At 65.2% G+C, this 110,096-nt stretch carries 113 protein-coding genes, 1 tRNA gene, 1 pseudogene and 1 riboswitch (1 of these 116 running past the window's edge); of the genes and pseudogenes, 66 read left to right on the top strand and 49 right to left on the bottom strand.

What is annotated here, in order from left to right:
• From EEB15_RS20405 to EEB15_RS20390, 4 genes are all read left to right on the top strand, one after another.
• Nucleotides 1-384: the 3' portion of a rhodanese-like domain-containing protein gene (locus EEB15_RS20405; RefSeq protein WP_141511720.1), read on the top strand. Its footprint begins 33 nt before the window's first position; the window shows 384 of its 417 coding nt (coding positions 34-417); the start codon falls outside the window, past its left edge; its stop codon occupies nt 382-384.
• Nucleotides 385-407: 23 nt separating this feature from the next.
• On the top strand, nt 408-668 hold the full coding sequence (gene grxC / locus EEB15_RS20400) for a glutaredoxin 3 (protein WP_141511719.1): 261 nt from the start codon (nt 408-410) through the stop codon (nt 666-668).
• Nucleotides 669-766: 98 nt separating this feature from the next.
• Nucleotides 767-1,234, top strand: a complete 468-nt coding sequence (gene secB / locus EEB15_RS20395) for a protein-export chaperone SecB (protein ID WP_141511718.1) — start codon at nt 767-769, stop codon at nt 1,232-1,234.
• A gap of 42 nt (nt 1,235-1,276) precedes the next feature.
• Nucleotides 1,277-2,278: an NAD(P)H-dependent glycerol-3-phosphate dehydrogenase gene (locus EEB15_RS20390; RefSeq protein ID WP_141511717.1), complete on the top strand. Its 1,002-nt coding sequence runs from the start codon at nt 1,277-1,279 to the stop codon at nt 2,276-2,278.
• Nucleotides 2,279-2,300: 22 nt separating this feature from the next.
• Here EEB15_RS20390 and EEB15_RS20385 read toward each other — a convergent pair whose 3' ends face one another.
• On the bottom strand, nt 2,301-2,639 hold the full coding sequence (locus EEB15_RS20385; protein WP_141511716.1) for a thioredoxin family protein: 339 nt from the start codon (nt 2,637-2,639) through the stop codon (nt 2,301-2,303).
• Between the two features lie 89 nt (nt 2,640-2,728).
• Between EEB15_RS20385 and EEB15_RS20380 the strand changes: the two genes are divergently transcribed.
• The 4 genes from EEB15_RS20380 to nadA all read left to right on the top strand — a co-directional run bounded on the left by EEB15_RS20380 (nt 2,729) and on the right by nadA (nt 7,238).
• Nucleotides 2,729-4,228, top strand: a complete 1,500-nt coding sequence (locus tag EEB15_RS20380; protein ID WP_141511715.1) for a class I adenylate-forming enzyme family protein — start codon at nt 2,729-2,731, stop codon at nt 4,226-4,228.
• 32 nt (nt 4,229-4,260) lie between these two features.
• Nucleotides 4,261-5,160: a tripartite tricarboxylate transporter substrate binding protein gene (locus tag EEB15_RS20375; protein ID WP_158290174.1), complete on the top strand. Its 900-nt coding sequence runs from the start codon at nt 4,261-4,263 to the stop codon at nt 5,158-5,160.
• An 80-nt stretch (nt 5,161-5,240) separates the two neighbouring features.
• A complete protein-coding gene (gene nadC / locus EEB15_RS20370; protein WP_141511713.1) occupies nt 5,241-6,104 on the top strand; it encodes a carboxylating nicotinate-nucleotide diphosphorylase in 864 nt (287 codons plus the stop codon).
• A gap of 3 nt (nt 6,105-6,107) precedes the next feature.
• Nucleotides 6,108-7,238: a quinolinate synthase NadA gene (nadA, locus tag EEB15_RS20365; RefSeq protein WP_141511712.1), complete on the top strand. Its 1,131-nt coding sequence runs from the start codon at nt 6,108-6,110 to the stop codon at nt 7,236-7,238.
• A 31-nt stretch (nt 7,239-7,269) separates the two neighbouring features.
• Here the strand turns inward: nadA and panC are convergent, their stop codons facing one another.
• From panC to panD, 7 genes are read right to left on the bottom strand one after another with little or no spacing between them, the layout of a single operon-like run.
• Nucleotides 7,270-8,094: a pantoate--beta-alanine ligase gene (gene panC, locus EEB15_RS20360; protein ID WP_141511711.1), complete on the bottom strand. Its 825-nt coding sequence runs from the start codon at nt 8,092-8,094 to the stop codon at nt 7,270-7,272.
• A 5-nt stretch (nt 8,095-8,099) separates the two neighbouring features.
• The gene (gene panB, locus EEB15_RS20355; protein WP_141511710.1) at nt 8,100-8,918 is read right to left on the bottom strand and encodes a 3-methyl-2-oxobutanoate hydroxymethyltransferase; all 819 of its coding nucleotides are present in this window, start codon (nt 8,916-8,918) and stop codon (nt 8,100-8,102) included.
• Nucleotides 8,915-9,931, bottom strand: a complete 1,017-nt coding sequence (gene bioB / locus EEB15_RS20350; protein ID WP_370283764.1) for a biotin synthase BioB — start codon at nt 9,929-9,931, stop codon at nt 8,915-8,917. The genes panB and bioB overlap by 4 nt, the downstream gene beginning before the upstream one ends.
• Before the next feature lie 28 nt (nt 9,932-9,959).
• On the bottom strand, nt 9,960-11,195 hold the full coding sequence (gene bioF / locus EEB15_RS20345; RefSeq protein ID WP_141511708.1) for an 8-amino-7-oxononanoate synthase: 1,236 nt from the start codon (nt 11,193-11,195) through the stop codon (nt 9,960-9,962).
• Nucleotides 11,192-11,857, bottom strand: a complete 666-nt coding sequence (gene bioD / locus EEB15_RS20340) for a dethiobiotin synthase (RefSeq protein WP_141511707.1) — start codon at nt 11,855-11,857, stop codon at nt 11,192-11,194. The genes bioF and bioD overlap by 4 nt, the downstream gene beginning before the upstream one ends.
• Complete coding sequence (locus EEB15_RS20335; protein WP_141511706.1) at nt 11,854-13,179, bottom strand: adenosylmethionine--8-amino-7-oxononanoate transaminase; 1,326 nt, start codon at nt 13,177-13,179, stop codon at nt 11,854-11,856. The genes bioD and EEB15_RS20335 overlap by 4 nt, the downstream gene beginning before the upstream one ends.
• A 10-nt stretch (nt 13,180-13,189) precedes the next feature.
• Nucleotides 13,190-13,570: an aspartate 1-decarboxylase gene (gene panD / locus EEB15_RS20330; protein WP_141511705.1), complete on the bottom strand. Its 381-nt coding sequence runs from the start codon at nt 13,568-13,570 to the stop codon at nt 13,190-13,192.
• Between the two features lie 180 nt (nt 13,571-13,750).
• Between panD and EEB15_RS20325 the strand changes: the two genes are divergently transcribed.
• Nucleotides 13,751-15,226: a DUF4214 domain-containing protein gene (locus tag EEB15_RS20325; protein ID WP_158290173.1), complete on the top strand. Its 1,476-nt coding sequence runs from the start codon at nt 13,751-13,753 to the stop codon at nt 15,224-15,226.
• Here EEB15_RS20325 and thiD read toward each other — a convergent pair.
• The 5 genes from thiD to thiC are packed head-to-tail and all read right to left on the bottom strand — an operon-like array spanning nt 15,213 to nt 20,712.
• Complete coding sequence (gene thiD, locus EEB15_RS34280) at nt 15,213-16,754, bottom strand: bifunctional hydroxymethylpyrimidine kinase/phosphomethylpyrimidine kinase (RefSeq protein WP_141511703.1); 1,542 nt, start codon at nt 16,752-16,754, stop codon at nt 15,213-15,215. The genes EEB15_RS20325 and thiD overlap by 14 nt on opposite strands.
• A complete protein-coding gene (locus EEB15_RS20315; RefSeq protein ID WP_141511702.1) occupies nt 16,751-17,527 on the bottom strand; it encodes a thiazole synthase in 777 nt (258 codons plus the stop codon). The genes thiD and EEB15_RS20315 overlap by 4 nt, the downstream gene beginning before the upstream one ends.
• Before the next feature lie 2 nt (nt 17,528-17,529).
• Nucleotides 17,530-17,733, bottom strand: coding sequence for a sulfur carrier protein ThiS (gene thiS, locus EEB15_RS20310; protein ID WP_141511701.1), 204 nt, complete (start codon nt 17,731-17,733; stop codon nt 17,530-17,532).
• Nucleotides 17,730-18,839, bottom strand: coding sequence for an FAD-dependent oxidoreductase (locus tag EEB15_RS20305; RefSeq protein WP_141511700.1), 1,110 nt, complete (start codon nt 18,837-18,839; stop codon nt 17,730-17,732). Before EEB15_RS20305 ends, thiS begins: the two co-directional genes overlap by 4 nt.
• 4 nt (nt 18,840-18,843) lie before the next feature.
• On the bottom strand, nt 18,844-20,712 hold the full coding sequence (gene thiC, locus EEB15_RS20300) for a phosphomethylpyrimidine synthase ThiC (protein ID WP_141511699.1): 1,869 nt from the start codon (nt 20,710-20,712) through the stop codon (nt 18,844-18,846).
• 76 nt (nt 20,713-20,788) lie between these two features.
• Nucleotides 20,789-20,901: riboswitch (TPP riboswitch) on the bottom strand.
• Nucleotides 20,902-21,001: 100 nt separating this feature from the next.
• Between thiC and EEB15_RS20295 the strand changes: the two are divergent.
• Together EEB15_RS20295 and EEB15_RS20285 are read left to right on the top strand one after the other, a co-directional pair.
• Nucleotides 21,002-21,376 (top strand): annotated as a pseudogene (locus EEB15_RS20295) (hypothetical protein); the annotation flags it as partial.
• Nucleotides 21,377-22,081: 705 nt separating this feature from the next.
• Entirely contained in the window at nt 22,082-22,699 is a 618-nt protein-coding gene (locus EEB15_RS20285; protein ID WP_141511698.1) for a hypothetical protein, read from the top strand.
• A 67-nt stretch (nt 22,700-22,766) separates the two neighbouring features.
• Here EEB15_RS20285 and nadB read toward each other — a convergent pair whose 3' ends face one another.
• The 3 genes from nadB to EEB15_RS20270 are packed head-to-tail and all read right to left on the bottom strand — an operon-like array spanning nt 22,767 to nt 25,418.
• Nucleotides 22,767-24,344 (bottom strand): L-aspartate oxidase, encoded by a 1,578-nt coding sequence (nadB, locus tag EEB15_RS20280; protein WP_141511697.1) that lies wholly within the window; start codon nt 24,342-24,344, stop codon nt 22,767-22,769.
• A gap of 4 nt (nt 24,345-24,348) precedes the next feature.
• On the bottom strand, nt 24,349-25,203 hold the full coding sequence (locus tag EEB15_RS20275; protein ID WP_141511696.1) for a ScpA family protein: 855 nt from the start codon (nt 25,201-25,203) through the stop codon (nt 24,349-24,351).
• Complete coding sequence (locus EEB15_RS20270) at nt 25,200-25,418, bottom strand: DUF3460 family protein (protein ID WP_141511695.1); 219 nt, start codon at nt 25,416-25,418, stop codon at nt 25,200-25,202. Before EEB15_RS20270 ends, EEB15_RS20275 begins: the two co-directional genes overlap by 4 nt.
• A gap of 38 nt (nt 25,419-25,456) precedes the next feature.
• On the opposite strand from EEB15_RS20270, the gene bamE reads away from it, so the two are divergent.
• Nucleotides 25,457-25,960, top strand: a complete 504-nt coding sequence (gene bamE / locus EEB15_RS20265; RefSeq protein WP_199236580.1) for an outer membrane protein assembly factor BamE — start codon at nt 25,457-25,459, stop codon at nt 25,958-25,960.
• A gap of 95 nt (nt 25,961-26,055) precedes the next feature.
• A complete protein-coding gene (locus EEB15_RS20260; protein WP_141511694.1) occupies nt 26,056-27,474 on the top strand; it encodes a hypothetical protein in 1,419 nt (472 codons plus the stop codon).
• Here EEB15_RS20260 and EEB15_RS20255 read toward each other — a convergent pair.
• From EEB15_RS20255 to EEB15_RS20240, 4 genes are all read right to left on the bottom strand, one after another.
• Entirely contained in the window at nt 27,471-29,102 is a 1,632-nt protein-coding gene (locus EEB15_RS20255; protein ID WP_233259556.1) for a SulP family inorganic anion transporter, read from the bottom strand. The two genes, EEB15_RS20260 and EEB15_RS20255, sit on opposite strands and share 4 nt — an antisense overlap.
• A gap of 142 nt (nt 29,103-29,244) precedes the next feature.
• On the bottom strand, nt 29,245-29,427 hold the full coding sequence (locus tag EEB15_RS20250) for a hypothetical protein (RefSeq protein ID WP_141511693.1): 183 nt from the start codon (nt 29,425-29,427) through the stop codon (nt 29,245-29,247).
• Between the two features lie 33 nt (nt 29,428-29,460).
• Nucleotides 29,461-30,360 carry an N-formylglutamate amidohydrolase gene (locus EEB15_RS20245; RefSeq protein WP_141511692.1) on the bottom strand — a complete coding sequence of 300 codons (900 nt, stop codon included), beginning with the start codon at nt 30,358-30,360 and terminating at the stop codon, nt 29,461-29,463.
• Nucleotides 30,357-31,334: a tripartite tricarboxylate transporter substrate binding protein gene (locus EEB15_RS20240; protein ID WP_141511768.1), complete on the bottom strand. Its 978-nt coding sequence runs from the start codon at nt 31,332-31,334 to the stop codon at nt 30,357-30,359. The genes EEB15_RS20245 and EEB15_RS20240 overlap by 4 nt, the downstream gene beginning before the upstream one ends.
• 101 nt (nt 31,335-31,435) lie before the next feature.
• Here EEB15_RS20240 and EEB15_RS20235 point away from each other — a divergent pair, with 101 nt between their 5' ends.
• The gene (locus tag EEB15_RS20235) at nt 31,436-32,329 is read left to right on the top strand and encodes a LysR substrate-binding domain-containing protein (RefSeq protein ID WP_141511691.1); all 894 of its coding nucleotides are present in this window, start codon (nt 31,436-31,438) and stop codon (nt 32,327-32,329) included.
• Here EEB15_RS20235 and metG read toward each other — a convergent pair.
• Nucleotides 32,326-34,398 (bottom strand): methionine--tRNA ligase, encoded by a 2,073-nt coding sequence (gene metG, locus EEB15_RS20230; protein ID WP_141511690.1) that lies wholly within the window; start codon nt 34,396-34,398, stop codon nt 32,326-32,328. The genes EEB15_RS20235 and metG overlap by 4 nt on opposite strands.
• A gap of 119 nt (nt 34,399-34,517) precedes the next feature.
• Between metG and EEB15_RS20225 the strand changes: the two genes are divergently transcribed.
• The 17 genes from EEB15_RS20225 (at nt 34,518) to EEB15_RS20145 (ending at nt 53,354) form a co-directional block, all read left to right on the top strand.
• A complete protein-coding gene (locus EEB15_RS20225) occupies nt 34,518-35,585 on the top strand; it encodes a virulence RhuM family protein (protein WP_141511689.1) in 1,068 nt (355 codons plus the stop codon).
• A 219-nt stretch (nt 35,586-35,804) separates the two neighbouring features.
• Nucleotides 35,805-36,893, top strand: a complete 1,089-nt coding sequence (gene apbC, locus EEB15_RS20220; RefSeq protein WP_141511688.1) for an iron-sulfur cluster carrier protein ApbC — start codon at nt 35,805-35,807, stop codon at nt 36,891-36,893.
• Nucleotides 36,894-36,895: 2 nt separating this feature from the next.
• On the top strand, nt 36,896-38,167 hold the full coding sequence (locus EEB15_RS20215; protein WP_141511687.1) for an NAD(P)H-dependent oxidoreductase subunit E: 1,272 nt from the start codon (nt 36,896-36,898) through the stop codon (nt 38,165-38,167).
• A gap of 57 nt (nt 38,168-38,224) precedes the next feature.
• Nucleotides 38,225-38,779 carry a DUF3305 domain-containing protein gene (locus EEB15_RS20210; RefSeq protein WP_141511686.1) on the top strand — a complete coding sequence of 185 codons (555 nt, stop codon included), beginning with the start codon at nt 38,225-38,227 and terminating at the stop codon, nt 38,777-38,779.
• Complete coding sequence (locus EEB15_RS20205) at nt 38,772-39,389, top strand: DUF3306 domain-containing protein (protein ID WP_141511685.1); 618 nt, start codon at nt 38,772-38,774, stop codon at nt 39,387-39,389. The genes EEB15_RS20210 and EEB15_RS20205 overlap by 8 nt, the downstream gene beginning before the upstream one ends.
• Complete coding sequence (locus EEB15_RS20200) at nt 39,316-41,424, top strand: 4Fe-4S binding protein (RefSeq protein ID WP_233259555.1); 2,109 nt, start codon at nt 39,316-39,318, stop codon at nt 41,422-41,424. Before EEB15_RS20205 ends, EEB15_RS20200 begins: the two co-directional genes overlap by 74 nt.
• Complete coding sequence (locus EEB15_RS20195) at nt 41,421-42,047, top strand: molecular chaperone (protein ID WP_141511684.1); 627 nt, start codon at nt 41,421-41,423, stop codon at nt 42,045-42,047. Before EEB15_RS20200 ends, EEB15_RS20195 begins: the two co-directional genes overlap by 4 nt.
• A gap of 184 nt (nt 42,048-42,231) precedes the next feature.
• Nucleotides 42,232-42,438, top strand: coding sequence for a formate dehydrogenase (locus EEB15_RS20190; RefSeq protein WP_141511683.1), 207 nt, complete (start codon nt 42,232-42,234; stop codon nt 42,436-42,438).
• A 22-nt stretch (nt 42,439-42,460) separates the two neighbouring features.
• On the top strand, nt 42,461-45,433 hold the full coding sequence (locus EEB15_RS20185; protein WP_141511682.1) for a formate dehydrogenase subunit alpha: 2,973 nt from the start codon (nt 42,461-42,463) through the stop codon (nt 45,431-45,433).
• Between the two features lie 2 nt (nt 45,434-45,435).
• Nucleotides 45,436-46,053, top strand: coding sequence for a formate dehydrogenase FDH3 subunit beta (gene fdh3B / locus EEB15_RS20180; protein WP_141511681.1), 618 nt, complete (start codon nt 45,436-45,438; stop codon nt 46,051-46,053).
• A complete protein-coding gene (locus tag EEB15_RS20175) occupies nt 46,050-46,286 on the top strand; it encodes a hypothetical protein (RefSeq protein ID WP_141511680.1) in 237 nt (78 codons plus the stop codon). Before fdh3B ends, EEB15_RS20175 begins: the two co-directional genes overlap by 4 nt.
• A 9-nt stretch (nt 46,287-46,295) precedes the next feature.
• Entirely contained in the window at nt 46,296-47,483 is a 1,188-nt protein-coding gene (locus tag EEB15_RS20170; protein WP_141511679.1) for a formate dehydrogenase subunit gamma, read from the top strand.
• A gap of 19 nt (nt 47,484-47,502) precedes the next feature.
• A complete protein-coding gene (locus EEB15_RS20165; protein WP_141511678.1) occupies nt 47,503-47,976 on the top strand; it encodes a hypothetical protein in 474 nt (157 codons plus the stop codon).
• 19 nt (nt 47,977-47,995) lie between these two features.
• Nucleotides 47,996-48,844 (top strand): formate dehydrogenase accessory sulfurtransferase FdhD, encoded by an 849-nt coding sequence (locus tag EEB15_RS20160; protein WP_141511766.1) that lies wholly within the window; start codon nt 47,996-47,998, stop codon nt 48,842-48,844.
• 28 nt (nt 48,845-48,872) lie between these two features.
• Complete coding sequence (locus tag EEB15_RS20155; RefSeq protein ID WP_141511677.1) at nt 48,873-50,309, top strand: C13 family peptidase; 1,437 nt, start codon at nt 48,873-48,875, stop codon at nt 50,307-50,309.
• 79 nt (nt 50,310-50,388) lie between these two features.
• Nucleotides 50,389-52,911, top strand: a complete 2,523-nt coding sequence (locus EEB15_RS20150; protein WP_141511676.1) for an ABC transporter permease — start codon at nt 50,389-50,391, stop codon at nt 52,909-52,911.
• A 38-nt stretch (nt 52,912-52,949) separates the two neighbouring features.
• A complete protein-coding gene (locus EEB15_RS20145; protein WP_141511675.1) occupies nt 52,950-53,354 on the top strand; it encodes a group II truncated hemoglobin in 405 nt (134 codons plus the stop codon).
• A gap of 44 nt (nt 53,355-53,398) precedes the next feature.
• Here EEB15_RS20145 and EEB15_RS20140 read toward each other — a convergent pair whose 3' ends face one another.
• The 4 genes from EEB15_RS20140 to radC all read right to left on the bottom strand — a co-directional run bounded on the left by EEB15_RS20140 (nt 53,399) and on the right by radC (nt 55,598).
• On the bottom strand, nt 53,399-53,638 hold the full coding sequence (locus EEB15_RS20140) for a hypothetical protein (protein ID WP_141511674.1): 240 nt from the start codon (nt 53,636-53,638) through the stop codon (nt 53,399-53,401).
• A 109-nt stretch (nt 53,639-53,747) separates the two neighbouring features.
• Entirely contained in the window at nt 53,748-54,203 is a 456-nt protein-coding gene (locus EEB15_RS20135; RefSeq protein ID WP_141511673.1) for a GNAT family N-acetyltransferase, read from the bottom strand.
• A 45-nt stretch (nt 54,204-54,248) separates the two neighbouring features.
• Complete coding sequence (locus EEB15_RS20130) at nt 54,249-54,905, bottom strand: Smr/MutS family protein (protein WP_141511672.1); 657 nt, start codon at nt 54,903-54,905, stop codon at nt 54,249-54,251.
• Between the two features lie 15 nt (nt 54,906-54,920).
• A complete protein-coding gene (radC, locus tag EEB15_RS20125) occupies nt 54,921-55,598 on the bottom strand; it encodes a DNA repair protein RadC (RefSeq protein ID WP_141511671.1) in 678 nt (225 codons plus the stop codon).
• Nucleotides 55,599-55,652: 54 nt separating this feature from the next.
• Here radC and EEB15_RS20120 point away from each other — a divergent pair, with 54 nt between their 5' ends.
• From EEB15_RS20120 to EEB15_RS20090, 7 genes are all read left to right on the top strand, one after another.
• Nucleotides 55,653-56,141, top strand: a complete 489-nt coding sequence (locus EEB15_RS20120) for a peptidylprolyl isomerase (protein WP_141511670.1) — start codon at nt 55,653-55,655, stop codon at nt 56,139-56,141.
• Nucleotides 56,138-57,073, top strand: coding sequence for a 4-hydroxy-3-methylbut-2-enyl diphosphate reductase (gene ispH, locus EEB15_RS20115; protein ID WP_141511669.1), 936 nt, complete (start codon nt 56,138-56,140; stop codon nt 57,071-57,073). The genes EEB15_RS20120 and ispH overlap by 4 nt, the downstream gene beginning before the upstream one ends.
• Nucleotides 57,070-58,008 carry a threonine/serine dehydratase gene (locus tag EEB15_RS20110; RefSeq protein WP_141511668.1) on the top strand — a complete coding sequence of 313 codons (939 nt, stop codon included), beginning with the start codon at nt 57,070-57,072 and terminating at the stop codon, nt 58,006-58,008. Before ispH ends, EEB15_RS20110 begins: the two co-directional genes overlap by 4 nt.
• A 139-nt stretch (nt 58,009-58,147) precedes the next feature.
• Complete coding sequence (gene serS / locus EEB15_RS20105; protein WP_141511667.1) at nt 58,148-59,458, top strand: serine--tRNA ligase; 1,311 nt, start codon at nt 58,148-58,150, stop codon at nt 59,456-59,458.
• A gap of 41 nt (nt 59,459-59,499) precedes the next feature.
• A tRNA-Ser gene (locus EEB15_RS20100) sits at nt 59,500-59,590 on the top strand.
• Between the two features lie 246 nt (nt 59,591-59,836).
• Nucleotides 59,837-60,334 carry a hypothetical protein gene (locus EEB15_RS20095; RefSeq protein ID WP_141511666.1) on the top strand — a complete coding sequence of 166 codons (498 nt, stop codon included), beginning with the start codon at nt 59,837-59,839 and terminating at the stop codon, nt 60,332-60,334.
• A gap of 36 nt (nt 60,335-60,370) precedes the next feature.
• Nucleotides 60,371-60,778, top strand: coding sequence for a hypothetical protein (locus EEB15_RS20090; RefSeq protein WP_141511665.1), 408 nt, complete (start codon nt 60,371-60,373; stop codon nt 60,776-60,778).
• Nucleotides 60,779-60,851: 73 nt separating this feature from the next.
• On the opposite strand, the gene EEB15_RS20085 is transcribed toward EEB15_RS20090, so the two are convergent.
• Complete coding sequence (locus EEB15_RS20085) at nt 60,852-61,196, bottom strand: hypothetical protein (protein WP_141511664.1); 345 nt, start codon at nt 61,194-61,196, stop codon at nt 60,852-60,854.
• Between the two features lie 212 nt (nt 61,197-61,408).
• On the opposite strand from EEB15_RS20085, the gene EEB15_RS20080 reads away from it, so the two are divergent.
• The 7 genes from EEB15_RS20080 (at nt 61,409) to EEB15_RS20050 (ending at nt 68,036) form a co-directional block, all read left to right on the top strand.
• Nucleotides 61,409-61,645 (top strand): hypothetical protein, encoded by a 237-nt coding sequence (locus tag EEB15_RS20080; protein ID WP_141511663.1) that lies wholly within the window; start codon nt 61,409-61,411, stop codon nt 61,643-61,645.
• A 759-nt stretch (nt 61,646-62,404) separates the two neighbouring features.
• Nucleotides 62,405-63,094 (top strand): hypothetical protein, encoded by a 690-nt coding sequence (locus tag EEB15_RS20075; protein WP_141511662.1) that lies wholly within the window; start codon nt 62,405-62,407, stop codon nt 63,092-63,094.
• 77 nt (nt 63,095-63,171) lie between these two features.
• Complete coding sequence (locus EEB15_RS20070) at nt 63,172-63,411, top strand: hypothetical protein (RefSeq protein WP_141511661.1); 240 nt, start codon at nt 63,172-63,174, stop codon at nt 63,409-63,411.
• 88 nt (nt 63,412-63,499) lie between these two features.
• Nucleotides 63,500-63,736 (top strand): hypothetical protein, encoded by a 237-nt coding sequence (locus EEB15_RS20065; RefSeq protein ID WP_141511660.1) that lies wholly within the window; start codon nt 63,500-63,502, stop codon nt 63,734-63,736.
• 115 nt (nt 63,737-63,851) lie between these two features.
• Nucleotides 63,852-64,442 (top strand): hypothetical protein, encoded by a 591-nt coding sequence (locus tag EEB15_RS20060; protein WP_141511659.1) that lies wholly within the window; start codon nt 63,852-63,854, stop codon nt 64,440-64,442.
• A 737-nt stretch (nt 64,443-65,179) separates the two neighbouring features.
• Nucleotides 65,180-65,443 carry a hypothetical protein gene (locus EEB15_RS20055; protein ID WP_199236579.1) on the top strand — a complete coding sequence of 88 codons (264 nt, stop codon included), beginning with the start codon at nt 65,180-65,182 and terminating at the stop codon, nt 65,441-65,443.
• A gap of 34 nt (nt 65,444-65,477) precedes the next feature.
• A complete protein-coding gene (locus EEB15_RS20050) occupies nt 65,478-68,036 on the top strand; it encodes a hypothetical protein (RefSeq protein WP_141511658.1) in 2,559 nt (852 codons plus the stop codon).
• On the opposite strand, the gene EEB15_RS20045 is transcribed toward EEB15_RS20050, so the two are convergent.
• From EEB15_RS20045 to EEB15_RS20035, 3 genes are all read right to left on the bottom strand, one after another.
• Nucleotides 68,031-69,236 carry a DNA methyltransferase gene (locus EEB15_RS20045; RefSeq protein ID WP_141511657.1) on the bottom strand — a complete coding sequence of 402 codons (1,206 nt, stop codon included), beginning with the start codon at nt 69,234-69,236 and terminating at the stop codon, nt 68,031-68,033. The two genes, EEB15_RS20050 and EEB15_RS20045, sit on opposite strands and share 6 nt — an antisense overlap.
• Nucleotides 69,237-69,240: 4 nt before the next feature.
• Nucleotides 69,241-69,429 carry a ribbon-helix-helix protein, CopG family gene (locus tag EEB15_RS20040; RefSeq protein ID WP_141511656.1) on the bottom strand — a complete coding sequence of 63 codons (189 nt, stop codon included), beginning with the start codon at nt 69,427-69,429 and terminating at the stop codon, nt 69,241-69,243.
• 120 nt (nt 69,430-69,549) lie between these two features.
• The gene (locus EEB15_RS20035) at nt 69,550-70,839 is read right to left on the bottom strand and encodes a site-specific integrase (protein ID WP_141511655.1); all 1,290 of its coding nucleotides are present in this window, start codon (nt 70,837-70,839) and stop codon (nt 69,550-69,552) included.
• A 258-nt stretch (nt 70,840-71,097) separates the two neighbouring features.
• On the opposite strand from EEB15_RS20035, the gene EEB15_RS20030 reads away from it, so the two are divergent.
• Nucleotides 71,098-71,355 (top strand): hypothetical protein, encoded by a 258-nt coding sequence (locus EEB15_RS20030; RefSeq protein WP_141511654.1) that lies wholly within the window; start codon nt 71,098-71,100, stop codon nt 71,353-71,355.
• Here EEB15_RS20030 and EEB15_RS20025 read toward each other — a convergent pair.
• From EEB15_RS20025 to EEB15_RS20005, 5 genes are all read right to left on the bottom strand, one after another.
• A complete protein-coding gene (locus EEB15_RS20025; RefSeq protein WP_141511653.1) occupies nt 71,338-71,838 on the bottom strand; it encodes a hypothetical protein in 501 nt (166 codons plus the stop codon). The two genes, EEB15_RS20030 and EEB15_RS20025, sit on opposite strands and share 18 nt — an antisense overlap.
• 24 nt (nt 71,839-71,862) lie before the next feature.
• Entirely contained in the window at nt 71,863-72,189 is a 327-nt protein-coding gene (locus tag EEB15_RS20020) for a hypothetical protein (protein WP_141511652.1), read from the bottom strand.
• Nucleotides 72,190-72,289: 100 nt separating this feature from the next.
• Nucleotides 72,290-72,517 (bottom strand): KGG domain-containing protein, encoded by a 228-nt coding sequence (locus tag EEB15_RS20015; RefSeq protein WP_141511651.1) that lies wholly within the window; start codon nt 72,515-72,517, stop codon nt 72,290-72,292.
• A 170-nt stretch (nt 72,518-72,687) separates the two neighbouring features.
• Nucleotides 72,688-74,022 carry a sigma-54 dependent transcriptional regulator gene (locus EEB15_RS20010; RefSeq protein WP_141511650.1) on the bottom strand — a complete coding sequence of 445 codons (1,335 nt, stop codon included), beginning with the start codon at nt 74,020-74,022 and terminating at the stop codon, nt 72,688-72,690.
• 3 nt (nt 74,023-74,025) lie between these two features.
• Nucleotides 74,026-74,289 (bottom strand): histidine kinase dimerization/phospho-acceptor domain-containing protein, encoded by a 264-nt coding sequence (locus EEB15_RS20005; protein ID WP_141511649.1) that lies wholly within the window; start codon nt 74,287-74,289, stop codon nt 74,026-74,028.
• Nucleotides 74,290-74,442: 153 nt separating this feature from the next.
• Between EEB15_RS20005 and EEB15_RS20000 the strand changes: the two genes are divergently transcribed.
• Nucleotides 74,443-75,858, top strand: coding sequence for a HAMP domain-containing sensor histidine kinase (locus EEB15_RS20000; protein ID WP_141511648.1), 1,416 nt, complete (start codon nt 74,443-74,445; stop codon nt 75,856-75,858).
• 6 nt (nt 75,859-75,864) lie between these two features.
• Here the strand turns inward: EEB15_RS20000 and EEB15_RS19995 are convergent, their stop codons facing one another.
• The 7 genes from EEB15_RS19995 to pcp form a co-directional block, all read right to left on the bottom strand.
• Complete coding sequence (locus tag EEB15_RS19995; protein WP_141511647.1) at nt 75,865-76,458, bottom strand: response regulator transcription factor; 594 nt, start codon at nt 76,456-76,458, stop codon at nt 75,865-75,867.
• Nucleotides 76,459-76,578: 120 nt separating this feature from the next.
• Nucleotides 76,579-77,874: a tryptophan--tRNA ligase gene (locus EEB15_RS19990; protein WP_141511646.1), complete on the bottom strand. Its 1,296-nt coding sequence runs from the start codon at nt 77,872-77,874 to the stop codon at nt 76,579-76,581.
• Between the two features lie 7 nt (nt 77,875-77,881).
• Nucleotides 77,882-78,556 (bottom strand): site-2 protease family protein, encoded by a 675-nt coding sequence (locus tag EEB15_RS19985; protein ID WP_141511645.1) that lies wholly within the window; start codon nt 78,554-78,556, stop codon nt 77,882-77,884.
• A 30-nt stretch (nt 78,557-78,586) separates the two neighbouring features.
• On the bottom strand, nt 78,587-79,222 hold the full coding sequence (locus EEB15_RS19980; protein WP_141511644.1) for an L-threonylcarbamoyladenylate synthase: 636 nt from the start codon (nt 79,220-79,222) through the stop codon (nt 78,587-78,589).
• Nucleotides 79,223-79,239: 17 nt separating this feature from the next.
• Nucleotides 79,240-80,139, bottom strand: coding sequence for a DMT family transporter (locus tag EEB15_RS19975; RefSeq protein WP_141511764.1), 900 nt, complete (start codon nt 80,137-80,139; stop codon nt 79,240-79,242).
• A 20-nt stretch (nt 80,140-80,159) separates the two neighbouring features.
• The gene (locus tag EEB15_RS19970) at nt 80,160-81,011 is read right to left on the bottom strand and encodes a 3',5'-nucleoside bisphosphate phosphatase (RefSeq protein ID WP_141511643.1); all 852 of its coding nucleotides are present in this window, start codon (nt 81,009-81,011) and stop codon (nt 80,160-80,162) included.
• Between the two features lie 74 nt (nt 81,012-81,085).
• Complete coding sequence (gene pcp, locus EEB15_RS19965) at nt 81,086-81,757, bottom strand: pyroglutamyl-peptidase I (RefSeq protein ID WP_141511642.1); 672 nt, start codon at nt 81,755-81,757, stop codon at nt 81,086-81,088.
• Between the two features lie 49 nt (nt 81,758-81,806).
• Between pcp and EEB15_RS19960 the strand changes: the two genes are divergently transcribed.
• Nucleotides 81,807-82,688 carry a neutral zinc metallopeptidase gene (locus EEB15_RS19960; RefSeq protein ID WP_141511641.1) on the top strand — a complete coding sequence of 294 codons (882 nt, stop codon included), beginning with the start codon at nt 81,807-81,809 and terminating at the stop codon, nt 82,686-82,688.
• Between the two features lie 105 nt (nt 82,689-82,793).
• The gene (locus tag EEB15_RS19955) at nt 82,794-84,230 is read left to right on the top strand and encodes a DEAD/DEAH box helicase (protein WP_141511640.1); all 1,437 of its coding nucleotides are present in this window, start codon (nt 82,794-82,796) and stop codon (nt 84,228-84,230) included.
• Here EEB15_RS19955 and EEB15_RS19950 read toward each other — a convergent pair.
• Complete coding sequence (locus tag EEB15_RS19950) at nt 84,227-85,057, bottom strand: symmetrical bis(5'-nucleosyl)-tetraphosphatase (protein WP_141511639.1); 831 nt, start codon at nt 85,055-85,057, stop codon at nt 84,227-84,229. The two genes, EEB15_RS19955 and EEB15_RS19950, sit on opposite strands and share 4 nt — an antisense overlap.
• 24 nt (nt 85,058-85,081) lie before the next feature.
• Here EEB15_RS19950 and EEB15_RS19945 point away from each other — a divergent pair, with 24 nt between their 5' ends.
• A complete protein-coding gene (locus EEB15_RS19945) occupies nt 85,082-86,416 on the top strand; it encodes a hemolysin family protein (RefSeq protein ID WP_141511638.1) in 1,335 nt (444 codons plus the stop codon).
• A 14-nt stretch (nt 86,417-86,430) separates the two neighbouring features.
• On the top strand, nt 86,431-87,180 hold the full coding sequence (locus EEB15_RS19940) for a SapC family protein (protein WP_158290172.1): 750 nt from the start codon (nt 86,431-86,433) through the stop codon (nt 87,178-87,180).
• On the opposite strand, the gene EEB15_RS19935 is transcribed toward EEB15_RS19940, so the two are convergent.
• The 3 genes from EEB15_RS19935 to EEB15_RS19925 form a co-directional block, all read right to left on the bottom strand.
• Nucleotides 87,181-87,522: a hypothetical protein gene (locus EEB15_RS19935; RefSeq protein ID WP_141511636.1), complete on the bottom strand. Its 342-nt coding sequence runs from the start codon at nt 87,520-87,522 to the stop codon at nt 87,181-87,183.
• 106 nt (nt 87,523-87,628) lie between these two features.
• Complete coding sequence (gene crcB / locus EEB15_RS19930; RefSeq protein WP_141511635.1) at nt 87,629-88,009, bottom strand: fluoride efflux transporter CrcB; 381 nt, start codon at nt 88,007-88,009, stop codon at nt 87,629-87,631.
• Nucleotides 88,010-88,023: 14 nt separating this feature from the next.
• Nucleotides 88,024-88,623, bottom strand: a complete 600-nt coding sequence (locus EEB15_RS19925; protein ID WP_141511634.1) for a helix-turn-helix domain-containing protein — start codon at nt 88,621-88,623, stop codon at nt 88,024-88,026.
• A 54-nt stretch (nt 88,624-88,677) separates the two neighbouring features.
• Here EEB15_RS19925 and EEB15_RS19920 point away from each other — a divergent pair, with 54 nt between their 5' ends.
• The 13 genes from EEB15_RS19920 (at nt 88,678) to EEB15_RS19860 (ending at nt 103,793) form a co-directional block, all read left to right on the top strand.
• Nucleotides 88,678-89,199 (top strand): GNAT family N-acetyltransferase, encoded by a 522-nt coding sequence (locus EEB15_RS19920; protein ID WP_141511633.1) that lies wholly within the window; start codon nt 88,678-88,680, stop codon nt 89,197-89,199.
• Between the two features lie 218 nt (nt 89,200-89,417).
• Complete coding sequence (locus EEB15_RS19915; protein WP_141511632.1) at nt 89,418-90,725, top strand: sugar ABC transporter substrate-binding protein; 1,308 nt, start codon at nt 89,418-89,420, stop codon at nt 90,723-90,725.
• A 67-nt stretch (nt 90,726-90,792) separates the two neighbouring features.
• On the top strand, nt 90,793-92,298 hold the full coding sequence (locus EEB15_RS19910) for a hypothetical protein (protein ID WP_141511631.1): 1,506 nt from the start codon (nt 90,793-90,795) through the stop codon (nt 92,296-92,298).
• 524 nt (nt 92,299-92,822) lie between these two features.
• A complete protein-coding gene (locus EEB15_RS19905) occupies nt 92,823-93,914 on the top strand; it encodes a porin (RefSeq protein ID WP_141511630.1) in 1,092 nt (363 codons plus the stop codon).
• Nucleotides 93,915-94,100: 186 nt separating this feature from the next.
• The gene (locus EEB15_RS19900; protein WP_141511629.1) at nt 94,101-95,408 is read left to right on the top strand and encodes a sugar ABC transporter substrate-binding protein; all 1,308 of its coding nucleotides are present in this window, start codon (nt 94,101-94,103) and stop codon (nt 95,406-95,408) included.
• Between the two features lie 40 nt (nt 95,409-95,448).
• Nucleotides 95,449-96,306, top strand: coding sequence for a carbohydrate ABC transporter permease (locus EEB15_RS19895; RefSeq protein ID WP_141511628.1), 858 nt, complete (start codon nt 95,449-95,451; stop codon nt 96,304-96,306).
• A gap of 2 nt (nt 96,307-96,308) precedes the next feature.
• Nucleotides 96,309-97,139: a carbohydrate ABC transporter permease gene (locus EEB15_RS19890; protein ID WP_141511627.1), complete on the top strand. Its 831-nt coding sequence runs from the start codon at nt 96,309-96,311 to the stop codon at nt 97,137-97,139.
• A gap of 16 nt (nt 97,140-97,155) precedes the next feature.
• On the top strand, nt 97,156-98,202 hold the full coding sequence (locus EEB15_RS19885; protein WP_141511626.1) for an ABC transporter ATP-binding protein: 1,047 nt from the start codon (nt 97,156-97,158) through the stop codon (nt 98,200-98,202).
• 19 nt (nt 98,203-98,221) lie between these two features.
• Complete coding sequence (dalD, locus tag EEB15_RS19880) at nt 98,222-99,640, top strand: D-arabinitol 4-dehydrogenase (protein ID WP_141511625.1); 1,419 nt, start codon at nt 98,222-98,224, stop codon at nt 99,638-99,640.
• An 11-nt stretch (nt 99,641-99,651) separates the two neighbouring features.
• Nucleotides 99,652-100,437, top strand: a complete 786-nt coding sequence (locus EEB15_RS19875; RefSeq protein ID WP_141511763.1) for an L-iditol 2-dehydrogenase — start codon at nt 99,652-99,654, stop codon at nt 100,435-100,437.
• 22 nt (nt 100,438-100,459) lie between these two features.
• The gene (locus EEB15_RS19870) at nt 100,460-101,401 is read left to right on the top strand and encodes an AraC family transcriptional regulator (protein ID WP_233259554.1); all 942 of its coding nucleotides are present in this window, start codon (nt 100,460-100,462) and stop codon (nt 101,399-101,401) included.
• 2 nt (nt 101,402-101,403) lie between these two features.
• On the top strand, nt 101,404-102,876 hold the full coding sequence (gene xylB, locus EEB15_RS19865) for a xylulokinase (protein ID WP_141511624.1): 1,473 nt from the start codon (nt 101,404-101,406) through the stop codon (nt 102,874-102,876).
• The gene (locus EEB15_RS19860; protein WP_141511623.1) at nt 102,873-103,793 is read left to right on the top strand and encodes a PfkB family carbohydrate kinase; all 921 of its coding nucleotides are present in this window, start codon (nt 102,873-102,875) and stop codon (nt 103,791-103,793) included. The genes xylB and EEB15_RS19860 overlap by 4 nt, the downstream gene beginning before the upstream one ends.
• Here EEB15_RS19860 and EEB15_RS19855 read toward each other — a convergent pair.
• Nucleotides 103,784-104,290 carry a MarR family winged helix-turn-helix transcriptional regulator gene (locus tag EEB15_RS19855; protein ID WP_158290171.1) on the bottom strand — a complete coding sequence of 169 codons (507 nt, stop codon included), beginning with the start codon at nt 104,288-104,290 and terminating at the stop codon, nt 103,784-103,786. The genes EEB15_RS19860 and EEB15_RS19855 overlap by 10 nt on opposite strands.
• 260 nt (nt 104,291-104,550) lie before the next feature.
• Between EEB15_RS19855 and EEB15_RS19850 the strand changes: the two genes are divergently transcribed.
• Nucleotides 104,551-104,922 carry a hypothetical protein gene (locus tag EEB15_RS19850; protein ID WP_141511621.1) on the top strand — a complete coding sequence of 124 codons (372 nt, stop codon included), beginning with the start codon at nt 104,551-104,553 and terminating at the stop codon, nt 104,920-104,922.
• An 11-nt stretch (nt 104,923-104,933) separates the two neighbouring features.
• Here EEB15_RS19850 and EEB15_RS19845 read toward each other — a convergent pair whose 3' ends face one another.
• Together EEB15_RS19845 and EEB15_RS19840 are read right to left on the bottom strand one after the other, a co-directional pair.
• Nucleotides 104,934-107,405 carry an ATP-binding protein gene (locus tag EEB15_RS19845; protein ID WP_141511620.1) on the bottom strand — a complete coding sequence of 824 codons (2,472 nt, stop codon included), beginning with the start codon at nt 107,403-107,405 and terminating at the stop codon, nt 104,934-104,936.
• 78 nt (nt 107,406-107,483) lie between these two features.
• Nucleotides 107,484-108,725, bottom strand: coding sequence for a CaiB/BaiF CoA-transferase family protein (locus EEB15_RS19840; RefSeq protein WP_233259553.1), 1,242 nt, complete (start codon nt 108,723-108,725; stop codon nt 107,484-107,486).
• Between the two features lie 95 nt (nt 108,726-108,820).
• Between EEB15_RS19840 and gcvA the strand changes: the two genes are divergently transcribed.
• A complete protein-coding gene (gene gcvA, locus EEB15_RS19835) occupies nt 108,821-109,708 on the top strand; it encodes a transcriptional regulator GcvA (RefSeq protein ID WP_141511619.1) in 888 nt (295 codons plus the stop codon).
• A gap of 47 nt (nt 109,709-109,755) precedes the next feature.
• Here the strand turns inward: gcvA and EEB15_RS19830 are convergent.
• A partial coding sequence (locus EEB15_RS19830) for an electron transfer flavoprotein subunit alpha/FixB family protein (protein WP_199236578.1) occupies nt 109,756-110,096 on the bottom strand: 341 nt, incomplete at its 5' end.

The raw sequence follows: 110,096 nt of genomic DNA, 5'->3' as shown, positions 1-110,096 counted from the left end.
TCGGTGGCGGTGGCCTCCGGCGGCATGCTGCTGTGGCCCGTCATCCAGGGTGCCTCCGCGAGCGGCCTCTCGAGCGCCCAGGCGGTGCAACTCATCAACCGCGAACGCGCGGTCGTCGTGGACGTGAGTGAAACCGAAGAGTTCGCGGCCGGCCATGTGGGGGGCGCCAAGAACGTGCCCGTTGGCCAGCTCGAACAGCGGTTGCCGGAAGTGGTCAAGAACAAGGGCGTCCCGCTGATCCTGGTGTGCGCCAACGGCTCGCGTGCCAATCGTGCGCTGGGCATCGCCAAGAAACTGGGCTACGACAAGGCCCAAGTCCTCGCCGGCGGGCTGAAATCCTGGAAAGAGGCTAACCTCCCCATTGAGAAGGCGGCCAACGCCTGAGAACCAGCTGAAAACACGGAACCATGCAGACCGTCAAGATGTACACCACGGCCTATTGCCCCTATTGCATTCGGGCCAAGCAGATCCTCCAAGCCAAGGGCGTCGCCGCCATCGAAGAAGTCCGTGTCGATATGGAGCCGCAGGAGCGCATGAAGATGATGGAGATCACCGGGCGGCGCACGGTGCCGCAGATCTTCGTCGGCGACACGCACATCGGCGGCTGCGACGACATGGTGGCTCTGGACCGGCGGGGCGGCCTCGATCCCCTGCTAAACGGCGGCTGAGTTCGAAGCCGCTCGCGGCCTGAGATAATCCCGCTCTCCCGAATCCGGCCCGCTTCGGCATCGACCGACGGGCCTTTGTATTGACCCGAAAGATCATCATGGCCGACCAGCAAGACCCCGTGTTCCAGATTCAGCGCGTCTACCTCAAGGAAGCGTCTCTCGAGCAGCCCAACTCGCCCGCCATCCTGCTGGAGCAGGAGCAGCCGGCCGTCGACATCCAGCTGGGCGTGGAAGCCTCGCAAGCGGCCGAAGGCGTGTATGAAATCTGCGTGACGGCCACGGTGACGACCAAGGTCAAGGAAAAGACCGTGTTCTTGGTCGAAGCCAAGCAGGCCGGCATTTTCGAGCTGCGCAACCTGCCGCCCGACCAGATGAACGCCATCATGGGCATCGCCTGCCCGCAGATCGTCTACCCCTACCTGCGCGGCAACGTTGCAGACATCATCACCCGTGCCGGCTTCCCGCCCGTGCATCTGGCCGAGATCAACTTCCAGGCCATGTACGAGCAGCAGCAAGCCGAACTGCAGCAGGCCGCCGAGCCGTCGCGCATCATCACTACGGCCTGAATGCGGCCTGCGGGCGCATCACGGCACGGCGGACCTCCAGCGATGAAGATCCTGGTCCTGGGCGCGGGCGCGTGGGGCACGGCCCTGTGCATCCCTCTCGCGTCGCGGCATGCGGTCACGCTATGGGCGCGCGATGCGCGGCAAGCCGCCGCGCTGCAAGCGGACCGCGAGAACCGCCGCTACCTGCCGGGGGTGGCCTTGCCGCCCCCCATTTCGATCCAGAGCACACCCATGGACGGTGTTGCTTCGCTGGCCGCCTCGCACGACCTGGTCATCATCGCGACGCCGATGGCGGGCCTGCGCCAGATGCTGTTGGCCCTGGCGAACTGCGCCGTGCCCGTGGCGTGGCTGTGCAAGGGTGTCGAGGCACCGCTGTCGGGGCGCCTCGGTTTGCTGGGCCACGAGATCCGGGCCGAAGTCGCGCCGCGCCTTGAAGCCGGCATCCTGAGCGGACCCAGCTTTGCGCAAGAGGTTGCACGCGGCCAACCCACGGCGCTGGTCGCCGCGAGCGAGCATGCGGCCGTGCGCGACGCCCTCGTCGCGGCGTTTCACGGCGACAGCATCCGCGTCTACGCCAACGACGACCTGCCGGGCGTCGAGGTCGGCGGGGCGGTGAAGAACGTCCTGGCCATTGCGACCGGGCTGTGCGACGGCTTGAACCTGGGCCTGAATGCGCGCGCCGCCCTCATCACGCGCGGGCTTGCGGAAATGACGCGTCTGGGTGTCGCACTCGGCGCGCGGCCGGACACCTTCATGGGCCTGTCGGGCCTGGGCGACCTCGTTCTCACCGCGACGGGCGATCTGAGCCGCAACCGCCAGGTGGGGTTGCTGCTGGCGCAAGGGCGCACCCTGGAAGATGCGCTGCAATCGCTCGGCCACGTGGCAGAGGGCGTCTATTGCGCCCGCGCCGTGGGCCAGCGTGCCCAGTCGCTGGACGTCGACATGCCAATCACAGGCGCCGTGGTGCGCTTGCTCGATGGCGCTGCCCGTCCGATGGACGTCGTCGCCGCGCTGATGGCGCGCGAGGCGCGGGACGAAAACTGAGGGCGCCGCCTGCGCGAATCGCTCAGCGGGTGATGCCGGCGCTCGTCTCCAGCGCCTGCAGCGCGGTGTCGATCACGGCCGCGTCCTGCGGCCGCACCAGCCGTGACACTTCCCTGCCACCCTGCAGGAAGATGAGCGTGGGCCACAGCTTGACGCCGAACGAGCGCCCCAGCGGCTTGCCGCTGCCGTCTTCGATCTTCAAGTGGTGCACACCCGAGTGCGACAAGAGGGCCTTGGCGATCAAGGGCTGCGCGGCGCGGCACCAGCCGCACCACGGCGTGCCGAACTCCAGGATCGTCGGGCCGGCAAGCCCATCGACTTCCGCGCGTGTGGGTTCGAAGACTGCATATTCCGTGTTCATGGCTCGATTGTCCGCAATTGCGGGTGCCGGGGTGCAGGTGCACGGCGCGGGCATTTGCGCACCATGGCCTTCATCGATAATGTCCCGACATGAATTTGATTTCAGCCATCCACGCCCAGGCGCAGGCCCGACCGCACAGTCCAGCCTATATGGGCAGGCGCACCGTCACCTACAGCGACCTCATGCGGGAAGTGGGGCGTGCCGCCGGCGCACTGCGGCATGCCGGCGTGAAGGCTGGCGACGTGGTCGCGATCATCGAAGCCGCGCCGTTCTGGCACATCACCTTGACGCTCGCGGTGGCCCAACTGGCGGCGGCATCGGTCCCCCTGGCAAGCACCGCAGCCGCCGGCATCAACGAGGAAGCCGCGGAACGCTGCGGTGTCGACTATGTGATCGGCGGGGATCCCGGCATCGCGCAGCGTGTTCCTCGCGTGCGAGCGCATTTCGAAGGCGCCGCCGCCTTGTTCGCCGAAAGCACCGAGACTGTGTCGGAGATCGTGCAAGCCGGGCCCCGCGACATCTGGCGAATCGGCTTTTCGTCGGGGACGACCGGCAAGGCCAAGGCCATTCGTTTCGACCACCAAGGCAGCATCGCGCGCTGCGAGCTCATGCGTGACTATTTCGTCGTGGCTCCCGGCGACCGGGTGTCGGTGCTGATGCCGATGACACTGCCGTTCTCCACCTCGTATTGGCTTCGGACCCTGATGTACGGCGGCACCCTGGTCAACTTCAGTGCGGCGTTGGACGGCATACGGCGATTCAAGGTGAACATCCTGGTCACCAGCACCGGCAACGCGATGACCATGGTCCGCACCGCGCGCCGTGCCGGCGGGGCGTCGTCGCCGCCCGCGGAATCGCTCAAAGCCCTGTTCATCGGTGGGGCGAGCGCCACGCCCGCGTTCCAGGAGCTCTTGCGACGCCACATCTGCCCCAACCTGAACATCAACTACGGAGCGTCAGAAGTGGGAATCGTGGCGCTCGCCGATACGCAGCTGCAACTTGCAGACCCGTCTTGCGCCGGCCGAATCGTGCCCTGGATGGAAGTGCAAGCGGTGGACGCCAATGACCAGCCACTGGGCCACGGAATAGCCGGCCGGCTGCGCTTGCGGGGCCCGACCCTGGCAGCGGGCTACGTGCCGGGCTCCGAAGACCCCGCCGATGTGCCCGCCTTTCGCGACGGCTGGTACTACACCAACGACACCGGTGTCGTCAGCGCTGACGGCCTGGTTCACCTGTCGGGCCGCGAGGACGACGTCATCAACCTGGGCGGTGCCAAATTCCCTCCGTCCCGCATCGAAAAAGTCATCGCCAAGGACCCGGCGGTGATCGAATGCGCCGTCGTTCTGTTGCACGATCGGCTGGGGTTGCCGGTGCTGGGGGCGGCAGTGGAGGCGTCGGGCAACTTCGACGCGCAGGCCGCACGGCAGCGGTGCCGGGCTGCGCTGGGCGAAAACATGACGCCCAGGGACATCGTGCAAATGGACAGCCTGCCTCGCAACGCGGCCGGCAAGGTTCAGCGAGATGAATTGACCGCTCAACTGCTGCAGAGACTTCTTCTGCAGCATCCCGCGCCGACGGGAGTCCAATGATGCGGCTCTTGTTCTCGCTGCTTCTGGCGTGCGTGTGCACGCTCGCCGCCGCCCAGGAAACACGGCGGCTGGTGGTGCCGGCCCCTCCCGGCGGCAACCTGGACCGCACGGCACGGCTCATCGCGCAGCGGATGTCCGCTGTGACGCACGACGTCTACATCGTCGAAAACCGACCGGGCGCCAATACGATGATCGCCACGGAGCTCGTGGCCAAGTCGCCGCCGGACGGGCGGACACTGCTGCTGGGCGCGACCAGCCTGGTCATGATTTCCTCGCTGCAGAAAACATCTTTGTCGCCGCTCCAGGATCTCGTGCCCGTGATGCAGATTTCATCGGAGCGCTACGGTCTGGCCGTTCCGGTGGGCAGCCCGTTGAGGTCGCTCGCGGACGTTCAGGTGTTCGCCTCCACCAACGGTCCGGGGATCAATTGCCTGAGTGTGCCCGGCACAACGCTGATCGCATGCGAGCAGCTCAAACACGCTGTCGGCGGCAAGTCCGTGACGGTGCCTTATGCGGGTGTGGCCCCTGCGCTGACGGCGCTGGTGGGCGGGCATGGTGACGTGATGTTCGTTCACATGGAAGCGGGGGTGAAACTGTCGGAGTCCGGAAAGATCCGGCTCTTGGGAGTCTCGCATCGCGATGGGCTGCCCGCTGCGGTGGCTGGTTTGCCGCTGCTGTCCCAGACTTGGCCGGACATGTTCCTGGAAGGTTTTTCCGGAGTGTTCGTGCCGGCGGGAACGCCGCCGGGGCGGATCCGCGAGCTCAATCGCGACCTCAACCTGGCCCAGTCGGACCCGGGCTTCAAGGCCGCGTTGCGAGAGGCCGGACAGGACTCGATCGGCGGCACCCCGGAACATTTCGCCGAGACGACGCGGCGCCTTTCGCAGCGCTACGAGAGTCTGATCCGCAAGCTCGACCTGGGCCCGCGCTGACGCTCTCCGATTCACGCACCGGGCGCCGGGTTGTCCACCTCGTGCGCGGGCGGCCCCCCAATTGAAGCTATGCTTTGCGGATGACAGCAGCATTCGATTTCTCCCCCGCAGCGGTGGCTGAACTGGCACAGGCGGACGCAGCGCGCGCCCTGGCCGAAGACGTGGGTTCGGGTGACCTGACGGCGGGCCTGGTCGAGCCCTCTCGCCGGGCGCGGGCACGTGTGCTCGCCCGTGAGTCGGCGGTGATTTGCGGCGCGCCTTGGGTGGAAGCGGCGCTGCGCCAGGTCGACCCGTCGCTGGAGCCTCATTGGCTGGTGCGCGAAGGCGCGCGCTGCATGGCGGACCAAGTGGTGCTGGAGGTCGAAGGCCCGGCACGCAGCCTGTTGACGGCCGAGCGCACCGCCCTCAATTTCCTGCAACTGCTCAGCGCGGTCGCGACCAAGACGGCGACCTATGTGGAAGCCGTCAAAGGCACTCGCGCGCAGATCGTCGACACGCGCAAGACCTTGCCCGGGCTGCGGCTCGCGCAGAAATACGCGGTCCGCACCGGCGGCGGCGTCAACCACCGCATCGGCTTGTACGACGCAGTGCTGATCAAGGAAAACCACATCGCCGCGGCCGGCGGGGTGGCGCCGGTTTTGGCTGCGGCCGCCAAAGTGGCGGCACGCGCTTCGTTCGTCGAGATCGAAGTGGAGACGTTGGCCCAGCTCGAAGAGGCGCTGGCCCATGGCGCCACGATGGTGCTGCTGGACAACATGGATCTGCCCACCTTGCGTGAAGCTGTGCGCCTGAACAATGCCCGCGCCATTCTTGAAATCTCCGGCGGCGTCACCATGGATACCTTGCGGGCGCTCGCCGAAACGGGTGTCGACCGCATCTCCATCGGCACCCTCACCAAGGACGTGAAGGCCACCGATTTCTCGATGCGCCTGAAGGAACTCTGACCCATGAGCGCTGTCATTCCCATCTTCGACGTCGAATACGAGCACCCCCTTCCGGGTGGACCCTCGGGCAATGCCTGCGACACCAAGCACGCGTGGGCGCGGGTTCCCGTCGAGCCCTCGCAGGCCGAGCGCACGGCCCTCAAGGACAAGATCAAGCGATTGCTGAAGGAACGCAACGCAGTGATGGTGTCGCACTACTACGTGCACCCCGACCTGCAAGACCTGGCCGAGGAAACCGGCGGCATCGTGAGCGACTCGCTGGAGATGGCGCGCTTCGGGCGTGACCACGCGGCGCAAACACTGGTGGTGTCCGGTGTGAAATTCATGGGCGAAACCGCCAAGATCGTCTCACCCGAAAAGCGTGTGCTGATGCCCGACCTGGACGCGACCTGTTCGCTGGACCTGGGCTGCCCCGTCGATGAGTTTTCGGCCTTCTGCGACCAGCATCCGGATCGCACGGTGGTTGTCTATGCCAACACAAGCGCCGCGGTGAAGGCGCGTTCGGACTGGCTCGTCACCTCCAGCTGTGCGCTGGACATCGTGCGCGCGCTCAAGGACAAGGGCCACAAGATCCTGTGGGCGCCCGACAAGCACCTGGGCGGCTACATCCAGCGCGAGACCGGCGCCGACATGGTGTTCTGGAACGGCGCGTGCATCGTGCACGACGAATTCAAGGCGTTCGAGCTGGAAGCGCTGAAGAAGCAGTATCCCCAGGCCAAGGTGTTGGTGCACCCGGAGTCGCCGGCCGACGTGGTGGCCCTGGCCGATGCCGTGGGCTCGACCTCCGGCATCCTGAAGGCTGCGCGCGAAATGAACGCGATCGAGTTCATCGTCGCCACCGACAACGGCATGATGCACAAGCTGCGCACCCTGAACCCCGACAAGGTGTTCATCGAAGCCCCCACGGCGGGGAACAGCGCCACTTGCAAGAGCTGCGCGCATTGCCCGTGGATGGCGATGAACGGCCTTGCCGGCCTCGCGCATGTACTAGAGACCGGCGCGAATGAAGTGCACGTGGACCCGGCGCTGGGCGAACGCGCTCGTGTGCCGATCGACCGCATGCTGGCGTTCACCGCGGCACTGAAGGCGGGGCAGCCGGCGGGGGCACTTGTGCCGAATATCGGCGCTGCGTGATTGCCATCCGCAATGACAGCCTGACGACGCGTTAGAACTCCAGGTTGTCGATCAACCGGGTCGCGCCGAGCTTGGCGGCGCCGAGCACCACCAGCGGATCGCCTTCTGCCGCACCCTGCAGGTCGCCGCGGCGGCGCACCGTCAGGTAGTCCGGCTTCCACCCGCGCTGCGCGAGCGCCGCCATCGCGTCGCTTTCGATCGCCTCGAAGTCCCGGCGCCCCTCCTGCACAGCTGCGGCCATGCGCTTCAGGGCCAGCGACAACTGCACTGCTTCCCGCCGTTCGCTTTCTGACAGGTATCCGTTGCGTGACGACAGCGCCAAACCGTCTTCGGCGCGTCGCGTCTCGCCGGCGACCACTTCGATGGGCAGCGCGAACTGCCGCACCATGCGCCGGATGATCATCAGCTGCTGATAGTCCTTCTTGCCGAACACCGCGACGCGCGGCTGCACGCAGGCGAACAGCTTCATCACCACCGTGCTCACGCCGACGAAGAAGCCGGGCCGGAAGTGCCCTTCCAGGATGTCGGCAAGGTCCGCCGGCGGGTGCACCTTGTAAACCTGCGGCTCGGGGTACAGCTCTTTTTCCGTGGGCGCGAAAAGCACGTCGCAGCCCGATGCCTGAAGCTTCGCGCAATCGGATTCCCAGGTGCGCGGATACGTGTCGAAGTCTTCGTGCGGCAGGAACTGCAAGCGGTTGACGAAGATGCTGGCCACCGTCACATCGCCCAGGGGCTTCGCCTGCCGAACGAGCGCAAGGTGGCCGTCGTGCAGGTTGCCCATCGTCGGGACGAAAGCGGGCTTGCGGTATGCGGCCAGGACCTGGCGCAAGTCATCGAGAGTGCGGGCTATCTGCATGATGGTCAGTAAGAGTGGAATTCGGCATCGGGAAAGCTCCGGTCCTTCACGGCGGCGGCATAGCGCTGCACGGCGTGCTGAACACTGGTGGCGCCGTCCATGAAGTTGCGCACGAAGCGCGGCAGCTTGCCGGCCGTGATGCCCAGCATGTCGTGCAGCACCAGCACCTGGCCGCCGCAGTCACGGCCGGCGCCGATGCCGATGACGGGAATCGGCAAGCTGGCCGCTATGTCGCGGGCAAGCGCCGACGGGACCAGCTCAAGTACCAGCATCGCGGCGCCGGCCTCGGCCAACGCGCGTGCGTGCTGCCTGAGCACCAACGCGCTCTCATCGGTGCGTCCCTGTACGCGATAGCCGCCAAGCGCATGCACCGACTGCGGCGTGAGGCCCAGGTGTGCGCAGACGGGGATGCCACGCTCGACCAGAAAGCGCACGGTGTCAGCCGTCCAGCCGCCGCCTTCGAGCTTGACCATGTGCGCGCCGGCCTGCATCAGCACCGTAGCGCTGCGCACAGTCTGTTCACGCGATTCCTGGTAGCTACCGAAGGGCAGGTCGCCAATGACCCAGGCCGTGCGGTTGCCGCGCGCCACGCAGCGCGTGTGATAGGCCATCTCGTCCAAGGTCACCGGCACCGTACTGGGCTGGCCCTGCAGCACCATGCCGAGTGAATCGCCGACCAGCAGGCAGTCGACGCCGGCCGTGTCGAGCACCTGCGCGAAGCTCGCGTCGTAGCAGGTGAGCATCGCGATCTTCTCGCCCTTGGCGTGCATCTCGCGCAGGCGGTGCAGCGTGAGCGGCTTGCGCTCGGCGGCCGGCGTGTTCATGCGGCGGCCACCGGTTCGGGCTGACCCGCCTTCAGGCCGAGGCGGGCAAGCAGGTCCAGGTCGGCCTGCGTGTCCGGGTTGCCGGTGGTGAGCAGCTTATCGCCGTAGAAGATGGAATTGGCGCCGGCCAGGAAGCACAGGGCCTGCACCGCGTCGCCCATCTGCTGGCGACCGGCCGACAGCCGCACGCGCGCGCGCGGCATGGTGATGCGCGCCACAGCGATGGTGCGGACGAACTCGAACGGGTCCAGCGGCGCCTGTTCGGCGAGCGGCGTGCCGGCGACGCGCACCAGGTTGTTGATCGGTACCGACTCAGGATAGGGATCGAGGTTGGCCAGTTGCGCGATCAGTCCCGCCCGCTGCAGCCGCGATTCGCCCATGCCGACGATTCCTCCGCAGCAGACCTTCACGCCGGCGCCGCGCACGCGCTCCAGCGTGTCGAGCCGGTCCTGATAGTCGCGTGTGGTGATGATGTCGCCGTAGAAGTCCGGCGCGCTGTCGAGGTTGTGGTTGTAATAGTCAAGCCCGGCGGTGCGCAAAGTTTGCGCGTGGCCCTCATCGAGCATGCCCAGCGTGGCGCAGGTCTCCAGGCCCAACGACTTCACCGTCGCGACCAGTTCGGCCACCTTCTCGACGTCGCGGTCCTTCGGCGAGCGCCAGGCCGCGCCCATGCAAAAACGCGTGGCGCCCGCGTCCTTCGCGCGCTGCGCGGCCTGCAGCACTTCGGCCGGCTCCATCAGCTTCGACGCCTCGACGCCGGTGTCGTAGCGCGCCGCCTGCGGGCAGTAGCTGCAGTCTTCCGGGCAACCGCCGGTCTTGATCGAGAGCAGCGTCGCGAACTCGATCATCGTGGGGTCGAAGTTCTCGCGGTGCACGCTTTGCGCGCGGTGCAGCAGCTCGGGAAAGGGAAGGTCGAAAAGTGCGTGCACCTCGTCGACGCGCCAGCGCTGTGCGCCGGCGGGTGGTACTTCGCCGCGCGGCGCGCGGTGCAGAGTCACGGGTTGTTCAAGAATGGCGGACATCGATATCTCCAAAAAGCCGTCAGGCGACGGCGGTTTCCGGTTCGGGGGAAAGGCGGGCATGGGCGGATGCGATCTGCGCCAGCGCTTCGATCAAATGGTCTACGTCGGCTTCCGTATGCGCGGCCGACAACGCGATGCGCAGCCGGGCCGTGCCCTCCGCCACGGTGGGCGGGCGGATCGCCGGCACCCACAGGCCGCGTTCGCGCAGGCCTTCCATCACGGCCAGGGCTTCGTCGTTGGGGCCGATCAGCAGCGGCTGCACGGCCGTGGTGGATTCGCCCAGCTGCCAGGACGTGCCGCGCAGCACCGGGCGCAGGCCGTCGCGCAGGCGGGCGATCATTCGCGTGAGGTGGTCGCGGCGCCATTGCTCCGTCTCGATCAGCGTGAGGCTCGCGCGCAGCGCGCTGGCCAGCAGCGGCGGCGCGGCGGTGGCGTAGGTGTAGCTGCGCGTCTTTTGCAGCAGCCATTCGACCAGCGCGTCGTCCCCGGCCACGAAGGCGCCGGCCACACCGGCCGCTTTGCCGAGCGTCGCCATGTAGAGCACGCGGCGCGAGGCGCTTGGCCCCGCGAGGCCGAAGTGCGCCAGGCTGCCGCGGCCCTGCGGTCCCAGCACGCCGAAACCGTGCGCATCGTCCAGCAGCAGCAGCGCGTCGTGCCTTTCGCACAGGGCCAGCAGCGCGGGAATGTCGGCGATGTCGCCGTCCATGCTGAACACCGCGTCGGTGATGACGAGCTTGCGCCGCGCCGGGCTCTGGGCCAGTTGCGCGCTCAGCGCGGCGAGGTCGGCATGCGCGTAGCGATGGATCTTCGCGCGCGACAGCCGGGCGCCGTCGATCAGGCAAGCATGGTTGAGCGCGTCGGAGAACAGCGCGTCGCCTTCCCCGACCAGCGCCGGAACGATGCTGCTGTTGGTGGCGTAGCCGGCGTAGAAGTACAGGGCGCGCGGCAACTGGACGAAGGCGGCGAGTTCGCGCTCGAGCGCCGCGTTGGCCACGCTGTGGCCGCTCACCATCGGCGAGGCGCCCGAGCCCACGCCGAACGCGCGCGCGCCGGCGCATGCGGCTGCGATGACTTGCGAGTGGCCGGCCAGGCCCAGGTAGTCGTTGCTGCAGAACGCGAGCATGGTCTGCCCGTCGACGTTCAGGCGCGCGCCTTCGTGGGGCGTGACCTCGCGGCGCTTGCGCCGCAGGTGGGCGCGGTCGAGTTCGGCGATGCGCGCCGGGAATTCATCGAGCCATGAGTTAGCTGTGGTCATGCAGGAGGCAGTTGGATGGCGATCGCGCGGGCGTCGGGCGACTCGCTGTGAGGGATGTCGGCCAGCAGCGGCGCGCGCAGTCGGTGCTGTAGCCATGCGATGTTTTCTTCGGCGCCCAGCATGGCGGGGTCGATCCGGTTGGCCACCCAGCCGGCCAGTGTGAGGCCGCGTGAGCGGATGGCTTCGGCAGTGAGCGCGGCATGATTCAGGCAGCCGAGCCGCAGGCCCACCACCAGCACCAGCGGCAGGGCCAGCGCCTGTGCCAGGTCGGCGCCAGTTTCGGTTTCGGAAAGCGGCACGTGGAAGCCGCCCGCGCCTTCGACCACCACTGCATCGGCTCGTTGCGCGAGCAGGCGATAGCGCCGGGCCAGTTCAGCGATGTCGATGCGCGCGCCCGCACGCGCGGCCGCGATGTGCGGCGACAAGGGGTCGGGCAGCAGGACCGGGTTGTCCAGTTCAGGCGGCACGGCAATGGTGGACGCGGCGCGCAGTGCGAGCGCGTCCTCGCTGGCCCAGTCGTCACCATGCGCGACCACGCCTGCCGCCACCGGCTTCATGCCAACGACACGCTCATGGTGCTTGGCCAGTGCATGCAGCAGCGCGGCCGACACCAGGGTCTTGCCGACGCCGGTGTCGGTGCCGGTGACGAAGTACGAGTTCATCGAGCTGAAGTTTCTTCCGCCAGCGTGGCGTCGAGTGCCGTCATTGCGCCCAGTGCCAGGTGCTGCACCGCCTCGGCGTCCAACACGTACGGCGGCATCGCATAAACCGTGTTGCCGATGGGCCGCAGCAGCAGGCCGCGCGCCATCGCGTGTTGGTGGTAGCGGCGCGCGAACTGGGGCAGGGCGGTCTGCACGTCCCAGGCCCAGATCATGCCGAGCCGGCGCGCATGGTGCACGCGAGGATGTCGCGACAGCGGCCGCAGCGCTTCGTCCATCGCGCGGGCCAGGCCGACGTTGCGCGCCAGCACGTCTTCCTGCTCGAATATCTCCAGCGTCGCCAACGCAGAGCGGCAGGCCAGCGGGTTGCCGGTGTAGGAATGCGAATGCAGGAAACCGCGCGCGACCTCGTCGTCGTAGAAGGCTTCGTAGACATCGTCGGTGGTCAGCACGGCGGACAACGGCAAGGTGCCGCCGGTGAGGCCTTTGGACAGGCAGATGAAGTCGGGCCGGATGCCGGCCTGCTGGTGCGCGAACATCGTGCCGGTGCGCCCGAAGCCGGTGGCGATCTCGTCCACGACCAGGTGGACCTCATAGCGGTCGCAAAGCGTGCGTGCCAGGCGCAGGTACTCCGCGTCGTGCATGGCCATGCCGGCCGCGCACTGCACCAGCGGCTCGACGATCAGGGCCGCGGTTTCTTCGTGGTGTTCGGCCAGCCAGGCTTCGAGCGCCGCGGCGCTGCGCCGAGTCACATCGGCCGCGCTTTCGCCGTCCAGCGCGCCGCGGGCATCGGGGCTAGGCACGGTGGCGGCCAGCCGCACCAGCGGCGCGTAGGCTTCGCGGAAGATCGCGATGTCGGTCACCGCCAGCGCGCCCACAGTCTCGCCGTGGTAGCCGCCGGCCAGGCCGATGAAGCGGCTCTTGCCGGGCCGGCCGCTGTTGCGCCAGAAATGCGCGCTCATCTTCAGCGCGATCTCGGTGGCCGAGGCGCCGTCGCTGCCGTAGAACGCGTGCCCCAGGCCGGTGAGTGCGGCCAGCCGTTCGGACAACTCCACCACCGGTGCGTGTGTGAAGCCGGCCAGCATGACGTGGTCGAGCTTTTCCAATTGGTCTGCGAGCGCCGCCTTGATGTGGGGATGGCCGTGGCCGAACAGGTTGACCCACCAGGAGCTGACGGCATCGAGATAGCGCTTGCCCTCCACGTCGTAGAGCCAAGGTCCCTGCGCGCGGGCGATGGCGACGGGCGGCTGCGCCTCGTGCAACTTCATCTGCGTGCAGGGGTGCCACACGCTGCGCAGGCTGCGCTCGGCCAACGATGCGGTCATCGCGAAAAATTCAGAGCTGCTGCGTCGGCACGTGCTGGCGCAACTCCATCTGCCGGTTCGCCTCGTCCACGAACACCAGCTGCGGCTTGTGCCCGGCCACCTGGTCTTCATGCACTTGCGCGAACGAAGCAATGATGATCAAGTCACCCACGGCAGCGCGGCGCGCCGCTGACCCATTGACCGAAATCATTCCCGTGCCACGTTGCCCCTTGATGGCGTACGTGATGAAGCGCTCGCCATTGTTGATGTTCCAGATGTGGACTTGTTCGTTCTCGGCGATGTTGGCCGCTTCCAGCAAGTCTTCGTCGATGGCGCATGAGCCTTCGTAGTGCAGTTCGCAATGCGTGACCGCGACGCGATGGATCTTCGATTTCAGCAGGGTACGAAACATGGACGCGGACCTTCGCTCACAACGAAAGCGTGGATTGTGGCAGCGCAGCAAGCCGGTACGAAGCTGTATCACCGACCGGTCGGTCGATGGCTTGTTTTGGCACCGCGATGGCGCGATTCCGCTCGTGCGTCGAAATCGTTAAAATTTGTTTCTCTTCACAACTACATGTCAGGGCGGTTCATGTCGGCAACGATTCAGATGCATACCGAGGTTTCGCAGTTGTACGTAGCCTTGTTCGGCCGCGCGCCAGAAGCAGAGGGCTTGGACTTCTGGGCCGACCAGCGTGCCGACGGCCAGAGCATGGCGCAGATTGCCGACCAGATGTTCAACACATCGCCCGCTCGCGCGTATTTCCCGGTGTTTCTGACGAACCAGGAGATCATCTCCTCGTTTTACTTCAACGTGCTCGGTCGCCAGGCGGACGCTGAGGGGCTGGCGTTCTGGACCGCAAAGCTCGACGCGGCGGACGCCACGCCAGGTTCGGTGATTGCGGAAATGATCGGCGTCATCGCCAGCTACGGGGGCACGGACACGGCGGGCTTGGCGAGCGCCGCGCTGTACAACAACCGCTCGGCGGCCGCGCAGTTCTATGGCGAGCATGACGGCTCGCTTTCGCATGCCACGAGTGTGCTGACCGATGTCACAGCCGACGCGGCGACGATTACTGCTGCTCGCACGCTCAAGATCGCGTCGGGCGCCAGCGGAACCATCGACGCGGGGGGCTTTGCTCAGGTCTCGATGGGCGCGCTTTCCGGGGACCTCACAATTTCTCACGTGGTTGCCGGCACGGGTCTGACGGTGACGGCATCGACGTCCGAACTTGTCTTGCTGCCTACGTACGACGTCGGACTGACCCACTTGGTTACGTGGCAACTTGCGGATGCAACCGGCGCGAGTGACTCGCTCGCCATCACGCTCGAGTCGGCAGGCACGGTTTGGTTGGGAAAGCTTGCGCTGGCGGGCATCGAAGACCTGACAGTCACCAGCATCGATACCAACGCGCTTGCGCACTACAACGCCTTGTTCTTAGAGAACGAGTCTCTCCGCTCGATCGTCGCGACCGGCAACGTCCTAACCTCATTTTCGGGGGAAACGCATGTGGAGCATTTCGACGCAACCGGTCTGTCGTCGGGGTCGTACATCGCCGGGCAAGCGCCACACGGGACGGGCACCCTTCTGGGCGGGCCTGGCGACGATAGCTTGAGTTCTTTTTTCTCCGGGTACACCATCCTGGCGGGCGCAGGTGACGACGGCATGGTGGTGGGGGCCGGCACCGTGACTGGTGGTGCCGGTGCAGACGTGTTCCAGCTTGTCGAAGGCAACAACCGCAACCAGTACGCGACCATCACGGACTTCAACCGCTCAGCTGGCGACACCATCAATGTGGGGTGGGCAACGAGTCACACGCCGACGTGGAACAGCACGAAACTGGCTCTCGCTGCCGGTGCCACCTTTGACAAATACCTCGACGCGGCCGCGGCCGGCACGAGTGAGATAGCGAGTGCACTGCGCTGGTTCCAGTACGGAGGCAACACTTACTTGGTGGGGGACAACAGCACTGCCTCCACATTTAGTGATGGTGTTGACCTGCTTGTGAAGTTCGTCGGCACCGTCGATCTGAGCTCATTGACGTTGTCATCCGTCACGCTTGGCTGAGCGTCGGCCGCGGCAACGCAGGCGGCGTGATCCGGTCGGCGCCCGCGGGCCGTCCAATGGCGCGTTGCAGTTGTGCCATTGCTGCTTCGGACGAAGGCGCCGCCGTGATGGCGCTGATGACCGCGACGCCGCTCGCACCGCATTGCGCGGCCTGGGCAGCGCGCGACTCGTCCATGCCCGCGATCGCCACGACCGGCAGCGGCAGCAGCGCGCACCAATACGCCAGATTGCCGTTGCCTTGCGGTATCCACGGCATGGCCTTCGCCTGCGTCGGATGGATCGGGCCGCAGGCGATGTAGCTGGGCTTGAGTGCCCACGCGCGGCAGACTTCCCAATAGCAGTGCGTGCTGATGCCCAGGCGCAGGCCGGCGCGCGAGATGGCTGCGAGATCGGCTTGGGCCAGGTCCTCCTGCCCGAGGTGGACGCCGTAAGCGCCTTCCTCGATGGCAACTCGCCAATGGTCGTTGATGAACAGTTGCGCACCGGCCTCGCGGGCCACGGCGACACTCTCGCGCACTTCGCCGCGCAGCGCGGGGTGCGACGGGTCCTTGATGCGCAGTTGCACCGTTCGCACCCCAGCGGCGAGCACGCGCCGCACCCAGGCCGCGCTGTCGACGACCGCGTAAAGGCCAAGCTCTGGACTTGCCAGCGGAGAGAAGGCCGGAACGCTTTCCGGTCCGGGGATGCTGAGTGCCGGCAAGTTTTCGTGGCGCAGCGCGAATCCGTTGTGCGGACGCACCGGGCCTGCACCGGCGCCTGCTGCGTAGCCGTGGCGCAACGCCTCGGTCGTCGCCATCTTTGCGAGGATGACGGCTTCCATGGGGACAAAACCGCGCGCGATCGCCGATGCCGCGCTGGCAGCAAACACGCAGCCCGTGCCGTGGTTGTTTGAAGTCGCCACGCGCGGCAAAGTCAGCCAACCGCTGGCGTGCGCGGTGCTGGCGTAGTCTTCGCTGCAGTCGCTGCCCGCGTCTCCGCCGGTAATGGTCACGGCGCCGCAGCCTGCTTCGCGTAAGGCCCTGGCGGCTTGCTCGACGTCGGCGCGATCGCGCAATGGTTCGACGCCTAGCAGTGCCGCGGCTTCGGCGCGGTTGGGAGTTACCAAGGTTGCACGCGGCAACAATTCCTCACGATAAGCTTGCAGCAACTCCTCGTTGGCGAACGATGCGCCCGTGCTGGAGCGCAACACCGGGTCCACCACGACGGCGAGTGACGGGTTGCGCTCGCGCAAGCGATCGATCCAGGCCGCTAGCACACGCAGGTTTTCCGTGCTGCCCAGCAGGCCGGTCTTGATGGCGGCGGGCGGCATGTCGACTGCGAGTGCGGCCAGTTGGGCGTCGAGCAGGTCTGCCGATACCGCATCGACGCGTTCCACGCCGACCGAGTTCTGCGCGGTGACCGCAGCCACCACGCTACAGCCGTGAACGCCGAAAGCGTCGAAGGCGCGCAGGTCCGCCTGCAGTCCCGCGCCGCCGCCGCAGTCGGAGCCGGCGACCGTCCAGACGATCGGAGGGGCTGCCGCGCTCATAGGAGGAAGGGCCTTCCGGTCACGGGCGTCGTTGCCACCGCCATGTCTTGCCGCGCCATGATGCCGGCCTCCCAGGCGATGCGGCCCGATTCGATGCCGAGCTTGAACGCTCGCGCCATCGCAACGGGGTCATGTGCTTGCGCGACCGCCGAGTTGAGCAACACTGCGTCGAAACCCAGTTCCATCGCCTGCACCGCATCGCGCGGCGAGCCGATGCCCGCATCGACCACCAGCGGAACATCCGGCAGGCGCGAGCGCAAGGTGCGCAGCGCATGCGGATTGAGCAGCCCCTGGCCCGAACCGATCGGCGCGCCCCAGGGCATGAGGATGCGGCAACCCGCGTCGAGCAGGCGCTGGCACGTGACCAGATCGTCGGTGCAGTACGGGAACACCTCGAAGCCATCGCGCGCCAACTCGCCCGCCGCCTGCACCAGCTCGAACGGATCGGGCTGCAAGGTGTATTCGTCGCCTACCACTTCGAGCTTGATCCAGTTCGTGGCGAACAACTCCCGCGCCATCTTCGCCAAAGTGACGGCTTCGCGCGCCGTGCGGCAGCCCGCGGTGTTGGGCAGCAGCCGCGCGCCGCTTTGCTGGATCAACCGGTAGAAGTCGCCCGGCGTTCCGGCTTGCGCGAGTTGGCGCTTGAGTCCAACGGTGACCACCTGCGCGCCGGATGCGGTGATGGCTTCTTGCAGTACCTGTGGCGACGGGTAGCCGGCGGTGCCGAGGAAGAAGCGGCTTTCGAGTTCGACTCCGCCGATGTGGAAAGGCATGGTCAGCCTCCGGTGATGGGTTGGAAGGTGAAGACGGCGTCGCCGTCGTGGAGTTGGCGATCGGCGCGTGCGTCGCGGGAGACGAATTCTCCGTTGACGGCGGTCGCCAGGGCTTGTGGCGGCGCGTCGAGCTGCGCGATGAGGTCGGCCAGGGTCTGGCCGGACGAGAGTTCTTGCGGCACGCCGTTGAGGGTGACGTTGATCATGGTGTTGCGGCGTCCAAGAGAACGGACGCACTGAATCCCCGCCTGCGCGGGGATGACCGCTCCTTCTCGTCATTCCCGCGAAGGCGGGAATCCAGTGCTTCCAATGCGTCTTCGACCAGCGCCGGTGCAATCAACCAGCCATGCCGGAACAACCCGTTGATGCGCGTCATGCCGGCCTGCGTCTCGACGCGCGGCAGGTTGTCCGGCAGGGCAGGGCGCAAGTTGGATTCGCTGTGAACAATGCGCGCTTCCGCAAGCTCCGGCACGATGCTGTGCGCCGCCGCCAGCAGTTCTACCGTGCTGCGCAACGACACCGGCGATCGGTCCTCGCTCTCGATTTCGCTGGCGCCGACGATAACGATGTCGCCTTCGCGCGGCACCAGGTAGACGCGATGCCGTGGATGCAGCAGGCGCAACGGCCGCCGCAACTGCAGCCCCGGTGCGTGCAGCCAGAAGATTTCCCCGCGGACGCCACGCACCGGCATTTGCGGCCGCGCGCCGGTGCCGCGCACGTCGAAGACCCAATCGAATCGCTGCGGTCCTTTCGGCAGCAGCAACTCGCCAGCGTCCACTTGTGCGACGGGCGTGCCCCAATGAAAACGAACGCCGCGCGCGGCGGCGCTGTCCGTCAGAGCAGCCATCGCCTGCACCGTGTGGATGCTGCCTTCGCACGGCAGCAGCCAGGCTTGCGACGGCCCTTGCACTGCAGGCTCCAGTTCCCGCAAGACTGCAGGTGTCAACGCCGCGGGCGCGTAGCCGTCCGGCGCCTTGGCCTTCAACAGATCCACCACGCGGTGCGCCGAGCCTTCGTCGCCGCGATGCGCCAGCAGCAGGCTGCCGTCCTGACGCAGTCCCACCGGGGTGTCCAACGCGGCAGCGATGCGCGGCCACAGTGCCAGCGAGCGCAGGCCGAGATCGAACACCTCGCTGCCCGCGCATTCCAGTTCTGCCACGGGGCTGAGCATGCCCGCCGCCGTCCAGCCCGCAGCCACATGCGCGTCGACACCCGGCGCCGGGTCGAACACGTCAACCTCGTGCCCCGCGCGCGCCGCCTCGAACGCCAGCAGTCGGCCCAGCAGGCCGGCGCCGGCGATACCGATCTTCACGGCATCACCCCTTCTGGATGGGGATGTAGATTTCGCTGCCGGCGGCGCGGAACTCCGCGCTTTTCTGTTCCATGCCCTCCTTGGCCGCGGCGTAATCGCGCACTTCCTGCGTGATCTTCATCGAGCAGAACTTCGGTCCGCACATCGAGCAGAAGTGCGCCACCTTGGCGCCGTCGGCCGGCAACGTCTCGTCGTGGAAGTCGCGCGCCGTGTCCGGGTCCAGCGACAGGTTGAACTGGTCCTGCCAGCGGAACTCGAAACGCGCCTTCGACAGCGCCTCGTCGCGGGCGCGAGAAGTCGGGTGACCCTTGGCCACGTCCGCTGCATGCGCCGCGATCTTGTACGCGATGATCCCTTGCTTCACGTCGTCTCGGTCCGGAAGGCCCAGGTGTTCCTTCGGCGTCACGTAGCACAGCATGGCGGTGCCGAACCAGCCGATCATGGCCGCGCCGATGGCGCTTGAGATGTGGTCGTAGCCCGGTGCGATGTCGATGGTCAATGGGCCCAGCGTGTAGAACGGCGCTTCGTGGCAGTGCTTCAACTGCTCGTCCATGTTGGCCTGGATCATGTGCATGGGCACGTGGCCGGGGCCTTCGATCATGGTCTGCACGTCGTGCTTCCAGGCGATCTGCGTCAGCTCGCCCAGCGTGCGCAGCTCAGCGAACTGCGCCTCGTCGTTGGCGTCCGCGCCGGAGCCGGGCCGCAGGCCGTCGCCGAGCGAGAAGCTCACGTCGTAGGCCTTCATGATGTCGCAAATGTCTTCGAAGTGCTCGTACAGGAAGCTTTCCTTGTGGTGCGAGATGCACCACTTGGCCATGATCGATCCGCCGCGCGAGACGATGCCGGTCCGGCGGTTCGCGGTGAGGTGGATGAAGGCCAGGCGGATGCCCGCGTGGATGGTGAAGTAGTCCACGCCTTGCTCGGCCTGCTCGATCAGGGTGTCGCGGAAGATCTCCCAGGTGAGGTCCTCGGCCACGCCGCCGACTTTTTCCAGCGCTTGATAGATGGGAACGGTTCCGATCGGTACCGGCGAGTTGCGCACGATCCAGTCGCGCGTGGTGTGGATGTTCTTGCCGGTCGACAGGTCCATCACGTTGTCGGCGCCCCAGCGAATCGCCCACACCAGCTTCTCCACTTCTTCCTCGATGCTGGAGGTGACGGCCGAGTTGCCGATGTTGGCGTTGATCTTCACCAGGAAGTTGCGCCCGATGGCCATCGGCTCGATCTCGGGGTGGTTGATGTTGGCCGGGATGATGGCGCGGCCACGCGCCACTTCGTCGCGCACGAACTCGGGCGTGATGATCTTCGGGATCTGCGCGCCCATCGGGTTGCCGGCGAGCCGCATCGCGCGTTCGTTGTTGATCGCGCTGTCGCCCAGGTACTCGGCCATCCATTCGCGCTTGCCGTTCTCGCGGATGGCGACGAATTCCATCTCCGGGGTGACGATGCCGCGCCGGGCGTAGTGCATCTGCGTCACGTTGGCGCCTGACTTGGCACGGCGGGGCTGGCGCTGCAGCGCGGCGGCTTCGGCGCGCAGCGCGGCGATGCGCTGGGCTTCGCGTTCTTCGTGTTTGGTTCCGTCGTCCAGCGCCCTGCGCTCGCGGCCGGTGTACAGCTCGGTGTCGCCACGCGACTCGATCCATTCGGTGCGCAGGCCGGGCAGCCCGCGGCGCACGTCGATCATGGCTTCGGGTTCGGTGTAGGGCCCGGAGGTGTCGTAAAGCGTGGCGGAGTCACCGTTGCTCAAGTTCACTTCGCGCATCGGCACGCGCAATTGCGGGTGCAATTGGCCGGGGACGTAGAGCTTGCGGGAGGCGGGGAAAGGCTCGCGCGTGAGGGAGAGCAGCTGCGCGAGTTTGTCGGGGGCGTTCATCGGGGCCAATCCTTTCGGTGCGTGTGACTACACAGGTGCTCCGAAAGGTGTGGCAGGATTTGCGGCCCACGGATGGGCCCAGCCTGACAGCTCTTCTTACGCCGGTACTAACCGGTTCAAGTTCTCGGGTTTGGTCTTGCCATCTCAGCGATACCGGCCACATGGCCGCTCGCACCCCGGAGCGGGGGCGAGTATATCCGAAGCCGATTCACAGGTGCTGGAAATAAGAACGTTGGCACCCTGCCCGGGCTGTCCCACAATGGCGAGCACAAAATCAAGGAGGGGCTCCATGGACATCGCGCTGAACTTCATCAACAACTCCAACGACACCAACAACTCGCAGATTGTCATCTTCCAGAAGAACGTCGCCGCCAATTTGGACGAACTCGCCGTCGCCGGCAAAGTCATCGAGTCCTGCGGCCAGGGCGACAACCACTCGTTCGTGTTTCCCACAATGCAAGCCGGCGTGAGCAAGCCCACGATCTGGATCGGCGTGGCGTCGCAGGTCGTCGAGGGGCAGGTGATGGATTCGACCATCATCGCAGGCATCAACACCGAGTTGTCACTGGAGGACATCGCCAGTGCGGACATCGTGATGACAGGGGGCGGGCCAGACGCGAACTCGACGCCGTTCGCGTTCAATCTCGAAAACATCGTCATGAGCCCGACGTCCGGGCTCGCAACAACGAACATGCTCTACCTCACCGATACCCAAAGAAGCCTGGTGGCACCCGCCGACGGCATCCACCCCTATGGCGGGATCATAGTGCCGACTTCGGACGAGCGGCCCTTTGTTCAAGCCGATGCCTGGTGCTGGGCGTTGCGCGGCGAATACGCGGCGAACGACGACCCCTATTCGGCCGTCACCATCTACACCTCGGACGAAGGGGTGTTCGTTTTCAACGACGAGCGCGTTCCGGTGGGGCTGAACCCCGAGTTTTTCCCCATCACCGACATCGTCTTCCCGCAGACCGTTCCGTATCACCAGGCGCTCATCGACAACCTCGCCAACGCGCTGGCGGGCAATGTGGACGCCCAGGACGCCTGTCGGCTGGCCCTGATGCAACTGACAGCCACCCTGAACATGCACACGCTGCTGCCGGCCGACGGCAGCACGGTGTACACCATGGTCATGAATTCGGAAAACTGGTACGGGTGGAACCACTGGGCTACCGGTATCCAGGGGCCAGATACCGGCGCCACCACGACTTATCAGCAGAAGGCGGATGGCGCACCGCTGCAATACAACTGCGGGGTGGTGTGGGGCGACGATATTTTGTTGCAAACCGTCCTCCGGCTCGACGGGCTGCCCCAGCCCCATATCACCATGCTCAACAACGTCGTCTAGACAACACTCAAGGAGGAACCCATGAACATCCAGTTGAACTTCATCAACAACTCGAACGACGTGAACAACTCTGAGGTCGTGATCTTCCAGAAGAACGTCGCGATGAATTTCGACGAATTGGCCGTCGCCTGGCAGGTCATCAAGTATTGCGGGCAGGGCGACAACCACCCGTTCGCTTTTCCCACGACGATGCAGGTCGGCGCGAGCGACAGCTACGGCAACTACACGCCGCAGCTGGATGCTCAGAACGGCCAGATGTTCCAGATGGCGTTGACCACCTCCGGCGACAGGCTGGTGCCGGCCGGCTCCGGCACGAGTTCCAAGGAGGTGCAAGTGCTCAACAACCTGGGCAAAGGCGCCATCAATGCCAGCATCTACAAGGCCGGCAAGCTGCTGGCCGTCAAGACCTCGGTCGCGCCGCAGCAAAAGGCGGTGTTCGAATTCAAGCCCACGATCTGGATCGGCGTGGCGTCGCAGTTTGTCCAGGGCCAGGTGATGAACTCCGCGATCATTTCCAACATCAACACCGAGCTGTCGCTGCTGGGCATCGCCAGTGCCGACATCGTCATGACCGGCGGCGGGCCAGGCCGGAGCGCCGCGCCGTTCGCATTCAACTTCGAGAACATCGTGATGGCGTAAAGGCCCTGACCAGCGCCCTGCGCAGCCCAGTCGCGGACGCGCGTTAAGCTCGATAAGCTCGATAAGCCTATGTGTTCGGCGACAAGATGGTTGGATGGGCGACGTCTTCCATCTGCGGATAGTCCCGGCTGAAATGCAACCCGCGGCTCTCATGCCGCGACTGCGCCGACCGCACGATCAGCTCCGCCACTGTCACCAGGTTGCGCAGCTCCAGCAGGTCGCGCGAGATGTGGAAGTTGGCGTAGAACTCCTGGATCTCTTCCTGCAAGAGGCGGATGCGGTGCGAGGCGCGCTCCAGCCGCTTGTTGGTCCGCACGATGCCCACGTAGTCCCACATGAAGCGGCGCAGTTCGTCCCAGTTATGCGAGATCACCACGGATTCGTCTGCGTCGGTCACCTGGCTCTCGTCCCAGGCCGGCAGTTCCGGTGGCAGCGGCAAGGGCGTCGCCTGGATGTCATGTGCGGCGGCGCGTGCGAACACCATGCATTCCACCAATGAATTGCTCGCGAGCCGGTTGGCGCCGTGCAGGCCGGTGTACGCCGTCTCACCGATCGCGTGCAGGCCCGGCACGTCGGTGCGGCCCGCCAGATCGGTGTGGATGCCGCCGCAGGTGTAGTGTGCGGCGGGCACCACCGGGATCGGCTGCTTGGTGATGTCGATGCCCAGCTCCAGGCAGCGCGCGTGGATGTTGGGGAAGTGTTCGCGGATGAACTCGGCCGGCTGATGCGAGATGTCGAGATACACGCAGTCCAGGCCGTGCTTCTTCATCTCGAAGTCGATGGCGCGCGCCACCACGTCGCGCGGCGCCAGCTCGGCGCGTTGGTCATGCTGCGGCATGAAGCGCGTGCCATCCGGCAACAGCAGTTGCCCGCCTTCGCCGCGGACGGCCTCGGTGATGAGGAATGACTTGACGTTGGGGTGGTACAGGCAGGTCGGGTGGAACTGGATGAACTCCATGTTCGTCACCCGGCAGCCCGCACGCCAGGCGGCCGCGATGCCATCGCCCGTAGCGGTGTCGGGGTTGGTGGTGTACAGGTAGACCTTGCCTGCGCCACCCGTCGCCAGGATGGTGTGCGGCGCGCGGAAGGTGAGCACTTCGTCCGTGCTTTCGTCCAGCGCGTAGAGGCCCAGGCAATGGTCGTGGTCGATGCCGAACTTGGTGCCGGTGATCAAGTCCACCAGCGTGTGGTGTTCCAGCAGCGTGATGTTGGGCGTGCGCCGCACTTCCTCGATCAGCGTGCGCTGCACGGCCGCGCCCGTGGCGTCGGTGACGTGCACGATGCGCCGCGCACTGTGCCCGCCTTCGCGCGTGAGGTGCAGATGGCCGTCTTCCTGCGAGAACGGCACGCCCAGCTTGCGCAGCCACTCGATGCTCTCGGGTGCGTGTTCGACCACGAAGCGCGTCGCGGCCGGTTCCGACAATCCGGCGCCTGCCACCAGCGTGTCGTCCACATGGGAGTCGAAGGTGTCGCCCGCGCCGAGTACCGCGGCGATGCCGCCCTGGGCCCAGCCGCTGGAGCCATCGCTCATCGAGCGCTTGGTGAGGATGGCGACCCGATGCGTCGGCGCCAGGTGCAGCGCGGCGGAGAGGCCGGCGAGGCCGCTGCCGACAATCAAGACATCGAAGTCCTGAGAAGTTGCCATGTCTTTAGGCTGGCTGGTAGGCCAGGCGAACGTAGATGGGAGCGTAGGCCTCGGCCTGGGTGACGTCGACCAGCGATTCTTTCGCCAATTCGAGCAGCGCGATGAACGTGACGATCAGCACCTGGATGCCGCGCGCCGGGTCGAAGAGGTGTTCGAACTCCACGAACTTGCGGCCTTGCAGTGCACGCAGCACGATGCTCATGTGCTCGCGCACCGAGAGCTCTTCACGCGTGATCTTGTGATGCTGGATGAGTTTGGCGCGCTTGACGATGTCGCGCCACGCTTCCTGCAGGTCGACGACGTTCACGTCGGGAAAGCGCGGCTGCAGCGCCTGCTCGATGTACACCTGCGCGCGCAGCACGTCGCGGCCCATCTGCGGCGCTTCGTTAAGGCGGAAAGCGGCGGCCTTCATCTGCTCGTATTCGAGCAGTCGGCGCACCAGCTCGGCCCGCGGGTCTTCCGGTTCCTGGCCCTCGGCGGTCTTGCGCGGGGGCAGCAGCATGCGCGACTTGATCTCGATCAGCATCGCCGCCATCAGCAGGTATTCGGCCGCCAGCTCCAGGTTGCGCGTGCGGATTTCATCGACGTACACCAGGTACTGCCGGGTGACGCCCGCCATTGGGATGTCGAGGATGTTGAAGTTCTGCTTGCGGATGAGGTACAGCAGCAAGTCGAGCGGGCCTTCGAAGGCTTCGAGGAAAACCTCCAGCGCGTCCGGCGGGATGTACAGGTCCGTCGGCATGGCGAACAGCGGCTCGCCATACAGGCGCGCCAGGGCGACCTGGTCCACCACGTCCGGCATGCCCGGCATCTCGCGCGTCACGGCCTCAGGCAGCGTCGCTGGCCCGGAAGCCCTCATTTCGTCTCGTTCTGGTACACGTACGGTTTTTGCGGCACGCGGGCCTCGCGCCATTCGCTCAATGCCTCGCGGTCCAGGTGCTTGTCCCACCAGATGGCGCGGCCGGCACGCTGCTGGGCTTCCAGATCGGGCTTGGCGTCCTTGAGGCCCTGAATGAACTGGCTGATCTCGGAGTTGTAATCAGGACGGCGGAAGATTCGCTGGAAGATGGACATAGACTGGGGCCCTTTTCCGCAATTTTACGCCCCGGCTCATGAACACCCTTTTGAAGGCCCTGGTGGCTGCGCTGGCCCTGCTGGCGCTGGCCGCCTGCGATCCGCAACGCGTTGCAGAACTGGAAGAAGGCGTCTCGACCGAAGCCGACGTCCGCGCCCGCTTCGGCCAGCCCGAAAACGTCTGGGACGGCCCCAACGGCGAGCGAATCTACGAGTACAACCGCCAGCCCTCGGGCCACAAGAACTACATGATCAGCATCGGCCCGGACGGCAGGATGGTGGCCCTGCGCCAAGTGCTCAACCCGAACAACTTCGCCAAAGTGCAGCCGGGGATGATGATGGAGGACGTGCGCAAGCTCCTGGGCAAGCCGATGAAGATCACGCCGTACGACCTGAAGCGCGAGATCGCCTGGGACTGGCGTTTCATGGAGCCGCCCAACAGTTCGATGGTGTTCACCGTCTGGTTCAACCCTGACATGCGTGTGCTGCGCACGTCGGCGGCGCCAGATCCGGAGGCGATCGAGAATCGCGGCGGGCGATAGGCGCTTCGCTTGCACCTCGGCGGAAGTGATGGCGGTCACAATTTGGGCGCGCGCCCCAAGTGATACTCCCCCGGCAATACATCAGGGAGCATCGAATGAATGCAACGAAGCGGCTGCGCGTCGGCGCGCAGGTTCTCGCGGTCGCCGTCTTGGCGGCCTGCGGCGGCGGTAGCGGCGATGCACCGCCACCGGAGTGGAGCGAGCCGGTGTTGCTTGCGACGACCCCAGGGGCGCTGAGTGGGATGACGGCCAAGGAGGATGCCTCCGGTGCCTGGACGGTCGCCTGGTGGCAACCGTATCCCAAGCCGGGTTCGTCGGGCTGGCTGCATCGCGGTGCGCAAGGGGCGTGGTCCTCGATTCCAGGGGTGCCGGTTCCGGCCGAACCGGACCGGAACAGCCTGGCGGCGTTTGTCACCAGTCCCGACGGGCCGCTGGGCGCACTCGTCTTCGACGATGGCTATCGCTTTGACGAGGCGGCCTGGGTGGACACGGACCCGCGGCCACGGCACTTCGAACCCTTTGTTCGTTCAGCGGGCGTTTGGCAGAGCCAGCCAGAAATGGCGCCCGGGATTCCAACACCGGCGTGCGTCCAGTCCGCCGCGAGCCAAGGCCTTTGCCTGCTGAGCGACCCGGCAGATGGTTATCCCCGTCCTGCGGTGCTGCGCTTTACGCCTGCACAGGGCTGGGTGCGCACTGCCGAGACCCTGGACATGGGGGCTGACGAGGTCCCCAATGGCGCGCACATCCGTTTGCGCAGCCTGGCCATGAACCCGGAAGGCGACGCGCTGGCCATCTGGGAGCGCGGGATTTTCTCGACGGGTGTGCCGCTTCACACGGCCTACCATTTCTATCAACCCGCCACCGGGTGGAGCGCATTGGGCGTGCTGCCCGACGTGGATACCTATACCCGCCAGGGCGCTGCCATCGGAACCGGAGCCGGATCATTCATGGTGCCGTATGTGGCCTGCACGCCCAATACCCCGAGTTCTGAGGCTGAGCGACCTTGCGCGCCTGGCGTCGCCCGCTACACGCCTTCGGGCGGTTGGCAAACGCTCGAACTCGTGCCCCGCATCACCGTCAAACCGTTCTACGAACCCGGATACGGTGCCAGCGTGAGACCCATCATTCGCAACCCCGAGTTGCACCTGGGTGCCGCCGGCCAAGTGCTGGCGTCGTGGTGGGTCGACTCGCAGCAATGGTCGCGCGTGTTTCATCCCCAACAGGGTTGGGGGCCGGTCGCCGCCGTCCAGCCGAGTGCACCATACATCTACGCCGCCCACGTGGACAGCGAAGGAAACGCGCTGATTGTCGACCAGCAGGGCGTGATGCGCTACTCGCCGCAGACGGGATGGCGTCGGATCGCGCCGTTGCCGGCGGGCGCTGCCGGCAACGATGTCTACGGCCGCCTGGCCACGATTGATTCGGAGGGCAATGTCACCCTGGTATGGGCCAAGACGGTGACCGCTGGCGGGGTCACTACCAGCCCGATCTTCACGGCGCAGTTCAAACCCTAAGCCGCCAGTTCTACCAAAAACCCCGCACGCGCCAGTACCTCTTGCGGCTGCGCCTGCAGGTAGTCCAGGCGCAGCCGGCCGCCACGCAGCTGGACGGCTTTCAGAAGTTGCCGCAGCGCGTCCAGGCCGCTGGTGTCCATGTGCACCAGGTGCAGCGTGTCGAGCACCACCACGGGCCCGGCCGGGCCGTTCTCCACGGCTTGAACCACCTCGTCGATCTTGGCGACAGCGCCGAAGAACAGCGAGCCATAGAGCTTGAAGCGCACCTCGGCCACGTCCGCGGAGGGTACCGCCTCCACGCTGAACAGCCCGCTCATTCGGCGGATGAACAGGGCACAAGCCAGCAGCAGGCCCACCTGCACCGCCACCGTGAGGTCGAACACGACGGTGAGGAAGAACGTGCCGAGCATCAGCATGCGGTAGTGCGTGCTGTACTTGCGCAGGTCGCGGAACTCGTGCCACTCGCCCATGTTCCACGCGACGAACAGCAGGATGCCCGCCAGCACCGAGAGTGGCACGTGCAAGGCGAGCGGCGCCGCCGCCAGCACGATGGTCAGCAGCGTGGCCGCGTGCACGATGCCGGCGACAGGCGAAGTTCCGCCGGAACGCACGTTGGTGACGGTACGCGCAATGGTGCCCGTGGCCGGCATGCCGCCGAAAAACGGCACAAGCATGTTGGCGGCGCCCTGGGCCATCAGCTCCTGGTTCGGGTCGTGCTTGGGCAGCGTCGTGAGCTGGTCGGCCACTCGCGCGCAGAGCAGCGACTCGATTGCGCCTAGCAGGGCGATGGTGATCGTCGGCGTGACCAGCAGCTTGACCGTCTCCCAAGAAAACGCAGGCAGCTCGAACACGGGCAAGCCCTGCGGGATGCTGCCGAATCGCGTGCCAATGGTCTCCACCGGCAGCTTGAAGTACCACGCAGCGAGGCTCAGCGTCACCAGGGCCACGACGGGCCCGGGAATGCGCGCGTTGACCACGATCGCTTGCCGCACGAACGGCGTATCGGTCAGTGCCTGCGGTAGCGGCGTGCGCCCGCCCCACAGCCGCGGCCAGACGAACAGGCCGACGACGCAAACGCTGCACAGCGCGAATGCATAGGGGTTGAAGCTGTGGAGGTTGGCGCCGATCACCTTGAGCTGGGCGAAGAAATCCGCCGGCATCTTCGCGATGTCCAGGCCGAGCCAGTCCTTGATCTGCGACAGGGCGATCAGCACGGCGATGCCGTTGGTGAAGCCGATGACAATGCTCACCGGCACATAGCGCACCAGCCGCCCCAGGCGCAGCAGCCCCATGGCGAACAGCAGCACGCCCGCGCATGCGGTGGAGATCAGCAGGTTAGGCAAGCCGTAGCGCTCGACGATGCTGTAGACAATGACGATGAAGGCACCGGCCGGCCCGCCGATCTGCACGTTGGAGCCGCCCAGCGCTGAGATGACGAAGCCGGCGATGATCGCCGTCCACAGGCCGGCTTCAGGTTTGAGGCCGGACGCAATGGCGAAGGCCATGGCCAGCGGAAGGGCGACGATGCCGACCGTGAGGCCCGCCCCCAGGTCGCCCATAAGGCGGTCACGGCCATAGCCGCGAAGTGCGTCCACCAGGCGGGGACGGAATACGAAGGAAAAGGTCAATGAGGGCTCCGGAAGTTGAACGGACAGGCGTCAGCTCAATTCCGGCGGGTCGCAGTGGTGCAGGCGCGTGATGAAGCGCTTGCGGCGGGAGAGGGGGAGCACGGGTGTGCGGGCCATGAGGCCCCAGTGTACGCCCAGCGGTTTACTTCGCCGGATCGCTGTTCGGCGTCACGACATCCACGGCCGCGCCGACTGCCTTGCCCGTCAGCTTCACGGCGCCCACCGTGGCGTCCACCGCAAGGCCCGCGGCCATGCCGGCGACGGTGACGACGGCGCAGCCGCTCAAGGAAAGGCAGATGGCGGCGGCGAGGATCAGGGATTTCATGGCGGCGTCCGGTACGGCTGAGACACGCGAATTCTAGGGGGCAGGTGTAAGCGATCCGTATCTTGCCGGTAAAGACGCTGCGCCTGCTTCGACGTACGCGTGCACCGAGGTGAGTACCTGGTCGATGTCGGCCTTGAGCGCATCGAATCGCGGCAACCGTTCGCGGGTGCCTTCGTCCATGTAGAGCGCGCGATTGATCTCGATCTGCAGGCTGTGACGGTGCCGCGTCGGGTCGCCGGCCAGGCGCACCAGCTCCACGCCTTCGTACGGGTCGTTCACGGCGACGCTGTAGCCGCGCGCCTTGAACGCGTTCGCGACCATGTCGGTAAAGCCGGTGGAGCAGGTGGTGTTGTGGCGGTTCCCCAGCACCACGTCGGCCAATGGGCGCGCGGGCAGGCCGAGCCGCTCGTAGGCGTTGCTGGGCATCGAATGCAGGTTCAGGTGCCAGTAGCCGCCATGCCGTGCGGCAGCGCTTTCCAATTGCGCGGCCAGGGCCAGCCGGTAGGGGCGCCAGTAGTGCTCGATGCGCACTGCAGCCTGTTCGATCGACAAGCGGCGCGTGTAGATCGGGAGATGTTCCGGTGTGTTCCGCCACATGAGGCCGTTGCCCAGTTCGAGGCACCGCGCGGACGGCAGCACCGTATGCGGCCACGGGCCGTCGATCATCGACAGGTCGATGTCGGCCTCGTCGCGGTTCGGGTCGATATAGCTGCGCGGAAACGTCGCGCAAACCAGCACGCCGCCCACTGCCGCCACACCGGACCACAGTGCGTCGATGTCGGTGTCTTCGCTGCGGCGCAGCGCCGCGCGCTCGACGGAGTGGCCGAAATCCGTGGGGTAGTGCGTGCCGCTGTGCGGTGAGTCGCAGACCAGTGCAATGGCGGTGGCGCTGTTGGCGGGCGGTGTGACGGTGACAGGTTCCACAGCCCTCATTCTGCTTTGATCCCCGCGATCTTGACCACCTGGCGCAATCTGGCCAACAGAGCGGCAGCGTCGTCGGCAAACTCCTTCGAGGTGCTGGGACTCGTTGTGGCCGACAGCGCCAGCGTCTTCTCGACGAAGCCCGGTTCGGCCATGGCCTTGTGCGCCGCCGCGCGAATCCGGTCGACGATCGGTGCGGGCATCTTCGCCGGCCCGACGAGGCCGAACCACAGCGGCTGCGATACCTCGCGCAGGCCCATCTCGGCATAAGTGGGCACATCCGGCAGCACCGACAGGCGCTTCATGTCCCGCACCGCCAGCGCGCGCAGCGCGCCGCTGCGGATGTGCGGAAGCACGGAGGGAATGTTGTCGCTCATCACGTCCAGCTGGCCGGACATCAGGTCGGTGAGCATGGGGCCGCTGCCCTTGTACGGCACCGGCAGGAAGCGCACGCCGGCCAGGTGCATCAGGTATTCCAGCAGCACGTGGCCGGCCGAGCCCACGCCCGGCATGCCGAAGCTGATGCGGCCCGGCTGGGCCTTGCCCTGCTCCAGCAGTTCGCGAAAGTCGCGGGCCGGATGCTTGTTGCCGACCACCAGCACGCTGGGCAGCGTCACCAGTTTGGTGATGTAGGTGAAGTCCTTGACCGGGTCGTAGCGAACGCCCGAGTGCACGGCCGGGCCCGCGCACAGCGTGCTCACGGATGCCATGCCCAGCGTGTAGCCATCCGGCTTGGCCTTGGCCACGAAGTCCGCGCCGACGATGCCACCGGCCCCGGCCTTGTTCTCCACGACCACCTGGCCGCCGAGCAGTGGCCCCAGCCGGTCGGCCAGCAGGCGCGAGAAGTAGTCGGTGTTGGAGCCGGCGGTGAAGGGGTCGACGAGCGACAAGGCTTTGCTCGGAAAGCCGGCCTGCGCAAAAGCGGGCAGGGCCGCAGCGGCGCAGCCGCCGGCGCAGGTTTGCAGGAAGTGTCGGCGGGTGTTCATGGAGTCTCCACGTGTGTTCTGGTGGCGCGAGAGTAGGTTCTGGAGGCGTTGCGCACAAACGACTTTTGCGGCGAGGGTGATGACATGATGTAATCGCGGCCATGCCGATCCGAAGCCCTTCGTTGGTGGAGTTGCATGCCTTCCTGGCGGTGGCACGCACCGGCAGTTTTCGCAAGGCCGCCGACGAACTGTGCGTGACGCAGGCGGCGGTGAGCCGGGCGGTGCTGAGGCTCGAGGAGGATCTCGGCCAGGATGTGCTTCAGCGTTCGGCGGGCGGCGTGACCTTGACCCCGGCGGGGCTCGAGTTGCGCAAGCTGGTGGGCAAGCCCGTCGCCGCGCTCGAAGCGGCTGCGGTGAAACTGCGCAAGAAGCCCGAGCGGCTGCGGCTGCGCTTGTCAGTGATCACCAGCTTGGGCACGCTGTGGCTGATGCCACGGCTGGAGGATTTCCGCGAGCGCCATCCCGAAGTGGAGATCGAGTTTCGGCAATACCACCACGACGAGGACTTCACGCGCGACGACGTGGACGTGTGGATCGACACCAAGCGGAACGAGCGGCAATGGCCGCGGCAGGTTTCGGCAAGGTATGTGATCGGCGGGGAGATCGTGGCCGTCTGCACGCCCAAGCTGGCGAAAGGCGTGCGCACCGCGCAGCAACTGCTGGCCCAGCCCCTGCTGTACCACTCGAACTTTCCTGACAACTGGCCGTTGTGGGCTTCCACGGCGGGCGCGAGCATGCCGGTGAAACCGAAGCGCACCGGTTTCGATCTGGTGCTGAACCTGATCGAGGCAGCACGTTCGGGCATGGGCGTGGCCGTGGTGCAAGAGTGCATGGTGGAAGCCGACCTGGCTTCAGGGCGGCTCGTGATGCCGGTGCCGGTTTCGGCGTCGACCGGACGCGGCTATCACCTGTGCCGCAGGCGCGCGCAGGGCGCACACCCTGCGGCGGATTTGTTCAGCGAGTGGGTACTGGCGCAGGCGCACCAAGGCGTTTAGCGAACGCGCATGCCCGGCTGCGCGCCCGGCCAGGGTTCGAGGATGTAGATGCCAGGGTTGGCCTTCTCGTCGCCGTGGCTCGCGGCCAGCACCATGCCTTCGCTCACACCGAACTTCATCTTGCGCGGCGCGAGGTTCGCCACCATCACGGTGAGCTTGCCGACCAGGTCTTCCGGCTTGTACGCTGAAGCGATGCCGCTGAAGACGTTGCGGCTCTTGCCTTCGCCCACATCGAGCGTCAGGCGCAGCAGCTTGGTCGAGCCTTCGACTGCTTCGCAGTTGACGATCCTGGCGATGCGCAGGTCGATCTTGGTGAAGTCGTCGATCGTGATGGCGGGGGCGATTTCTTCGCCCCCCGGATCACTCCCTCTCCCGCTTGCGGGAGAGGGTTGGGGTGAGGGTGACTCAGCCGGCGCCTCAAACAACGCATCCAACTGCTTCACATCCACCCGCTGCATCAAATGCTCGTACTTGCCAACCGCATGGCCTTCACCCAAAGGCGCGGCCGCGTTGCTCCAATCCAGCGGTTTGCATTGCAAGAAAGCTTCAGCCTGCGCGGCCAGTTCCGGCAGAACCGGTTTCAAACAAGCCGTCATGACCTTGAAGCTCTCGATGCACACAGAGCACACCGCCGCGGCTTCATCCGCCTTGCCTTCCTTCACCAGTTTCCACGGCGCCGCGCCGTCGAAGCGCAGGTTCACCTTGTCGGCATAGGCCATGATCTCGCGCAGTGCCCGGCCGTAGTCGCGGTTCTCGTACAGGCTCTGGACGTTCTGGACCAACGCTGTCTCACCCGGCTCCGCGACGGCAGCGGTCAGTTTGCCGCCGGGGATGAACTTCACTGCCCGGCTCGCGATGTTCACGTACTTGCCGATCAAATCGCTGTTCACCCGCGCCATGAAGTCGTCCGGATTGAAGTCGATGTCTTCATTGCGCCCCGACAGCTTGGCCGCCAGGTAATAGCGCAGCCACTCCGGATTCATGCCCAGCGACAGGTACTTCAGCGGGTCGAGCCCGGTGCCACGGCTCTTGCTCATCTTCTCGCCGTTGTTGACGGTGAGGAAGCCGTGCACGAACACCTTGTTCGGCACCTTGCGCCCGCTGAAGTGCAGCATCGCCGGCCAGAACAACGTGTGGAAGGTGATGATGTCCTTGCCGATGAAGTGGAACTGCTCCACCTCCGGGTCGGCGACGAACTTCTCATAGTCGACACCGATCTTGCCGAGGTAGTTCTTCAGCGAGGCCAGGTAACCCACCGGTGCATCCAGCCACACATAGAAATACTTGCCCGGCGCGTCGGGGATCTCGATGCCGAAGTAGGGCGCATCGCGGCTGATGTCCCAGTCGCCCAGCACGGCCTTGCCGTCCTCGCCCGGCTCCAGCCATTCGCTGATCTTGTTCAGCACTTCGGTCTGCAGGCGCGGCTTGCCGTCGGCATCCGACTCTTGCGTCCATTGCTTCAGGAACGCCATGCTCCGCGGGTCGGACAGCTTGAAGAAGAAGTGCTCCGAGCTTTTCAGCACCGGCGTGGCACCGGAGAGCGCCGAGTACGGATTGATCAGGTCCGTGGGGCTGTAGACCTTGCTGCAGACCTCGCAGTTGTCGCCGTACTGGTCTTTGGCGTGGCAGTTGGGGCACTCGCCCTTGATGAACCGGTCCGGCAGGAACATGTTCTTCTGCGGGTCGAAGAACTGCTCGATCACCTTGCTGGAGACGAGGCCGTTGGCTTTCAGGTCGCGATAGATCTGCTGGGCCAACTCGTGGTTTTCCGGCGCGTCGGTGCTGTGCCAGTTGTCGAAGCCGATGTGGAAGCCGTCCAGGTAGGGCTTGCGGCCCGCGGCGATGCCGGCCACGAACTCCTGCGGCGTCTTGCCGGCCTTTTCGGCCGCGATCATGATCGGGGCGCCGTGCGCGTCGTCGGCGCACACGAAGTGCACCTGGCTGCCCTGCATTCGCTGGTGCCGCACCCAGATGTCGGCCTGGATGTACTCCATGATGTGGCCGATGTGGAAGTTGCCGTTGGCGTACGGCAGGGCGGTGGTGACGAAAAGCTTGCGCTGGGAGGGCATGAGGGTGTTTCCTGGGGAACCGGCAATTTTAGCGATGACCCACGAGGCCTCTAGGCGCGGTGGGACAGAGCAAGGCAAAGACACTGTGAAAAAATCCAGTATTCATCCATAATTGCCCGATGTCCCAACTGCCAGCCAGCGGCGAGTTCTTGCTGTTTCAGACCGAGGACGCGCAAACCCGTGTGCAAGTGCGTCTGATCGACGGTGCGTTGTGGCTGACACAGCGCCAGATGGCCGAGCTTTATCAAAAGGATGTTCGGACGGTCAACGAGCACCTGAAAAATGTGTATGCCGATAGCGAGTTGGACCCGGAGACAACTATCCGGAAATTCCGGATAGTTGCCCGCGAAGGCGCGCGGGACGTGGAAAGGCTGGTGGACCACTACAACCTGGAAGCGGTGCTGCAGGTGGGGTATCGAGTGCGGTCGCCGCGTGGTGCACAGTTTCGCCAATGGGCTACGGAAACGCTCAAGACGTTCCTGGTCAAGGGGTTTGTGCTGGATGACGACCGGTTCAAGCGCGGCGCGGACGCTGGCTACTTTGAGGAACTGCTGGCGCGCATCCGCGACATTCGTTCATCCGAGAAGGTGTTCTGGCGCAAGGTGCTCGACATCTACTCGACCAGTGTGGACTACGACGCGCGCGCCGAGGCATCGCAGCAATTCTTCGCCACGGTGCAAAACAGGATGCATTGGGCGACCCATGGCCACACAGCGGCCGAACTGATAGCGCTGCGCGCCGATCTGGGTAAGACAAATATGGGCCTGACAACCTGGGCGGCCGCGCCACAGGGCGGCGCGCTGCGCAAGGCCGATGTGGCTGTGGCCAAGAACTACCTGAACGAAGAAGAGTTGCAGGTACTCAACCGCATCGTCAACGCCTACCTGGAGTTTGCCGAGTTGCAGGCCCTGGATCGCAAGCCGATGACCATGGCCCAATGGATCACGAAACTGGACGACTTCTTGCGTCTGTCCGGGCGCGAGATCCTGACTCACGCAGGGCGCATTACGGCCGAAGCGGCGCAAGGTCAGGCGGAGGCTGCCTTTGAAGCATATCGCCGCCAGCAATTGTCGGCACCTGGCAGAGCGGAGCAGGACTTTGACGCCGCACTTACCGGGCCTGTCAAGGCGCTTGAGGCGCGGCGCAAAGCAAGACCTGCCGGCAAGACCAAGAGGGGAGGCTCATGACGCAAGCGCTCTATCCCGACTTGCTGCTGAATGGTCACGCACTGCGTGACGTATCCAAGGCCGGACTGGCAATTCGTCACGCGGTGCGTGATGAATTCGAAACGGGCAGCGAATGGCGCTCCGGCTCGCTGGACACGGGTTGTCGTGGACGCACTACCGAATCTGTTGGGGTTCGGGTGCAGTCGTTACACTGGCGCAGGAACAGGAAAATTCACACCCATGGCTACCCAAGATCAGTTGTTACAGGCCCTCGCGGCCGTCACCGACCCGAACACGGGCAAGGACTTCGTCAGCACGAAGGCCCTCAAGAATCTGCAGGTCAACGAAGGCGATGTCACTTTCGACGTGGAGCTGGGCTATCCGGCCAAAAGCCAGATCCCGCTGTTGCGCAAGGCGCTGATCGCCGCGGCGAAGGGCGTGGCCGGCGTCGACAACGTCTCCGTCAACATCTCCAGCAAGATCGTCGCTCACGCGGCCCAGCGCGGCGTGGCGTTGCTGCCCAACGTCAAGAACATCGTGGCCGTTGCCTCCGGCAAGGGCGGCGTCGGCAAGAGCACCACGGCCGTCAACCTGGCGCTCGCGCTCGCCGCTGAAGGCGCGGCGGTGGGCCTGCTGGACGCCGACATCTACGGCCCCAGCCAGCCCATGATGATGGGCATCGAAGGCAGGCCCGAATCGTCCGACGGCAAGACCATGGAGCCGATGGAAAACTACGGCGTGCAGGTCATGTCGATTGGCTTCCTGGTCAACCAGGACGAAGCCATGATCTGGCGCGGTCCCATGGCCACGCAGGCGCTGGAGCAACTGCTGCGCCAGACCAACTGGGGCGACCTCGACTACCTGATCGTCGATCTGCCGCCCGGCACCGGCGACATTCAGCTCACGCTGTCTCAGCGCGTGCCGATGACCGGCGCGGTGATCGTCACCACGCCACAGGACATCGCACTGCTCGACGCCAGGAAGGGCATCAAGATGTTCGAGAAGGTGGGCGTGCCCATCCTCGGCATCGTCGAGAACATGGCGGTGCACGTGTGCAGCAACTGCGGCCATGCCGAACACATCTTCGGTGAAGGCGGCGGCAAGCGCATGGCGGCCGAATACAACATGGACTACCTGGGCGCGCTGCCGCTGGACATCAAGATCCGGTTGCAGGCCGACAGCGGCAAGCCCACGGTGGTGAGCGATCCGGAAGGTGACGTGGCCGGCATCTACAAGGCCGTGGCGCGCCAGGTGGCGATCAAGATCGCCGCCAAGGCGAAGGACTTCTCGTCCAAATTTCCCTCGATCAAGATTTCCAAGGACACGTAGCCGTGGATGCGCTGGCCGAGGTGCGCAAGCTGATCGGCCCGGCGCCCGAGGGCGGATGGCGGCGTGACCTGCTCATGGAGCACCTGTACGCGCTCCACGATGCTCACCGCGGCCTGTACAAGCGGCACCTTTTGGCGCTGTCGCAGGAGATGAGCGTCCCGATGGCGCAGGTGGTGCGGGTGGCGACGTCCTGCCGCGACTTCGAAATCCTCGCCGACGGCCAGGCGACACCGGCGGCCACCGTGCGCGTATGCGAAGGCCTGTCGTGCGACATGGCAGGGTCGAGCGATCTGCTGCAGTGCTTGCCGGGTCTCATCGACGGGGTGAAGGCGGTGGGCGCGCCCTGCCTGGGCTACTGCGACCACGCGCCGGCCGTGCTTGTGGGACAGGCTGCCGTGTCTCGCGCCACGCCCGAAGAAGTCGTCAATGCCCTGATGCGCGATAGCAGCCGCTCGGTGTTTCGAGAAGCGCAGGCGCCCGTGGTGTCCGCGCTCGTGGACTACAAGGAGTATTGCGAGGACGGCGGTTACGCGCTGGCGGCCGCCGTCGCCAATGGCGAGGAGGACGCGGAGTTCGTGCTGCATGCGCTCGACGAATCGGGTCTGTGCGACCTGGGCGGCACAGGCATGCCGGTGGGCGCGACCTGGCGACGGGTGCGCCAGGAGGCTCTCGAAAGCTCGACGCCCGCATCACTGGTGGTCGACCTCAGCGACTGCGAGCCCGGCAGCTTCAAGGACCGCCACTTCCTGGAGCGCGACCCGCATCGCTTCCTGGAAGGCCTGCTGGTGGCCGCACATGTCGTCGGCGCGGACGCGGCATACATCTGCATGCGGAAGGACCACCACTCGATTCGCGTCCTGCTCGAAGCGGAACTGGCCGCGCTCGCGGCGGATCCACCGTGCCGCCTGCCGCGTATCGAACTGCGCCGCGGCGCCGCGCCGGCGGGTCCGGAGGCGTTGATGCAGAGCCTGGAAACCTTGTACTGGGTGCGCGACATCCTGCGCCGGGGGCCACGGTGGTTCACGGATTTCGGCCGCCACGGCAGCCGCGGCCTGCGCATGTTCAGTGTCAGCGGCCGGGTTGCGAAGCCGGGCGTGAAGGTCGCGCCCGCCGGCATCACGCCGTGCGAACTGGTGGACGAGTATTGCGGCGGCATGGCCGAAGGGCACGAGCTGTACACCTGTGTGGCAGACGGCGCCGCGGGAACGGTGATCGTGGCCGGACATGGCGACAAGGCGCGCCTGCAGAAATTCTTTCCGGACGCGGGCAGCTGAGCAGCGCCTGTGGAAACCCCGGCTACGCGGCCGGCGGAACATCGTTAGAGTGGCGTCATGAATCCGCGTCCCAGCATCGAAGTGGCTGTCGTCATGCGCCGCGAGCGCATCGACAACCGTTGGCAGCCGTGGCGCTGGGTGCTGGCCGACGTCGTGCCGCAGGAGGCCGGGTTCGGCGCCGAGGCCCGGCTGCTTTACAAGAGCGACGACGAAGAGCGCTGGCTGCATCCGGGCTTCACCGTCGAGCTATTTCGCGACGATGCCGAAGGCTACTACCTCAACGCCACCACGCCTGCGCCTTGCTGGTTCGTGCTGTGGCGCATGGAAGAACCAGGGCAAGAGGGAGGGCAAGACGGCGAGCCGATGCCCAAACCGACGATGGTCTCGCTGAGCTACCACGACGCGGGCCGTTGGCTCGATGCGCAGGAGACGGTGGAGCAGGTGCCGGCGCCTCAGCACGTCGTCGAGTGGATGCGCGCCTTCGTCGAAGAGCACTACGTGCAGGAGCCGAAGAAGCGCAAACGGCCCGAGAGCTTCAAGCCGCTGCAGGACCGCTTCGGCAATCCGGCGTCGGTATCGACCGAAAAGAAGTTCGGGGGCGGTCATGACTGACGGGTTCCTGGGGCGCTGGTCGAAGCGCAAGCTGGATGTGAACGAGGGCAGGGCGGTGGAGCCCGAGCCGCCGTCCGTCATTCCCGCGGAGGCGGGAATCCAGAGCGCCCTGGATCCCCGCCTGCGCGGGGATGACGAGGTGAAAGAAGAGTCACCTCCCCCAACCCTCGAAGACGTCCAGGCCCTCACCGCCGACTCCGATTTCAAGCGCTTCGTCACCGCCGACGTCCCTGCCGACGTGAAGAACGCGGCGGTGAAGAAGCTGTTCGCCGATCCGCGCTACAACGTGATGGACGGGCTGGACGTTTATATCGACGATTACTCCAAGCCCGATCCGATCCCGTATTCCATGCTGCGCGGCCTGGCCAGTGCCAAGTTCCTCGGCCTGTTCGATGCGGAAGAAAAGGAAGAGGCAGCCGCAAGAGAAGCCGCAGCAGTGACGGCGGAAGGGCCAAGGGATGTTGCGGATAACCCCACGGCGCAAACCGTGGCACAGTCCGCCGAGGCCCCACCAGCAGTGCCCGAGCCGCCCCAACATGCCGACCCTGATTTGCGATTGCAACAAGACCATGCCGCTGCAGGAGAAGATCCTGGGCGCGGCGCTGGATGAGAAGTTAATCCTCCATTCCAGCCTCTGCCGGCGCGAAGCCGGCGCCTTCCAGCAGGCGATCAAGGGCGGCGACGAAGTCATCGTCGCCTGCACCCAGGAAAAGCGGCTGTTCGCCGAGATTGGGCAGAACACCGAAGGGGCAGTCGCCCCGATCAAGTTCGTCAACATCCGTGAGACGGGTGGCTGGAGCCGCGATGCATCCAAGGCCATGCCGAAGATCGCGGCCTTGTTGGCTGCCGCACACCTGCCCGACCCGGAGCCGGTGCCCACGGTCACGTACAAGAGCGCCGGCCGGCTGCTGGTGATCGGCGAGCTCGAGCCGGCCGAGCGCGCCGCAGCCATGCTTGCCGACGTGCTCGACGTCACGCTGTTCACACAAGGCGGCACCGGCGCGCAGGAGCGCCGCTACCCCGTGCTCAGCGGACAGATCGAAAGCCTCAAGGGCTGGCTGGGCGCATTCGAGCTGAACTGGTCACGCAGTAACCCGATCGACCTTGACCTGTGCACACGCTGCAACGCTTGCGTCGCCGCGTGCCCCGAAGGCGCGATCAACCTCGACTACCAGATCGACCTGGCCAAGTGCGCTTCTCACCGCGCTTGCGTGAAGGTGTGCGACGCCGCGGGCGCGATCGACTTCAACCGCGCGCCGGCCGCGTTCAAAGAGCAGTTCGACCTGGTGCTGGACCTGCGCAGCGCGCCGGCGTTCGCGCAGCACGCACCGCCCCAGGGTTACTTCTTTCTCCCTCCCTCTCCGGGGGAGGGCGGGGGTGGGGACATGCACGCCGACCTCTTCACGACGCTGGTCAAGCTGCGCGACCTGGTCGGTGAATTCGAAAAGCCCAAGTTCTTCGTCTACAAGCAAAAGCTCTGCGCGCACAGCCGCAACGAAACCGTGGGCTGCAATGCCTGCATCGAGGTCTGCTCCGCTGAAGCGATCAGCAGCGAGAAGTCGCGCCAGCAGATCAAGGTCAACCCGAACCTGTGCGTGGGTTGCGGCGCCTGCACCACCGTGTGCCCGACCGGTGCGCTGACGTATGCCTATCCGCGCGCGAGCGAGCAGGGCGCGAAGTTCAAGACCATGCTGTCCACCTTCGCCGGTGCAGGCGGCAAGGACGCGGTGTTGCTGCTGCACAGCCAGGAAGGCGGGCAGGCCCTCGTAGAAGACCTCGGCCGCGCGGCCCAGTTGCGCCGCGCGAACGGGGTGCCCGCCAATGTGATCCCGATTCCCGTTTGGCATGTTGCGAACCTGGGCGTCGATGCCTGGCTGAGCGCCGTGGCACTCGGCGCATCGCAGATCGCAGTGCTCACCACCCGTGAAGAAGCGCCGCAATATCGCGACGCTCTCGCCGCGCAAATGGAAGTGGCGCAGGCCATCCTCAACGGCCTCGGCTATGCCGGCCAGCACTTCACGCTGCTGCGCGCGGACAGTCCGACGCAGCTGGACCAACAGCTGGCCGCACTGGCGGCGCAGCGCCCGTCCACGCCAGCGCGTCCCGCCACCTTCGCCGTCGCACCGGAAAAGCGCGCCACGCTCGAGCTGGCGCTGGACCACCTGATCGAGCAGGCGCCTGCTCGCCCCGAAGCGATCGCGCTGCCCGCAGCCGGCGCGCCCTTCGGCACGGTCGACGTGAACAAGGACACCTGCACCTTGTGCCTGAGCTGTGTCAGCGCCTGCCCGGCCAGCGCACTGCAAGACAACTCGCAGTTGCCGCAATTGCGCTTCATCGAAAAGAACTGCGTGCAGTGCGGCCTTTGCGCCACCACCTGCCCGGAAGACGCGATCACGCTGCAACCACGGCTGCTGCTCACGCCGCAGCGCAAGGAGGCGCGTGTGCTGAATGAATCGCAGCCGTATGGCTGCGTGCGCTGCGGCAAGCCCTTCGGCACGCTCAAGGCCATCGAAGCCATGCTCGGCAAGCTGGCGGGCCATTCGATGTTCCAGGGTGCGGCCCTGGACCGGCTCAAGATGTGCGGCGACTGCCGGGTGATCGACATCTACTCGGCCCAGAACGAAGCGAAGATCACGGACCTATGAACGAGCAGCCTGCCACATCGTCCGCGCTGGACGAGGAAACGGCGCGAGCCGAGGTCTATGGCCTGCTCGCCCAGCTTTACTACGCCGCGCCCGAGCCCGGCCTGCTGGAAGCCTTGCGCGTCGCCGTGACCGAAGCGCCGGCGGCCGGTGGGTTCCTGGAAGACCCGTGGCGGGACTTTGTGGGCGTTGCGCGCGAAATGGAAGACGGCGCCATCGCGCGTGAGTATGACTCGCTGTTCGGCGGCGTCGGCAAGCCCGAGGTCTACCTCTTCGGCTCGCACTACCTGAGCGGTTTCCTCAACGAGAAACCCCTGGCGCGGCTGCGCACCGACCTCGCAGCGTTGGGCTTGACGCGCGGCGACGAGATGCCCGAAACGGAAGATCACATCGCCTATCTGTGCGAAGTGATGCGCTACCTCATCGCCGGAGACGACGTGCAGGTCGCCAACCTGTCTCGCCAGCAAGCGTTCTTCGCGGCGCATGTGCAGCCCTGGGTGACGCAGCTGTGCGATGCCGTGGCGGCGCATCCGAAAGCGCGCTTCTATGCGGCACTGGCCACGTTCACGCGGTCCTTCGTGAGCGTCGAGGTGCAAGGCTTCGACATGCTCGACGGCGCGCAGTAGCGCGTCTCTTTTTGAGACAACGCTGCGATGCTGCGTTGCAGCATCGCCCTCTGGCGTGGCTGCGCGCGATGCATGGGTGTTTGCCCCGTGTTTGCATGCTTGCACAAGCCATCAGGGGACGCTACATTCGATTGAGATATGCAGTTGTTTTCCTAGTAGGGGCATATCAGGCAGGAGACCCGAGATGAGCCAGCCCAAGAGCAAGCTGTCACGCAGAACCCTTTTTGCAGGCGCCGGCACCGCCGGTGCACTGGCCGCGGCAGCCACGCTATTGCCCGGCGCGGTGCAAGACACCGCAGCCCTTCCCGAATCCAAAGAGCCACCCGCCAAAGGCGGCGGCTACCAACTGACCGAACACGTCAAGCGGTACTACAAGAGCACCCTCGTCTAATTCCGAGCAGCAGGAGACCTCCATGTTGTTGACCAAGAAATCGGGCGCGGCCCAAGGTGGCGCGCTCGCGCGCTCGCCGTTCACCCACAGCTTGCAGCGGGGCTTGTCCACCGCTCTGCCCACGATGGACCGCCGCGCTTTCCTGCGCCGCTCCGGGCTGGGCGTGGGTGTCGGCATCGCGGCATCGTCGCTGACGCTGGTGAAGAAGTCGCATGCCAAAGAGGGCGCGGCCACGGCGATAGGCGACGGGACGATCCAGGTGCGGCGCACCGTGTGCAGCCACTGCTCGGTGGGCTGCGCCATCGACGCCGTGGTCGAGAACGGCGTGTGGGTGCGGCAGGAGCCGGTGTTCGACTCGCCGCTGAACCTGGGCGCGCACTGCGCCAAGGGCGCGGCCATTCGCGAACACGGCCACGGCGAGTTCCGCCTGCGCTACCCGATGAAGCTGGTGGGCGGCAAGTACGAGCGCATCAGCTGGGACACGGCACTCAACGAGATCAGCGCGAAGATGATGGAGCTGCGCAAGGCCAGCGGCCCGGACTCGGTGTACTGGGTCGGCTCCTCCAAGCACAACAACGAGCAGGCGTACCTGATGCGCAAGTTCGTCAGCTTCTGGGGCAGCAACAACTGCGACCACCAGGCGCGCATCTGCCACTCCACCACGGTGGCCGGCGTCGCCAACACATGGGGCTACGGCGCCATGACCAATTCGTACAACGACATGCAGAACAGCAAGTGCGCGTTGTACATCGGCTCCAACGCCGCCGAGGCGCATCCGGTCTCCATGCTGCACATGCTGCACGCCAAGGAGACCGGCTGCAAGATGATCGTGGTCGATCCGCGCTTCACCCGCACGGCGGCCAAGGCCGACGAATACATCCGCATCCGCTCGGGCTCGGACATCCCGTTCCTGTTCGGCATGCTGTACCACATCTTCAAGAACGGCTGGGAAGACAAGAAGTACATCAACGACCGCGTCTTCGGCATGGACAAGGTCAAGGAAGACGTGATGGCGAAGTGGACGCCCGACAAGGTCGAGGAGGCCTGCGGCGTTCCGGAAGCAACCGTATTCAAGGCCGCGCAGATGATGGCCATGAACCGGCCTTCCACGCTGGTGTGGTGCATGGGGCAGACCCAGCACACCATCGGCAACGCCATGGTCCGTGCCTCCTGCATCGTGCAGCTGGCGCTCGGTAATGTCGGTGTGTCGGGCGGCGGCGCGAACATCTTCCGTGGCCACGACAACGTGCAGGGCGCCACCGACGTCGGGCCCAACCCCGACTCCCTGCCCGGCTACTACGGCATCGTCGAAGGCTCGTGGCGGCATTTCGCCAAGGCCTGGGGTGTGGACTACGAGTGGATCAAGAAGCAGTTCGCCAGCCCCGCCATGATGAGCAAGCCCGGCATCACGGTGTCGCGCTGGATCGACGGCGTGCTCGAGAAGAACGAGAACATCGACCAGGACCCGAACCTGCGGGCCATGGTGTTCTGGGGCCACGCGCCCAACTCGCAGACCCGCGGCCTGGAAATGAAGAAGGCCATGGACAAGCTGGACCTGCTGGTGGTGATCGATCCGTACCCGTCGGCCACGGCGGCGATGGCGGCCATGCCCAGCGCGGCGGGCGACCTCAACGCCAATCGCGCGGTGTACCTGCTGCCGGCTGCGACGCAGTTCGAGACCAGTGGCTCCGTGACGGCGTCGAACCGCTCGATCCAGTGGCGCGAGAAGGTGATCGAGCCGCTGTGGGAAAGCCGCAGCGACCACATGATCATGCAGCAGCTGGCCGACAAGCTGGGCTTCGGCAAGGAGCTGTCCAAGAACTACAAGATGCAGAAGGTGAAGGGCATGGACGAGCCCGTGCCCGAAGACATCCTGCGCGAGATCAACAAGTGCGTGTGGACCATCGGCTACACGGGCCAGAGCCCGGAGCGGCTGAAGGCGCACATGAAGAACATGCATGCCTTCGACGTCAAGACCTTGCGGGCCAAGGAGGGCGCCAAAGACAAGGACACGGGCTACGACCTCACTGGCGACTACTTCGGGTTGCCCTGGCCCTGCTTCGGCACGCCGGAACTCAAGCACCCGGGCTCGCCCAACCTGTACGACACGAGCAAACACGTGATGGAAGGCGGCGGCAATTTCCGCGCGAACTTCGGCGTGGAGCGCGAAGGCAAGAACCTGCTGGCCGAAGACGGATCTGCGTCGAAAGGCGCGGACATCCAGACCGGTTATCCGGAATTCGACCACGTGCTGCTCAAGAAGCTCGGTTGGTGGGACGAGCTCACGGCCGCCGAGAAGGCGCTGGCTGAAGGCAAGAACTGGAAGACCGACAACTCCGGCGGCATCATCCGCGTCACCATGAAGAACCATGGCTGCCACGTGTTCGGCAACGCGAAGGCGCGCGCGGTCGTGTGGAACTTCCCGGACGGCATTCCGCAGCACCGCGAGGCCCTGTATAGCACGCGCCCGGACCTGGTGGCCAAGTACCCGTCGCACGACGACAAGAAGGCTTTCTGGCGCCTGCCCACGCTGTACAAGACCCTCCAGCAGAAGAACATCGCCGACAAGGTGGCGGAGAAATTCCCGCTGATCCTCACCTCCGGGCGCCTCACGGAATACGAAGGCGGTGGCGAAGAAACGCGGTCGAATCCCTGGCTGGCCGAACTGCAGCAGGAAGCGTTCGTCGAGATCAACCCGAAGGCGGCGGCCGCCAAGGGAATTCGCAACGGTGAACGGGTCTGGCTCAGCACGCCTACCGGCGCGCGCCTGAATGTGCAGGCGATGGTGACGGAGCGGGTGGGGCCGGATACGGTGTGGATGCCGTTCCACTTCTCGGGCCGGTGGCAGGGTGCCGACATGCTTGCCTATTACCCCGCGGGTGCCGCACCCGTGGTGCGCGGCGAAGCAGTGAACACGGCGACGACGTATGGCTACGACAGCGTCACGATGATGCAAGAAACCAAGACAACGGTTTGCAATATTGAGAGGGCCTGACCATGGCACGCATGAAATTTGTCTGTGATTCGGAGCGCTGCATCGAATGCAACGGCTGCGTCACCGCGTGCAAGAACGAGCACGAAGTGCCGTGGGGTGTGAACCGCCGCCGCGTGGTCACTCTCAACGACGGCGTGCCGGGCGAGAAGTCGATCTCGGTCGCCTGCATGCACTGCTCTGACGCGCCTTGCATGGCCGTGTGCCCCGTCAACTGCTTCTACCGCACCGAGGAAGGCGTGGTGCTGCACGACAAGGACACCTGCATCGGCTGCGGCTACTGCAGCTATGCCTGCCCGTTCGGTGCGCCGCAGTTTCCCGCGGCGGGCACGTTCGGCGTGCGCGGCAAGATGGACAAGTGCACCTTCTGCGCCGGCGGTCCCGAGGCCAACGGCTCGCAGGCCGAGTTCGAGAAGTACGGGCGCAATCGGCTGGCCGAAGGCAAGCTGCCCGCCTGCGCCGAGATGTGTTCGACCAAGGCACTGCTGGCCGGCGACGGCGACGTGGTGGCCGACATCTTCCGCAACCGGGTTCTCAAGCGCGGCAAAGGCGCCGAGGTGTGGGGCTGGGGCACGGCCTACGGTTCCAAGCAGGGCGGCCAGCCCGCAGGAGCGAAGTCATGAAGCGCACGTTGTCACTGTTCGCTGCGGCGGCTGTTGCGGTCGCCATCGCCGGTTGCAGCGAGCAGCCACAGACCATCGGCAACACCGGTTACAAGGCGGACGCAGCATCCTTCCAGGGCACCGGCAAGCCGTACGCCGCGCCCGGCTGGAAGCAGGGCGACAAGACCAGCTGGGAGCAGCACCTCAAGACGCGCACCCAGAACGGCCAGAACGACTACACCAAAGTGAACTAGGGGCCGCCGATGCTGCGTTCATTGTTGTGGGTCTTTTCGCTGGCGCTCAGCCTTTCCGCCGCGGCGCAGACCAAGCCGCAGGATGACCCCATCCCCACGCCGCCCGCCGCGACCGGCGGCATCCAGGGCCAGAACATCTTCGACGTGAAGCCCGAGGTCAAGCCCGACGCGAGCTCTGATCCGAAGTACATGCAGCAGAGCAATGCCGAGCGCAACAAGGTGCAGCCCGGCAACAGCGCGCCGATGTGGCGCGGCGTGGCTGCCGGCGTGGAAGGCTTCACCAGCTATCCCAAGAGCGATGCACCCGAAGCAGGCGTGCTGATCCAGGCGCCGGTGCAGTACCCCGGCTCGCGCATGACGACGGCGGGCGAGGCCTGGCGCCAAGTGCGCAACAACTGGATCGTGCCCTATGGTGGCGCCCTGCTGCTGATCGTGGCGCTGGCCATCGCGATTTTCTACTTCACCAAGGGGCGGCTGGGGCACTCCGAAGCCTTGGGCCGTGGGCGCCGCATCGAACGGTTCACCCCGTTCGAGCGCGCCGCGCACTGGTCGAACGCCACGGCCTTCGTGATCCTCGCAATCTCGGGGATCGTCATGGCCTTCGGAAAATTCTTCCTGATGCCGATCATCGGCCAGACCCTGTTCGGCTATCTCACGTACCTGCTGAAGAATCTGCACAACTTCGTCGGGCCGCTGTTCGTGGTGTCATTGATCATCATCTTCCTTACTTTCCTGCGCGACAACTTCCCGCAGCGCGGCGACCTGCGCTGGCTGCTGCGCCTGGGCGGCCTGATGGGCAAGGGGCCGGAGGTGCCTTCGCACCGGTTCAATGCCGGCGAGAAAGGCGTGTTCTGGGGCGGCGTGTTCCTTCTGGGCACCATCGTCGTCGCCTCCGGGCTGGTGCTGGACAAGTTGATTCCCGGCTTGCTGTACGAGCGCGCCACGATGCAGCAGTTCCACATGATCCACGCCGTGGCGGCGATGCTCATGATGGCCTTGTTCCTCGGCCACATCTACATCGGCACGATCGGCATGCGCGGCGCCTACAAGGCCATGCGCAACGGCTACGTCAGCGAAGAATGGGCCCGCGAACATCACGAATACTGGTGCGACGACGTCGCCGCCGGCAAGATTCCAGCGCAGCGCAGCCAGTCGCTGGTGGTGCCGGATGAGCGGGAAACCGCGCGTCCTGCCTGAGAGAGAACAGGAGACACCGATGAAGAAAGTTCTGCTGACCGGTATGCTGCTTGCAGGCTTCGGCCTGGCCTTCGCCAAGTTGCCCGCGCCGCAACTCGACGACGCGGCCAAGGCCAAGGCGGCCGAGACGACGGCGAAGGCCGCATGGCAGGCCAAGCTCGACGGCTACCAGCTGTGCAAGGCGCAAGACAAGGTGGCCGCGGCCTATCGCAAGACCGCAGCGGCCCCGGCGGCCAAGCCAATGGCTGCAGCGGCGTCGGCCACAGCGCCCGCCGCCCCTGCTGCCTCTGCGGTCGCCACCGCAGCGTCGGGAACGCCCGTTGCCTCCGCGCCCCCGCCGCCCTGTACGGATCCTGGCCCATTTGCGTACAACCCGCCGGAACAGAAGCCGCTGGAAACGTCCGGCGCGCATTCGCCCACCGGCACGGCGGCAAGTCCTCCCAGCGTAAAACCCAACTCAGCGGAGATGGCCCCGGCCAAGAAGAAGTCCTGAGGGGGATAACATGCAGGGCATGCCCCTGCCTTTCCTCACCGAAGCGCGTGCCCCGCTGACGCGCGAGATCGAAACCGTCAACGAACACGGCGACCGCGGCACCATCTCCATCCCCGCCGAACGGCCGCTGACGGTCTATGTCGACAAGCGCGAGCTGGTCACGCTGATGACGCTCGGCGAGCGGCCTGAATGGCTGGTGCTGGGCTACCTGCGCAACCAGCGGCTGGTGAAGTCGATCGATGAAATCGAATCCGTCACCGTCGATTGGGAGGTCGGCTCCGCGGCGGTCAAGACGCGTTCGGGTATCGACCACATCGAAGAGCGCACTTCGAAGCGCGTCGTCACCACAGGGTGCGGCCAGGGCAGCGTGTTCGGCGGCCTGATGGACGAGATCGAGTCTGTGGCGCTGCCGCAGGCGACCATGAGCCAGCAGCAGCTCTACGGCATCCTGAACGCAATTCGCCTGCAAGAGACAACGTACAAGTCCGCCGGTTCGGTGCATGGCTGCGCGCTGTTCCGGGGCGAAGAGATGCTGCTGCTGGTGGAAGACGTCGGTCGCCACAACGCCATCGACACCATCGCCGGCTGGATGTGGTTGCAGGACGTTTCGGTTCAAAGCGGCGACAAGGTCTTTTACACGACGGGCCGCCTCACCAGCGAGATGGTGATCAAGTCCGCGCAACTCGGTGTGCCCATCGTCGTGTCGCGCAGCGGCATCACGCAGATGGGCCACCAGATCGCCGAACAGGTGGGACTGTGCGCCATCGGCCGCGCCCATGGCCGGCACTTCCTGTGCTACAGCGCGCCGCATCGGCTGCAACTGCAGCCCGAACTGGCCGGCCCGAAGCTGGTGCGCACTGCCGCCTGAGCCACACGGCAGTGGCATGATGGCCGCCATGGACGCGGTTTCGAATCAGTACATCCCCATTCCGCCGGTGCGGCTGCGCCTGCGTGACTGGGTGCGCGAAGGCCTGCGTGCGGGCTTCTTCATGCGCCCGCGCGTCGGCCCCCAGCAGCCGTCACCGTTGCAGGTGGTCGCACTGCTCTTGGTCCTGGCGCTGCTGGAAGTCGGGCTCGCGCGGTTCGAAGTGGCAGGCCCCGCCAACTTCGACCTGCGTGGCTGGCTCGCGCCCTGGTGGAGCACCGGCGTGCTGCTGCTGTTGGCCTGGTGGGCCCTGCCCGCGCCCGACCCCGGGCACATCGATGCCGAGCGGCCCCGCGGCGCGGCGACGTGGCTGGCGTTGTGGTCGGCCACGGCCTTGCCCGCCAATCTGGTGGCGCTGTTGCTCGGCATCGCGCAGTCGCACCAGGCGCTGCCACAGCTGTTCGAGACATCGGCCGCGGCGGCTTGGGCCTTGTATCTGTCTCTGTGGGCTTGGGCCATCGGCGCGGCTTTGCGCCTGTCGTTCCACTTCGGCGTGACGCGCGCGCGGTTGGGCGTGCTGGGCCTGGGCATGGTGGCCCTGTTCTCGCTGGTCGCGTGGCAGTTCCCCGATCGGCCCTGGCAGGCGGACCTCTCCCAATTTCAGGCAGAGCGACCGCCGCAACTGGAGTTGAGCCAGGAAACGTTCGAAGCACAGCAAGCGCTGTGGCAGAAAACCGTCGACACGCTCGCAGCCGAGCGGCCGGGCGTTGCCGACGTCTATGCCTTGGTGTTCTCGCCGTATGCCAGGGAAGACGTATTCCTGCGCGAAAGCACGATGGTGGCCAAGGTGCTGGAGGAGCGTTTCGACGCGCAAGGCCGCGTCGTCCAACTGGTCAACCACCCCTCCACCGCGCAGACCTATCCTTGGGCCACGCTCACGAACCTGGGGCGTGCCGTCGAGGCCATCGGCGCGCGCATGGACCGCGAGAACGATGTTCTCGTGGTGTACCTCACCTCGCACGGCGCGAACGACTTCAAGCTCGCGGCCGCCAACGATCCGTTGACCGTGGAGCCGATCAGCCCCGGCGAGCTGCGTCAGGCACTGGACAACGCGGGCATCCGCAACCGCGTGATCGCCGTGTCGGCTTGCTACGCCGGCGGCTGGCTGGGCCCACTGGGCGGCGATTCGACGCTGGTGATAACGGCTGCGGACGCCGATCACACGTCCTACGGCTGCGGCAAGCTGTCGGAACTGACGTTCTTCGGGCGTGCCGTGTTCGACGAAGCGCTGCGCAAGACGCATTCGTTCGAGCAGGCATTCGCTGCCGCTGTGCCGGTCATCCGGCAGCGCGAGGTCGAGGCCGGCAAGCCCGATGGTTTTTCCAACCCGCAGATCAGCGTTGGCGAGAAGATCCGGCTGGTGTTGAAAGCGCTGGAAGAGCGGCTGGACAGCGCGGTGGCGAAATAGACTGTCGCGTACGCCAAATCGCCCGTCGCGCACGCCGACCCTAATCCCTGCCTGAGTCTTTGGCCTTAAGCTGGCGACCATGACTCGATCTTCGTCCTGGCAGCTGGGCTGGCGCACGCTCTGGCGTGACCTGCGCGCGGGGGAATTGCGCCTCCTCATTGTGGCGGTGACCCTGGCCGTCGCCGCGCTGACGGCGGTGGGCTTCTTCGCCGATCGGCTCAAGGGCGGTCTCACGCGAGACGCGCGCCAGATGCTGGGCGGCGACGCCGTGGTGAGCAGCGACAACCCGACGCCGCAGGCATTCCTCGACAAGGCCCGGTCGCTCGGTCTGCAGAGTGTCGTGACGCTGGGGTTCCCGACGATGGCGCGCGCGCCCGAGTCGCAAGGCGGGGGCGCCAAGCTCGTGGCGCTCAAGGCCGTGCCGCAGGGTTATCCGTTGCGGGGCAGCTTGACCGTGGCGTCGCAGCCGGACGCGACGGGCGCGGAAACGCGCGAGATCCCCGCGCGCGGCGAAGCCTGGGTTGACGGGCCGGTGCTGGACGTCTTGGAGCTCAAGGTCGGCGACTCGCTGCTGCTGGGCGATGCGCGCCTGCGGATCGGCCGCATCATCGTCACCGAGCCGGATCGCGGCGCCGGCTTCGTCAATTTTGCGCCGCGCGTGATGATCAACGAGGCCGATCTGCCCGCCAGCAAGCTGATCCAGCCGGCCAGCCGGGTCACGTATCGCTACGCGGTTGCGGGCGCCGACCGGCAGGTGAGCGCCTTCGTCAAATGGGCCGTCGATGAAGCGAAGAAGCCCGGCGTGCGCGGCGTGCGGGTCGAGTCGCTCGAGGGCGGCCGTCCCGAGATGCGGCAGACGCTGGATCGCGCCGAAAAATTCCTGAACCTGGTCGCCCTGCTGGCCGCGCTGCTCAGCGCGGTGGCTGTGGCGCTGGCCGCTCGCGGCTTTGCGGCCGCCCACCTGGATGACTGCGCGATGCTGCGCGTGCTGGGACAAAGCCAACGCACGATCGCGTGGAGCTACAGCTTCGAATTCGCGATGATCGGCATCTTTGCGAGCGCGCTGGGCGTGGCCATCGGCTACGCGGTCCACTTCGTGTTCCTGATCCTGCTCTCGGGGCTGGTGGGCACGACTTTGCCGGGGGCCACCATCTGGCCGGTGGTGTTCGGCATGGGCATGGGCCTGACGCTGCTGTTCGCCTTCGGCTTGCCGCCCGTGCTGCAACTGGCGCAGGTGCCGCCGTTGCGCGTGATCCGGCGCGACCTGGGCGGGCTCAAGCCCGCATCGGCCGGTGTGCTGGCCATCGGCGTCATCGGCTTCGCCGCGCTGTTGATGGCTGCGAGCAGCGATTTGCTGCTGGGCGGCATCGCCGTCGGTGGCTTTGCCGCGGCGGCGCTGTTGTTCGCGGGGCTGAGCTGGCTCGCCGTCAAGGCGCTGCGATGGTCGGTCAATGAAGCCACGGCGCCGCGCTGGCTGGTGCTGGCGACGCGGCAGATTTCCGCGCGTCCCGCCTACACCGTCGTGCAGGTGAGTGCATTGGCTGTGGGTTTGCTGGCATTGGTGCTGCTGGTTCTGCTGCGCACCGACCTGGTGGCCGCGTGGCGGCAGGCGACGCCGCCGGACGCGCCCAACCGCTTTGTGATCAACGTCATGCCGGAGCAGGGAGACGCATTCCAGAAAGCGCTGCGCGATGCGGGCGTGAATCGGTTCGACTGGTACCCGATGATCCGGGGGCGGCTGGTCGCGGTCAACGGCAAGGCGGTGTCGCCGGACGACTACATCGAAGACCGCGCCAAGCGCCTGGTCGACCGCGAATTCAATCTCTCCGCCAGCGCAGCACAGCCGCCGCACAACCCGGTTGTGGCCGGGCGCTGGCAGCCGGATGAACGCGGCGCGGTGAGCATGGAAGAGGGGATCGCAACGACGCTCGGCCTGAAACTGGGCGACGCCGTGCGCTTCGACATCGGCGGCATCGTCACCGACGCGAAGATCACTTCCCTGCGCAAGGTCGACTGGAGTTCGATGCGCGCGAACTTCTTCGTGATCTATCCGGTGCAGCAACTCGCCGATGTGCCGGTCACGTACATGACGGCCTTTCGCGCGCCCGTGCGCAAGGGCTTCGACAACGAACTGGTGCGGGCCTTTCCCAACATCACGAACGTCGACATGACCAGCACCATCACGCAGGTGCAGGGCGTGCTCGACAAGGTGATCCGCGCGGTGGAATTCCTCTTTGGCTTTACGCTCGCGGCCGGCGTGGTGGTGCTGTTCGCGGCAGTGACGGCCACACGCGAAGAGCGCGCCCGCGAGTTCGCCGTGATGCGAGCCGTCGGCGCGAGCAGCGTGCTGCTAAGGCGCGTGCAGCGCGCCGAATTGGTGGGCGTGGGCTTGCTCGCGGGCTTCCTGGCCAGTGTGGTCGCATCGGTGGTGGGTTGGGGCCTGGCGCGCTACACGTTCGATTTCGACTGGACCGCTTCGCCGTGGGTGCCGCTGTTCGGCGCGCTGGCAGGGGCCGGCCTGGCGCTTGCGGCGGGGTGGTGGGGCCTGCGCGAAGTGCTCAATCGGCCAGTGGTGGAGACCCTGCGCAGGGCGCCGGAGTAGGGGACAAGGGCTTTTTCGGTCCGCACGACAATAGGCGGATGCAGATCCAAGACAAACCGCCGTTCGACAGCCCCTTCGAATGGATCGGCGGCGAAGAAAAAGTGAAGGCGCTGGTCGAGCGCTTCTATGACCTGATGGACCTCGAGCCCGCGTACGCCGCGTTGCGCGCCGTTCACGGCAGCGAGCTCACCAAGGCCCGCCAGCACCTGTTCTGGTTTCTATGCGGCTGGCTGGGCGGGCCGCAACACTACACCGACCGCTTCGGCCACCCGAAGCTGCGCATGCGCCACATGCCTTTCCCCATCGGCATCCTGGAGCGTGACCAGTGGCTGGCCTGCATGGACCAGGCGATGGGCGAGGCAGGTGTGCCGCAGGCGCTGCGAACGCGCTTGAAGGACAGCTTCTTCCAGACAGCGGACTGGATGCGCAACACGCACGTGTGACGCGCGCAGTCCTGCCCGCGTGCAGTTCCGCCCACTCTGTGCGGCTAGCGCGCCGCGTCCTGGCTGATGCGCTGTTCGATGGAGCCCATGAGCGACTGGAACGCGACGTTGCATTGCGCTCGTGCCGCCTTGAGCCGGTCCAGGATCTCCTGGGCCACGACGGCTTTGTCGCGTGAGTGTTCCTCGAGGGCGCGCAGCAGCCGCGCTTCCTCTTCCTGAAGGATGGCGAGTTGAAGTTCCCAGCGTGCCTGGGCTGCACGGATCGATGCGTCGGTAAGAACCATGGTGAATGCTAACCCGCGATTCATCAGACGCCTAGCGCTTGAGCCAGGACGGTGTCACAGATGGCAACTGCCGTGCACTAGGTCTTTTGTCGTCGCGCAGCTTGGCCGCTCACAGCGCGAGCGTCATGAAAAGGCTGTGAGGATCTTCCTTGTAGTCCGAAAAAGGACCGCACACCGAAAAGCCAAGACTCGCGTAAAGCTTCTGTGCTGGCACGAACGCATCCACCGTTCCGGTTTCAAGGCTCAACCGCCGGTAGCCGCGCTGCCTCGCCACGTCGACGATGTGTGCCAGCATCGCACGCCCCGCGCCTTTGCCGCGCAACGCCTTCGGCGTGCGCATCGACTTGATCTCGCCATGCTTGGGCGACAGTTCCTTCAGCGCGCCGCAACCAACCAGCATGTCTTCGTCCCACACGGTCCAGAACGTGATCTCCGGACTGCGCAGCTCGGTCGCGTCCAGCGCAAAGACGGTTTCGGGCGGGCCGAGCTCGTACATGTTCGAGAGGTGTTCTTCGAGCAGGGCGATGACTTCCCTGCGACTCAGGTCGTCCACTTCGATCTTCATGCGGCAAGTTTCTCCAGGTAGGGCGTGAGGATACGGCAGCGATGCTCAGCGAAGCGGAGTGGCGAGTCCAGGTTTCAGCAGCACGACCAGCGCGCCGGCCCCGCCTTCGTCGCCGCGTGCTTGCACGAAAGCCAGCACCTCGTTCTTCTGGATCAACCAGCTTTGCACGCGGCCTTTCAGCACCGGTGTCTTGCCGGGCGAGCCCAGGCCCTTGCCGTGCACCACGCGCACGCAGCGCCAGCCGCGGCGATGCGCGTCGCGCATGAACTCCGCCAGGGCTTCACGCGCTTCCTCCCGGCGAAAGCCGTGCAGGTCGATCTCGCCCTGGATGCTCCAGTCGCCTTTGCGCAGGCGCTTCGTCACATCCGTGCCGATGCCGGGCCGGCGGAAGCTCAGGGCGTCGTCCACATCGAGCAGCGTGCCGGCGTCGAACTCGTCGCTGATCGCCTCGTGCAGCACGCGCTGGTCGTCGAGCTGCTGCTGCACCGGGATCGGCGGCGGCTGGTCGGGCGCCAGGTGCACGCGACGGTGCTGCGCCCGCATCGGGTTCACCGCGCCGGCCGCGCGCACGAACAGGTCGCGCTCGGCCGCGGCCTTGAGTTCGAGTTCCACGCGCGCGGCTTCCTGTGCGGCGGCCAGCTTCTGATCTTCGACCAGCTTTTGCTGGATGTGCTGCAGGTCTTTCAGCGATTTCAACTTCATCGCTTTCTTTCCGGTCTACAAGAGACCTTTTTCGGCCATGGAAAGCGAGTCGCCGCGCGTGACGATGACGTGGTCCAGCACGCGCACGTCGACCAGCGCGAGGGCGGCCTTGAGCGTTTGCGTCAGGGCTTCATCAGCGCGCGAGGGCTGCACCGTGCCGCTCGGGTGGTTGTGCGACAGCACGACCGACGCGGCGTGGTGGTGCAGCGCGCGCATCACCACTTCACGCGGGTAGACGCTGGTCTGCGTCAAAGTGCCGCGGAATAATTCTTCCATCGCGATCAGCCGGTTCTGCGCGTCGAGAAACAAGACGGCGAACACCTCGTGCCCTTTCTCGGCCAGGTGCAGTTGCAGGTACTGCTTCACGGCCCCGGGCGAACTGAAGACTTCGCGCTCCTTCAACTGCTGCGTCAGCGCGCGGCGCGCCAACTCCAGCACGGCCACCAGCTGGGCGCGCTTGGCCGGGCCGCGCAGGCCGTTGATGCGCTTCAAATCGTCGGCGGTGGTGTGCAGCAGGCCGGCGATGCCGCCGAAACTGTCCAGCACTTCCTGCGCCATCTGCAGCACGCCGCGCCCGGGGGTGCCGGTGCGCAGCAGCAGTGCCAGCAGCTCCGGGTCGCTCAGCGACGCTGGTCCACGCGCCAGCAGCTTCTCGCGCGGCCGGGCGTCGGCGGGAAGGGTATTGAGGGACATGGTGGAGCGGGCCGGGCGGGGTTTCTACAATGGAGGCAGTTTATCGGGACTTCCATGGCCACCACCGCGCACCGCATCCAGGCGGGCTCTTTCCTCACGCTGCACTACCGGCTGGCCGGGCCGGACGGCGACATCATCAACACCTTCAAGGACAAACCCGCCACCTTGACGCTGGGCACGGGCGAGCTTTCGCCGGCCGTGGAGAAGCGCCTGATCGGCCTGGAGGAGGGCGCGCACGCCACCTTCGACATCCCGCCCGGCGAGGCTTTCGGCGACCGCAACCCCGAAATGCTGCAATGGGTGGCGCGGCGCCTCCTCAACGAAATGGGCGACCCGAACGAGAACTACCAGGTCGGCGACGTGGTGCAGTTCCCCACGCCCGACGGCATGGCCAGCTATGCGGGCAGCGTACGGCAGGTGGGCAAAGACGGCGGGAATGGAGAACTTCCCGACGGCAAGGCGGACGCGGTGCTGTTCGACTTCAACCACCCGCTGGCAGGCCAGCCCGTCACGTTCGAAGTGCAAGTGATCGGCGTGCTATGACTCCCGACATGGAAATTCTGCTGGCGGAACCGCGCGGCTTCTGCGCGGGTGTGGACCGCGCGATCGAGATCGTCGAGCGCGCGTTGCAGAAATTCGGCGCGCCGATCTATGTGCGCCACGAAATCGTGCACAACACCTTCGTCGTCAATGACCTGAAGGCCAAGGGCGCGATCTTCATCGAAGACCTCGCCGAGGTGCCGCCGGGTTCCACGCTGGTGTTCTCGGCCCACGGGGTGAGCAAGGCGGTGCAGGAAGAGGCGCGGGCGAGGGGCTTCGACATCTTCGACGCCACCTGCCCGCTGGTGACCAAGGTCCACATCGAAGTGGCCAAGCTCGCAAAAGAAGGCTACGAGTTCATCATGATCGGCCACAAGGGCCATCCGGAAGTGGAAGGCACGATGGGCCAGCTGGACCACGGCATTCACCTGGTGGAAGATGTGGCCGGCGTGGCTGGTGTGCAGCCGGAGCAAACCGCCAAACTGGCCGTCGTCACGCAGACCACCTTGTCGGTGGACGACGCCGCCGAGATCATGGCCGCCGTGCGCGAGCGCTTTCCCAGCATCCGCCAGCCCAAGCAGCAGGACATCTGCTACGCCACGCAGAACCGGCAGGACGCGGTCAAGGTCATGTCGCCGCAGGTCGATGTGATGGTGGTGGTGGGCAGCCCCACCAGTTCCAACAGCAACCGCCTGGCCGAACTGGCGCGCAAGCTGGGCGTGGACAGCTACATGGTCGACAACGCGGGCGAGCTGCGGCCCGAATGGTTCGAGGGCAAGTCGCGCGTGGGCCTCACGGCCGGAGCGTCGGCCCCCGAGGTGCTGGTGAAAGAAGTGATCGCGCGCATCAAGGAGTTGGGCGCCGTGTCGGTGCGCAAGATGGACGGCATCGAAGAGACGGTGAAGTTCCCGCTGCCGAAGGGGCTGAAGCTGTGAGCCGCTCTGAAATCGAGAGCGCGAACGCAAGATTCCGCGAGGGCTACGGCCATTTCATTCGCCGTACGCCGTTGTGGCAGCTGCCCGGTGCGGCGCTGGGTGTGGAATGCGCCGAGGTCTGGCTGAAGCTCGAGCAGTTCCAGGTCGGCGGCAGCTTCAAGGCGCGCGGGATGCTTAATCGGCTGCTGTCGAACCCGGTGCCGGAAAGCGGCGTCATCGTGGCTTCCGGTGGCAATGCGGGCATCGCCACCGCCGCGGCGGCGAAGGCGTTGGGCGTGAAGTGCGAAGTCTTCGTGCCCACCGTCAGCAGCGCGATGAAGCAGGCCAAGCTGCGCGAGCTGGGCGCGCAGGTGGTGGTGACCGGTGCGGTGTACGCCGAGGCGCTGGAAGCCTGCCTGGCACGCCAAAAGGAAACCGGCGCGCTGCTCACGCATGCGTATGACCAGCCCGAAGTGGTGACTGGCGCCGGCACGCTGGCGCAGGAGATCGAAGAGCAGGGCGGGTTGCCTGACAGCGTGCTCGTGAGCGTGGGCGGCGGCGGCCTGATCGCGGGCATCGCGTCCTGGTTCGAACAGCGCGCGCGTGTGGTGGCGCTAGAACCCGAGCTCGCGCCGACGTTGTATGCCGCACGCCGGGCCGGCGAGCCAGTGGACGTAGCGGTCAGTGGCGTCGCCGCGGATTCACTGGGTGCCAAACGCATCGGCGGCATCGCGTGGGAGATCACGCAGCGTCACGTGAAGGATTCACTGCTGCTGCCCGATGCCGCCATACGCGACGCGCAGCTGTGGCTGTGGAAGCAGATGAAGCTCGCCGTGGAGCCGGCGGCGGCGCTGGGGCTAGCCGCCTTGCAGACGGGCGTCTACAAACCACGTGCGGATGAGAAGGTTTGCCTCGTCATTTGCGGGGCGAACCTGGATCCGGCGACGCTCTCCTAGGCTCGACATGCCGGGTCGGGATCGGGGCGGCGAAATAAAGGAGGAGGGAGGCCGGAGGCCGACGGGGGACATTCGCTGCATCGGCCACCCGGTGTCCATGGCCGCTCGGACCCGCGTGCTTGGCAACTAAAATCGGCCAATGCTCGATATCACCCTGTTACGAAAAGACTTGGCCTCGGTCGTGGCCCGCCTGGAGACGCGCAAAAAGCCGCAGGCCTTCCTCGACGTTCATGCCTTCACCTCGTTGGAAGCGGAACGCAAGACCATCCAGACCCGCACGGAAGAATTGCAGGCGCAGCGCAACCAGCTGTCCAAGCAGATCGGCCAGCTGAAGTCCAAGGGCGAATCGGTCGACGGCGTCATGGCGCAGGTCGCGTCGCTCAAAGCGGAACTCGACAGCTCGGCCGCCCGGCTGGAGCAGATCCAGCCGGAGATGCAGTCGCTCCTGCTGTCCGTGCCCAACCTGCCGCACGAAAGCGTGCCCGTCGGCGCCGACGAACACGGCAACCAGAAGGTGCGCGACTGGGGCACACCGCGCCAATTCGACTTCGCGGTCAAGGACCACGTGGACATCGGCGAGAAGCTGGGCCTGGACTTCGAGATGGGCGTCAAGCTGAGTGGTTCGCGCTTCACGGTGATGAAAGGGCAGATTGCCCGCCTGCACCGCGCGCTTGCGCAGTTCATGCTGGACGTGCAGACGCAGGAGCACGGCTACACCGAGTGCTACACGCCCTACATCGTGAACGCCGCGACGCTTCGCGGGACGGGCCAGCTGCCCAAGTTCGAAGAGGATCTTTTCGCCGTCACCAAAGGCGGGCAGGAAGGCTTTGCCTCTGAAGAGCAGCAGGCGCTGTACCTCATTCCCACCAGCGAGGTGTCTCTCACGAACTTCATGCGCGACGAGATCGTGGCGCAGGACCAACTACCGATCCGCCTGACCGCCCATACGCCCTGTTTCCGTTCGGAAGCGGGCAGCGCCGGGCGCGACACGCGCGGCATGATCCGCCAGCACCAGTTCGACAAGGTCGAGATGGTCCAGATGGTGCACCCGGACAAGAGCTACGAAGCGTTGGAAGAAATGGCCGGCCACGCCGAAACCATCCTGCAGAAGCTGGGTTTGCCCTACCGCGTGATGCTGCTTTGCACCGGCGACATGGGGTTCACCGCGGCCAAGACCTACGACCTGGAAGTCTGGCTGCCGGCCCAGGACACATACCGCGAGATCAGCTCGGTGTCGAATTGCGAGGCTTTCCAGGCGCGGCGCATGCAGGCCCGGTTCAAGTCCGCGCAGGGCAAGAACGAGCTCGTCCACACGCTCAACGGTTCCGGCCTGGCCGTCGGCCGCACGCTGGTTGCCGTGCTCGAAAACTACCAGAACGCCGACGGGTCCGTCACGGTGCCGGAAGCGCTCCGGCCGTACATGGGCGGGCTTGAAACGCTGAAACCGTGATCGGTTAGAATCACGGGCTTCGCACCACGCGAACCGAATCAGGAGCGGTGGCAGAGTGGTCGAATGCGCCGGACTCGAAATCCGGTGTACGGTTATGCCGTACCGTGGGTTCGAATCCCACCTGCTCCGCCAAGACCCCATGCTCCATGCGGCTCGTAGCCTCATGGGGCATTTCTCTTTGTTCGACCCCGTTTTGAACCCCGGTATCGCAGCACGGATCAGCGCGCTTGCGGGTCGTCCGTCGGCTCGTGCGACCCCAGCGGATTCTGGAGCTGGGCTCCTAGGAGACAAATCCCAGTGGAATGAGGACATTTTGGCCTTGTGCCAGGGTGCAGCTGCCAGTCCACTTGAAGCCTTCGACATGGCGAGTTTTGCATCATGGACAAGTCTTCGTTCGCTCTCGGCGCTGCCGCTGTATTGATAATTTTCGGCGGATCCCACCTCGCGTCGAAGTTTTCACCCGAGAAAGTGTCCGCCCAAATTGAAGCCGCCCCAATTCCCACTAAGCGCGACTGCCGGGAAGGCGCCGCCGTGCTCGAGAAAGCGACGCGCTATGCGGAAAAGACTGCCAATCTCATGAAGCTAAGTAGGGAAGGCAGGGTTGCGACGCAGCTCATGCATGCGGAATCGAGGGGCGGCGAAATTTGGGAGGTCAGTCACCTGTCGGCGTGCTCGGAGCGCGCTCAAAAAGCCTACAACGACTACACGGGCGCGCTGGGTCAGCTTGTTGACGGCCCCAAACTGTCCAACTGGAATGACCTCACCTCAGCGCAACAGGAAGCCGGGTTGCGATTGTTCGCCCAACGAAGTGATGAAGCCAAGTCGGCACTGCGGGTGGAGCTGAACAAATTGCGCGAGGACGGGTACTCACGGTAAATTCTTGGCCGCCGATAGGGCCACTTAAGGGAATCAATGAACCACTTCGCCGCCTATCACAATCCGGACACGATGGGGTATGGCGCGTTGGACATCAACGTCCATTCGCAACTTACCGGTCAGCGCATTGCAGACCCAACCCGGTTCATTGGTGCGCGCTTGTGGACCGTGACGGGCGAGCGACTGGCGGGTTCGCCTCGCAAGCACTACTCCTTGCGCAACACCTTCGTCATCGACAGAATTTCGCCCTACACCGGTGCGGTCCAGGGCTTCGACAAGATGGTGACGGGCAGCGATGGCATGATGTTCAATCCGATGATCCCGCTCAGCGACCTGGACTGGTTCCCGGAGTTTTTGAAGCGCATGGGCAACTTCGGCTTCGGCATTCACCCTATCATGAACTCGGAGTACATAGCCGCCCTGCAAGCGATCACGCGGGCATAGGTTGCTCGCCACCACTGGCAAGGCCCGATAGCCGCCAAAATCATCGGCAGCTCAAAGTTGCCGGGCCTCGCTGCTAGTGAATGATCGGCGGAACGAGTTCCTTGGCTTTATTGGAGTCCGTCTTCGCCAACCGCAAGCCCATCGCCTTGTCGTCGAAGATCAAGGCCACCACAACTTCACTTGAGTGGTCAGCCTCTTCGATCATTTGCTGGAGCCCAATGGCCATTTCACCGTTGAAGTACTTCGGGACCATGTCCTTTGTGTAGAACATGCCTGTACTTTGAATACCGTTCTTCTTCGCATCCCAAATGAAACAGCCAGGACCTTTCGACGCAACCATCGGAGCTAGGCTTCTTCGGGTCCACTCTGAAATCATCGAGTCGGCGATGCTGTGGTAGTTGCCAATAGAGAAATCCATTTCGACCGTCCTTGGAAATGTGCTGTCCAGCAAGGTGTTAAAGGCACCTCAACAAGTGCATTGATGTGGGCGTCACGCTATCACAGGCGGCCCCAGAAGCGCCAAAAAACTCCCTGGACGTCGCGTCACAATTGAGTGGCGCGGTCGAGTTGCCTTTGAAGGCCGCGATGGCTACGCTGAGTCCTTGACTACTTCTTTGGTGGGGTGAAGCCATGGACGACCAAGCGATGATTGACCGGGCGCTGACCGTGTACAGGCGCGCCGTCGGGCCGGTGGGGTATACGCCCAGCCGCCAACTCTGCACGGTGGAGGATGTCGGGGAAATGCTGTGCGTGGTATTGCGCAATGGCTCTGACATCCTGGGCGTTTACGAGGTCGTCGGGCCGCCGCTGGGCAATTGGAGGCTGCGTACCTTGCATGAGGTGCCGGAAGAACTCGCCGAGGGCTGACATCTGCCCAAGAGGCGACCGAGGTGGCCGACCACTTTTGGATCGACGAAACGGTCGCCGATTTAGCGGGCCTGCTCGCACCGCACGGCATCGATGCCGCCACGCTCCAAGCCGAGCTTGGAGCGCTGTTGGGCGCATATCGCAGCAACCTCCGCGTCGGAGCGAGTCTGCCCCCGAGCGCCGTTCTACGCGCGGCTGCGGCCACGCTGGAAACTAGTACGAGAGCGTGGCTGACATGGTCTTGCATCAGCGGCGCTTGAACGACGAGCGGGCGACGTGCGCGGCCCGAGCGTTCATGGACAGTCTTCGAGCTGAGGGCTACAGCGCACAGGCAGGGGTAGAAGAAGCGATTACGCTGCGTTTGCTCATGTTGCTCAACGAACAGCTAGAGCGGGACTCGGCAGGAATCGCTGCGAGGCTGGGAGAGCCAGAAGGGCCGGCGCAACTGCTTCACTGACAAGCCCTACCAGAGGCTCCGCCGGGTTGAGAAGAGGCTGTGTGTTTGACAGATTGGTCAAGGTGTCGAAAAGCTTAGATCGAGCGTGATGGGTTTGTGGTCCAATTTGGCTGTGCAGAACAAGCAGCAAATGTCCAAACCGAAAGCATCGCCCCACTTGGCCGTCAGCGTAGGCCGCCACCGTCGGTTCATCACACCCGCGCTGCGGCGCACATCACGGTAGGGTTGCTGGCACAATGAAGACGTGCTCATACTGTGGCCAGAGTGCTCCGCTTACCAAGGAGCATATTTGGCCCAACTGCTTGATTGAAAAGTATGAGAGCTTGCTAACGTATTCGAAGAGGGAATCCAAGTTCTATAAAGGAGACCCAACGATCAAGGACGTTTGCGCACACTGCAATAACGTTCTTCTCAGCAAGCTTGATTCCTACCTTGCCTCTCTTTATGACGCTCACTTCCACCAGATCTTGCTTCCAGGGGAGCAGGCGTCTATCTCGTATGACCATGAATTGCTCCTAAGGGCGCTGCTAAAAGTATCATTCAACTCCGCCAGAGCAGATGCCTCTGAGAAGGTTGTTAAAGCACACAAGGGTTTGATCAACTTCATGCTTCACGGCGGCTATCGCCCCCCAGTTGAGCTCCGCCTTCAGATTGTCACTGCTTCGAGGGCGATCAATTTAAACGAAGGAACTGAGAAATTTCTGGAGCCGAGGCACTTACGATGTGCGGAGATTCCATACGATGGTCCAATGTCTCATCGCTTCGTAGTCCGTATGATCGCAATTAACTGCTATTGGTTCTTCCTTGTTCTTCCTTACAAGAACGAGCCGCCCCACAAGTGGAGAGATCTGGTCTGCGGGCTCACGGCGTGGCGCATGAATTTAGGCGTCAAGTTGCTACCCAGCGTCTCTACGATGATCATTCCAGTGAACAAGACCACGTATCTCCAGCCCACTCTTTTAGGCAACCTGGTTCATGCATTTCACGTGTAGCGGAAGACTAACCTGTCAGCCAAAACCGACGCTCAAGCGCCGGTTTCTTTGGGCTAATGCGCCGGGGAGACAGTAGGATGTCAAAGAGCATTTACAGCGTTCTGGTCATTTTCCGTGGTCGACAGAACGACTATCGTCTATTCTGGAATGAGGGTAGAAATGTGAACGGCGAGGGCGTGGAACTTAAGTCAGACGAACTGAGTTTCCCCGTCACCGTCGAAGCAAGGAACGAGGCGGAGGCCATCCGAATGGTTCAGAAAATGCACCCCGACGACATCGTGTCTCGCGAAGGTACGGAGCGGATCGGCAAGGCTTAGAGAACACACGGACGCCCAGACGCGGTCGGCCCTCGATTCTGACGCTATGCTGGAGATTTGACGCTTGATTTATAGGTAGGGGACGAAGATGAGCTTTGTGTACAACGAGAATGCATGCACGGATATTCGAGATTTTTTCCTCAAGCGACTTAAAGTGATTCAGCACGACATCGCATTCTTGCAAGGTGAGGTTGGTCGCGCCAAAGAGCTCGCCGTCCAGTTTGCGTTGCAAGAGGAGTTGAACCGGCGGAAATTCGACGAGTCGGTTGCACAGATCAAGATCGAAGAGATGGAGCAGATCCTTGCCTTCCAATCTAAAGGCTAGCGTGTCCTGGCACGTGCGATCGTAGAAGGCAGTCCCGCGACGGACGCAAGGGCGTCCTTGTGCTAGACACTCCGAAATACTTCGCCGCCGCTGCATCTACGCTAAAGGGGTCATCATGGGCTTCCACGTCAGCACTCTTCACAATCTACCTACCGGCGGAATCGAATACTTCGTTCACGTCCTAGACATGTCGTCCGGTGTGCATGCGCGATGGATTGGCGACAACCTTCAAAGCTTGGCCGCGTCATTTGGAAAGAACGCTGGGCTTGTCACGGGACCCCGAGACCTTTCCGAGGAGCTGTATCAGTTTTTGTCGCGCAACTTGGCGGGTGGACTTGGCGCGATCGAGGGCATTCTCCACTCAACTACGTGTCTCGTAATTTCGGAAGGGAACTTGGCGCATACCCAGCAGCCGGTGTATTTGGTTCCACTCGCCACCTCGGAGGCAAGCGAGAGCGCTCACGACCTCATACAGACGCTCCTCCGAATGATCGCGGGTGCGCTGGGTGCGGGCAAACTCCAAGAGTTGGTGAGATCGCTCGGCGCCCACGAGCTCCAGCTGTCTGCTACAGGCAGAGGGTTATTTGTCGTCAACCTTCGGCGCCTGAATAGGGTGATCGAACTGAAGCCCAACGTAGCGGGCCTAGGTTTGAATTTGAATGCTGTGATAGAGGCGTTGCTGCCGCCCGAAGCGCGTCAGATATAAGCCAGGCTCTCCAACCCTGCCATCAGGACCTACCTCCGATGTTTTCCTTGCCGGTGGAGACGTTGCGGCAGCTCAATGCGTCGAACGCACAGGTTGGACTGGCGCCCCGGGGGGCCGTCCACACGTTGCTGCTCGCTGAGTCCCAGGTATTCACTTCAAACAGCGAGCTCCACCCCTAACAGTCTGTCGTCCCGACAACTGAACCAGATCTAAAAGGCGTCGCACGTGCAGCGCGAGCGGATTTATCCGGACTGCCGAACGTTGAGGTCCACTGCGTTTCACAGCCTTAAGGCTGCCGTACTGTAGGAGCGATTGGCGAAGGTCCACGCGACTCTCGATCGGAGTCTGTGGTATCGCCGCTCAAGCGCGAGGGCTTCTAGCAGCGCGTCGCCACGGCGTGGGAGGGGCCAAATCCGGCCAAAAAACCCACAGGGGCGGACTAATCCGCTTAGCCAAAGACTCAGCGCGGCCCGCCCCAGCGACGCAAATCCTTGGAGTCGGGGGCCATGTTGCATTGCTCCAAGCCCCTAATAGCCTACTTATTTTGTCTAGTTATTGGTTTCCGTGCGCGCACGCGCAACGCGATCGTAATTCCCAGAGGCGCGACAGCACTTTTTGCAAGAATTCGATGGCATTTTGTGCTTCAGATATCGCCTAATTTAGCAAAGATTTTTACGGCTATTTGACAAGGAGATTTGTCGCCAATATGATCTGTCTTTTCGGAAAAGGAGAAGCCCGTGGAATCCGCGACAAAATCGAAATCGGTGGTCAAGGAACTGACCAGCGCGAAGCGTGAAAAGTTCGTTCTACTAGCGGAGAACCGCACCATCAATGCGATCCGTGCCATCCGAGTTATCGGCAAGCTCGGCAACAAGTCCCACTATCAATACGACGAGGCTGACGTAAAGAAAATCGTCAACGCCCTGAACAAGGAAGTCGATGCCCTGAAGGCGCGCATGACCGAGCAAGGCAGTCGTGTTGCCGTCGAGTTCAAGCTGTAGTACCGGATCTCACCTTTCACTACCAAGGGCAACCATGCACTCCAACACCGCCAAGGATCTCTGCGAAAAACTCATCCATGAAGACTCCGAGGCGGAGGTAATCGCCCTTCTCAAGAACGCAGGCTATTGGGACAACCCGGCGTGCTGGCGTTATTACGGCGACAACGAGTTGAATTGGTCGCAGGCGGGCGGACAGCAAGGGCGCGCCGACTTCGCGTTGAACGAAAAGAACATCAACTCGATCGACTCTGTTCTGACGTTGAAGTGTCTGCTCGAAGGGATTGATCCCGAAGGCCCCACCGCGCCGAAGTCCATTCGCGAAGCGGTGGCGAAGTTCATCGAGCACACGGCCAAGCTCACAACGTCGGGTGGCCGGGTCGAAGATTGGCCGGTCAGTTTTCGCACGAAGGTCGCGGAGAATATCTCCGTTTTTACGACAGAAGCGCCCGGCTCCAAATCTTCAACGAAGCCCTCGGTAAACATTGCCGACCTGGGAGAGGGTCATACCCCCGAAGCGTTCCCCGATACCTTGGTCTCCTTAGGCAAGCGCAACAAGGCATCCGTCCCGTTCGTCCAGGGAAAATTCTGTCAAGGCGGAAGCGGAGCCATTCGCCATTGCGGAAATGCCAAGCTTCAGCTCATCGTTTCGCGCCGGCACCCCAAGCTCATCGGGGCGCCCAACGTTTCCGCAAATTACCCCAAGCACGAGAGCGACGATTGCTGGGGCTTTACCATCGTCCGGCGCGAGGAGGCCACAGCGACCAGCAAAATTCCGGTGTTGACTTATCTAGCTCCATTGGGTGCCGATACTGAGCCACGAAAGGGCGGGGTTCTTCGCTTTAAGGCGCCGACGATGCCGCTCTTTCCCAAGGGGGATGTGGCATACAAGCGCGATGTGGAATCTGGAACCCTAATAAAGCTGTATGCCTACCAGCTGAAGAGCACAGGCAACATCATTCGCCGTGACGGCTTGCTGTACAAGCTCGACCTACTCTTGCCAGACCCGGCTCTACCCATTCGAATGCACGAGTGCCGCAAGCGCGCCCATGGGGTAGGCGAAAAGGGGGCGTCCGAGCAGTCGACGACCATGGCCGGACTATTCGCGCGTTTGCAAAAAAGTGACAACCTCGAAGATACGCCGCCAATGAGCATGCCCATCACTATCCAAGGCAAGCAGATTATTGCGCGCGTCTTCGCGTTCAAGCCTACGAAGGCAGCCACGTACAGGAGCAATGAAGGTGTCATCTTTACGGTGAATGGGCAGGCACATGCGGATATCAAGGCCACCATATTTGCCAGGAAGCGCGTTGGGCTTCAGCGGCTCGCCAGAGATCTTCTTGTCGTCGTGGATTGCTCTACGCTCGATGCCAACCAGAGGGATGATTTGTTCATGAGCAGCCGCGACCGCGTGGCCGAGGAATCGCCCCTGTTCACGGAACTGGAACGAAACCTGGAGGACGCACTGCATGAGCACCCGGGGCTGCGCGAGTTGCGCAATAAACGCGCCCAGCAAGACCTTCAAGAACAGTTGAGCGACAACAAGCCGCTCGAATCTGTGCTTAAACACGTGCTGAAGAGTTCGCCGGCATTGGCGAAGCTGTTCGGAAAGGGTGAACGTCTTTCCACACCGTTCAAGCCGGAAAAAGTGCAACCCGACCCCGCGCCGCCCAAACTGCATTCACACCCAACGTACTTCCATTTCACTGGCAAGGAACCAGGCGTGGAACTCAAGAGGGCGGCTCATATGGATCAGAAGTGCCGCGTCATCTTCGCGACGGACGCGGAAGACGCCTATTTCACGCGCAAGTACGATCCTGGAGTGTTCAAATTCCACCGTCTCACGGATGGTCAGTCAGAGCCCATTCAGTCGTTTAATGGACCGAATTTGGTCCGCGGACGTGCCACGATTTCATTCGATCTGCCCGCCAGTGCGAAACCCGGCGACACGCTTATCTACGAAATGATCGTCGAAGACGAAATCATGCAACGCACGTTCAAGAACGTGATGACGTTGCTGGTCGCCCCCGCTATGCACGTAGTCAAGAGCACGCCGTCAGTCAAGCCGCCGCCGCCGGGCAGTAAGCCTGGCCCCGTACCAGACGGTGAAGGGGGAATAGCGCTCCCAACGGTAATCCGCCTGAAGAAGTCGGATCCCAAGTGGGCCGAGCATTTTTCGGATGAGAATTCATGCCTCGATCTCATTGAGGACATCAGTGAGGTTAACGGCAAGTCCGAAATCAGCTACATGTTCTATCTCAATGAGGACAATCTTTCCCTGCAGACAGAACTGAAGGCGAGCAAGTCAAACGCCCAAGTCTTGCTGAAGCAATTTGAAGTTGGTGCAGTATTGATCGGCATGGGTCTGATACATGAGCATCTGCACAAGAAGCCCGGCGCAGCGGCGAGCGACGAGAAAGACGCGGAGGCTAACCTTCAGGACCACGTCCGCGTTTTCAGCCGTGCGGTCGCTCCAGTACTCTTACCCATGATCCAGACCCTGGGGGAATTGGGCGAAGACGACTTGGACGAAAGTGATTTAGCGGGCTTGGCGGAGACCAACGACGTGGACGCGGCCGTCGAGGAAGTTTTATAAACGCTTACGGTGAAACAAGACGACCTCTTGGCTACTGCTAGTGTCGCCGCGTTGGTCCGCGTACCACTTGCGATTTGGCACTGTCCGCCAAAGGCGGCCATCCGATGCGTGATTCACATTTGGCAAAATGCATTCGATCAACCCGACGTCATCAGCTACCGACAAGTAGCGAGGTAGCTGCCATTCCGGCTCCGAGAATGCAACGACCTGCACGACCATGGTTTCCCTTGAACACAGCGCCGCGACGGACTTCAGGGACGCACGCAAATTCGCGAAGTAGGTGTTGAGCTGCACCGTATTGCGCGCGCCCATCGTGTAGTAAGCGGCACCATCGCCGTCCAGTCGATTGGCGATCCAGAACGGAGCCGGAGTTTCTTTTCGACCGTCAACTTGCCATCGGTGATACAGGACATGCACGCCAGGATACGGAGGCGAAGTAACAACCAGCTGGGGCGCTTTCCCAGTGGCAAATATCTTTTCGGTTTCAAGGCCATTCGTTGTCCGATTCAAGCAGTGAACTTTGACCTCAGCGTGGCCCCCAGTCTTGATGGCTTCACGCAGTGCCCGTGATCCTTCAATCATCGCGGCAGCGTCGGTGCACAACATCTCGCGAAAGTCGTCGATCGTCGGCAGCTTTTTGCGTCCATTCAATGCCCATTGCGCGGTACGGAGCACGACACAGCGCGCGAAGGCTTCTAGTCGGCTGCTGTTCAGCAGTCTGGCCGTCTGTAGCACCTGCTCGATGGCCTTCTTTAAGCGCCAGGTCGCCGCACCGTCAAGATTGCGCATGTAACCCGCGTTCTCATACATGACATCCTGAGTCACAGGTGCCCAGATGTTGATCCCCGCTGCGATCGTGCCTGCCCACTTCGTTAATCGTTCCAACTCGGCGTCAGTGAAGAGGGTCGTTTTTACCTCACTGACGAATGTCGCGAGGGAGCTGATATCGGAGCCGATAGCATGGCGGCCTGAAACCATCGCCTCGACGAGCGTGGTGCCACCACCCACAAATGGGTCAAGCACAAGATCGCCCGGATCAGTAAAAGCGTCTATGGCTGCACGGACAAGTTTGGGCGAGAAACGCGCGGGGTACCGATAGAAATTGTGCGTAAGGCCAGCTATGGGCGATGAATCGCAGGCGGCCTCCACCAGATTAGCCAGGCATGCGGGACTTCCCCGGACTCGTTCCGCAATGGTCATTGCCTCACTCCTTCCTCTCTAGCAGCGGCCATCGCTCGCTGACATATTTTTCTGTCGCATCCCGGATGACCCAGGCGACTGACAATTTCTGCTGTTCAGCGATCTGCTCAAGCGTTCGATACAGATCACTGGGGAAGGTAACGGACGTCCGGCGTGTGGTTGTCGTACTCGATTTGGACTTCTTCTGGGCCATGGACAATACCCGTAGCAGAGGTGCACCACTTTACACCATAGTGATGCACGACGAAAGCAGGAGAACCAGGCCACAACTGAAAGGCAGCTAGGCGCAAGGTCGGGCCCTGCAAAAGTCCGCTCACGTTGGTTCGATTTCCATGACCTTGGGTCCCGCCAGGAACTGTGCCCACGCCTCCATCAGCTGACGCCGCTTTTCCAGCAGGTCCGATCTCATGTAGGCGGCTTCCACGCCACCCAGGGCGTGAGCCAGCGCTTGTTCGGCCAGCTCGGACGGGAAGGCCGTGTTTTCGCCAACCCAAACCCGGAAGGCGCTTCGGAACCCGTGAACCGTGGCCTTCACTTTCATGCGCTTCAGCACGGCGAGCAGGGTCATATCGCTCACCTGCCCCAGCTTGTTCGACGGGAACACCAAGTTGCAGTCCTCGATCCGGGGCACGCCCCGCAGCAGCAGCACCGCTGCGTCGCTGAGCGGCACCCTGTGCAGTTTGCCGCCCTTCATTCTTCCGGCAGGCACGGTCCACACCGCCGAGTCCAGATCGATCTCGTCCCAGGTTGCGCCGCGCACCTCGCCCGACCTCGCGGCGGTCAAGACCAGCACTTGCAAGGCCAACGCGCCCATCCCGGCTTGCCCACGCAGGTCCTTCATGAAACTGGGCATGGCGGCGACTGGCAACGCGCGCAGGTGCTTCACCGGCTTAAGCTTCTTGGGATTGCGCAGCTCGGTGTCCAAGTTTCCTTTCCATCTTGCCGGGTTCGGCCCCGAGCGCAGTTCGCTGGATGTAGCCCAATCCAGGACAACGCTAATCCGCTGGCGGAGGCGCTCGGCGGTTTCGGTCCGTGTGTGCCAAAGAGGCTCAAGGACCTCTAGCAGGTGGCTCTTCTTCACCTCATTCACTGGCATGTGCCCGATCTTCGGGTAGGCGTACGTCTCCAGGGTGGCGCGCCACTGCGCGGCGTGCTTGGCGCTGCGCCACTCCGGCGACTTCACTTTCATGAGCCGCTCCGCAGCCTCCTTGAACGTGACCAACTTGGCCTTTGCCTCAGCAGCTGCCTCGGCGGCCTTGGCTTCCGCAGCCAGCTGGTCCGCACGAGCCTTCGCCTGCGCGCCTAGATTGGCCCCTCGGGCCTCTCGCCGGTCAAGGATGGGGTCAATGCCCAACGCCACCAGGTCGCGCGCCTCGCGGCCCTTCTGGCGCGCCTGAGCCAGCGTGACCTCGGGGTATTTGCCCAGCCCCATTTCATGCCGCCGCGCGTCCACCGTGCACCGCAACACCCAGGACGGCGACCGGTCGGGCATCAGTTGCAAGCACAGGCCCGGCGTGCCGCCTACTGCGTGCAAGCGGCGGTCATCGCGCATCTTCAGCCGCGCAACCTCAGCCGCCGACAACTGCTTAGCTATCCGTGCCATAAATCCACAGACCCCGTTTTCGGACCCCGTTATTGATACGGAATTCTGCGCTGGCCTAAGAAGGCCTGAGGATGGAAGGGGAACCGCTCGTACCTCTGAGGAAGCGTGAAGGCGCGCGGCCAAGATGGCCTGCGGAGGCCTAACGGGAGCTCGACGGGCGGGCACCTGCTCCGCCAGCCATCAAGTCCGGCCGCTATCGAAAACGTAGCGGCCGGCTTTTTTTTGGCGTTCTCCATGTAGGAAAAGGATGACGCCCAGGTGCGACTTCTGCTGGTGCTGGACCATGGGGGCGGCCGGTACGATGCGCATCAAATGCTAATCCGCAAGCCTGCCGACGTAAGCAAGGATCTCATCGCGCCCCGATCTGGCCATGGCGCTGCAAGCGTCATCCCCCACATGAATCTGGAGCGGCAGCGCAGGCGTGAATCCGATCCGGACGAAGCCGGCGTGGACGACGTCCAGTTCGCCGAGCCTTCTGAACCGGTGACGCTGGCCAAGCTACGCCGGGAACGATGACGCGGCGCCCAGGCCGCGCGTCGCCGCGACACCCGCCACGCCTTCCAGCTTCACCGCGAGCGCCTGCGTGGCAGCGCGGTGCAGCCGCCACAGTGCCATGAATTGCGTGTCGGCTTCGGACAGCAGCCAAGCCTCCGTGTCCGTCAGCCGAAGCGCTTGCTGCGTCCACAGGAATTCCGCCAATTGCGCGTGGGCGGCGTACAGCTCCTGCGCCTCCCGTTCCAGAGGCGCGAACCATTGCCGCTGGATCGTGCGCACTTCTTCCAGGGCCGCGTCACCGCCCCAGGCATCCGGTTGGAACAACATGGCTTGCCTTTGCGCGGCCACCCATGTCGAGCAACGATCCAGGGCATCGAACAGCTGGGCGGCCATCGCCTGGCGCGTCCACCCCAAGCGTAGGTGCCGGACGATCAAGCCGCTGGCCAGGGCGATCACCGAGAGGCCCACGCCGAGCCAAGCCAGGTAGTAGGCGGTGGTTGACACGGGGGCGCCTCTGGACGCGGTTCGCTAGCGGCCGCCGAACAGCGCGGGAACCAAGAGTCCCAGCCCGCCGCGTGGCCGGTCTTCCTGGCGGGCCAGGCGGTCGGCCTGGGCGGTCCAGGTGCGCGCCAGGCGCGCGAAGGAAGTGCGGCTGTCCGCGCTGAAACATTCGGGTTGCTGCTCGAGCAGCGCGAAGTTGCTGGCGATCTTGCGCGCGAGCAGGTAGCGGTGCGCGGGCGCTGTGTTGTGCATGAAGGCTGTCATCAGCGACAGGGTGGCCAGCCAGAGGGCATTGCAGGCCTGCGCCAGCGCTGCGACATTGGCCTCATGAAGGAGGGCGGCGGGGGCATTCATCGAAACATCGTAGGGCCTGCCGCGCCGAGGCACTGTCAGTGCCTCGGCCCAAGAACGGCCCGCCGTGTCCTACAGCGGGGCGGTCGCGGGAGAACGCGCATCAGCGCTTGCCGGCGGCGCTGCCGTCCTTCGGCTGGTGGCGCTTGCGCCCGGCGACGCGGGCTTCTTCGCTATTGAACTCGTGCGCGTGGCCACTCTGATGCGCGGCGCGGCCACCAAGGCTCGCGATCTCACGCTGGCGTTGCGGATCCATGGCGGCGAAACCACGCGGGTTGCGGCGCGCCGCGATCGGGGTGTCCTTGACCTGTTCCGTGTATTCGAGAGACATGTGGCGTCCTTTCTAGACGGGGGGTTGAAGAGAACTGTCTAGTGGCAATCTTCGTGCCCGCCGTGCGCGCGCGCTATGTTGTTGATTTGCAAGGATTCGGATGTGCGTCGGTTTCTGCCCATCGGTAAATCTTGCGGCAATGCCGAGCAAAGCTCTTTCTTCCGCAGGCCCTAAAGGCCGTATTCTTTCAGGCGGTTGTAAAGGGTCTTCAGGCTGATCCCCAAGCCGGCGGCCGTTCGCTCCTTGTGGAAGTCGTGGTATTCCAGCGTCGCCAGGATCACCCGGCGTTCGACTTCGGCGAGCGGCATGCCCAGCGGCATTTGTAGCGTGCCATCGTAAGCAGCAGTCTGGGCATCCTGCGGCAGCCACTGGTCGCCGATCTCGGGGCCTGCCGCCATCACGTAGGCCCTCTGCATGGCGTTGCGAAGCTCGCGCACGTTGCCCCGCCAGCGGATCGCGGCCAGCCGCTGCTGTGCCGCCGGCGTGATGCGCTTGAAGGCGCCTTCGCGCTGGCCGATCTGCTGCAGGAAATGGTTGGCCAAAAGCGGAAGATCCTCGGCGCGTTCGCGCAAGGTTGGCATGTGCAGCGGAAAGACGTTGAGGCGGTAGTACAGATCTTCGCGCAAACTGCCCTGGCCGACAGCCCGCAGCGGGTCTCGGTTGGTGGCCGCGATGACGCGCACGTCGGTTTCCTGCGGCACGGTGGACCCGACGCGCATGAAGGTCCCCGTCTCCAGCACGCGCAGCAGCTTGACCTGCAGCGAAGGCGGCATCTCGGTGATCTCGTCCAGGAACAGCGTGCCGCCGTGCGCTCGTTCGAAGAAGCCCAGGTGTTGGCGCTCGGCGCCGGTGAAACTGCCTTTTTCGTGGCCGAAGATCTCGCTTTCCATCAGGTGTGGCGAGATCGCGCCGCAGTTGATCGCGAGAAACGGATGCGCCCGCCGGCGGCTCAGGTCGTGCAGGGTGCGGGCCGCCAGTTCCTTGCCGGTGCCGCTTTCGCCCGTGATGAGCACCGTGACCGAGGTGGCGGCGACGCGGCCGATCTGCTCATACACGCGCTTCATCGCGTCGGAGGTCCCCACCAGGTGCCCGAAGCGGCCCGTACGGTTCAGGTCGAGCCGGAAGTTGTCGACCTCCGCCCGCATCACCGCCGGCGGGCTGACGCGCGACAGGACGCTGTGCAACTGCCGCGCACTGACGGGCTTGATCAGGTAGTCCGCAGCCCCATAACGCAGGGCCTGGATCGACGTTTCCAAGGTGGCGTTGCCCGTCATCAGCACGATTTCGGAACTGCCGATCAAGTCGTGCTCATCCAGCAGCGACATGCCATTGCCGTCCGGAAGGCCCAGGTCCAGCAGCACCACGTCGGGGGTTTGCAATGCGATCTGGCGGCGGGCATCGTACAGCGATGGCGCCGTGGCGGCCGAAAAGCCCTTCTGCGTCACCAGCGTCGCCATCATCCGCGCCGAGTCGACGTCATCTTCGACGATCAATGCGTGGCTCATCGTTCAGATCTCCTGCCTGGAAGCGATGGTGCGTCCGATGCGCACCAACTCATCCAACACACTCCCCATCTGGCGTACCTGGCGCGCGATCACGGCGCGTGCCGAGGCGTCGTCCGGCGATCCGGGCGTCACGGAGTCCAGTACTTCGCTTGCCGCCAACAGTGCGCCCAACGGTGTACGCAACTCATGGTTGAGCAAGGCGATGAATTCATCATGCCCGAACGACTTGCTCTCGCAGAGAGCTAGGGCTTGCTCAAGGCGTTGCATTTGCTTGCATAAGAAACGTTGTGCAGAGAGCCAGCGTACTCCGGCCGGGCTGATTTCGGTTGTAGGACGTGTCTGGCAGGCGTGTCGGACAACGCCGTCAACAATGGCGCCTTTGGTCCCTCCGACTTACATCGATGTTCTAGACTCGGGCCCATGAAACCCGACGTCCAGCCCGTGATCGCCACGCCCGCAGAGGCCCAGTGGGTCGAGGCGGAGCTGATCCGCAGCCTGATGCGGACGGCGCGTACCACCCAGCTGGCCGGATGGCTGCTGATCCCGATCTTCGTGGGCGTGCTGTGGGACGACGCGACCGTCGGCGTGCTGCTGCTGTGGGCCGGCGTCGCCCTGATGGTGGCGGCCGCCCGTTTTTCCATCATCCGCAAGTACGTCGCCCAGGTGATGGCGCGCGGGCCCGCGGGCCACCTGGCCTTTTTCAGGCGCTACCGCATTCTCTGGCCGATCAGCGCTTTCGTGTGGGGGCTGACGGCGCTCCTTTATTTCGACCGCTCGTCGCTGGCCGACCAGTTCATCTGCTGGCTGATCATGGCGGGGCTGGCGATGTTCTCGATCAACAGCCTGTCCAGCCACCTGGCGACCATGCGCGCCTACCTGGACACGCTGGCCTTCACGGCGCTGGCGGTGATGGGCTGGCGGGTGGGCATCGAGCTGCAGTTCCACGGCCCGTACTATCACTACTGGGTGATCGCGCTGCTGGTGATCTTCTGGCAGGTGCTGCGCCAGGCGGGCCTGCGCCTGCACGTCACGCACCGCAAGAACTTCGAGCTGCAGTACCGCAACAACCAGCTGATCGAATCGCTCACCCGGCAGACCCAGGCCGCGCTCGACGCGGTGGAAATCAAGAACCGGTTTCTCGCCAGCGCGGCGCACGACATCCGCCAGCCGGTGCACGCGCTCAGTCTCTATGCCGACTGGCTGGGCAGCGAGCCGGAACTGGTGCACGAGATCGCGCCCAAGATCGTGGAATCGACCAAGGCCGTCAACGCGCTGTTCGATTCGCTGTTCGACCTGGTACGGCTGGACTCCGGCAAGATCAAGCTGAACATCGAGGCGGTCGACCTGGGCAAGCTGCTGCACGACCTGGAGCTGCAGTACCGGCCGCTCGCCCAGGCGAAGGGCCTCGAATTTCGGGTCCATGCCTCGGCGGGCACGGTGCTGTCAGACCCGATTCTCTTGCGGCGCATCGTCGGCAACCTGGTGTCGAACGCCGTCAAGTACACGCAGCGCGGCGGCGTGCTGCTGGCGTCGCGCTCCACGGCCAACGGCCCGCGCATCGAGGTGTGGGACACTGGGTTGGGCATCGCACCGGTGCACCAGCGCGAGATCTTCCGGGAGTTCTACAAGGTGCCGAGCCACGCTGGCACCGAAGACGGCTTCGGCCTGGGGCTGTACATCGTGGCCCGCCTGGCGGCCATCCTCGGCCATCCGCTGGGCCTGGCCTCGCGGCCGGGGCGCGGTACGGTGTTCCGGCTGATGCTGCAGCCCACCGACGCGCAGGATGCGGCCGATCGCGCGGCCGCGTCCGTCGCTCAGCTGGTGAGCATGCCTTGACCAGCTTCAGCTGGTCAACATGCCATGCGTGCGGGCGTAGTGGATGGTCTGGGTGCGGCTCTTGACGCCGAGCCGCCGGAACAGGCGCCACAGGTGGACCTTGACCGTGTGCTCGCTGATGCCCAGCTCGTCGGCGATCTCGCGGTTGGACAGCCCACGATCGAGCATGACGATCAGCTGCTTTTGCCGCTTGGACAGCTTGTTGTCGGTGGGCGAGAGTTCTTCGAAGCCGCCGTCGGCGTTGATCAGCGCGCGCAGCGCATTGCCGATCTCCTGGGCGCCTGAAGACTTCTCGATGTAGATGTCGGCGCCGGCGTCGATGCAGTGCTCTTCGGCGTCGGCCGCCGGGGATGCGGACAGCACGGCCAAGGGCGTGTCCGAAAAGCGGTTCTTCATCTCGTGGATGCCGGAGGTGCCGGTGGTGTCCGGCAGCTTCAGGTCGAGGCAGATGAGATCGGGCGCGCCGTGCTGCTTGACCGCGGCTTCGACACCGCCGATGCGGTCGAGCTCGACGATGGTGGCGCCGGGGCGCAGCCTGCGCAAAAGCATGACCACCGCCTCGCGCATCAACGGGTGATCGTCGATGACGTAGAGGATCATGGGCTTGGGCGGCGTGGTCGGGGTTTTGATATCAGCGGACATAAGAAGGAAGGATAACCTCGATTGGCGGATGCGCGCTAGGGATTGCCCTTTAGCATGCCATCAGCGGCGAGTCTTTCCTCAGGCCTGAGCGAGCAGCGCAAGCGCCTGGGTCAGCGCGGCCGGCGTGACCCCGTCAGCCAGTTGCAAGGTGTCCTGCAGGCCGTCGAGCCGGCCCTGTTTGAGCTGGGCGACGGCCCGGCCCGCGTCCTGGGGCGAGCCGAAGCCGGTGCTCTGGGCCAGCAGGGTGCCGCCCGCATCCACCACCTTGAAGTAGTGCAGGCCGTCGGCCTCGCGGTATTGCTTGAACGACGGCAGCGCCGCCTTGGCCTGCTTGTCCTTCTTGGCCGGGGCGGCCTGGCTGGCCAGGCTGCGAAGACCCACGGCCTCGCGCAGCTGGCGCATGTAGGGCGTGGCGGTGGCACGGGCCTTCTCGGCGCCCCGCCGCAGCGTCGCCTCGATCAGCGCCGGGTCGGCGATCAGGGACTCGTAGCGTTCGCGCAGGGGAGAGATCTCCTGGTCGATGCGCTCGAAGAGCTGCTGCTTGGCGTCGGCCCACGAGATGCCGGCCGCAAAGGCCTTGGCAAACTGCGCCGTCTCGTCGACCGAGGCGAAGGCTTCGTAGATCTGGAACAGGGCCGAGCCCTCGGTGGCCTTGGGCTCGCCAGGCGCGCGCGAGTCGGTCACGATGCCCGCGATCAGCTTGCGCAACTGCTCGCGCGGGGCAAAGAGCGGGATGTGGTTGTCGTAGCTCTTGCTCATCTTGCGGCCGTCAACGCCCGGCAGCAGGGCCACCGTCTCGTCGATCTGCGCCTCGGGCAGCACCAGCAGGTCGCCATACAGGTGGTTGAAGCTGTTGGCGATGTCGCGCGCCATTTCCACATGCTGCACCTGGTCGCGCCCCACCGGGATCTTGTGGGCCTTGAACATCAGGATGTCGGCGGCCATCAGCACCGGGTACATGAACAGGCCGGCCGTCACGTCGACGTCCGGATCGTTGCCGGCGGCCAGGTTCTTGTCGACCGACGCCTTGTAGGCGTGCGCGCGATTGAGCACGCCCTTGCCCGTGAGGCAGGTGAGCAGCCACGTCAGCTCGGGGATTTCGGGGATGTCGGACTGGCGGTAGAACAGCACCCGCTCCGGGTCCAGCCCCACCGCCAGCCACGTGGCCGCGATCTCCAGTGTGGAGCGCTGCACCCGCGCCGGCTCGTCGCACTTGATGAGCGCGTGGTAGTCGGCCAGGAAGTAGAAGTTTTCGGTGCCGGGGCGGCGGCTGGCTTCGATGGCCGGGCGGAACGCGCCCACGTAGTTGCCCAGGTGGGGCGTGCCGGTGGTGGTGATGCCGGTGAGGAAGCGGATGGGGGCGGTCGGGCTCATGGCGAAGTCAATGGAAGAGGGCAGTCAGGGGCGTCAGCAGCAGGGCGATGGCGCTGTAGCCTGCCGATATCAAAGGCCGCAGCCAGTACGCACCCATCAGGCCGGGCGGAATGGCGACAAGGGCCAGAACGATGAAGAACCCCCAAGGCTCGATACGGCTCACCGCGTGGGCTTGGCGGTACGGCAGCAGGCCCACCAGGATGCGCCCGCCATCGAGCGGCGGCAGCGGGAACAGGTTGAAAGCCCACATCACCAGGTTGACGAGGATGCCGGCCTTGGCCATTTCGATGAAGAAGCGCTCCTCCACGCCCGAACCTGCCAGCGCCGTGAAAGCGATCGCCCAGGCAATGGCCTGGACGAAGTTGGACGCGGGGCCTGCGAGCGCGACCCAGATCATGTCGCGCTTGGGCCGGCGCAGGTGGCCGAAGTTCACCGGCACCGGCTTGGCGTAGCCGAACAGAAAGGCGCCCGACGTCGCGAAGTACAGCATCAGCGGCATCAGGATGGTGCCGATCGGGTCGATGTGCTTGATCGGGTTGAGGGTGACGCGGCCCATCATGTACGCCGTGTTGTCGCCCAGCGCACGTGCCACGTAGCCGTGCGCGGCCTCGTGGATCGTGATGGCGAACAGCACGGGCAGTGCGTAGATGAGAACGGTTTGGATTAGGTTGGTGGTGTCCACCGAGGGATTGTCTCAGACGGGCAATGACAGTCAGAGACCCAAAGCCGCGATGTCGCCCCGTCCCTCGCGCACCACGACCGCTTCACCACCCGTCCCCATCGGCGTCAGGTCGATCACGCTGGTGGGCTCGGACGGACAGGCACCTGCGTCGATGACGCCGGCGATCTGCTTCTCGAAGCGGTCTCGAATCTCGTGCGCGTCGTTGAGCGACTGCGACTCGTTCGGTGCGATCAGCGTCGTCGCCAGCAGCGGCGCGCCGTGCAGCGCCAGCAACTCCTGCAGCACCTTGTGGTCCGGCACGCGCAGGCCGATGGTCTTGCGCTGCGGGTGGCTCACGCGGCGTGGCACTTCTCGCGTGGCTTCGAGGATGAAGGTGTAGGCGCCGGGTGTGGCCGACTTGAGCAAGCGGTATTGCCGGTTGTCGACGCGCGCGTAATTGGCCAGCTCGCTCAGGTCGCGGCACAGCAGCGTGAGGTGATGCTTCTCGTCCACCTGGCGGATCTGCCGCAGCCGGTCGGCAGCGGCCTTGTCGTCCAGGTGGCAAGCGAGCGCATAGCTGGAGTCGGTGGGCACGGCGACCACGCCGCCCTTTTCGAGCAGCGCGACGGCCTGCTTCAGCAGGCGCGGCTGCGGATTGTCAGGGTGAACTTCGAAATACTGGGCCATGGTGTTTCAGGGTGTGTTCAAGCTTCCGCGGCTTCGGCAGTTTCCATGGGGCGGCGGCCCTCGCGCACGGTGAGCCAGGCACCGGCCGCGCCGCACACCGCGATCATCACCATGCCGATCATGGCCCAGCCATCGGGCACGTGGGAGAACACGAGCCATCCGCCCAGCATGGCGAACGCGATCTGCGCGTATAAATAGGGCGTGAGTGTGCCAGCAGGCGCGCGCTGGTAGGCCAGGATCAGCATGAAGTGGCCGACGGTGCCCATCAGACCCATGAAGAGCAACCCGGCCCACAGCCACCACACGGGCAGCGCCGTCCAGACGAAGGGCAGGGCCAGCGACGCGATCAGCGTGCCGACCCAGCCGGTGTACAGGTGCATCGTCACCGGGTCCTCGGTGCGCGCGAGCTTGCTGGTCAGCACCTGGAACCATGCATTGGAGGCCACCAGGCCCAGCGGCAGCAGGCTGGCCCAGTTGAAGGCGTCGCCGCCGGGGCGGATGATGACGAGCGTGCCTGCGAAGCCGCCGGCCACCAGGGCCCAGCGCATGGCCGACACTTTCTCCTTGAGCACCGTGGCGGCCAGCACGGTGATGGCCAGCGGCGCGATCATGACGATGGCTGTGAATTCGCCCACCGGCATGTACTTGAGGCTGGCGAATGCGAACAGGCTGCTGGTGAGGAGCAGCACGCCGCGCAGCACCTGGAACTTCGGGTGCAAGGTGCGCAGCGCGCGCATGCCGCGCAAAGGCAGCACCACGGCGGTCGTGGCGACCGCCTGGAACGCGTAGCGGAACCACAGGGCCATCAGCAGCGGCACCGACGCGCTGACGAACTTGGTCACCGTGTCCAGTGCGGCGAAGCAGGCGCCGGCCGCCACGACCAGCGCGATGCCGGCCAGCGACCGGCTGGCGGCCATGGTGCTGCCGGGCGCGGGCGTCACCGGATGCGATCGGCCAGCAGTTCCCACACGGGCGTCAGCGTGCCGGGCAAATAGGGGAGCTGGCCCAGGTCGGTGTGGCTCTCATCGGGGCTGTGAAAGTCGCTGCCGCGCGAAGCGGCCAGGCCGAATTCACGGGCGGTTTCGGCGTACGTCACGTATTCCGCGGCGGTGTGGCTGCCGACGACAACCTCCACGCCCTTGCCACCGTGGGCCTTGAACTCGGTGAACAGCGCGTATTCCTCGTTCGCCGTGAAGTGATACCGCGCCGGGTGCGCGATGACCGCGATGCCGCCGGCGCGCGTGATCCACCGGATGGCCGGGCCCAGCGCGGCCCAACGGTGCGACACATAGCCCGGTTTGCCTTCGACCAGGAAGCGCCGGAAGACTTCACTCGTGTCCTGGCAAACGCCGCTGTCCACCAGGAAACGCGCGAAGTGGGTGCGCGAGATCAGCTCGGGGTTGCCCACGTACTTGAGCGCGCCTTCGTAGGCGTCCTTGATGCCCACCCGTGCCAGGCCCTCGGCCATCTCGCGGGCGCGTGCGCCCCGGCCGCCGCGCGTCGCCAGCAGGCCCTGCTTCATCTCCGGGTCATCGGCGTCGAAGCCCAGGCCTACGATGTGGACGGTGTGGCCCGCGAAGGTGACGGAGATTTCGGTGCCGGTGAGGTACTTCATGCCGTGACTTCGCGCGGCCGCTGCGGCGCGGTGCTGGCCGGCGATCTCGTCATGGTCGGTGAGAGACCACAGCTCGACCCCGTTGGCCGCCGCGCGGGCCGCGAGCTCTTCGGGCGTCAGCGTGCCGTCGGACACCACGGAGTGGCAATGCAGGTCGGCGTTGAGGATGGACACGACCCGATTTTAGGGCGCGGGCCATTTCCCGTGCCGGGCTGCGTGTACGTTGCGCTGTAGCCTGCTGCCACTTTTCAATTCAGGCTACCGGCTTCCTTGCGAATATCTTGTGCTGTGACGAGCGCGCAGGCGATGGCGACCTTGATGCCTTGGACGATCTCGTCCAGCCGCATCGAGGGCTGGCCCTGCGCCGGCAACCAGGGGACATGGATGAAGCCGCCGCGCGTGCGCTGCAGGTCACGCTGCGTCGCCAGCTCGTGCATGAGCCCATAGAACACGTGATTGCAAACGAAGGTGCCGGCCGTTTGCGATACCTCTGCGTTGATGCCCTCGGCCAGGAGGCTGGCCAGCATCGCCTTGATGGGAAGGCTGGTGAAGTAGGCTGCCGGCCCGCCCGCGACCACGGGGGTATCGACCGGCTGGACCTGGTCGTTGTCCGGAATGCGGGCATCGTTGACGTTGATCGCCACACGTTCCAGCGACAGTGCAACGCGGCCCGCGGCTTGCCCGGCGCCAACGACGAGGGCCGGACGGTGCCGATGCAGCAGGCCCCGCAGCACCTCCAGCGAATGGCCGAAGACGCAGGGCAATTGCGCGCCGATGAGCCTGTGCCCAGCGACTGTCCGGCCATGCAGCGCCTGCGCGGCCATCCAGCTGGGGTTGACGTCTTCGCCACCGAAAGGCTCGAAGCCCGTTACCAACACCGTGGGAAAGCGCCCCACGGCTGGGCCTGTTGGAGATACCATGGATTCACTGTACCGCAGCGGTGGTACCACGAAAGCACAGGAGACAAGCATGCGTTGGGAAGGCAATCGGGAATCGGACAACGTCGAGGACGCGCGCGGCAGCGGCGGGGGAGGCGGCGGTTTCGGCTTCGGCGGCCGCAGCATCGGCATCGGCACGATCGTCATCGCGCTGGTGGGCGGCGCCATCTTCGGCATCAACCCGCTCACCATCCTGGGCGTGCTCACAGGCGGCGGTGGCCCGGCGCCGGTGCAGCAGCAGGGTCCGGCGCAAGCGCCGCCCGCCAACGACCAGATGGCGAAGTTCGTCTCCACCGTGCTCGCCGACACCGAAGATGTGTGGACCGGGCTCTTCACCAAGGGCGGTGCGACGTACATCAAGCCGAAGCTGGTGCTGTTCCGCGGCGCCGTACGCACCGGGTGCGGACAGGGCCAAGCGGCCATGGGCCCTTTCTACTGCCCGGCCGACCAGAAGGTCTACATCGACCTGGACTTCTACGAAACGCTCAAGACGCGCCTGGGCGCGCCCGGCGACTTCGCGCAGGCCTACGTGATAGCACACGAAGTCGGCCACCACGTGCAGAAGCTGCTGGGGCTCACCGACAAGGTGGACCAGTTGAGGGGCCGCGCCAGCCAGGCCGAAGGCAACGCGATGAGCGTGCGGCTGGAGTTGCAAGCCGACTGCTTTGCGGGCGTGTGGGCCCACCACGCCCAGAACGCCCGCCAGATTTTGGAGCAGGGCGATGTGGAAGAAGCCATGAATGCCGCGGCCAAGATCGGCGACGACGCGCTGCAAAAGGGCCGGGGTGCCGGCGCCGTGGTGCCGGAAAGCTTCACCCACGGCACCAGTGCACAGCGGCAGCGTTGGTTCTCCACCGGCCTGAAATCGGGCAGCGTGAAGGCCTGCGACACCTTTGCCAGCAACAACCTTTGACTCGAAATAGCCCTTAAGTCCTAGTTTCTGGTGGTCCTGATTTCTCTTTGCGTCCGCATCCGACCCCGCCGGGTGCGACAATAGAGGGTTCATCAACGACTGCCGATGCCTAGTTCCTTCTCCAATCTTTCGCTGGCCGCCCCGCTGGCCCGTGCCGTGGCCGAAATGGGCTACGAGCAAATGACACCCATCCAGGCGCAAGCCATCCCGGTCGTGCTGACGGGGAAGGACGTGATGGGCGCGGCGCAAACCGGCACCGGCAAGACAGCGGCGTTCGCGCTTCCGCTGCTGCAGAGGCTCCTCAAACACGAGAACACATCGACTTCGCCCGCGCGCCACCCGGTGCGGGCGCTGGTGCTGCTGCCGACGCGAGAGCTGGCCGACCAGGTCGCACAGCAGGTCAAGATGTACGCCAAGTACACCAACCTGCGCAGCGCGGTGGTGTTCGGCGGCATCGACATGAAGCCGCAGACGATCGAATTGAAGAAAGGCGTCGAAGTGCTGGTGGCGACGCCGGGCCGATTGCTCGACCACATCGAAGCCAAGAACGCGGTGCTGAACCAGGTCGAATACGTGGTGCTCGACGAAGCAGACCGCATGCTGGACATCGGCTTCCTGCCCGACCTGCAGCGCATCCTGTCCTTCTTGCCCAAGGCGCGCACCACGCTGCTGTTCTCGGCCACGTTCTCGCCCGAGATCAAGCGCCTGGCCAACAGCTACCTGCAGGATCCGATCACCATCGAAGTGGCGCGCCCCAACCAGGAAGCGTCCACGGTCGAACAGCATTTCTACAGTGTGTCCGACGAAGAGAAGCGCCACGCGCTCAAGCAGATCGTGCGATCGCGCGGCTTGAAGCAGGCCTTCGTGTTCGTCAACAGCAAGCTCGGCTGCGCGCGTCTCGCGCGTTCGCTCGAACGCGAAGGCATGAACACCACCGCACTGCACGGCGACAAGAGCCAGGACGAGCGGCTGAAAGCGCTCGCCGCGTTCAAGGCCGGCGAGGTTGACCTGCTCGTGGCCACCGACGTCGCGGCGCGCGGCCTGGACATCAAGGATGTGCCGGCAGTGTTCAACTTCGACGTGCCCTTCAACGCCGAAGACTATGTGCACCGTATCGGCCGTACCGGCCGTGCCGGCGCCTCGGGCCTGGCCGTCACGTTCGTTTCGGGCAGCGACGCGCGCCTGGTCGGCGATATCGAAAAGCTGCTCAAGCGCAAGATCGAGCTGGAAGCGCTGGAGTTCGACGAGGACACGCCTCGTGGCCGCATCAACGACGGCCGCCGCGCCTGGCGCGAAGCCGGCGAAGTGGGCGACCCGCGCGACGTGCTGGACGCCCCGCGCGATCGCGCACCGCGCCCGCAGCGCGAGTACCGCGCCCCCGCGGCCCCGCGCGACCCGTTCTTCGACCAGCCTTACCAGGCACCGTCGACCGATGCGCCCCCCGCGTGGGAGGCCGGTGCCAAGCCCGCGACCAGCCGTGTGTCGACGAACATCAAGCCCAAACGCAAGGTGGCGGCGCTGTTCAAGGCCGAAGAGGCTTAGTCCCCAGGCACCTGCGCCTGCTCGCACTTCTCCTGGATCAGTTCATGCGTACCTTGCGGTCCCAGCCGCAGCGCGCTCAAACAGCCGCCCCACACGCAGCCCGTGTCCAGTGAAATGATGTCTGGCCGTTGCATGAACCCCAGCGTCGACCAATGCCCGAAGGCGATCGTTTCACGCGCGGTCTTGCGTCCGGGAACATCGAACCACGGCAGGTAGCCCGGCGGCGCATCGCGCAGGCCGCCCGAAGCCCGCAAGTCCATCTCGCCTTCAGGCGTGCAGAACCGAAGCCGCGTGAGGGCGTTAACGATCACGCGCAAGCGATCCGCGCCTTGCAAGCTGTCGTCCCATTGCGCCGGCTCGTTGCCATACATCCGCGCCAGGAAATCCACCAACCCTTGCCCGCGCAAAGTGGCCTCCACTTCCGCGGCCAGCGACAAGGCCTGCGCCAGGTCCCATTGCGGCAGCACACCGCCGTGCACCATGAGCACGCCATGCGCGTGGATGGCCATGCGCCGGTGCCGCAGCCACTCCAGCATCGCGTCCCGGTCCGGCGCCAGCAGCACGGAGTCCATCGTGTCGTTGCGGTGCGGCGCGCGAAGGCCGTGCGCCACCGCGAGCAGGCTGAGGTCGTGGTTGCCCAGCAGGCATTGCGCGGCGTCGCCATAGCCCGTGAGCCGGCGTAGCACTGCCGCCGATTCGGGCCCGCGGTTGACCAGGTCGCCCAGCAGGTAAATCGTGTCGCGGCTGGGGAAGAAATCGATCTTTGCCAAGAGGCGCGCCAGGGGCGCGTCGCAGCCCTGCACGTCTCCAATCAAGTAAAGTCCCATGGTGTTTGATTCTCGCCCCGAATTGTGGAAATCCTGCTGATTGCGCTGCTGACGCTGCTCAACGGCGTGTTCGCCATGTCCGAGATGGGCCTGGCCTCCAGCCGCAAGGCGCGGCTGGCCGCGATGGCGGAGGCGGGCGACGCGGGGGCGGCCGCTGCGCTGAAGCTGATGGAAACGCCAACGCGCTTCCTGTCCACCGTGCAGGTGGGCATCACGTCCATCGGTGTGCTCAATGGCATCGTGGGCGAAGCAGCCTTCAGCGATTCGCTGGCGCGCTGGCTGCAGGGCCTGGGCATGGGTGCGCGGCCTTCGGGCTATGTGGCCACGGCCATCGTCGTCACAATCATCACCTACATCACCATCATCTTCGGCGAGCTGGTGCCCAAGCGCATCGCCCAGCTTCATCCCGAGGCGGTCTCGCGCTGGCTCGCACGGCCCATGGCGTGGCTGGCCCGCGCCGCGGGGCCGTTCGTCAAACTGCTTTCGGCTTCGACGCAGGCCGTGCTGAAGCTGCTCGGCATCGATACCACGCTCTCGCGCGGCATGACCGAAGAAGAAATCGCCCACAGCCTCGAAGAGGGCGTGGACGCCGGCGTCATCGAGCAGCACGAGCGCCAGATGGTGCAGAACGTGTTCCACCTCGACGATCGCCCGCTCACGTCGATGATGATCCCCCGCTCCGATGTCGAGTGGCTGGACGCCGGCCTGGGTGTTGCCGCTGCGTTGCGCAAGATCGGCGACGATGGCGCGCACTCGTGGTATCCGGTGTGCCGCGGCTCGCTCGACGATGTGCTGGGCGTCGTGAGCGTCGCACGGCTGCTGGCGCTGGAGCGTGATCCGGCAGGAACGCTGGAGGCGCATGCCACGCCCGCCCTCTTCGTGCCCGAGACGCTGAGCGGCATGGAACTGCTGGAGCAGTTCCGCTCGCGCTCCGGCCGGATGGTCTTCGTGGTGGACGAATACGGCGTGGTGCAGGGCCTGATGACGCCGCACGACCTGCTGGAGGCCATCACCGGCGAACTCCAACCGGGTGCGCAGGCCGATGCGTGGGCCACACAACGCGCGGACGGCTCCTGGTTGCTCGATGGCCTGATGCCGGTGGCCGAACTCAAGGCGCGGTTGGGCATCCGCGAGCTTCCGGAAGAAGACAAGGGCCGCTACAACACCGTGGCGGGCCTGTTGATGTCGGTGTCGGGTAGTTTGCCCGAGGTCGGCGAATGCATCGAATGCGGCGACTGGCTGTTCGAGGTGGTCGACCTGGACGGCAGGCGTATCGACAAGGTGCTGGCCAGCGCGCGGGGGCAGGGCCACGCCGTGCCGGCCGAAAACAACGCGGCCCCTGCCCGGGCCCCAACCTGAAATCCGAGGAGACGATGTCGGACACCATGTACTACGAAAAGCCGGTGCTGCTCGAGCGCGACAAGCATCGCCATCGCCGCGTGCGGCCCAGCACCAGCTTCGCATTCGCGCGCAAGGCCAACTCGCTGTACCTGGCCGGCGCGGAATTCGCCGAAGCTTGCAAGGAGTACCCGATCGTCTTCACGCGCAGCGGCGGTGCCGTCGTGCCCGTGGCCATGCTCGGCCTGCGCGCACGGGAAAACCTGTTCGTCAACGAGGAGGGGGAGTGGACGGGCAAGTACATCCCCGCGTTCGTCCGTCGCTACCCATTCGTGCTGACCGAGCTCGCCGGACAGGCCACCATGGGCGTGTGCATCGACGAGGCCTTCCCGGGACTGAACGACACGGAAGGCGAGGCGCTGTTCGATTCGCAGGGCAACGTCACGCCGTTCCTGAAGAACGCCGTCGACTTCCTCACCCGCTACCAGCAGGAGTATCGCCGCACCGAAGCCTTCTGCCAGCGCCTGGTGCAAGCGGACCTGCTGACCGAGATGAACGCGAAGGCGGACCTTTCCGATGGCCGAACCTTCACCGTGAACGGGCTCCTGGTGGTCGATGAAAAGAAGCTGATGGCGCTTCCGGACGCGGTCGCGCTGTCGCTGTTTCGCGCCGGCGAGCTGCACCTGATCTCGATGCACCTGATGTCGCTGCCCAACATGAAGAAGCTGGTCGACCAGATGGCCGGCCGCAAGGTGCAGCTGCAGCCGGCGCCGAAGCCCGCCTGACTACCGGGCCGAGGCCGCAGGGAATTTGGAGCCGTCGATCACGTCGACGGCGTCCTGGGCCACCAGGCGTGCCAGCAGGCGGTCGACGTCCTGGGCGCGCAGCTTGGAGTTGGAGAGGATCCACTGGCGGTTGACGGGGCGGTTGCTCATGACCGAAAGGGCGCGCAGCACGTCCGCCGTCCGGCTGGCGGACGGCAGCTCGGGCCAGTGCTTGAGGCGATAGATCAGCCCATCGCCGACGTTGTCCAGGTCGTCCCGCTGCGACGGCATGAAGCGCAGGTCGGCGAACGACGTCGTCGTCTTCCTGGCCCATTCGCACAGCGTGTCGTAGACACTTGGCATCACCCGTCCCTCGTTCAAAGCTATGGACCGAGTCTGGCTTGCCGGGCGGGCGGCGCTTTAGGGGAATCGTCGCCGCGAGCTTAGGGAATTTTCTTAAGGTGCGAGCTCAGGCCCGCAGCCAGGCCACGGTGGCGATGCCCAGGCCGGTGAGCGCAAAAGAGCCCAGCATGTGCGCGAACGCCGTGGCCAGCGCCCATGGCACGTGGCCTTGCTGCAACTGTGTCACGACTTCGGCGGAAAACGTCGAGAACGTGGTCAGCCCGCCCAGGAAGCCGGTGACGACGAACAGCCGGTACTGTGGCGGCAGCTGCGGCATGGTCGCGAACACCGCCACCGCCACGCCGATCAGGTAGCCGCCGATCAGGTTGGCCGCCAGCGTGCCCATGGGCAAGGCGGGGAACAGCGGGTTGAAGCGGCCGGCAAGCCCCCAGCGCAACAGGGCGCCCAGCGAGGCGCCCGCGCAGATGGAGAGGATGGAGGCGAGCATGCTTGCGCCAGATTCTAGGGGCTCATGACCAGCAGGTAGCGGCAAGCGGTGCGCCCCATCGCCTTGAAGACCAGCGGCCGGTCGACGCCGAAGTCGAGGCAGTCCCCCGGTGCCAGCTCGAAGCTGTCCTTGCCGTACTCCAGCCGCAGCGCGCCCGCGAGCAGCCACAAGCATTGGCGGTAGGGCTTGCCACCCCAGCGCGGGTAGCTGACCTGCGCACCGCGTGGGAGCTCGATCTCGACCAGCTCGACGTCGCTGCCGGCGCCGCGCTCGCGGACCTGGCGCCGGCGGTAGCCCGAGTCGGGGTCGCGCCAGGTTTCCTGCTCCTCGCGTTTTCGCAGCATGCGGCCCGGGCTTGGGTCTTCGGTCAGCAATTGCGCCAGCGACACGCCCAGGCCGGCCGCCAATTTGCCAAGGAGCGTGGCGGTGGGGCTGCTCTCGGCGCGCTCCACCTTCGAGATCATTCCCTTGCTCACGCCGGAAGCGTCCGACAGCTGGGTCAGGCTGAGCCCTCGCGCCTGGCGCAGCGCCTGCAGCCGCGCAGCGATGAGGGTGTCGATGCCGGAGTCCGTGGCCGGGGTGCGTGCAGACCGGATGGAAGACGTGTTTCTCATATTGGATTAGTATTCTCCTATATTTGACGACATCCGGCTGCGAAAGGAGTCCCCATGCATCTCGTCCAATGCACCGAAGAGCGCCACGCCGGTGCGATCCTGGCCATCTTCAACGAAGCGATCGTCAACTCGACGGCCCTGTACGACTACAAGCCGCGCGCGCCGGAAGCGATGTCGCCGTGGTTCGCCACCAAGCGTGCCAACGGATTCCCCGTCATCGGCGCGGAAGACGACAGCGGCCGGCTCCTGGGCTTCTCCAGCTACGGCACCTTCCGCGCGTGGCCGGCCTACAAGTACACGGTGGAGCACTCGATCTACATCGAGGCGGGCCAACGCGGCGCGGGGCTGGGCCGCACGTTGCTGGAGGCGCTGATCGCCAGTGCCCGTGAGCATGACGTGCACATCATGGTGGGAGCCATCGACCTGCAGAACACTGCGAGCATCGCGCTGCACGAGCGCCTGGGCTTCGAGCATGCAGGCACCATTCGCCAGGCAGCGTTCAAGTTCGGACGTTGGCTCGATCTCGCGTTCTTCCAGCTCGTTCTCGAAACGCCGCTGAAGCCGGTCGACGGCTAGAACGACTACCGCCCATTGGTTGCACCGAGGGCCTCGAACGCAGTTCCTGTACGTTCTAGGTGCAGTTGGTGAAATCCCTGGCAGGCCTTCGAAAGAGAGTACAGCCAAAGCCGCGTCGAGTATCAATGTCCGACACGCGAACTCCTATTGTTCAGTCTGTCAACGCAACCGGAGCGTTTGACGACGTTCCCACCCAAACAGGTCTTAGGAGACATCGCATGAATTTCAAAACGACACTGGTGTTCGCGGCCGCGCTGGCGGTGGCGGGCGCCGCGCACGCGGCCACCGAACTGGTCATCGCTACCGTGAACAACGGTCACATGATCGAGATGCAGAAGCTCGGCAAGCACTTCGAAGCGGCCAACCCCGACATCAAGCTGAAGTGGGTGACGCTCGAAGAAGGCGTGCTGCGCCAGCGCGTGACGACCGACATCGCCACCAACGGCGGGCAGTTCGACGTGATGACCATCGGCATGTACGAAACGCCGATCTGGGGCAAGAAGGGCTGGCTGCAAGAGCTGAAGACCGATGACGCCTACGACGTCGACGACCTGCTGCCCGCAATGCGCAACGGCCTCTCGGCCGACGGCAAGCTGTATGCCGCGCCGTTCTACGGCGAGAGCTCGATGCTGATGTACCGCAAGGACCTCGCCGACAAGGTGGGCGTGAAGCTGCCCGATCGCCCGACCTGGGCGCAGGTGAAGGATCTTGCAGCGAAGATCCACAACCCGAAGGCCGGCGTCTATGGCATCTGCCTGCGCGGCAAGCCGGGCTGGGGCGACAACATGGCCTTCCTCACCACGCTCGTCAACACGCATGGCGGCCAGTGGTTCGACATGAGCTGGAAGCCGCAGCTCGAATCCAAGCCCTGGAAAGACGCGATCACGTTCTACGTGGACCTGCTGAAGAACTACGGCCCACCCGGCTCGTCGGCCAACAGCTTCAACGAAATTCTGGCGCTGTACAACGCGGGCAAGTGCGGCATGTGGGTGGACGCGACCATCGCGGCGAGCTTCATCACCGACCCGAAGCAGTCGAAGGTGGCGGACAAGGTGGCGTTCGCGCAGGCGCCGACCGTCGTCACGCCCAAGGGCGCCAACTGGCTGTGGGCCTGGGCCCTTGCGATTCCCGCGGGCTCGCAAAAAGCCGTCGAGGCGCAGAAGTTCATCAGCTGGGCCACGTCCAAGGACTACATCCAGCTGGTGGGCAAGACCAATGGCTGGGATCATGTGCCGACCGGCACGCGCAAGAGCACGTATGCCAACCGGGGCTTCCTGTCGGCCGCGAAGTTCGCGCTGCCGGAGCGCCTGGCCATCGACACCGCCAACCCGAACGACAGCACGCTGCCCAAGAGCCCGTACGTCGGTGTGCAATACGCCGCCATTCCGGAGTTCCAGGCCATCGGCATCGCCGTCGGCCAGCAGATGAGCGCGGCGCTCGCGGGCAAGAGCACGGTAGACGAGGCGCTCAAGGCCTCGCAGGCCGCCGCCGAGCGCGAGATGAAGAAGGCCGGCTACTACAAGTGAGCGCCTAACTCAAATATCGGCCGCACCCGCAAGGCGTGCGGCCGATTCAACGTGGACGAACAACACCATGCGGCGTGAAGACATCCTGCTGAGAGAAGCCGCGCGCCGTGGGGAACCCGGCGCCTGCCTCGAAATGGCAAACCGGCTGTTCGCCGGAAAAAACGGCTTTTCCCGGAACTTCAAACTGGGCCTAGCTTATATACAACAGGAACTGGACCGCCAATCCAGTGCAGCGATCCTGCTCGTGGCGGACATGGTGCCGCTCGAAGTGCTGATGGCCCAGCAAACAAAGGACACGCTGGTGGCTGCCACGCGCTTCGGCTCCACTGCCGCCATGCTGAAGCTGGGCGTGTGGCAAACACTTTGCGGCAGACACCGGCGAGAAGGCATTGACTGGATCAATCGGTCCGCAAGACTCGACCGCGAATACAAGCCGCAGGACTTTGACGATCCGCGCGAATTTGCGCTGCAGCTCAAAGCGCAGCTTCACCCGGACATCCTCGATGCCGGCGAGGTGTGCCTGGCCGGCACGCGCGAAGCGCTGAAAGAGCAGGACGCGCGGGACGTGGGCTATTGCATCCGGGCGGCCGCGCAAGTGATGGAGCACCCTGGCCAATTGGCGCAAGCCGTATCGGCAGCCGTGCGGCTGGCCGCCACCACCATCATCCCGCTAGGCCTGCCGGCGGAACTGGTCGAGACCTGCCTGGCCAGCCGCAGCGAGCATGGCGAAGTGGAAGCGCAGTACGGGCTGGGCTGCGCGTTTGCCGGCATCCCGTATGGACACCTGCTGCCGCAGGAGCTCGCGACCCGCACCAACCTGCGGCGAGCGGCAGCGCTGTTGTTGCGTGCCGCCGACGCTGGCAAAGCCGAGGCCTGGCTGAACCTCTACGAGATCGCGTCGGACCCCAAGAGCGCGGCAGGCAATCAGGAAGCGGCGCGCTTCTTTCTGGAAAAGGCCGCGAAGTGCGGCGTAGTGCTGGCGCAGCGAAAGCTCGGCGCGCTGCTGCTCGGCGAAGCCACCAGCCTCGAAAGGGCGGAGGCGGGTGTGCACTGGCTCAATGCCGCGGCCGAAGGTGGGGACGGCGCGGCACGCGAGTTGCTGGAGACTTTGGTGCTGCCGCTGCCCACGTTGCCGGCGGGTGTCGAAACAACGATCGTGGAAAAGGTGCGCGCCGTGGATGCCGAACTCGCGGCGCGGCTGGCGCTGGCTCGCGCCTTCCACCTGACCCGAAGGGAAGCGCTCAACTTCAACGCGCGGCGCGACATCCGGCCCTGGGGCGTGCTGATCCCCGGCACGGCCAAGGAGAATCCCAAAGGCCGCCTGGCGCCGGCGATCCACGAACCGATGAAAGCCGAGCTGCAACGCGCTGCGTCGTTCTTTAATGGGTCTTCGTCGTTCGACAACATCTTCGCGCTCCACAAAGGACGGACGCAAAGGGAGATGTTCAAGGCGCTCTCCATCTCGGAGAGCATGTTCTTCCCGGCGGAGATTGGCCGCTCGTGGTCGCACTACGGATTCGGGCGGCATTGGGCGGCGAAGGCGGCGCCGTTGCTGAAGGAGTTGCTGGAATAGCAATTGGTTCTTCACTGAGCTGCGTGCTGCGTGCTGAGACCTCGCGGCAACGCCGCGCATGGCTGGGCCGCGGCGCGAGGGCTACGACGTCCGGCTGCGGTGCTTCGCACCTATAGCCGGATTCCCCGCGCTGAACGGTCTTGCGGCCCGCGCGGCGCAACTCACCCCGCCTTGCGGGGTTCAAACAGGCGCCGCGAGCATGAGACGGTCGCGTCGCCAGCGACGCTGGGCCGCAAGACCGTCCACCGCGGGCGTCTGTGCTTTATTCGCGCCGCGGCCCAGCCATGCACAGCTTTGCCGCGAGGTCTATGAATGCTTCGAAGGGGGTCAAGAAAAGCGCGTGCCGAACAGCGAATTCATTGTCGGCACCGAAGGCACGTCGCCGCACCGCAACGCCGTACCTCTAAAGAAACTCGCGCGAGTACTCCAGGCTTTGCGTGATTTGCAGCATCGCTGATGCAATGAATTGCGGCATCCGAATGGATGCTGCGTCATTCCAAATCAACTCCCCGGAGAAAATCTACATGAGACATTCCATCATCGCTCTCGCAGCGCTGGCCGCCATCGCTGCCGGTTCGGCGCAGGCCCAATCGTCCGTCACGCTGTACGGCCTCGTCGACGCGGCGCTGGCCCACGGCTCCGGCGACATCTCCAACAAGACGCAACTCAAAGGCTCGGGCTACAACAGCTCGCACTTCGGCATGCGCGGCACGGAAGACCTGGGCGGCGGCCTTTCCGCGTCCTTCGCGCTGGAAGCCGGCGTGAACAACGACAGCGGCGCCGGGCAGGGCACCAACACCAACAACCAGCCCAGCGGCGGCACCGGCGGCAATGCGCTGACGTTCAACCGCCAGTCGTGGCTGAGCCTCGCCGGCAGCTGGGGCGAACTGCGCGTGGGCCGCGACTACACGCCGCAGTTCCGCAACACCGACGTGTTCGATCCCATGGGCACGAACGGCGTGGGCACCAACCTGCTGCTGTTCCCGATGGTCGACTACATCCCGACCTACGTGCGCGCTTCCAACGGCGTCGCGTACCTGTTCAACACCAACGGCTGGAGCAGCGGCCCGGGCTTCTACGGCACGGTGCAGTACTACCTGGGCGAGAACAACAGCGGTGCCGCGACTTCGAGCGACGGCAATGGCGCGGGCGCGCGCATCGGCTACGCCACCGGCCCCTTCAACGTCTCGCTGGCCGTGAGCCGCACCAAGTACGCGGCGGGCGATGCCAAGCAGAACAACGCCGGCGTGTCGTACGACTTCGGCGCGGCCAAGGTGATGGCGCAGTTCGCCAGCGACAGCCTGGGCTCGGTCGATGGACGCGGTTACCTGGTGGGCGGCCACGTGCCCGTCGGTGCCGGTGTCATCCGCCTGTCCTATGCCCGCTACTCCCTGGATATGGCCGGCGACCCGACCAGCAAGAAGCTGGCTGTCGGTTATGTGCACAACCTGAGCAAGCGCACGGCGCTGTTCGCCACGTTTGCCCGCGTCAACAACCGTGGCACGGTGGCTTCGAATGCGGGCACGATCAACGCTTCCATCGCGCTGAATGGCGCCGTGACGGGCCCGAGCGGCTCGTCCAGCGGCTACGACTTCGGCATCCGCCACAGCTTCTGACACCCACCGCCAAGGTGTACGAAATCGCATAACTTGGTGAAATCCCTGAGACTTGCGCGATTTAAAGTACCAGCAAGCCTCAGCCGAGTATCAGTCGCGCCGCGGGGAAGACTTATCGTTCACCCGTCGGCGCCCAAAGCGATTCGCGTCGCAAAAACCCTTTACCGGTTTCTCTAGGAGACATACATGAAATTCAAAGCGACTCTGGCGCTCGGCGCCGCGCTGGCCCTGTCCTGCGCTGCCCAGGCAGCCACCGAGCTGGTCATTGCCACCGTGAACAACGGGCACATGATCGAGATGCAGAAGCTCGGCAAGAACTTCGAGGCCGCCAATCCCGACATCAAGCTGAAGTGGGTCACGCTGGAAGAAGGCGTGCTGCGCCAGCGTGTGACGACCGACATCGCCACCAAGGGCGGCCAGTTCGACGTCATGACCATCGGCATGTACGAAACGCCGATCTGGGGCAAGAAGGGTTGGCTGCAGGAACTCAAGCCCACCGCCGCGTATGACGTGGACGACCTGCTGCCCGCCATGCGCAACGGCCTGTCGCTCGACGGCAAGCTGTTTGCCGCGCCCTTCTACGGCGAGAGCTCGATGCTGATGTACCGCAAGGACCTGGCCGACAAGGCCGGCGTGACGCTGGGCGACAAGCCGACCTGGGCGCAGGTGAAGGACTTCGCGGCCAAGGTGCACAACCCCAAGGAAGGCGTCTACGGCATCTGCCTGCGCGGCAAGCCGGGCTGGGGCGACAACATGGCCTTCCTCACCACGCTGGTCAACACCAACGGCGGCCAGTGGTTCGACAACAGCTGGAAGCCGCAGCTGGAATCGCAGCCCTGGAAGGACGCGATCAACTTCTACGTGGACTTGCTGAAGAACTACGGCCCGCCGGGTTCGTCGGCCAACAGCTTCAACGAGATCCTGGCCCTGTTCAACGCCGGCAAATGCGGCGCCTGGGTCGATGCGACCATCGCAGCCAGCTTCATCAGCGACCCGAAGCAGTCGAAGGTGGCCGACAAGGTGGCCTATGCGCAAGCCCCGACGGCCGTGACGCCCAAGGGTGCCAACTGGCTGTGGGCCTGGGCCCTCGCGATTCCGGCGGGTTCGGCCAAAGTCACCGAGGCGCAGAAGTTCATCGACTGGGCCACGTCCAAGGACTACATCCAGCTGGTGGGTAAGACCAACGGCTGGGGCACGGTGCCGACCGGCACGCGCAAGAGCACCTACGCCAACGCCGACTTCCTGAAGGCCGCCAAGTTCGCCACCGCCGAGAAGGCCGCGATCGACACTGCCAACCCGAACGACAGCACACTGCCCAAGAGCCCGTATGTGGGCGTGCAGTTCGCCGCCATCCCCGAGTTCCAGGCCATCGGCATCGCCGTGGGCCAGCAGATGAGCGCGGCACTCGCGGGCAAGACGACTGTGGACGCGGCGCTGAAGGCCTCGCAGAACTCGGCCGAGCGCGAGATGAAGAAGGCCGGGTACTACAAGTAATCCGCCGCAACACGTTCGGCAACAGCAAGGCGAATTCTCGATGACCCGGTTCCTGCCCCGCGCGCTGATGGCGCCTGCAGTGGGCGCGCTCTTCCTCTGGATGATCGTGCCGCTGCTGATGACCATCTACTTCTCATTCATCCGCTACAACCTGATGCAGCCGGAGGTGATCGGTTGGGCGGGGCTGGCCAACTACGAGTTCTTCGTCACCGACCCGTCGTTCACGGTGGCCGTTGGGAACACGCTGCTGCTCCTGGGCAGCGTGATTGCAATCACCGTGGTCGGCGGTGTCGCCCTGGCCCTGCTGATCGACGCGCCCTTCCCGGGGCGCGGCGTGGTCCGCCTGCTGCTGATCTCGCCTTTCTTCGTGATGCCCACGGTCAACGCGCTGCTGTGGAAGCACATGATGATGAACCCGATCTACGGCGTGCTGGCCCAGGTCTGGATCTTCTTCGGCGCGACCCCGGTGGACTGGCTCACCGACCTGCCTCTCTTCAGCGTGATCATCATGGTCGCCTGGCAGTGGCTGCCGTTCGCCACGCTGATCTTCATCACCGCGCTGCAATCGATGAACCGCGAGCAGCTGGAGGCGGCGCGCATGGACGGTGCCAACTACCTGCAGCAGCTGCGCTACATGGTGCTGCCGCACCTGGGCCGGTCGATCGCCGTGGTGATCATGATCGAGATGATTTTCCTGATGAGCGTGTTCGCCGAGATTTTCACCACCACCGGCGGCGGACCCGGCGACGCCAGCACCAACATCGCCTTCCTGATCTTCAAGCAGGCGCTGCTCAATTTCGACGCGGGTGTCGCGTCGGCCGGTGCGCTGTTCGCGGTGCTGCTCGCCAACATCGCCGCGATCTTCCTGATCCGCATGGTTGGCAAGAACCTGGACTGATCATGAACTTGCCGTATCGCTTCACCCCGGCCCTCGTCGCCCGCACGGCCGCGGCCTGGATCGTCACGCTGATGATTTTCTTCCCGCTCGGCTGGCTGTTCATGATGGCCTTCAAGACCGAGTTGCAGGCCATCAACGTGCCGCCGCTGTTCTTCTTTTCGCCCACGCTGGAAAACTTCCACGAGGTGCAGCAGCGCAGCGACTACCTGCTGTACGCCAAGAACTCCGTCATCACCAGCGTGCTGTCCACGCTGATCGGCCTGGCCATCGCCGCGCCCGCCGCCTATTCGATGACGTTCTTCAAGACCAAGCGCACCCGCGACATCCTGATGTGGATGCTGTCGACCAAGATGATGCCGGCCGTCGGCGCGCTGGTGCCGGTGTATGTGCTGGCGCAAAAGAGCCACCTGTTGGACACGCAGGCCGGCCTGATCATCGTCTTCACCCTGTCCAACCTGCCGATCATGGTCTGGATGCTGTACTCGCACTTCAAGGACATCCCGCACGAGATCCTGGAAGCCGCGCGAATGGACGGCGCCACGCTGTGGCAGGAGTGCCGCATGGTGCTCGCGCCGCTGGCGATGGGCGGCCTGGCATCCACGGGCCTGCTGTGCCTGGTGCTGTCCTGGAACGAGGCGTTCTGGGCCTTGAACCTGAGCGCGGCCAAGGCCGGCACGCTGGCGGCACTGATCGCCTCCTATTCGAGCCCCGAAGGCCTCTTCTGGGCCAAGCTCTCGGCCGCCTCGCTGATGGCCATCGCGCCCATCGTGGTGTTCGGCTGGTTCTGCCAGAAGCAATTGGTCCAAGGCCTCACCTTCGGCGCTGTGAAGTAATCGCGAAAGAAACAATATGGCATTCCTCCAACTCAAGAGCATCGAGAAGAAATTCGGCGAGGCCCGCGTCATCCAGGGCATTGACCTCACCATCGAGCGCGGCGAATTTGTCGTCTTCGTCGGCCCTTCGGGCTGCGGCAAATCCACCTTGCTCCGCCTCATTGCCGGTCTGGAAGAAATCAGCGCCGGTTCGCTGGAACTCGACGGCCGCGACATCACCAAACTGCCTTCGTCCAAGCGCGACCTGGCGATGGTGTTCCAGAGCTACGCGCTGTACCCGCACATGAGCGTGTACGACAACATGAGCTTCGCGCTGCGCCTGGCCAAGGCCGATCCGGCGGTGATCAAGGAAAAGGTCGAACGCGCAGCGCAGATCCTGAACCTCGGCCCGTACCTGCAACGCACGCCGCGTGAGCTGTCCGGCGGCCAGCGCCAGCGCGTGGCGATCGGCCGCGCCATCGTGCGCTCGCCCAAGGTGTTCCTGTTCGACGAGCCGCTGTCCAACCTCGATGCCGCGCTGCGCGGCCAGACCCGCGTGGAGATCGCCAAGCTGCACCGCGAGCTGGGCGCGACCACCATCTACGTGACGCACGACCAGGTCGAGGCCATGACGCTGGCCGACCGCGTGGTGGTGCTGCGCGATGGCCGCATCGAACAGGTCGGCACGCCTTTGGAGCTGTACGACCGACCGGCCAGCCGCTTCGTCGCGCAGTTCATCGGCACGCCGCAGATGAACGTGGTGTCGGCCGGTGTGCTGCCGCAATTGCAATCGGTGCTGGGTGTGCGGCTGCCCGGCGACGGCGTGGTGGGGCTGCGCCCCGAGAGCGTGACGCTCACTACGGCCGGCAAAGGCCAGTTCGACGGCCGCGTGGAATTGGTCGAAGCGCTGGGTGCGGAGACGCTGATCTACGTGAGCACCGCGAGCGGTGCCCAGCTCACTTCGCGCCAAAGCACCCGCACGCAGCTGCGCGCCGGCGACAACGTCGGCGTGGACGTGGACGCGAATGCGGTGCACCTGTTCGACGCGCAGGGTCATGCCTTGCCCGTGCCGGTGGCCCACTGAACAAGGCTCGCGAAGACAAATGGCCGTTCCCGCTTCCGCAACCGCTTCTTCCGCGCCGCTCGTGATGCTGCATCTCGGGCTGGGCTCCTTTCACCGCGCGCACCAGGCGGTGTACCTGCACCGGCTGATGGAGGCCGGCGACACCGGCTGGGTGCTCGCGGCCGGCAATATCCGTCCCGACATGGCCGAGACCATCGCCGCGCTGCAAGCGCAGGGCGGGGCCTACACGCTCGAGACCGTGACGCCGGCCGGCGAGCGCAACTACGCGCGCATCGCGTCCATCCGCACCGTGGTGCCTTGGGATGCGGAGTTGTCCGGGCTGGTTGCGCGCGGCGCCGACGCCCATACGCGCATCATTTCCTTCACCGTGACCGAGGCGGGCTACTACCTCAACGCGGCCAACCAGCTGGACTTCGCGCTCGCCGACGTCGAGAACGATCTTGCGGCCGCACGCGCCGGCCGGCCCGGCAGCACGATCTACGGCGCGCTCGCCGCCATCCTGCGCGAGCGCATGGCGCGCGGCGCCAGCGGCGTGACGCTGCTCAATTGCGACAACCTGCGCCACAACGGTGACCGCTCGCGCGCCGGCCTGCTGCAGTTCATCGAGCGGTTGGGCGATGCCCGCCTGCTGGATTGGGTGAACACCCACACCGCCAGCCCTAACGCGATGGTCGACCGCATCACGCCGCGGCCCACCGCCGAAGTGGTGCAGCGCGTGAAGGCCGCCACTCGGCACGACGATCCCGCGGCGCTGATGGCCGAGAGCTTCACGCAGTGGGTGATCGAAGAGCGCTTTGCCAATGGGCGTCCCGACTGGGAGAAAGTCGGCGTGGAGATGGTGAAGTCGGTGGATGCGCATGAAGAGGCGAAGATTCGCCTGCTCAACGCCACGCACAGCTGCATCGCCTGGGCCGGCACGCTGGCGGGCTACAGCTTCATTCATGAAGGCACACGCGACGCGCGAATCCGGCAATTGGCCTACGACTACGTGACCGACGACACGATCCCCGTGCTCGAGCCCAGCCCGATTGACCTGGCGCGCTACCGCGACGTGGTGCTGGAACGCTTCGGCAACCCGGCGCTTCGCGACACGAACCAGCGCGTCGCCATGGACGGCTTCTCCAAGATTCCGGGTTTCATCGCGCCGACGGTGCGCGAGCGCATGGCGCGCGGCGAATCCATAGACGCTGTGGCGATGCTGCCGGCGTTGTTCCTGGCCTGCCTGCGGCGCTGGCACGACGGTGAGCTGCCGTATGCGTATGAGGACCAGGCCATGGACCCGCAAGTCGCCCACGCGATCTGCGCCGCACCCGATCCGGTGGCCGCCTTCGCTGCCGACACATCGCTCTGGGGGCCGCAAGCCGGAAACGCCCAACTGCTGGCCGCATTGCGCGGAGCCGCCGAACGGGTGGAGCAACTGCAAAAGGAATACGCATGAGCGAAGTACGAATGCTCGGGCGCCTGCAAGACAAGCACGCGCTGCTCACCGGCGCCGGCGGCGGCATCGGCCTGGCCGTCGCGCAAGCCTACCTGGAGCAGGGCGCCCGCTGCACGATCGTCGACATCGCGCCAACTGCACCCGCCGCCCTCGTGCCGCTGCTGGCGGCGCACGCCGGCCGCGCGCACTATGTCAGCGCCGACATCACACGGGCCGCGCAGATCGACGCCATGATTGCCACTGCAGAAGAGCGCCTGGGCGTACCGCAAATCCTTTTCAACAACGCCGCCGTATTCGACCTGGCGCCGCTGCTGGAAAGCGACGAGGCGATGTACGACCGCCTGTTCGCCGTCAACGTGAAGGGCCTGTTCTTCGTCATGCAGAAAGTGCTGACGCGCATGGTGGCGCGCGAGGTGCGCGGCGCGGTGATCAACATGGCCTCGCAAGCCGGCCGCCGTGGCGAAGCGCTGGTGTCGCACTATTGCGCGACCAAGGCGGCTGTGATCAGCTACACGCAGTCGGCCGCGCTGGCGATGGCGCCCTATGGCATTCGCGTCAATGGCATCTCGCCGGGCGTCATCGACACGCCGATGTGGCAGCACGTCGATGCGCTGTTCGCCCGGCACGAGGGCCTGGCACCCGGCGAGAAAAAAAAGCAGGTCGGCCTGGCCGTACCGCTGGGCTACATGGGGGCGCCGTCGGACATCGCCGGTGCGGCCGTGTTCCTGGGCAGCGACGAGGCCTCCTACATCACCGCCCAGACGCTCAATGTGGACGGCGGCAACGTCATGAGCTAACCTTTCAGCAGGTACCTTCGCCATGGCCAGCATGATGACCCGCCGCCGCAACGTCCCCCGCCAGCGCCAGCCGGAGCTGGAGCACGACTATGCGCGCAGCCCGTCGCTGGGCTACGAGCCGCCGGAGACAGGCTTCATCCGCTGCCTCTCGCACGGCTTCCCCACGCCCCTGGCGCGCTGGCACTACCACGACGAGTACGAGCTGCACCTCATCGTCGCGTCGTCAGGCAAGGCTTTCGTCGGCGATTACATCGGCTACTTCCAGCCGGGCCACCTGGTTCTGACCGGCCCGCGCCTGCCGCACAACTGGATTTCGCTGGACATGCCCGAAGGCGGCATCCCCGAGCGCGACCTGGTGATCCAGTTCCCGCACGCGCCGATCGAGCATGCGGCCGAACACATCCCCGAACTCGGCGAAGTGCTGCCGTTGCTGGAGCGCTCGCGCCATGGTGTCGAATTCTTCGGCTTGTCGGATCACGCCGCCGAGCACTGGCACGACATCAAGGCCAGCCACGGCCTCGCGCGGCTGGGCGTGTTCTGCGAATTCCTGGGCGAGCTGGCGCGCTGCACCGATTACCGGCTGCTGTCGCACGCACAACTGCAGAGCGTCGACGACAACACGCAGCTCGACCAGATCAACGCCATCGTCAGCCGCATCACCGACAACCTGTCGCAGCCCCTGTCCGCCGCCGATCTGGCCGAGGAACTGGGCATGACCGAAAGCCGCTTCTCGCGCTTCTTCCGGCGCGCCACCGGCAACACCTTCACCGACTTTGTGAACCAGGTGCGCATCAACCGCGCCTGCCAGCTGCTGATGGAGTCCGACCGCTTCATCACGCACATCTGCTACGAAGTGGGCTTCAACAACATCGCCAACTTCAACCGCCGTTTCCTGGACATCAAGGGCATGACGCCCAGCGAGTTCCGCCGGCAGGTCGACACGCGCTTCGGCCTCAAGCACTAGCCATGTACCTCGGAATCGATCTCGGCACCTCGGGTGTCAAGCTGGTCCTGCTCGACAGCAATCATCACGTCGTGGCCACGGCCGACGCGCCGCTTGAAGTCTCGCGCCCGCAATCCCTGTGGAGCGAACAGAATCCGCAGGATTGGTGGCGGGCGGTCGAGCAGGCGGTGGCGCAGTTGCGCTCCGCGGCGCCTGCGGCCTGGCTTGCGGTGCGCGCCATTGGCCTGTCGGGCCAGATGCACGGGGCGGTGGTACTCGATGCGGCGCAGCGGGTGCTTCGCCCGGCTATTCTGTGGAACGACGGCCGCGCATTCGCCGAATGCGCCGAACTCGAAGCCATCGAGCCGCGTTCGCGCGAGATCACAGGCAACCTCGCCATGGCCGGCTTCACGGCGCCGAAGCTGCTGTGGCTGCGCAAGCACGAGCCGGAAGTGTTCGCGCAGGCGCGCAAGGTGCTGCTGCCCAAGGACTGGCTGCGCCTTCAGCTGACCGGTGAGGCGGTGAGCGACATGTCCGATGCTTCCGGTACGCTGTGGCTGGACGTGGCGGCACGGCGCTGGAGCGGCGCGATGCTCGAAGCCTGCGGCCTCTCGCTGGAGCACATGCCCCGGCTGGTGGAGGGCAGCGCGCCGACCGGCGTCCTGCGGTCCGCGCTGGCCCTGGCCTGGGGATTGCGCCCCGAGGTCGTGGTGGCCGGAGGCGGTGGCGACAACGCCGCCAGCGCGGTGGGCATGGGCGCGGCGCGCGCGGGGCAGGGTTTCGTGTCGCTGGGCACGTCGGGCGTGGTGTTCCTGGCCGGCGATGCGTTCAGGCCGGCGCCGGAGCAGGCCGTTCATGCCTTCGCTCATGCACTGCCGGGCCGCTGGCACCAGATGTCGGTGATGCTCAGCGCTGCGAGCGCGCTGGCGTGGGCGAAGCGTCTCACGGGCAGCAACACCGAAGCCGAACTGGTGGCGCATGCATCGCAGCTCTCTTCGGCGCAACGCGCGCGGGCGCCGCTGTTCCTGCCCTACCTGTCGGGCGAGCGCACGCCGCACAACAACCCCCAGGCCAGCGGTGTACTGGCTGGCCTGCGCCAGGAACATGGTCCGGCCGACATCGGCTATGCGGTGATGGAAGGCGTGGCCTTCGGCTTGAAAGATGGCTTGATGGCGATGCAGCGCGACGCCGCAACGGGCGAACTCGCGCTGGTCGGCGGCGGCGCGCGCAGCGATGCCTGGGCCCAGTTGCTGGCGTCCGCACTGGGCTGTGTGCTGCGGCGTGCCGACGGTGCCCACGCCGCCGCGGCCGTGGGCGCCGCGCGGCTGGCGTGGCTGGCCGACGAAGGCAGCGAGTCCGACGTGTGCACTGCCGCGGTGGGCGGCCGTGTGTTCGCGCCCGACGCCGGTGAGGCGGCGATCCTGCAACCGCGCTACCGGCGCTTTCGCTCCTTGTACCCAGCGCTCGCGCCGCACTTCGACGAGGTCCCCGCATGACGCGCGTTGCCGTTTTCGGGGAGATGCTGGTCGATCGGTTCGACACCGGTCCGGTGGTGGGTGGTGCACCGTTCAATGTGGCGCGCCACCTGGCGGCGTTCGGCCAAGCGCCGTTGATGATCAGCGCCGTAGGCACGGACGCCACGGCGCAACCGGTGATGGCGGAGTTCGAACGCTACGGCATGGCGCGCGAGGGCGTGCAAATCCTGCCGGCGCGGGCGACTGGCGCTGTGGACGTGGAGACACTGCCGGGTGGCGGCCACGCCTTCTACATCTGCAAGGACAGCGCCTGGGATTTCATCGACCCAGCGCCGGCGAACGGCGCGCTGGCGACGCTGGAACCGGGCGGCTGGCTGTACTGCGGCACGCTGGCGCTGCGCTCGCCGGCGTCTCGCGCCACCGGGTTGGCACTGTTGCGCGCGCATGCCGGCCAGCGCTACGTCGATCTCAACTGGCGCGAGGGCCATGTAGCACGCGAAGACGCATTGCAGGTGGTGCGCCTGGCCGATGTGCTCAAGGTCAACGACGAAGAACTGGCGATGCTGTGCACCTGGCTGGGCCGCAACGCCGTCGACGCGGCGTCAGTGGAGGCGGGTGCGCGGTTCCTGCTGGAACGCCTGCCGCTGCAGATGCTGCTGGTGACCTGCGGCGCCAATGGCGCAATGGCTTTCGATGCGGCGGGGCATTGCGTCGCACGGGACCGCAGCGCGCGGCCGGCGCAACTGGTGGACACGGTGGGCGCGGGCGATTCGTTCTCGGCCGTGATGCTGGCGGGGTTGCTACGCGGCTGGGATTTGCAGGCGGCGCTGGAGCGTGCCAACGAGTTCGCGGGCCACATCTGCGAAGTGCGCGGTGCGGTGCCGGCCGACATCGCGGCCTACGAAACCTGGACCGGGCACTGGCCGCCTCAGGCCTGAGGAGAGTCCGCGGGCATCGAAGGCCGCGCGAACGCCACTTTTTCCAGCAGTTCCACCAGCATGGCCCGTTCGGCCGGGGTGAGCTGGCCCAGCCAGCCTTCGTCCATGTCCTTGGTTGCCGCGCGGGCCTGGCGCAGCAGCTTCGTCCCCGCCGCGCTCAGTGTGATGAACTGCATGCGCTTGTCCTGCTCGGCGCGCGCGCGCTCCAACAGGCCGCGGCCCTCGAGTCGCCGCAGGACGCCCGTCATGTTCGGCTGCGCCACGCCCAAGGCCTGCGACAGCTGCGTCAACGTGGCTTGCCCGTTGCTGGCCAGAAGGACCATGAGCGAGAACTCGACAGGCCTCAAGTCGTGCGACCGGCCGACATGCTCTTCGTAGGCCCGGAAGGCGATGAAGCGTGCCCGCGCGAGGAAGTAGCCCAAGTGCTTCTTCAGCTCGGACTGTTCGAGGCGCGCATTGCCGTTGGGCGGCGGTGCACTGGGCATCTTCTTCGTCATTGCGATCATCTCCCCGCGATGCACGATGGGTCCAACAAGTTATAGACCATTAGAAACCTTCTGGCAAGCAATGCGAGCACTTTCGGCGGCCACTCCCTTCCGTCAAATGAGAAGTTCGAGAGTGGCTAGGGAAACTACTGATCGTTCATAACCATATTGAGCTTGAATTGCTTATGCTTCATATCAATACTTATCCCAACGCAGGGAGTGTTCGCTGGCTCGCAAACAAGCAGCCGCGCCGATCTTCAGGAGCAAGCGCCATGAACTGGTTTTCGTCCAGCCGCGGCCTGGCGGGCAGCGAGCCCGCCGGTGCCGGCCCGGCCCGCGCGACTCACAAGGAACGCACCGAGGCGCTCCGCTCCGCGATGCTCGAAGCGCTGGCCGGCATCAGCGCGGCCCCGGGCGCGCGCGCGCTGATGCACCGCATCCACGTCGCCGGCGATGCCGTCGGCCTGTGGTACATGCGCCCGGAGGTCATGAGCATGCTGGCGTCGTACCACGGTGAGGCCGTGGCCCGCCAGACGCTGGCGCGCCTGGGCATCCATTTCCAGGGCATCTTGCCGGAGGGCTTGGCGTCGCAGCTTCGCCCCACCGGCCGCACCGGAACGCCGGCGTCATTCCCGCCGGCTTGAACCGCACTCGGTCAAAGGCAGCGGTCGAGCGCCTCGATCAGCACGTTGAGTGCCGATTCGAATTCCCGCAGCCGCGGCTCCAGTGGCGCGCCGCGCAGCCCGTCTTTCAGGCCCTGTTCCAGCTCGCTCGCGGCGGTTTGCAACGCGGTGGCACCGATGCTGCCGCTCACGCCCTTCGCGGTGTGGGCCAGCCTCTCGGCGGCTGGTGCATCGCCGAAAACCAAAGCCATCGAAATTTCCTCCACCGCGCCGCGATGGCTGTCGGCAAAACGCCGGAGCATGTCGAGGTAAAGCTTCTTCTTTCCCATCATGCGCGACAGCCCCAGCGCCGTGTCGAGCCCGGGGATGCCTTCCGGCAGGTCGCCCAACGGGTTGGCCGGCGCCGACGGGTCCGGCGCGGTCACCGGCTGCGCGGCGGGCCTGATCCAACGCAGGAGCACGGCCCACAACGACGACGGGTCGATCGGCTTCACCACGAAATCGTCCATGCCCGCATCGATGCAGCGCTGCAGGTCCTGTTCCATCGCGTTGGCGGTCATCGCCACGATGGGCAGGTTGCGCAGCAGCGGACAGCGGCGAATCTCGACGGTGGCGGTCACGCCGTCCATCACCGGCATCTGCATGTCCATGAAGACAAGGTCATAAGGTGACTGCTGCACCATCGCCAGCGCGACCTGTCCGTTGGCGGCGACGTCGACCACGAGGCCCGCGTCTTGCAGCATCTCGCGTGCCACTTCCTGGTTGATGTCGTTGTCTTCCACCAGCAGAATGCGTGCGCCGCGGATCGTCTCCAGGCCGGTGGCGATGCCCGGCCCGACGCCGGCATCGCCTGCCGAGGCGAGTATCGGTTCGGCCTCGGGCGGCTGGCCGGCGCCGATCCCGAGCCGCGCGGTGAACCAGAAGGTGCTGCCTTCACCCGGTACGCTTTCCACGCCGACTTCACCGCCCATCAGCTCGGCCAGTTGCCGCGAAATCGCGAGCCCAAGGCCGGTTCCTCCAAACTGGCGCGTGGTCGAGGCGTCTGCCTGCGAGAAGCTCTGGAACAAGCGCCCCATCTGTTCGGGCGTGATGCCGATGCCGGTGTCGCGCACGCAAAAACGCAGCAGGGCGTCGTTGTCCGTCCGTTCAGCGGCACTCACCGAGACGGTGACCTGGCCACGCTCGGTGAACTTCACCGCGTTGCCCGCGTAGTTGATCAGCACCTGGCCGAGCCGAAGCGGGTCGCCTACCAGGTGAGACGGAACGTCAGGCGCAACTTCGAATGCAAGCTCCAGCCCCTTCGACCGCGCCTTCTCTCCCAGCAGCGCGTGCATGTTGTCCAGCAGGCTCGCCAGCTCGAAGCCGTTGTTCTCCAGGTCCAGCTTGCCGGCCTCCACTTTGGAGAAGTCGAGAATGTCGTTGATCACGCCCAGAAGGTGCCGTCCCGATGTCTGGACCTTGGCGATGTAGTCGCGTTGGCGCGGCGCGAGGTCGGTCTTCAGCAACAGGTGCGACAGGCCGATGATTGCGTTCATCGGCGTGCGGATTTCATGGCTCATGTTGGCCAGGAAGTCCGACTTCATACGCGTGGCTCCCTCGGCGATCTCCTTGGCGCGGCGGACCTCCTCCTCGGCATGGCGGCGTTCGGTCACGTCGCGGCCGATGGCAAGCATGCCGAGGAGTGCGCCCTCCCGATCACGCAAGGGCGAACGCAGCATCTCCTTGTAGTGTTGCGAGCCGTCCGGATAGGCTTGCAGGTCTTCGGTCACGCGTGGCTGCAGGTCGGCCATCAGGGCGCGCTCCTCGTCCCACACCAGTCGGCCCCTGTCCCCGGGGAACATTTCCAGCGCCGTGTGGCCCAGCAGCTCCTCTGGGCGGTAGCCGGTCATTTCGCTGAATGCCTTGTTGCAGCCCAGGTAGCGGCCGTCCGGGTCCTTGAACGTGATGGTGTCGGGGATCGAGTCGATGAGCGAAAGCAGGGTGGCTTGATGGCGGCGGATTTCGCGGTCGGCCGCCCGGATTTCTTCTTCGCGGCGCAACCGTTCGGTGATGTCGCGGAATGTGATCACGCTGCCCACGCATTTGCCGCCCACGCGTTGCGGGCTGACTTCCCGCTCGAGAACGCGTCCGTCAAGCATTTCCACCTGGCCGATGACGGCGTGCTCCGGGTTCCCAAGTAGTTTTTCCGTTCGACGGAACTGCTCCTGCGGATCTTTCACGCGGGTGGCCTGCAGACGCACCAGCTCATCCCGGTCGATGTGCGCGATCTCGGCTTCGGGGATGCCCCACATCTGCGCGAAGCGGCTGTTGAAGTGGAGCGAGCCATCGGAATGCTGAAGCGTCACGATGCCTTCGCTGGCCGCGTCGAGGGTCGACAAAAGCAACTGCTGCGAACTGCGCACCTCGGCCAGTTCACGCCGCAGGCAGGCCAGCTCGTCCTGCGGGTCGTGCAGGCTGGCATCGTGATGCGCAAGCGCGGATATCTCGTGGGGGGCGCGGTCCATAGGCTGGCCTCTGGGGGAGTCGAGCCCCGATCACACCACCCCGCCACCCCCGAAGCTTAGGCAATTTGCCTATGGGGTTTAGGCCCTTTTCGCAGCGGGTCGTGGCCGCGTCAACCCATCCAACACCTGCTCCGTGTCAGCGCCCAAGGCGGGCGCGGCGTGCCGGTAGCGCACCGGCGTCTTCGACAGCCGCAGCGGACTGGCCACAGCGGGCGCCGTGCCGCCAGCCGCATGCGGCATCTCGACACGCAGCCCGCGCGCGATGACGTGCGGGTCGGCGAAGACCTCTTCCAGCGTGTTGATGGGGCCACAGGGCACGTTGGCCGTTTCGAGCAGGGCGATCCACTCCACCGTGGTGCGCATCACGGTGGCTTGGCGGAGCAAGGGGACGAGCGCGGCCCGATTTTCGACACGCGCGGCGTTGGTCGCGAAGCGCGCATCGGCGGACCACTCGAGATGCCCGGCGACGCGGCAGAACGATGCGAACTGGCTGTCGTTGCCCACCGCGAGGATCATGTCGCCGTCGGCGGTGGGGAAGGATTGGTAGGGCACGATGCTCGGGTGCGCGTTGCCAAGGCGCTGCGGTGATCGCCCGGTAACCAGGTAGTTCTGCGCCTGGTTCGCCAGGCACGACACCTGCACGTCGAGCAGCGCAAGGTCGATGTGCTGGCCTTCGCCGGACCTCTCGCGCCACGCCACCGCGGCGAGGATTCCGGCGACGGCATGCAGGCCCGTCAGCACGTCGGTGAGCGCGACGCCGACTTTCACCGGCCCGCCGCCCGGTTCGGTGTCGGGCAAGCCGGTGAGGCTCATGAGGCCGCCCATGCCCTGGATCATGAAGTCGTATCCCGGCCGCTGCGCATAAGGGCCGGTCTGGCCGAAGCCGGTGATGGAGCAGTAGATGAGGCGCGGATTGAGCTTCGCCAGGCTGGCGTAGTCCAGCCCGTACTTCGCGAGGCCACCAACCTTGAAGTTCTCGACCAGCACGTCGGATTGCAGCGCCAGCTCGCGGATGCGCGCCTGGCCTTCCGCGGTAGCCATGTCCAATGCCACCGACTTCTTGTTGCGATTGGCGCAGAGAAAGTACGCCGACTCCACGGGCCGGCCTTCCGTGTCTTCGAGGTAGGGCGGGCCCCAGCCGCGCGTATCGTCGCCACGCTCCGGGTGCTCCACCTTGATGACCTCGGCGCCGAGGTCCGCGAGCATCTGGCTGGCCCAAGGACCCGCCAGCACGCGCGACAGGTCGAGCACGCGCAGGTGCGACAGGGCGCCGGCAGTGCTGTCGGTGGGGTTCGGTTTCTGCATTTCGGGGTGGGGCATCGGGCGACTGTAAGAGTCCGCGCCTTTGGGGTAAAACGATTTGTTCTCACCCTCTCGTGCGAAAATCGCACTTCGAGAACTCCGGGCAGAACTGCATGCGCCGCAAGATCCCCAGCACCAACGCGCTGAACGCTTTCGAGGCCGCCGCGCGGCACGCCAGCTTCACCGAGGCCGCCAATGAACTGGCGCTGACGCAAAGCGCGGTGTGCCGGCAGATCGCGGGCCTGGAGGACTTTTTGGGCGTGAAGCTCTTTCGCCGGTCACGGCGTGGCGTGGTGCTGACCGAAGCCGGCGCCACCTACCACCGCAAGGTGGCGCAGCGGCTGGACGAAGTGGAGCGCGACACGCTCGACCTGATGGCGCACCAGGGCCGCGGCGGCACGCTGGAACTGGCGGTGGTGCCCACCTTCGGCACACGCTGGCTCTTGCCCCGTCTGCCCGACTTTGCGCGCAAGCACCCGGACGTCACGCTGAACCTGTCGAGCCAGAGCCGCCCCTTCCTTTTCGACGAGACCGACTTCGACGCGGCCATCTACACCGGTGACGGCAACTGGCCCGGCACTGTAGCGACTCATTTGATGCCCGAGACGCTGGTGCCGGTGTGCAGCCCGTCGCTGATCGCACCGCGCAAGAAGCTCACGCCGCAGCAGCTGGCGGAATACCCGCTGCTGCAACAGAGCACGCGCCCGCACTCCTGGCGCCTGTGGTTCGAGTCGATCGGCTACAGCCCGGGCAAAGAGCTGGTCGGCCCGCGCTACGAGCTGTACTTCATGTCGCTGCAGGCCGCGACAGTGGGGCTGGGCGTTGCGCTGGTGCCGGAATACTGCCTGGGCGACGACATCAAGTCGGGGCGGCTCGTCATCCCCGTGAAGCATGCGGCGCCGAGCGATCGCGCGTATTACCTCGTGAGCCCGGAGCACAAGGCCGAGAGCCCGGTGCTCGCGGTGTTCAGGGACTGGATGCTGGAGCAGGTGCGGACCTGATTTGCCGGTATTGCGCCCTCTCCCAGAGGGAAAGGGAATAAGTCAGGTCAAAGCGCGGCGATCAGCTCCGGAATCGCGGTGAACAGGTCGGCCTCCAGGCCGTAATCGGCCACCGAGAAGATCGGTGCCTCCGGATCCTTGTTGATCGCCACGATCACCTTCGAATCCTTCATGCCGGCCAAATGCTGGATCGCTCCCGAGATGCCCGCCGCGATGTACAGCTGCGGCGCGACGATCTTGCCGGTCTGGCCGACCTGCAAATCATTGGGCGCATAGCCCGCATCCACCGCCGCCCGGCTCGCGCCGATGGCCGCGCCCAGCTTGTCGGCCAGGGGCGTCATCACTTCATTGAACTTCTCCGAGCTGCCGAGTGCGCGGCCACCGGACA

The organism is Ramlibacter sp. WS9 (assembly GCF_003797765.1).
In the GTDB taxonomy this organism is placed as follows: Bacteria; Pseudomonadota; Gammaproteobacteria; order Burkholderiales; family Burkholderiaceae_C; genus Ramlibacter.
The sequence above is the reverse complement of the archived record's forward strand: the minus strand, read 5'-3'. Positions and strand labels throughout refer to the sequence as shown.

Excerpts from the sequence above, each read along its gene's own strand:
- grxC (WP_141511719.1), top strand. The coding sequence starts at position 408 with ATGCAGACCGTCAAGATGTACACCACGGCCTATTGCCCCTATTGCATT.
- secB (WP_141511718.1), top strand. The coding sequence starts at position 767 with ATGGCCGACCAGCAAGACCCCGTGTTCCAGATTCAGCGCGTCTACCTC.
- EEB15_RS20390 (WP_141511717.1), top strand. The coding sequence starts at position 1,277 with ATGAAGATCCTGGTCCTGGGCGCGGGCGCGTGGGGCACGGCCCTGTGC.
- EEB15_RS20385 (WP_141511716.1), bottom strand. The coding sequence starts at position 2,639 with ATGAACACGGAATATGCAGTCTTCGAACCCACACGCGCGGAAGTCGAT.
- EEB15_RS20380 (WP_141511715.1), top strand. The coding sequence starts at position 2,729 with ATGAATTTGATTTCAGCCATCCACGCCCAGGCGCAGGCCCGACCGCAC.
- nadC (WP_141511713.1), top strand. The coding sequence starts at position 5,241 with ATGACAGCAGCATTCGATTTCTCCCCCGCAGCGGTGGCTGAACTGGCA.
- nadA (WP_141511712.1), top strand. The coding sequence starts at position 6,108 with ATGAGCGCTGTCATTCCCATCTTCGACGTCGAATACGAGCACCCCCTT.
- panC (WP_141511711.1), bottom strand. The coding sequence starts at position 8,094 with ATGCAGATAGCCCGCACTCTCGATGACTTGCGCCAGGTCCTGGCCGCA.
- panB (WP_141511710.1), bottom strand. The coding sequence starts at position 8,918 with ATGAACACGCCGGCCGCCGAGCGCAAGCCGCTCACGCTGCACCGCCTG.
- bioF (WP_141511708.1), bottom strand. The coding sequence starts at position 11,195 with ATGACCACAGCTAACTCATGGCTCGATGAATTCCCGGCGCGCATCGCC.
- bioD (WP_141511707.1), bottom strand. The coding sequence starts at position 11,857 with ATGAACTCGTACTTCGTCACCGGCACCGACACCGGCGTCGGCAAGACC.
- EEB15_RS20335 (WP_141511706.1), bottom strand. The coding sequence starts at position 13,179 with ATGACCGCATCGTTGGCCGAGCGCAGCCTGCGCAGCGTGTGGCACCCC.
- panD (WP_141511705.1), bottom strand. The coding sequence starts at position 13,570 with ATGTTTCGTACCCTGCTGAAATCGAAGATCCATCGCGTCGCGGTCACG.
- EEB15_RS20325 (WP_158290173.1), top strand. The coding sequence starts at position 13,751 with ATGTCGGCAACGATTCAGATGCATACCGAGGTTTCGCAGTTGTACGTA.
- thiD (WP_141511703.1), bottom strand. The coding sequence starts at position 16,754 with ATGAGCGCGGCAGCCCCTCCGATCGTCTGGACGGTCGCCGGCTCCGAC.
- EEB15_RS20315 (WP_141511702.1), bottom strand. The coding sequence starts at position 17,527 with ATGCCTTTCCACATCGGCGGAGTCGAACTCGAAAGCCGCTTCTTCCTC.
- thiS (WP_141511701.1), bottom strand. The coding sequence starts at position 17,733 with ATGATCAACGTCACCCTCAACGGCGTGCCGCAAGAACTCTCGTCCGGC.
- thiC (WP_141511699.1), bottom strand. The coding sequence starts at position 20,712 with ATGAACGCCCCCGACAAACTCGCGCAGCTGCTCTCCCTCACGCGCGAG.
- EEB15_RS20285 (WP_141511698.1), top strand. The coding sequence starts at position 22,082 with ATGAACATCCAGTTGAACTTCATCAACAACTCGAACGACGTGAACAAC.
- nadB (WP_141511697.1), bottom strand. The coding sequence starts at position 24,344 with ATGGCAACTTCTCAGGACTTCGATGTCTTGATTGTCGGCAGCGGCCTC.
- EEB15_RS20275 (WP_141511696.1), bottom strand. The coding sequence starts at position 25,203 with ATGAGGGCTTCCGGGCCAGCGACGCTGCCTGAGGCCGTGACGCGCGAG.
- EEB15_RS20270 (WP_141511695.1), bottom strand. The coding sequence starts at position 25,418 with ATGTCCATCTTCCAGCGAATCTTCCGCCGTCCTGATTACAACTCCGAG.
- bamE (WP_199236580.1), top strand. The coding sequence starts at position 25,457 with ATGAACACCCTTTTGAAGGCCCTGGTGGCTGCGCTGGCCCTGCTGGCG.
- EEB15_RS20260 (WP_141511694.1), top strand. The coding sequence starts at position 26,056 with ATGAATGCAACGAAGCGGCTGCGCGTCGGCGCGCAGGTTCTCGCGGTC.
- EEB15_RS20250 (WP_141511693.1), bottom strand. The coding sequence starts at position 29,427 with ATGAAATCCCTGATCCTCGCCGCCGCCATCTGCCTTTCCTTGAGCGGC.
- EEB15_RS20245 (WP_141511692.1), bottom strand. The coding sequence starts at position 30,360 with ATGAGGGCTGTGGAACCTGTCACCGTCACACCGCCCGCCAACAGCGCC.
- EEB15_RS20240 (WP_141511768.1), bottom strand. The coding sequence starts at position 31,334 with ATGAACACCCGCCGACACTTCCTGCAAACCTGCGCCGGCGGCTGCGCC.
- EEB15_RS20235 (WP_141511691.1), top strand. The coding sequence starts at position 31,436 with ATGCCGATCCGAAGCCCTTCGTTGGTGGAGTTGCATGCCTTCCTGGCG.
- metG (WP_141511690.1), bottom strand. The coding sequence starts at position 34,398 with ATGCCCTCCCAGCGCAAGCTTTTCGTCACCACCGCCCTGCCGTACGCC.
- EEB15_RS20225 (WP_141511689.1), top strand. The coding sequence starts at position 34,518 with ATGTCCCAACTGCCAGCCAGCGGCGAGTTCTTGCTGTTTCAGACCGAG.
- apbC (WP_141511688.1), top strand. The coding sequence starts at position 35,805 with ATGGCTACCCAAGATCAGTTGTTACAGGCCCTCGCGGCCGTCACCGAC.
- EEB15_RS20210 (WP_141511686.1), top strand. The coding sequence starts at position 38,225 with ATGAATCCGCGTCCCAGCATCGAAGTGGCTGTCGTCATGCGCCGCGAG.
- EEB15_RS20205 (WP_141511685.1), top strand. The coding sequence starts at position 38,772 with ATGACTGACGGGTTCCTGGGGCGCTGGTCGAAGCGCAAGCTGGATGTG.
- EEB15_RS20200 (WP_233259555.1), top strand. The coding sequence starts at position 39,316 with ATGCCGACCCTGATTTGCGATTGCAACAAGACCATGCCGCTGCAGGAG.
- EEB15_RS20195 (WP_141511684.1), top strand. The coding sequence starts at position 41,421 with ATGAACGAGCAGCCTGCCACATCGTCCGCGCTGGACGAGGAAACGGCG.
- EEB15_RS20190 (WP_141511683.1), top strand. The coding sequence starts at position 42,232 with ATGAGCCAGCCCAAGAGCAAGCTGTCACGCAGAACCCTTTTTGCAGGC.
- EEB15_RS20185 (WP_141511682.1), top strand. The coding sequence starts at position 42,461 with ATGTTGTTGACCAAGAAATCGGGCGCGGCCCAAGGTGGCGCGCTCGCG.
- fdh3B (WP_141511681.1), top strand. The coding sequence starts at position 45,436 with ATGGCACGCATGAAATTTGTCTGTGATTCGGAGCGCTGCATCGAATGC.
- EEB15_RS20175 (WP_141511680.1), top strand. The coding sequence starts at position 46,050 with ATGAAGCGCACGTTGTCACTGTTCGCTGCGGCGGCTGTTGCGGTCGCC.
- EEB15_RS20170 (WP_141511679.1), top strand. The coding sequence starts at position 46,296 with ATGCTGCGTTCATTGTTGTGGGTCTTTTCGCTGGCGCTCAGCCTTTCC.
- EEB15_RS20165 (WP_141511678.1), top strand. The coding sequence starts at position 47,503 with ATGAAGAAAGTTCTGCTGACCGGTATGCTGCTTGCAGGCTTCGGCCTG.
- EEB15_RS20160 (WP_141511766.1), top strand. The coding sequence starts at position 47,996 with ATGCCCCTGCCTTTCCTCACCGAAGCGCGTGCCCCGCTGACGCGCGAG.
- EEB15_RS20155 (WP_141511677.1), top strand. The coding sequence starts at position 48,873 with ATGGACGCGGTTTCGAATCAGTACATCCCCATTCCGCCGGTGCGGCTG.
- EEB15_RS20150 (WP_141511676.1), top strand. The coding sequence starts at position 50,389 with ATGACTCGATCTTCGTCCTGGCAGCTGGGCTGGCGCACGCTCTGGCGT.
- EEB15_RS20145 (WP_141511675.1), top strand. The coding sequence starts at position 52,950 with ATGCAGATCCAAGACAAACCGCCGTTCGACAGCCCCTTCGAATGGATC.
- EEB15_RS20140 (WP_141511674.1), bottom strand. The coding sequence starts at position 53,638 with ATGGTTCTTACCGACGCATCGATCCGTGCAGCCCAGGCACGCTGGGAA.
- EEB15_RS20135 (WP_141511673.1), bottom strand. The coding sequence starts at position 54,203 with ATGAAGATCGAAGTGGACGACCTGAGTCGCAGGGAAGTCATCGCCCTG.
- EEB15_RS20130 (WP_141511672.1), bottom strand. The coding sequence starts at position 54,905 with ATGAAGTTGAAATCGCTGAAAGACCTGCAGCACATCCAGCAAAAGCTG.
- radC (WP_141511671.1), bottom strand. The coding sequence starts at position 55,598 with ATGTCCCTCAATACCCTTCCCGCCGACGCCCGGCCGCGCGAGAAGCTG.
- EEB15_RS20120 (WP_141511670.1), top strand. The coding sequence starts at position 55,653 with ATGGCCACCACCGCGCACCGCATCCAGGCGGGCTCTTTCCTCACGCTG.
- ispH (WP_141511669.1), top strand. The coding sequence starts at position 56,138 with ATGACTCCCGACATGGAAATTCTGCTGGCGGAACCGCGCGGCTTCTGC.
- serS (WP_141511667.1), top strand. The coding sequence starts at position 58,148 with ATGCTCGATATCACCCTGTTACGAAAAGACTTGGCCTCGGTCGTGGCC.
- EEB15_RS20095 (WP_141511666.1), top strand. The coding sequence starts at position 59,837 with ATGGACAAGTCTTCGTTCGCTCTCGGCGCTGCCGCTGTATTGATAATT.
- EEB15_RS20090 (WP_141511665.1), top strand. The coding sequence starts at position 60,371 with ATGAACCACTTCGCCGCCTATCACAATCCGGACACGATGGGGTATGGC.
- EEB15_RS20085 (WP_141511664.1), bottom strand. The coding sequence starts at position 61,196 with ATGGATTTCTCTATTGGCAACTACCACAGCATCGCCGACTCGATGATT.
- EEB15_RS20080 (WP_141511663.1), top strand. The coding sequence starts at position 61,409 with ATGGACGACCAAGCGATGATTGACCGGGCGCTGACCGTGTACAGGCGC.
- EEB15_RS20070 (WP_141511661.1), top strand. The coding sequence starts at position 63,172 with ATGTCAAAGAGCATTTACAGCGTTCTGGTCATTTTCCGTGGTCGACAG.
- EEB15_RS20065 (WP_141511660.1), top strand. The coding sequence starts at position 63,500 with ATGAGCTTTGTGTACAACGAGAATGCATGCACGGATATTCGAGATTTT.
- EEB15_RS20060 (WP_141511659.1), top strand. The coding sequence starts at position 63,852 with ATGGGCTTCCACGTCAGCACTCTTCACAATCTACCTACCGGCGGAATC.
- EEB15_RS20050 (WP_141511658.1), top strand. The coding sequence starts at position 65,478 with ATGCACTCCAACACCGCCAAGGATCTCTGCGAAAAACTCATCCATGAA.
- EEB15_RS20045 (WP_141511657.1), bottom strand. The coding sequence starts at position 69,236 with ATGACCATTGCGGAACGAGTCCGGGGAAGTCCCGCATGCCTGGCTAAT.
- EEB15_RS20040 (WP_141511656.1), bottom strand. The coding sequence starts at position 69,429 with ATGGCCCAGAAGAAGTCCAAATCGAGTACGACAACCACACGCCGGACG.
- EEB15_RS20035 (WP_141511655.1), bottom strand. The coding sequence starts at position 70,839 with ATGGCACGGATAGCTAAGCAGTTGTCGGCGGCTGAGGTTGCGCGGCTG.
- EEB15_RS20020 (WP_141511652.1), bottom strand. The coding sequence starts at position 72,189 with ATGAATGCCCCCGCCGCCCTCCTTCATGAGGCCAATGTCGCAGCGCTG.
- EEB15_RS20015 (WP_141511651.1), bottom strand. The coding sequence starts at position 72,517 with ATGTCTCTCGAATACACGGAACAGGTCAAGGACACCCCGATCGCGGCG.
- EEB15_RS20010 (WP_141511650.1), bottom strand. The coding sequence starts at position 74,022 with ATGAGCCACGCATTGATCGTCGAAGATGACGTCGACTCGGCGCGGATG.
- EEB15_RS20005 (WP_141511649.1), bottom strand. The coding sequence starts at position 74,289 with ATGCAACGCCTTGAGCAAGCCCTAGCTCTCTGCGAGAGCAAGTCGTTC.
- EEB15_RS20000 (WP_141511648.1), top strand. The coding sequence starts at position 74,443 with ATGAAACCCGACGTCCAGCCCGTGATCGCCACGCCCGCAGAGGCCCAG.
- EEB15_RS19995 (WP_141511647.1), bottom strand. The coding sequence starts at position 76,458 with ATGATCCTCTACGTCATCGACGATCACCCGTTGATGCGCGAGGCGGTG.
- EEB15_RS19990 (WP_141511646.1), bottom strand. The coding sequence starts at position 77,874 with ATGAGCCCGACCGCCCCCATCCGCTTCCTCACCGGCATCACCACCACC.
- EEB15_RS19980 (WP_141511644.1), bottom strand. The coding sequence starts at position 79,222 with ATGGCCCAGTATTTCGAAGTTCACCCTGACAATCCGCAGCCGCGCCTG.
- EEB15_RS19975 (WP_141511764.1), bottom strand. The coding sequence starts at position 80,139 with ATGGCCGCCAGCCGGTCGCTGGCCGGCATCGCGCTGGTCGTGGCGGCC.
- pcp (WP_141511642.1), bottom strand. The coding sequence starts at position 81,757 with ATGGTATCTCCAACAGGCCCAGCCGTGGGGCGCTTTCCCACGGTGTTG.
- EEB15_RS19960 (WP_141511641.1), top strand. The coding sequence starts at position 81,807 with ATGCGTTGGGAAGGCAATCGGGAATCGGACAACGTCGAGGACGCGCGC.
- EEB15_RS19955 (WP_141511640.1), top strand. The coding sequence starts at position 82,794 with ATGCCTAGTTCCTTCTCCAATCTTTCGCTGGCCGCCCCGCTGGCCCGT.
- EEB15_RS19950 (WP_141511639.1), bottom strand. The coding sequence starts at position 85,057 with ATGGGACTTTACTTGATTGGAGACGTGCAGGGCTGCGACGCGCCCCTG.
- EEB15_RS19940 (WP_158290172.1), top strand. The coding sequence starts at position 86,431 with ATGTCGGACACCATGTACTACGAAAAGCCGGTGCTGCTCGAGCGCGAC.
- EEB15_RS19935 (WP_141511636.1), bottom strand. The coding sequence starts at position 87,522 with ATGCCAAGTGTCTACGACACGCTGTGCGAATGGGCCAGGAAGACGACG.
- crcB (WP_141511635.1), bottom strand. The coding sequence starts at position 88,009 with ATGCTCGCCTCCATCCTCTCCATCTGCGCGGGCGCCTCGCTGGGCGCC.
- EEB15_RS19925 (WP_141511634.1), bottom strand. The coding sequence starts at position 88,623 with ATGAGAAACACGTCTTCCATCCGGTCTGCACGCACCCCGGCCACGGAC.
- EEB15_RS19920 (WP_141511633.1), top strand. The coding sequence starts at position 88,678 with ATGCATCTCGTCCAATGCACCGAAGAGCGCCACGCCGGTGCGATCCTG.
- EEB15_RS19915 (WP_141511632.1), top strand. The coding sequence starts at position 89,418 with ATGAATTTCAAAACGACACTGGTGTTCGCGGCCGCGCTGGCGGTGGCG.
- EEB15_RS19910 (WP_141511631.1), top strand. The coding sequence starts at position 90,793 with ATGCGGCGTGAAGACATCCTGCTGAGAGAAGCCGCGCGCCGTGGGGAA.
- EEB15_RS19905 (WP_141511630.1), top strand. The coding sequence starts at position 92,823 with ATGAGACATTCCATCATCGCTCTCGCAGCGCTGGCCGCCATCGCTGCC.
- EEB15_RS19900 (WP_141511629.1), top strand. The coding sequence starts at position 94,101 with ATGAAATTCAAAGCGACTCTGGCGCTCGGCGCCGCGCTGGCCCTGTCC.
- EEB15_RS19895 (WP_141511628.1), top strand. The coding sequence starts at position 95,449 with ATGACCCGGTTCCTGCCCCGCGCGCTGATGGCGCCTGCAGTGGGCGCG.
- EEB15_RS19890 (WP_141511627.1), top strand. The coding sequence starts at position 96,309 with ATGAACTTGCCGTATCGCTTCACCCCGGCCCTCGTCGCCCGCACGGCC.
- EEB15_RS19885 (WP_141511626.1), top strand. The coding sequence starts at position 97,156 with ATGGCATTCCTCCAACTCAAGAGCATCGAGAAGAAATTCGGCGAGGCC.
- dalD (WP_141511625.1), top strand. The coding sequence starts at position 98,222 with ATGGCCGTTCCCGCTTCCGCAACCGCTTCTTCCGCGCCGCTCGTGATG.
- EEB15_RS19875 (WP_141511763.1), top strand. The coding sequence starts at position 99,652 with ATGCTCGGGCGCCTGCAAGACAAGCACGCGCTGCTCACCGGCGCCGGC.
- EEB15_RS19870 (WP_233259554.1), top strand. The coding sequence starts at position 100,460 with ATGGCCAGCATGATGACCCGCCGCCGCAACGTCCCCCGCCAGCGCCAG.
- xylB (WP_141511624.1), top strand. The coding sequence starts at position 101,404 with ATGTACCTCGGAATCGATCTCGGCACCTCGGGTGTCAAGCTGGTCCTG.
- EEB15_RS19860 (WP_141511623.1), top strand. The coding sequence starts at position 102,873 with ATGACGCGCGTTGCCGTTTTCGGGGAGATGCTGGTCGATCGGTTCGAC.
- EEB15_RS19855 (WP_158290171.1), bottom strand. The coding sequence starts at position 104,290 with ATGACGAAGAAGATGCCCAGTGCACCGCCGCCCAACGGCAATGCGCGC.
- EEB15_RS19850 (WP_141511621.1), top strand. The coding sequence starts at position 104,551 with ATGAACTGGTTTTCGTCCAGCCGCGGCCTGGCGGGCAGCGAGCCCGCC.
- EEB15_RS19845 (WP_141511620.1), bottom strand. The coding sequence starts at position 107,405 with ATGGACCGCGCCCCCCACGAGATATCCGCGCTTGCGCATCACGATGCC.
- EEB15_RS19840 (WP_233259553.1), bottom strand. The coding sequence starts at position 108,725 with ATGCCCCACCCCGAAATGCAGAAACCGAACCCCACCGACAGCACTGCC.
- gcvA (WP_141511619.1), top strand. The coding sequence starts at position 108,821 with ATGCGCCGCAAGATCCCCAGCACCAACGCGCTGAACGCTTTCGAGGCC.